Annotated in this window: 113 protein-coding genes and 2 pseudogenes (2 of these 115 running past the window's edge); 56 read left to right on the top strand and 59 right to left on the bottom strand. The window is 69.8% G+C overall.

Annotated features, from left to right (window positions below):
* Positions 1-110, bottom strand: the 5' portion of a protein-coding gene (locus tag SD37_RS20250) for a pentapeptide repeat-containing protein (RefSeq protein WP_044853359.1). The gene continues 694 nt to the left of window position 1, outside the view; the window shows 110 of its 804 coding nt (coding positions 1-110); its start codon is at positions 108-110; its stop codon lies beyond the left edge, outside the window.
* Between the two features lie 270 nt (positions 111-380).
* On the opposite strand from SD37_RS20250, the gene SD37_RS20245 reads away from it, so the two are divergent.
* Positions 381-1,562: a S8 family peptidase gene (locus SD37_RS20245; protein ID WP_236725429.1), complete on the top strand. Its 1,182-nt coding sequence runs from the start codon at positions 381-383 to the stop codon at positions 1,560-1,562.
* A 102-nt stretch (positions 1,563-1,664) separates the two neighbouring features.
* On the opposite strand, the gene SD37_RS20240 is transcribed toward SD37_RS20245, so the two are convergent.
* Positions 1,665-2,492: an SGNH/GDSL hydrolase family protein gene (locus SD37_RS20240; RefSeq protein ID WP_044853357.1), complete on the bottom strand. Its 828-nt coding sequence runs from the start codon at positions 2,490-2,492 to the stop codon at positions 1,665-1,667.
* Between the two features lie 153 nt (positions 2,493-2,645).
* Here SD37_RS20240 and SD37_RS20235 point away from each other — a divergent pair, with 153 nt between their 5' ends.
* A complete protein-coding gene (locus SD37_RS20235) occupies positions 2,646-3,881 on the top strand; it encodes a PucR family transcriptional regulator (protein WP_044853356.1) in 1,236 nt (411 codons plus the stop codon).
* Here the strand turns inward: SD37_RS20235 and SD37_RS20230 are convergent.
* Positions 3,840-4,691, bottom strand: a complete 852-nt coding sequence (locus SD37_RS20230; protein WP_044853355.1) for a helix-turn-helix transcriptional regulator — start codon at positions 4,689-4,691, stop codon at positions 3,840-3,842. The genes SD37_RS20235 and SD37_RS20230 overlap by 42 nt on opposite strands.
* Positions 4,692-4,776: 85 nt before the next feature.
* On the opposite strand from SD37_RS20230, the gene SD37_RS20225 reads away from it, so the two are divergent.
* Positions 4,777-5,556, top strand: a complete 780-nt coding sequence (locus SD37_RS20225) for an SDR family NAD(P)-dependent oxidoreductase (RefSeq protein WP_044853354.1) — start codon at positions 4,777-4,779, stop codon at positions 5,554-5,556.
* A gap of 70 nt (positions 5,557-5,626) precedes the next feature.
* Positions 5,627-7,276 carry a WXG100 family type VII secretion target gene (locus SD37_RS20220; protein ID WP_044853353.1) on the top strand — a complete coding sequence of 550 codons (1,650 nt, stop codon included), beginning with the start codon at positions 5,627-5,629 and terminating at the stop codon, positions 7,274-7,276.
* A 732-nt stretch (positions 7,277-8,008) separates the two neighbouring features.
* Here SD37_RS20220 and SD37_RS20215 read toward each other — a convergent pair.
* The gene (locus SD37_RS20215) at positions 8,009-8,974 is read right to left on the bottom strand and encodes a helix-turn-helix transcriptional regulator (protein ID WP_044853492.1); all 966 of its coding nucleotides are present in this window, start codon (positions 8,972-8,974) and stop codon (positions 8,009-8,011) included.
* Positions 8,975-9,037: 63 nt separating this feature from the next.
* On the opposite strand from SD37_RS20215, the gene SD37_RS20210 reads away from it, so the two are divergent.
* Together SD37_RS20210 and SD37_RS20205 are read left to right on the top strand one after the other, a co-directional pair.
* Positions 9,038-10,225, top strand: a complete 1,188-nt coding sequence (locus SD37_RS20210; protein ID WP_044853352.1) for an epoxide hydrolase family protein — start codon at positions 9,038-9,040, stop codon at positions 10,223-10,225.
* A 1-nt stretch (position 10,226) separates the two neighbouring features.
* Positions 10,227-11,315: a winged helix DNA-binding domain-containing protein gene (locus SD37_RS20205; RefSeq protein ID WP_044853351.1), complete on the top strand. Its 1,089-nt coding sequence runs from the start codon at positions 10,227-10,229 to the stop codon at positions 11,313-11,315.
* A gap of 94 nt (positions 11,316-11,409) precedes the next feature.
* On the opposite strand, the gene SD37_RS20200 is transcribed toward SD37_RS20205, so the two are convergent.
* Positions 11,410-12,114 carry a class I SAM-dependent methyltransferase gene (locus tag SD37_RS20200; RefSeq protein WP_044853350.1) on the bottom strand — a complete coding sequence of 235 codons (705 nt, stop codon included), beginning with the start codon at positions 12,112-12,114 and terminating at the stop codon, positions 11,410-11,412.
* A 195-nt stretch (positions 12,115-12,309) separates the two neighbouring features.
* Here SD37_RS20200 and SD37_RS20195 point away from each other — a divergent pair, with 195 nt between their 5' ends.
* Positions 12,310-13,041 (top strand): dienelactone hydrolase family protein, encoded by a 732-nt coding sequence (locus tag SD37_RS20195; protein ID WP_044853349.1) that lies wholly within the window; start codon positions 12,310-12,312, stop codon positions 13,039-13,041.
* A gap of 94 nt (positions 13,042-13,135) precedes the next feature.
* Here the strand turns inward: SD37_RS20195 and SD37_RS20190 are convergent, their stop codons facing one another.
* Positions 13,136-14,428: an MFS transporter gene (locus SD37_RS20190; protein WP_044853348.1), complete on the bottom strand. Its 1,293-nt coding sequence runs from the start codon at positions 14,426-14,428 to the stop codon at positions 13,136-13,138.
* Positions 14,428-15,207, bottom strand: coding sequence for an MBL fold metallo-hydrolase (locus SD37_RS20185; RefSeq protein ID WP_044853347.1), 780 nt, complete (start codon positions 15,205-15,207; stop codon positions 14,428-14,430). The genes SD37_RS20190 and SD37_RS20185 overlap by 1 nt, the downstream gene beginning before the upstream one ends.
* A gap of 90 nt (positions 15,208-15,297) precedes the next feature.
* Between SD37_RS20185 and SD37_RS20180 the strand changes: the two genes are divergently transcribed.
* Positions 15,298-15,927, top strand: a complete 630-nt coding sequence (locus SD37_RS20180; RefSeq protein ID WP_044853346.1) for a CGNR zinc finger domain-containing protein — start codon at positions 15,298-15,300, stop codon at positions 15,925-15,927.
* Positions 15,928-15,934: 7 nt separating this feature from the next.
* Here SD37_RS20180 and SD37_RS20175 read toward each other — a convergent pair whose 3' ends face one another.
* From SD37_RS20175 to SD37_RS20165, 3 genes are read right to left on the bottom strand one after another with little or no spacing between them, the layout of a single operon-like run.
* Positions 15,935-16,762, bottom strand: coding sequence for a hypothetical protein (locus SD37_RS20175; RefSeq protein WP_044853345.1), 828 nt, complete (start codon positions 16,760-16,762; stop codon positions 15,935-15,937).
* Positions 16,763-16,818: 56 nt separating this feature from the next.
* The gene (locus tag SD37_RS20170) at positions 16,819-17,952 is read right to left on the bottom strand and encodes an FAD-dependent oxidoreductase (RefSeq protein WP_044853344.1); all 1,134 of its coding nucleotides are present in this window, start codon (positions 17,950-17,952) and stop codon (positions 16,819-16,821) included.
* Positions 17,949-18,623, bottom strand: coding sequence for a TetR/AcrR family transcriptional regulator (locus SD37_RS20165; protein WP_044853343.1), 675 nt, complete (start codon positions 18,621-18,623; stop codon positions 17,949-17,951). Before SD37_RS20165 ends, SD37_RS20170 begins: the two co-directional genes overlap by 4 nt.
* A 248-nt stretch (positions 18,624-18,871) precedes the next feature.
* On the opposite strand from SD37_RS20165, the gene rox reads away from it, so the two are divergent.
* Together rox and SD37_RS20155 are read left to right on the top strand one after the other, a co-directional pair.
* Entirely contained in the window at positions 18,872-20,296 is a 1,425-nt protein-coding gene (gene rox / locus SD37_RS20160) for a rifampin monooxygenase (protein WP_044853342.1), read from the top strand.
* 67 nt (positions 20,297-20,363) lie between these two features.
* Positions 20,364-20,753, top strand: coding sequence for a VOC family protein (locus tag SD37_RS20155; RefSeq protein ID WP_044853491.1), 390 nt, complete (start codon positions 20,364-20,366; stop codon positions 20,751-20,753).
* 27 nt (positions 20,754-20,780) lie between these two features.
* On the opposite strand, the gene SD37_RS20150 is transcribed toward SD37_RS20155, so the two are convergent.
* On the bottom strand, positions 20,781-21,227 hold the full coding sequence (locus SD37_RS20150; protein WP_044853341.1) for an Lrp/AsnC family transcriptional regulator: 447 nt from the start codon (positions 21,225-21,227) through the stop codon (positions 20,781-20,783).
* Positions 21,228-21,320: 93 nt separating this feature from the next.
* On the opposite strand from SD37_RS20150, the gene SD37_RS20145 reads away from it, so the two are divergent.
* Together SD37_RS20145 and SD37_RS20140 are read left to right on the top strand one after the other, a co-directional pair.
* Entirely contained in the window at positions 21,321-22,190 is an 870-nt protein-coding gene (locus SD37_RS20145) for an LLM class flavin-dependent oxidoreductase (RefSeq protein WP_065912896.1), read from the top strand.
* Positions 22,187-22,612 (top strand): nucleoside deaminase, encoded by a 426-nt coding sequence (locus SD37_RS20140; protein WP_037312284.1) that lies wholly within the window; start codon positions 22,187-22,189, stop codon positions 22,610-22,612. Before SD37_RS20145 ends, SD37_RS20140 begins: the two co-directional genes overlap by 4 nt.
* Here the strand turns inward: SD37_RS20140 and SD37_RS20135 are convergent.
* Positions 22,603-23,757, bottom strand: coding sequence for a cytochrome P450 (locus SD37_RS20135; protein ID WP_065912895.1), 1,155 nt, complete (start codon positions 23,755-23,757; stop codon positions 22,603-22,605). The genes SD37_RS20140 and SD37_RS20135 overlap by 10 nt on opposite strands.
* 308 nt (positions 23,758-24,065) lie before the next feature.
* Here SD37_RS20135 and SD37_RS20130 point away from each other — a divergent pair, with 308 nt between their 5' ends.
* Complete coding sequence (locus tag SD37_RS20130; RefSeq protein ID WP_167369652.1) at positions 24,066-25,193, top strand: tyrosine-type recombinase/integrase; 1,128 nt, start codon at positions 24,066-24,068, stop codon at positions 25,191-25,193.
* Between the two features lie 204 nt (positions 25,194-25,397).
* Positions 25,398-25,922, top strand: a complete 525-nt coding sequence (locus SD37_RS20120; protein ID WP_044853337.1) for a CGNR zinc finger domain-containing protein — start codon at positions 25,398-25,400, stop codon at positions 25,920-25,922.
* On the opposite strand, the gene SD37_RS20115 is transcribed toward SD37_RS20120, so the two are convergent.
* Positions 25,919-27,139, bottom strand: a complete 1,221-nt coding sequence (locus SD37_RS20115) for a glycosyltransferase 87 family protein (RefSeq protein WP_236725427.1) — start codon at positions 27,137-27,139, stop codon at positions 25,919-25,921. The genes SD37_RS20120 and SD37_RS20115 overlap by 4 nt on opposite strands.
* Before the next feature lie 152 nt (positions 27,140-27,291).
* On the opposite strand from SD37_RS20115, the gene SD37_RS20110 reads away from it, so the two are divergent.
* Together SD37_RS20110 and SD37_RS20105 are read left to right on the top strand one after the other, a co-directional pair.
* A complete protein-coding gene (locus SD37_RS20110) occupies positions 27,292-28,047 on the top strand; it encodes an SDR family oxidoreductase (RefSeq protein WP_044853335.1) in 756 nt (251 codons plus the stop codon).
* Positions 28,048-28,109: 62 nt separating this feature from the next.
* On the top strand, positions 28,110-28,985 hold the full coding sequence (locus SD37_RS20105; RefSeq protein ID WP_044853334.1) for a LysR family transcriptional regulator: 876 nt from the start codon (positions 28,110-28,112) through the stop codon (positions 28,983-28,985).
* On the opposite strand, the gene SD37_RS20100 is transcribed toward SD37_RS20105, so the two are convergent.
* Positions 28,982-29,461, bottom strand: coding sequence for a MarR family winged helix-turn-helix transcriptional regulator (locus SD37_RS20100; RefSeq protein WP_044853333.1), 480 nt, complete (start codon positions 29,459-29,461; stop codon positions 28,982-28,984). The two genes, SD37_RS20105 and SD37_RS20100, sit on opposite strands and share 4 nt — an antisense overlap.
* Positions 29,462-29,575: 114 nt before the next feature.
* Between SD37_RS20100 and SD37_RS20095 the strand changes: the two genes are divergently transcribed.
* Positions 29,576-30,655 (top strand): epoxide hydrolase family protein, encoded by a 1,080-nt coding sequence (locus SD37_RS20095; RefSeq protein WP_044853332.1) that lies wholly within the window; start codon positions 29,576-29,578, stop codon positions 30,653-30,655.
* A gap of 84 nt (positions 30,656-30,739) precedes the next feature.
* Here SD37_RS20095 and SD37_RS20090 read toward each other — a convergent pair whose 3' ends face one another.
* Entirely contained in the window at positions 30,740-31,447 is a 708-nt protein-coding gene (locus SD37_RS20090) for a GntR family transcriptional regulator (RefSeq protein WP_044853331.1), read from the bottom strand.
* A 126-nt stretch (positions 31,448-31,573) separates the two neighbouring features.
* Between SD37_RS20090 and SD37_RS20085 the strand changes: the two genes are divergently transcribed.
* The 8 genes from SD37_RS20085 (at position 31,574) to SD37_RS20050 (ending at position 38,177) form a co-directional block, all read left to right on the top strand.
* Positions 31,574-32,557, top strand: coding sequence for a phosphoglycerate dehydrogenase (locus SD37_RS20085; RefSeq protein WP_044853330.1), 984 nt, complete (start codon positions 31,574-31,576; stop codon positions 32,555-32,557).
* A complete protein-coding gene (locus SD37_RS20080) occupies positions 32,554-33,351 on the top strand; it encodes a hydroxypyruvate isomerase family protein (RefSeq protein WP_044853329.1) in 798 nt (265 codons plus the stop codon). The genes SD37_RS20085 and SD37_RS20080 overlap by 4 nt, the downstream gene beginning before the upstream one ends.
* On the top strand, positions 33,348-33,956 hold the full coding sequence (locus tag SD37_RS20075) for a hypothetical protein (protein WP_044853328.1): 609 nt from the start codon (positions 33,348-33,350) through the stop codon (positions 33,954-33,956). Before SD37_RS20080 ends, SD37_RS20075 begins: the two co-directional genes overlap by 4 nt.
* Complete coding sequence (gene otnK, locus SD37_RS20070) at positions 33,953-35,197, top strand: 3-oxo-tetronate kinase (protein ID WP_044853327.1); 1,245 nt, start codon at positions 33,953-33,955, stop codon at positions 35,195-35,197. The genes SD37_RS20075 and otnK overlap by 4 nt, the downstream gene beginning before the upstream one ends.
* Positions 35,194-35,841, top strand: a complete 648-nt coding sequence (gene otnC / locus SD37_RS20065) for a 3-oxo-tetronate 4-phosphate decarboxylase (RefSeq protein WP_044853326.1) — start codon at positions 35,194-35,196, stop codon at positions 35,839-35,841. Before otnK ends, otnC begins: the two co-directional genes overlap by 4 nt.
* Positions 35,838-36,515, top strand: coding sequence for a molybdate ABC transporter substrate-binding protein (locus tag SD37_RS20060; RefSeq protein ID WP_044853325.1), 678 nt, complete (start codon positions 35,838-35,840; stop codon positions 36,513-36,515). Before otnC ends, SD37_RS20060 begins: the two co-directional genes overlap by 4 nt.
* Positions 36,516-36,582: 67 nt before the next feature.
* On the top strand, positions 36,583-37,932 hold the full coding sequence (locus SD37_RS20055) for an SLC13 family permease (protein ID WP_044853324.1): 1,350 nt from the start codon (positions 36,583-36,585) through the stop codon (positions 37,930-37,932).
* Between the two features lie 5 nt (positions 37,933-37,937).
* Positions 37,938-38,177 (top strand): hypothetical protein, encoded by a 240-nt coding sequence (locus tag SD37_RS20050; RefSeq protein ID WP_044853489.1) that lies wholly within the window; start codon positions 37,938-37,940, stop codon positions 38,175-38,177.
* 10 nt (positions 38,178-38,187) lie between these two features.
* Here SD37_RS20050 and SD37_RS20045 read toward each other — a convergent pair whose 3' ends face one another.
* The 3 genes and pseudogenes from SD37_RS20045 to SD37_RS43825 form a co-directional block, all read right to left on the bottom strand.
* Complete coding sequence (locus SD37_RS20045; RefSeq protein ID WP_044853488.1) at positions 38,188-39,282, bottom strand: M20 family metallopeptidase; 1,095 nt, start codon at positions 39,280-39,282, stop codon at positions 38,188-38,190.
* Positions 39,283-39,335: 53 nt separating this feature from the next.
* A pseudogene (locus SD37_RS44315) lies at positions 39,336-40,367 on the bottom strand (AbgT family transporter); the annotation flags it as partial.
* Complete coding sequence (locus SD37_RS43825; RefSeq protein ID WP_236725426.1) at positions 40,277-40,507, bottom strand: hypothetical protein; 231 nt, start codon at positions 40,505-40,507, stop codon at positions 40,277-40,279. The gene SD37_RS43825 and the pseudogene SD37_RS44315, both read right to left, overlap by 91 nt.
* Positions 40,508-40,827: 320 nt before the next feature.
* Here SD37_RS43825 and SD37_RS20035 point away from each other — a divergent pair, with 320 nt between their 5' ends.
* Positions 40,828-41,586 (top strand): SGNH/GDSL hydrolase family protein, encoded by a 759-nt coding sequence (locus tag SD37_RS20035; RefSeq protein WP_044853487.1) that lies wholly within the window; start codon positions 40,828-40,830, stop codon positions 41,584-41,586.
* Here the strand turns inward: SD37_RS20035 and SD37_RS20030 are convergent.
* From SD37_RS20030 to SD37_RS20010, 5 genes are all read right to left on the bottom strand, one after another.
* Positions 41,577-42,149 (bottom strand): TetR/AcrR family transcriptional regulator, encoded by a 573-nt coding sequence (locus tag SD37_RS20030; RefSeq protein WP_044853323.1) that lies wholly within the window; start codon positions 42,147-42,149, stop codon positions 41,577-41,579. The two genes, SD37_RS20035 and SD37_RS20030, sit on opposite strands and share 10 nt — an antisense overlap.
* 322 nt (positions 42,150-42,471) lie before the next feature.
* Positions 42,472-42,888, bottom strand: a complete 417-nt coding sequence (locus SD37_RS20025; protein WP_083255020.1) for an SRPBCC family protein — start codon at positions 42,886-42,888, stop codon at positions 42,472-42,474.
* Positions 42,889-42,908: 20 nt separating this feature from the next.
* The gene (locus SD37_RS20020; protein WP_044853321.1) at positions 42,909-43,226 is read right to left on the bottom strand and encodes a metalloregulator ArsR/SmtB family transcription factor; all 318 of its coding nucleotides are present in this window, start codon (positions 43,224-43,226) and stop codon (positions 42,909-42,911) included.
* Complete coding sequence (locus SD37_RS20015) at positions 43,226-43,549, bottom strand: VOC family protein (RefSeq protein WP_044853320.1); 324 nt, start codon at positions 43,547-43,549, stop codon at positions 43,226-43,228. Before SD37_RS20015 ends, SD37_RS20020 begins: the two co-directional genes overlap by 1 nt.
* Before the next feature lie 25 nt (positions 43,550-43,574).
* Complete coding sequence (locus SD37_RS20010; RefSeq protein WP_044853319.1) at positions 43,575-47,930, bottom strand: cation-translocating P-type ATPase; 4,356 nt, start codon at positions 47,928-47,930, stop codon at positions 43,575-43,577.
* A 109-nt stretch (positions 47,931-48,039) separates the two neighbouring features.
* Here SD37_RS20010 and SD37_RS20005 point away from each other — a divergent pair, with 109 nt between their 5' ends.
* The gene (locus tag SD37_RS20005; RefSeq protein ID WP_044853318.1) at positions 48,040-48,585 is read left to right on the top strand and encodes a hypothetical protein; all 546 of its coding nucleotides are present in this window, start codon (positions 48,040-48,042) and stop codon (positions 48,583-48,585) included.
* A 311-nt stretch (positions 48,586-48,896) separates the two neighbouring features.
* Here the strand turns inward: SD37_RS20005 and SD37_RS43820 are convergent, their stop codons facing one another.
* From SD37_RS43820 to SD37_RS19975, 7 genes are all read right to left on the bottom strand, one after another.
* Positions 48,897-49,073 (bottom strand): hypothetical protein, encoded by a 177-nt coding sequence (locus SD37_RS43820; RefSeq protein ID WP_236725425.1) that lies wholly within the window; start codon positions 49,071-49,073, stop codon positions 48,897-48,899.
* Between the two features lie 104 nt (positions 49,074-49,177).
* Complete coding sequence (locus SD37_RS20000) at positions 49,178-50,527, bottom strand: SPFH domain-containing protein (RefSeq protein WP_083255019.1); 1,350 nt, start codon at positions 50,525-50,527, stop codon at positions 49,178-49,180.
* Positions 50,528-50,585: 58 nt separating this feature from the next.
* Positions 50,586-51,017 (bottom strand): NfeD family protein, encoded by a 432-nt coding sequence (locus tag SD37_RS19995; protein WP_044853315.1) that lies wholly within the window; start codon positions 51,015-51,017, stop codon positions 50,586-50,588.
* A 95-nt stretch (positions 51,018-51,112) separates the two neighbouring features.
* Complete coding sequence (locus SD37_RS19990; RefSeq protein ID WP_044853314.1) at positions 51,113-51,928, bottom strand: DUF3097 domain-containing protein; 816 nt, start codon at positions 51,926-51,928, stop codon at positions 51,113-51,115.
* Positions 51,929-51,979: 51 nt separating this feature from the next.
* Entirely contained in the window at positions 51,980-52,873 is an 894-nt protein-coding gene (locus tag SD37_RS19985; RefSeq protein WP_065912894.1) for an aminoglycoside phosphotransferase family protein, read from the bottom strand.
* Positions 52,858-53,640 (bottom strand): SCO1664 family protein, encoded by a 783-nt coding sequence (locus SD37_RS19980; RefSeq protein WP_083255018.1) that lies wholly within the window; start codon positions 53,638-53,640, stop codon positions 52,858-52,860. The genes SD37_RS19985 and SD37_RS19980 overlap by 16 nt, the downstream gene beginning before the upstream one ends.
* Positions 53,641-53,644: 4 nt before the next feature.
* Entirely contained in the window at positions 53,645-54,220 is a 576-nt protein-coding gene (locus SD37_RS19975; protein ID WP_037312366.1) for a DUF3090 domain-containing protein, read from the bottom strand.
* A 132-nt stretch (positions 54,221-54,352) separates the two neighbouring features.
* Between SD37_RS19975 and SD37_RS19970 the strand changes: the two genes are divergently transcribed.
* From SD37_RS19970 to SD37_RS19955, 4 genes are read left to right on the top strand one after another with little or no spacing between them, the layout of a single operon-like run.
* On the top strand, positions 54,353-56,293 hold the full coding sequence (locus SD37_RS19970; protein ID WP_044853312.1) for a S9 family peptidase: 1,941 nt from the start codon (positions 54,353-54,355) through the stop codon (positions 56,291-56,293).
* Positions 56,290-57,177, top strand: a complete 888-nt coding sequence (locus SD37_RS19965) for a S66 peptidase family protein (protein WP_044853311.1) — start codon at positions 56,290-56,292, stop codon at positions 57,175-57,177. The genes SD37_RS19970 and SD37_RS19965 overlap by 4 nt, the downstream gene beginning before the upstream one ends.
* Positions 57,178-57,226: 49 nt before the next feature.
* Complete coding sequence (locus tag SD37_RS19960; protein WP_044853310.1) at positions 57,227-57,853, top strand: class I SAM-dependent methyltransferase; 627 nt, start codon at positions 57,227-57,229, stop codon at positions 57,851-57,853.
* 2 nt (positions 57,854-57,855) lie between these two features.
* A complete protein-coding gene (locus tag SD37_RS19955) occupies positions 57,856-58,272 on the top strand; it encodes a TIGR03668 family PPOX class F420-dependent oxidoreductase (RefSeq protein WP_044853309.1) in 417 nt (138 codons plus the stop codon).
* An 88-nt stretch (positions 58,273-58,360) separates the two neighbouring features.
* On the opposite strand, the gene mptB is transcribed toward SD37_RS19955, so the two are convergent.
* From mptB to SD37_RS19925, 6 genes are all read right to left on the bottom strand, one after another.
* On the bottom strand, positions 58,361-59,920 hold the full coding sequence (gene mptB, locus SD37_RS19950) for a polyprenol phosphomannose-dependent alpha 1,6 mannosyltransferase MptB (RefSeq protein WP_044853308.1): 1,560 nt from the start codon (positions 59,918-59,920) through the stop codon (positions 58,361-58,363).
* An 83-nt stretch (positions 59,921-60,003) separates the two neighbouring features.
* Complete coding sequence (nikE, locus tag SD37_RS19945; RefSeq protein ID WP_044853307.1) at positions 60,004-61,653, bottom strand: nickel ABC transporter ATP-binding protein NikE; 1,650 nt, start codon at positions 61,651-61,653, stop codon at positions 60,004-60,006.
* Entirely contained in the window at positions 61,650-62,555 is a 906-nt protein-coding gene (locus SD37_RS19940) for an ABC transporter permease (RefSeq protein ID WP_044853306.1), read from the bottom strand. The genes nikE and SD37_RS19940 overlap by 4 nt, the downstream gene beginning before the upstream one ends.
* Complete coding sequence (locus SD37_RS19935; RefSeq protein WP_044853305.1) at positions 62,552-63,583, bottom strand: ABC transporter permease; 1,032 nt, start codon at positions 63,581-63,583, stop codon at positions 62,552-62,554. The genes SD37_RS19940 and SD37_RS19935 overlap by 4 nt, the downstream gene beginning before the upstream one ends.
* Before the next feature lie 9 nt (positions 63,584-63,592).
* Positions 63,593-65,380, bottom strand: a complete 1,788-nt coding sequence (locus tag SD37_RS19930; protein WP_044853304.1) for an ABC transporter substrate-binding protein — start codon at positions 65,378-65,380, stop codon at positions 63,593-63,595.
* A 389-nt stretch (positions 65,381-65,769) separates the two neighbouring features.
* Entirely contained in the window at positions 65,770-67,560 is a 1,791-nt protein-coding gene (locus SD37_RS19925) for a hypothetical protein (RefSeq protein WP_236725424.1), read from the bottom strand.
* A 111-nt stretch (positions 67,561-67,671) separates the two neighbouring features.
* Here SD37_RS19925 and SD37_RS19920 point away from each other — a divergent pair, with 111 nt between their 5' ends.
* The 3 genes from SD37_RS19920 to SD37_RS43195 are packed head-to-tail and all read left to right on the top strand — an operon-like array spanning position 67,672 to position 69,412.
* Positions 67,672-68,049 (top strand): cupredoxin domain-containing protein, encoded by a 378-nt coding sequence (locus SD37_RS19920; RefSeq protein WP_044853302.1) that lies wholly within the window; start codon positions 67,672-67,674, stop codon positions 68,047-68,049.
* Positions 68,046-69,269, top strand: coding sequence for a hypothetical protein (locus SD37_RS19915; protein ID WP_044853301.1), 1,224 nt, complete (start codon positions 68,046-68,048; stop codon positions 69,267-69,269). The genes SD37_RS19920 and SD37_RS19915 overlap by 4 nt, the downstream gene beginning before the upstream one ends.
* Positions 69,266-69,412, top strand: coding sequence for a hypothetical protein (locus SD37_RS43195; RefSeq protein WP_162835874.1), 147 nt, complete (start codon positions 69,266-69,268; stop codon positions 69,410-69,412). The genes SD37_RS19915 and SD37_RS43195 overlap by 4 nt, the downstream gene beginning before the upstream one ends.
* A 5-nt stretch (positions 69,413-69,417) precedes the next feature.
* On the opposite strand, the gene SD37_RS19910 is transcribed toward SD37_RS43195, so the two are convergent.
* Both SD37_RS19910 and SD37_RS19905 read right to left on the bottom strand, forming a co-directional pair.
* Positions 69,418-69,852, bottom strand: coding sequence for a VOC family protein (locus SD37_RS19910; protein WP_044853300.1), 435 nt, complete (start codon positions 69,850-69,852; stop codon positions 69,418-69,420).
* A gap of 287 nt (positions 69,853-70,139) precedes the next feature.
* Positions 70,140-70,688, bottom strand: a complete 549-nt coding sequence (locus tag SD37_RS19905; RefSeq protein WP_044853299.1) for a TetR/AcrR family transcriptional regulator — start codon at positions 70,686-70,688, stop codon at positions 70,140-70,142.
* 92 nt (positions 70,689-70,780) lie between these two features.
* Here SD37_RS19905 and SD37_RS19900 point away from each other — a divergent pair, with 92 nt between their 5' ends.
* Positions 70,781-71,065 (top strand): antibiotic biosynthesis monooxygenase, encoded by a 285-nt coding sequence (locus SD37_RS19900; RefSeq protein WP_044853298.1) that lies wholly within the window; start codon positions 70,781-70,783, stop codon positions 71,063-71,065.
* Positions 71,062-71,640, top strand: coding sequence for a DUF2867 domain-containing protein (locus tag SD37_RS19895; RefSeq protein WP_044853297.1), 579 nt, complete (start codon positions 71,062-71,064; stop codon positions 71,638-71,640). Before SD37_RS19900 ends, SD37_RS19895 begins: the two co-directional genes overlap by 4 nt.
* Positions 71,641-71,682: 42 nt before the next feature.
* Here SD37_RS19895 and SD37_RS19890 read toward each other — a convergent pair whose 3' ends face one another.
* A complete protein-coding gene (locus SD37_RS19890; protein WP_044853296.1) occupies positions 71,683-72,129 on the bottom strand; it encodes a winged helix-turn-helix transcriptional regulator in 447 nt (148 codons plus the stop codon).
* 88 nt (positions 72,130-72,217) lie between these two features.
* Between SD37_RS19890 and SD37_RS19885 the strand changes: the two genes are divergently transcribed.
* The 3 genes from SD37_RS19885 to SD37_RS19875 all read left to right on the top strand — a co-directional run bounded on the left by SD37_RS19885 (position 72,218) and on the right by SD37_RS19875 (position 75,387).
* A complete protein-coding gene (locus SD37_RS19885) occupies positions 72,218-73,399 on the top strand; it encodes a thiolase family protein (RefSeq protein ID WP_044853295.1) in 1,182 nt (393 codons plus the stop codon).
* The gene (locus tag SD37_RS19880; RefSeq protein WP_044853294.1) at positions 73,396-74,433 is read left to right on the top strand and encodes a (4Fe-4S)-binding protein; all 1,038 of its coding nucleotides are present in this window, start codon (positions 73,396-73,398) and stop codon (positions 74,431-74,433) included. Before SD37_RS19885 ends, SD37_RS19880 begins: the two co-directional genes overlap by 4 nt.
* A 66-nt stretch (positions 74,434-74,499) precedes the next feature.
* Positions 74,500-75,387: a sigma-70 family RNA polymerase sigma factor gene (locus tag SD37_RS19875; RefSeq protein WP_044853485.1), complete on the top strand. Its 888-nt coding sequence runs from the start codon at positions 74,500-74,502 to the stop codon at positions 75,385-75,387.
* A 90-nt stretch (positions 75,388-75,477) separates the two neighbouring features.
* Here the strand turns inward: SD37_RS19875 and SD37_RS19870 are convergent, their stop codons facing one another.
* Positions 75,478-76,557: a glycoside hydrolase family 5 protein gene (locus SD37_RS19870; protein ID WP_044853293.1), complete on the bottom strand. Its 1,080-nt coding sequence runs from the start codon at positions 76,555-76,557 to the stop codon at positions 75,478-75,480.
* A gap of 179 nt (positions 76,558-76,736) precedes the next feature.
* Between SD37_RS19870 and SD37_RS44310 the strand changes: the two genes are divergently transcribed.
* Positions 76,737-77,111, top strand: a complete 375-nt coding sequence (locus SD37_RS44310) for a PIG-L deacetylase family protein (RefSeq protein ID WP_418189818.1) — start codon at positions 76,737-76,739, stop codon at positions 77,109-77,111.
* A gap of 52 nt (positions 77,112-77,163) precedes the next feature.
* Here the strand turns inward: SD37_RS44310 and SD37_RS44305 are convergent, their stop codons facing one another.
* The 4 genes from SD37_RS44305 to abc-f form a co-directional block, all read right to left on the bottom strand.
* Positions 77,164-77,340: a hypothetical protein gene (locus SD37_RS44305; protein WP_418189817.1), complete on the bottom strand. Its 177-nt coding sequence runs from the start codon at positions 77,338-77,340 to the stop codon at positions 77,164-77,166.
* Complete coding sequence (locus SD37_RS19860) at positions 77,337-77,927, bottom strand: CGNR zinc finger domain-containing protein (RefSeq protein ID WP_044853292.1); 591 nt, start codon at positions 77,925-77,927, stop codon at positions 77,337-77,339. The genes SD37_RS44305 and SD37_RS19860 overlap by 4 nt, the downstream gene beginning before the upstream one ends.
* A 156-nt stretch (positions 77,928-78,083) precedes the next feature.
* Complete coding sequence (locus SD37_RS19855; RefSeq protein ID WP_037312429.1) at positions 78,084-78,929, bottom strand: LLM class flavin-dependent oxidoreductase; 846 nt, start codon at positions 78,927-78,929, stop codon at positions 78,084-78,086.
* A 124-nt stretch (positions 78,930-79,053) separates the two neighbouring features.
* Entirely contained in the window at positions 79,054-80,682 is a 1,629-nt protein-coding gene (gene abc-f, locus SD37_RS19850) for a ribosomal protection-like ABC-F family protein (RefSeq protein ID WP_044853291.1), read from the bottom strand.
* 326 nt (positions 80,683-81,008) lie between these two features.
* Here abc-f and SD37_RS19845 point away from each other — a divergent pair, with 326 nt between their 5' ends.
* The 7 genes from SD37_RS19845 (at position 81,009) to SD37_RS19815 (ending at position 88,096) form a co-directional block, all read left to right on the top strand.
* On the top strand, positions 81,009-81,605 hold the full coding sequence (locus tag SD37_RS19845) for an Rv1733c family protein (RefSeq protein ID WP_236725423.1): 597 nt from the start codon (positions 81,009-81,011) through the stop codon (positions 81,603-81,605).
* 42 nt (positions 81,606-81,647) lie between these two features.
* Complete coding sequence (locus SD37_RS19840) at positions 81,648-82,475, top strand: M55 family metallopeptidase (RefSeq protein ID WP_037312441.1); 828 nt, start codon at positions 81,648-81,650, stop codon at positions 82,473-82,475.
* On the top strand, positions 82,468-83,769 hold the full coding sequence (locus SD37_RS19835) for a M20/M25/M40 family metallo-hydrolase (protein WP_044853289.1): 1,302 nt from the start codon (positions 82,468-82,470) through the stop codon (positions 83,767-83,769). Before SD37_RS19840 ends, SD37_RS19835 begins: the two co-directional genes overlap by 8 nt.
* A 124-nt stretch (positions 83,770-83,893) precedes the next feature.
* Positions 83,894-85,954, top strand: coding sequence for a PQQ-dependent sugar dehydrogenase (locus tag SD37_RS19830; RefSeq protein ID WP_145926672.1), 2,061 nt, complete (start codon positions 83,894-83,896; stop codon positions 85,952-85,954).
* Positions 85,951-86,880: a LamG domain-containing protein gene (locus SD37_RS19825; RefSeq protein WP_044853287.1), complete on the top strand. Its 930-nt coding sequence runs from the start codon at positions 85,951-85,953 to the stop codon at positions 86,878-86,880. Before SD37_RS19830 ends, SD37_RS19825 begins: the two co-directional genes overlap by 4 nt.
* A gap of 45 nt (positions 86,881-86,925) precedes the next feature.
* The gene (locus tag SD37_RS19820; protein ID WP_236725422.1) at positions 86,926-87,453 is read left to right on the top strand and encodes a hypothetical protein; all 528 of its coding nucleotides are present in this window, start codon (positions 86,926-86,928) and stop codon (positions 87,451-87,453) included.
* A gap of 16 nt (positions 87,454-87,469) precedes the next feature.
* Positions 87,470-88,096: a maleylpyruvate isomerase family mycothiol-dependent enzyme gene (locus SD37_RS19815; RefSeq protein WP_044853286.1), complete on the top strand. Its 627-nt coding sequence runs from the start codon at positions 87,470-87,472 to the stop codon at positions 88,094-88,096.
* A 4-nt stretch (positions 88,097-88,100) separates the two neighbouring features.
* On the opposite strand, the gene SD37_RS19810 is transcribed toward SD37_RS19815, so the two are convergent.
* A complete protein-coding gene (locus tag SD37_RS19810; protein WP_044853285.1) occupies positions 88,101-88,709 on the bottom strand; it encodes a TetR/AcrR family transcriptional regulator in 609 nt (202 codons plus the stop codon).
* 66 nt (positions 88,710-88,775) lie between these two features.
* On the opposite strand from SD37_RS19810, the gene SD37_RS19805 reads away from it, so the two are divergent.
* Positions 88,776-90,341, top strand: coding sequence for an FAD-dependent oxidoreductase (locus SD37_RS19805; RefSeq protein ID WP_044853284.1), 1,566 nt, complete (start codon positions 88,776-88,778; stop codon positions 90,339-90,341).
* Positions 90,342-90,346: 5 nt separating this feature from the next.
* Here the strand turns inward: SD37_RS19805 and SD37_RS19800 are convergent, their stop codons facing one another.
* Positions 90,347-91,186: an oxidoreductase gene (locus tag SD37_RS19800; RefSeq protein ID WP_044853283.1), complete on the bottom strand. Its 840-nt coding sequence runs from the start codon at positions 91,184-91,186 to the stop codon at positions 90,347-90,349.
* 100 nt (positions 91,187-91,286) lie between these two features.
* Between SD37_RS19800 and SD37_RS19795 the strand changes: the two genes are divergently transcribed.
* Positions 91,287-92,189, top strand: coding sequence for a LysR family transcriptional regulator (locus SD37_RS19795; RefSeq protein WP_044853282.1), 903 nt, complete (start codon positions 91,287-91,289; stop codon positions 92,187-92,189).
* Between the two features lie 69 nt (positions 92,190-92,258).
* On the top strand, positions 92,259-93,332 hold the full coding sequence (locus SD37_RS19790; RefSeq protein ID WP_083255290.1) for a GDSL-type esterase/lipase family protein: 1,074 nt from the start codon (positions 92,259-92,261) through the stop codon (positions 93,330-93,332).
* Positions 93,333-93,339: 7 nt separating this feature from the next.
* On the opposite strand, the gene SD37_RS19785 is transcribed toward SD37_RS19790, so the two are convergent.
* The 4 genes from SD37_RS19785 to SD37_RS19770 are packed head-to-tail and all read right to left on the bottom strand — an operon-like array spanning position 93,340 to position 95,491.
* Positions 93,340-93,639 carry a hypothetical protein gene (locus tag SD37_RS19785; RefSeq protein ID WP_005150941.1) on the bottom strand — a complete coding sequence of 100 codons (300 nt, stop codon included), beginning with the start codon at positions 93,637-93,639 and terminating at the stop codon, positions 93,340-93,342.
* Positions 93,626-93,853: a hypothetical protein gene (locus tag SD37_RS19780; RefSeq protein WP_044853281.1), complete on the bottom strand. Its 228-nt coding sequence runs from the start codon at positions 93,851-93,853 to the stop codon at positions 93,626-93,628. Before SD37_RS19780 ends, SD37_RS19785 begins: the two co-directional genes overlap by 14 nt.
* A gap of 46 nt (positions 93,854-93,899) precedes the next feature.
* On the bottom strand, positions 93,900-94,352 hold the full coding sequence (locus SD37_RS19775; RefSeq protein WP_037312463.1) for an Lrp/AsnC family transcriptional regulator: 453 nt from the start codon (positions 94,350-94,352) through the stop codon (positions 93,900-93,902).
* The gene (locus SD37_RS19770; protein WP_044853280.1) at positions 94,349-95,491 is read right to left on the bottom strand and encodes a M24 family metallopeptidase; all 1,143 of its coding nucleotides are present in this window, start codon (positions 95,489-95,491) and stop codon (positions 94,349-94,351) included. Before SD37_RS19770 ends, SD37_RS19775 begins: the two co-directional genes overlap by 4 nt.
* Positions 95,492-95,636: 145 nt before the next feature.
* Here SD37_RS19770 and SD37_RS42060 point away from each other — a divergent pair.
* Together SD37_RS42060 and SD37_RS19760 are read left to right on the top strand one after the other, a co-directional pair.
* A pseudogene (locus tag SD37_RS42060) lies at positions 95,637-96,466 on the top strand (IS5 family transposase).
* A 150-nt stretch (positions 96,467-96,616) separates the two neighbouring features.
* Positions 96,617-97,876: an HNH endonuclease signature motif containing protein gene (locus SD37_RS19760; protein ID WP_044853482.1), complete on the top strand. Its 1,260-nt coding sequence runs from the start codon at positions 96,617-96,619 to the stop codon at positions 97,874-97,876.
* A 466-nt stretch (positions 97,877-98,342) separates the two neighbouring features.
* Here SD37_RS19760 and SD37_RS19755 read toward each other — a convergent pair whose 3' ends face one another.
* Positions 98,343-99,584 (bottom strand): MFS transporter, encoded by a 1,242-nt coding sequence (locus tag SD37_RS19755; protein WP_044853278.1) that lies wholly within the window; start codon positions 99,582-99,584, stop codon positions 98,343-98,345.
* Complete coding sequence (locus SD37_RS19750; RefSeq protein ID WP_044853277.1) at positions 99,581-100,159, bottom strand: ArsR/SmtB family transcription factor; 579 nt, start codon at positions 100,157-100,159, stop codon at positions 99,581-99,583. Before SD37_RS19750 ends, SD37_RS19755 begins: the two co-directional genes overlap by 4 nt.
* 118 nt (positions 100,160-100,277) lie before the next feature.
* Here SD37_RS19750 and SD37_RS19745 point away from each other — a divergent pair, with 118 nt between their 5' ends.
* The 3 genes from SD37_RS19745 to SD37_RS19735 all read left to right on the top strand — a co-directional run bounded on the left by SD37_RS19745 (position 100,278) and on the right by SD37_RS19735 (position 102,800).
* A complete protein-coding gene (locus tag SD37_RS19745; protein ID WP_044853276.1) occupies positions 100,278-100,814 on the top strand; it encodes an NADPH-dependent FMN reductase in 537 nt (178 codons plus the stop codon).
* A 76-nt stretch (positions 100,815-100,890) separates the two neighbouring features.
* Positions 100,891-101,835 carry a 5'-3' exonuclease gene (locus SD37_RS19740; RefSeq protein ID WP_044853275.1) on the top strand — a complete coding sequence of 315 codons (945 nt, stop codon included), beginning with the start codon at positions 100,891-100,893 and terminating at the stop codon, positions 101,833-101,835.
* Positions 101,832-102,800 carry a pirin family protein gene (locus SD37_RS19735; protein WP_065912892.1) on the top strand — a complete coding sequence of 323 codons (969 nt, stop codon included), beginning with the start codon at positions 101,832-101,834 and terminating at the stop codon, positions 102,798-102,800. Before SD37_RS19740 ends, SD37_RS19735 begins: the two co-directional genes overlap by 4 nt.
* On the opposite strand, the gene SD37_RS19730 is transcribed toward SD37_RS19735, so the two are convergent.
* From SD37_RS19730 to SD37_RS19710, 5 genes are all read right to left on the bottom strand, one after another.
* Positions 102,797-104,017: a GNAT family N-acetyltransferase gene (locus tag SD37_RS19730; protein WP_044853273.1), complete on the bottom strand. Its 1,221-nt coding sequence runs from the start codon at positions 104,015-104,017 to the stop codon at positions 102,797-102,799. The two genes, SD37_RS19735 and SD37_RS19730, sit on opposite strands and share 4 nt — an antisense overlap.
* A 44-nt stretch (positions 104,018-104,061) precedes the next feature.
* Positions 104,062-104,469, bottom strand: a complete 408-nt coding sequence (locus SD37_RS42055; protein WP_081736581.1) for a DUF4333 domain-containing protein — start codon at positions 104,467-104,469, stop codon at positions 104,062-104,064.
* A gap of 34 nt (positions 104,470-104,503) precedes the next feature.
* A complete protein-coding gene (locus tag SD37_RS19720) occupies positions 104,504-105,703 on the bottom strand; it encodes a GNAT family N-acetyltransferase (RefSeq protein WP_044853481.1) in 1,200 nt (399 codons plus the stop codon).
* A 42-nt stretch (positions 105,704-105,745) separates the two neighbouring features.
* Positions 105,746-106,513 carry a DUF4333 domain-containing protein gene (locus SD37_RS19715; RefSeq protein WP_044853272.1) on the bottom strand — a complete coding sequence of 256 codons (768 nt, stop codon included), beginning with the start codon at positions 106,511-106,513 and terminating at the stop codon, positions 105,746-105,748.
* A gap of 152 nt (positions 106,514-106,665) precedes the next feature.
* Positions 106,666-109,443, bottom strand: a complete 2,778-nt coding sequence (locus SD37_RS19710; protein WP_037319625.1) for a DEAD/DEAH box helicase — start codon at positions 109,441-109,443, stop codon at positions 106,666-106,668.
* 41 nt (positions 109,444-109,484) lie between these two features.
* Between SD37_RS19710 and SD37_RS19705 the strand changes: the two genes are divergently transcribed.
* On the top strand, positions 109,485-109,772 hold the full coding sequence (locus SD37_RS19705) for a hypothetical protein (protein ID WP_052675046.1): 288 nt from the start codon (positions 109,485-109,487) through the stop codon (positions 109,770-109,772).
* Positions 109,773-109,983: 211 nt separating this feature from the next.
* Here SD37_RS19705 and SD37_RS19700 read toward each other — a convergent pair whose 3' ends face one another.
* A complete protein-coding gene (locus SD37_RS19700; protein WP_044853271.1) occupies positions 109,984-110,859 on the bottom strand; it encodes a diacylglycerol/lipid kinase family protein in 876 nt (291 codons plus the stop codon).
* A 7-nt stretch (positions 110,860-110,866) separates the two neighbouring features.
* Positions 110,867-111,327 carry the 3' end of a twin-arginine translocase subunit TatC gene (gene tatC, locus SD37_RS19695; protein ID WP_044853270.1) on the bottom strand. It continues 511 nt past the right edge of the window, so only the last 461 of its 972 coding nucleotides appear in the window; its start codon lies off the right edge, out of view; its stop codon occupies positions 110,867-110,869.

Below are 111,327 nucleotides of genomic sequence, written 5' to 3'. Positions count from 1 at the left end.
CCCGCCGGTTTGGTGATCGCGAAATCGGCCGAAGCCGCGAAGGCCGGGACGACGCAGCACAGGCCGAAGCAGTTCTCGCAGTCGGCTCGCAGGCTCGAAATGGCTGGCACGGTGATTCGGGCTCCAGAGGATCGGCAGGTGTTCCCCGCACAGGGTACGGAGGAGCCCAGGTCCACTTTCCGTGCAGGGCACCCCACGCTAATGGTCGCCAGACGAAGGTCGGGTCCTGCCCCATTCAGTCGATATCGGACATGTCAAACGCTCAATAACCTCGATCTTCGTGGGCTTCGGCAGGTGCCGTCCCATGCGGTCGAGCTGGACCGCTTTCCTCTCCCGTGGTCTTGACCGGCCGGTCCCCTGCGAAACGACAGGACGAACGCATGCGAGAGACGAGACAAGCGCGTTGGCTGACGGGTGCCGGAATGGCGAGTGTCCTCGCCGTGGCGATCAGCGTCACCGCCGCTCCCGCGCAGGCCGCCGAAGGACAGATCCTCGCCGCGGGATCCCCTGAGGCGATCCCGAACAGCTACATCGTCACGCTGAAGGACACCGGCGTCGTGGACGCGCTGGCCAACCGCTTCGGCGCGAAGGTGGAGCAGGTCTACAGCGGCTCGCTCAAGGGCTTCGCCGCGTCACTCTCGGAGAAGCAGGCCAAACGGCTCGCCGCGGATCCCTCGGTCGCGGCCGTCGAGCAGAACCAGGTCGTCCACGCGGACGCCACGCAGGTCAACCCGCCGTCCTGGGGCCTCGACCGGGTCGACCAGCGCAACCTCCCGCTCGACCAGCGCTACAGCTACACCTCCACCGGCGCCGGCGTGAACGTCTACGTCATCGACACCGGCCTGCGGATCAGCCACACCACCTTCGGCGGCCGCGCCCGCAACGGCTACGACTTCGTCGACAACGACGCCGTCGCCCAGGACGGCAACGGCCACGGCACCCACGTGGCCGGCACCATCGCCGGTTCGCAGTACGGCATCGCCAAGGGCGCCACCGTCTACGGCGTCCGCGTGCTCAACAACTCCGGCAGCGGCACCACCGCCGGCGTCATCGCGGGCATCGACTGGGTCACCAAGAACCACGTCAAGCCCGCCGCGGCCAACATGAGCCTCGGCGGCGGCGCCTCGACCGCCCTCGACGACGCCGTCCGCCGCTCGATCGCCGCGGGCGTCACCTACGGCGTGGCCGCCGGGAATTCCAACGCGAACGCCTCGGGCTACTCCCCCGCCCGCGTGACCCAGGCGATCACCGTCGGCTCGACCACCAACACCGACGCGCGCTCCAGCTTCTCCAACTACGGCTCGGTCGTGGACATCTTCGCGCCGGGTTCGAACATCACCTCGTCCTGGAACACCGGTGACAGCGCGACCAACACCATCAGCGGCACCTCGATGGCGACCCCGCACGTGGTCGGCGTCGCCGCCCGCTACCTGCAGAACAACAAGTCCGCCACCCCCGCGCAGGTGGCCACCGCGCTCATCAACGCCGCCACCCCGAACAAGGTGACCAACCCGGGCTCCGGTTCGCCGAACCGGCTCCTGTACTGGGCGCCGACCGCCTGATCACGTCCGTCGGCCGGTCCGTCGGCCAAGTCCGTGAAGGCCTCCTTGAGGGACCCTGAGTCCCTCAAGGAGGCCTTCACGGACTCCAGGGCGGTCCGCGCGCTACAGCACCTTCCGGATGCTCGGTACGACGGCCGCGAGTCCGGCGGCGTTCGGGTGCAGGGGCGCGAAGCTGTTGTTCACCACCGACGGGATGAGCCCTTCGATCCATTTGACACCGATCGGCTGACAGGCGTCGTGCCCGATGCTCGGCGTCCGGATGTCGACGTAGCTCGCGCCGTGCGCCGCGGACTGCTCGGCCATCCGCGCGTTGAGCCTGTCGATGTTGGCCTGGATGTAGTCGGCGTCCTGCGGCAGCACCGGCACGAGCGGCCAGCAGCCGCCGCCCTTGATCCCGGTCGGGTAGCCGACCATGACGATCTTCGCCCGCGGGGCACGCTGGCGGATCTGCTCGATGACCGTCCCATAGGTGGCAGCGAAGGCGTCGATCCTGGTCGCGTACTTGTCCACCCCGCCCGCTGTGTTGGCCGCCTTGCAGGACGTGCCCACCGGAAGCAGGTTCACACACGACGTCGCGAGCCCGACCAGCCCCACGTCGTTGCCGCCGATGCCCACGGTCACCAGGGTGGTGTCGGCGGACAGCGCGTCGTACTGCGGCGGGTTGGTGCCGGAGATGATGCCCTTCTGCGGATTGCTGAAATGCGACGTGGTCGCGGCACCACAGGTGACGTCGCGCAGTTCGTCGACCTCGATCTCCTTCGCCAGCAGGCCCGCGTAGTTGATCGCGGACCGGGCGCAGGTGAGCAGATCGGACTGCGGCAGGACCACGGAACCGGCCGAGAACGAGTCACCCATCGCGACGTACACCTGGCGCTCGGCCGCGATGGCCGGTGTCGCGAATCCGGCGAGGGTGAGTGCGGTGCCGGCCACCGCGGCGATACGAACGAGTCTTCCCCAGCGAGAACGTGTCACTGCCGCCTCCTGCATGCGTCGTCGGATGCCGCGGACAGCGTCCGCCGGGGAGCGGGTGAACCACTAGAACGGAAGCGCGCGTTCTTGATCGGAGTTTTGTAGGTTTCCTCTATGACCACGCCGTCCGCGCAGCCGTGGCGCCGCCTGGACGCCTCGGTGCTCACCCGACTGGAACCGGACACCGCCGCGATCGCGTCCGCCGCGCTGGACCAGGTCCGCGCCGGGCTGCGGACCCCGCTGGACCACCGGACGGCGGCGAACCTGCAAACCACCCTCGACGTCGCGCTGTCGGCCTTCTTCAGCGAGATCGGCCACCCCGACGTCACCACCGACCGCGAGGTCTACCGCGCGCAGGGCCGGGCCCAGCACACCGCGGGCCGCAGCCTGGAAGAGATGCTCGGCTTCTACCAGTCGGCCGCGCTAGGGGTGTGGCGGCAGCTCACCTCGGCGGCCCCGGCCGTGGACCTCCCCACGCAGGCGATCGTGGAACTCGGCGAGGCGCTTTTCGCGTTCATCGCGGAACTCTCGGCCGCGGCCGCCGACGGATACGCCGAAGCGCGGTCACAGGCGGCGCGGGCTGGGCAAGCGCGGCGCGACCGGCTCCTCGGTCTCCTGCTCACCGAACCGGCGCCCGCCCGCGACGTGCTCGACGACGCCGCGAGCCAGGCCGCGTGGGTTCCGCCTGACCGGCTCGTCATCGCCGTCACCAGCGCCGATGTCGCGCCACGGTTGCTGGACCGGATGCCCGGCCGGGTACTGATCGGCCGCCACGACGACCTCACGGCCGTGGTCATGCCCGCCGACCGGCTGGAGTGGTACCTCGGCCGGTTGCGGGATCTGCTTGGCCGGGACCAGGCCGGTGTCGGCCCGGTGGTCCCGCTGCGCTCGGCCGCGCTCGGCGCCCGCCGGGCGAGCGCGTTGTGGCGGCTCACCCGCACCGGCGCCCTCGGCGACAGTGCCCTCGTCCACACCACCGACCACCGCATCGACCTGCTGCTGACCGCCGATCCGGAACTCGCCGCCGAGTTCGCGAAGGACGTCCTCGCCCCGCTGGCGGGTCTGCCCGAACCGGCGAGACAACGGCTGACCGCGACGCTGGCGGCCTGGCTCGCGCGGCCCGACCAGCCGCAGGCGATCGGTGTCGAACTGCATGTCCACGTCCAGACCGTCCGGTACCGGATCCGGCAGCTGCGGACGCTCTTCGGCGGCACGATCGACGACCCGGCGGGCCGCTTCGCGCTCGCCACCGCGCTGCGGATCGATCCGCATGTCTCGTCGCTGGTATCGAGGGAACCTACAAAAGCCTCAGCGCGGGACGTCCATGCGCTGCGTCCCGACGACCGATAGCAGCCGCAGCGCGTTCTCCGACGGGGTGCCGGGGTCGGCGGTGTAGATGACGACCTGCTGATCCCGGTCGCTGATGGCGAGGACGTCGCAGTTGACGTTGATCGGGCCCACCACCGGATGCCGGAACGTCTTGCACAGGGTGGGCTCGGCGCAGACGTCGTGCGCGGCCCACAGCCGGGCGAAGTCCTCGCTGCCGTCGAGAAGTTCCCGGATCAGCCCGGTGACCTCGGGATCGTCGGGATAACGGCCGGCGGTGGCCCGCAGGTTCCGGACCGCGCTCGCGGCGAACTCGTCGGCGTCCGACACCCCGTACAGCCGCCCGCTCTCCGGCCGTGGCCCGAGGAACGCGCGGCGGACGAGGTTGCGGTCGCGGCGCGGGAGTGCGGAGAAGTCCTCCATCAGTGCCGCGGCGAGGTCGTTCCAGGCGAGCACCTCGTAGGTCGCCGACAGCACGATCGCCGCGGCCTGCGGAAGGCGCCGCAGAAGGGCGAGGATGCTGGGCCGGACCTCACGGGACGGGCCGGGCGGAGGTCCCGGCGGGGCACCGGCGAGATGGTGCAGGTGGTCGCGTTCCACGTCCGACAACCGCAGCGCCCTGGTCAGCCCGGCCAATACCTCGCGGGAGGGCCGGGGACCGCGTGCCTGCTCCAGCCGTGTGTAGTACTCGGTCGAGATGAACGCCAGCTGCGCCACCTCCTCGCGGCGCAGTCCCGGGGTGCGGCGACGTGGCCCGGCGGGCAGGCCCACGTCGGCGGGGGCGATCCGCTCGCGGCGGCTGCGCAGGAAATCCGCCAGTTGTGCTCTGTCCACCTCTCCAGTGTGCGCGACGCGCCTGGCCCAGCCAGGTACCGCCGGTGCCTGGATAGCGTCACCGGGCGGGCGGACTCTCGGTGGCATGACCAACACAACGACTGTTTCGGGCCTGCTGGACAGCAAGGTCGCCTTCGTCACCGGCGCCGGCCGCGGTATCGGTGCCGCCGCCGCGCGGCTGTTCGCCGAGGAGGGCGCCCGTGTCGTCCTCGCCGCCCGCACCGAGTCCCAGCTCAAGGCCGTCGCCGAGGAGATCCGCGCGGCGGGCGGCGTCGCGGACCACGTGGTGTGCGACCTGGGGGACGCGGCGAGCGTGCGCGCGGCCGTCGGCCGGGCCGTGGACCTGCACGGCAGGCTCGACGTCGCGTTCAACAACGGGGCGACGAACGTGCCGCCCGGCCCGCTGGACCGGGTGACCGAGGCCGACTTCGACCGCATCTACGCGGTGAACCTCAAGGGCCCGTGGCTGGCGATGGTCGCCGAGATCGAGGCGATCAGGGCCACCGCGGGGACCGGGGCCATCGTCAACAACACCAGCGTCGGCAGCCTGACGGCCAATCCCGAACTCCCCGCGTACGGCGCGATGAAACGAGGCGTCAACAGCCTCACCGCCTCGGCCGCCGTCACCTACGGGCCGGAAGGGATCCGGATCAACGCCGTCGCGCCCGGAACGACGATGACGGAGATGTTCAACGACTGGGTCGCGAGCTCCCCCGGGATCCTGGAGCGGCTCAACGCCCAGACCCCGCTCGGGCGGGTGGCCGAACCCGAGGAGGTCGCGCAGGCCGCCGCATGGCTGCTGAGCGACCGGGCCTCCTACGTCACCGGCACCGTCCTGCGGGTGGACGGCGGGATGCTGTCCTGAGCGGTGGATCGGAGGGAACCGGTGTCCGCCCGCCGACGTCAGAACGCGACCGCTGACCGAGGAGGAGCCGATGCCGTTCCTTGATCCCGAACCGCTCTACGCCAAGCTCACCTCGGGTGACGCGGCGGGCATCGCCGAAGTCGGCACCACCATCGCCGACGCCAAGGCGTCGTTGCGGACCGTCGCGGACGGGATCTCCGACGGCGCCTTGCGGGCGGCGCGGTCATGGCGCGGTACGGCGGCCGCGGAGTTCGTCGGTAAGGCGAAAGAGTCTTCGCGAACCGTCGCCGAGGTGTACACCCAGCTCGACACCGCAGAGGCGGCGATCAAGGGCGCCGCGAAGGCGTACTCCGCGCTGCGGACGTCGGCCGACACCGCCATCGGCCCCTGGCGCAAGCTCGGCTTGACCGATCTCGTCGAAGCGCCGGAGATCGCGATGAAGACCATCCGGGCGCTGACCGTCGCCCAGCAGACCTACGAAAGCAGGCTCACCGCGCTGGCGGCCACCACCGACGGCGGCGGAAGCGAGGGCTGGGACAGCGACGGCAACGCCGACATCAGCGGCGTCGATCCAGGGCAGCCGTGGACGTCGCAGGGCCTTGCCTACGACGGCAAGAACCTGCTCGTCGGCTCGTACCACGACGGCGACGGCGACGGATCGGGCGACAGCCCCATCGGCCCCGGCCTGACGCCAAGCAGGCTGACCTACGTCGACTACGAGACCGGAGTGGAATCGGGAAACGTCTACCTCAACGGCGACGACGAGGTCGGCGCGCCCACGCACACCGGCGGTGTCGCGACGGACGGCAAGCACGTCTGGGTGTCGTCCAACGGATACGTGTACGTCTACGACAAGGCCGAACTCGACGCCGCGCGGGACAGCGGCAAACCGGTCGCCGCTGTGGACGTGGTCGACACGCCCGCCCACAGCTACGTCACCTACGCGCAAGGCAAGCTCTTCGTGGGCGACTACACCAACAACCGGCTCTACGAGGTCCCCGTCGGCCCGGATGGTTCACCCCAGCCGGACAAGGCCGGAGAACCGATCGAGACGCCGAACAACGTCCAGGGTGTCGTGGTCCGCGACGACGAGTTCATCTTCTCCTCCTCCGACGGGCACAGCGGCAAGTTCTACCGGCAGGACCGGACGCCGGAGTGGTTCGACTTCAACGATCGCGAAGAGATCGAGCTGAAGGGCGGTGAGCCGGGCAACGACGACGGCTACGACTCGCACGGCGTCGAGGAAGCCGTCGAGATCGACGGGGAGATCGTGCTGGCACACGAATCCGGCGCCTACGGGTACCAGAAGAACCCGGGTTCGAAGTGGGACGAGCCTGAGCTGACCAGGATCTCCTTGGAAGAGCTCGGCCTCGACCCGGACGGTGCGCTCTCCTCCGGCGACGCCGGATACGAAACGGACCCCGATTCGCTGGTCGGCGCCGCGGGTGTCCTGGACGAGGCGACGTCGACGTTGAGCGGCGCGGCGGGCGCGATGTCGCGGCTGCAACTGGTGGCGCGTCTGCTGGGCGAGGTTCCCGCCGCCACCACGTTCAGCGACACGCTGACCAAGCACATCAGCGCCGCCGGGGATCGGCTCACGGCGAGTGCGGACACGGTCGGTGGCATCGCCGACAGCCTGGTGACCGGCGCGGACACGTATCGGCGCGTCGAGGACGGGATCCGCGAGGGGCTGGACAAGCTCGGCGAAGCCCTGCCCTGAACCGGCGGCTCTTCAGCCTGCGGGTGTGCCGATCCTGTCGTGTTCGAGCGCGGTCAGGAGTTGCCGCAGCGCCTGCGCGGCGGCGCCTAGCCGCGCAGGGTCGAGGGCCGTCTGGATGAGCGCGCCGATGGCCGCGAGCGTCTCGTCCGCTTCGTGGACAAGCCGCGAGGTCCCCGACTCGTGCGTCCGGATGGTCGCGCAGGTAGCGCAGGAACTCGTACTGCGAGGCCGCGATCCCGTGGCCTCGGCGCATCCGGTCGTTGAGCGCGTTGTACAGGCGGGTCTCGCACCGCACCAGGTCGTTGAAGAACGGGGCCGTCGTCGCATCAGCGCTCTTATATATGCCAGGCCCTCGACCGCGCCGCCCTTTTTCTCGCCCAGCACCTCGGCAATTCTTGTCCCTTTTGACCGTTTACGCGATACGCGTATCCAGTTTCGCGTCAGCCATACGCGAAACTGTAAGCAAAGCGATGCACCGTGATAATGACCCTTATGACTGAGCATCCCCAGAAGAGGGCTAGAGCCCCCGATTGATCGCTGCGGTCGCCCATCGAGCGTGTTGCTTCGGGGGCGCGCTCGGCGGCTGCCGAGGGTGGGATGACACCGGATGGCTGACGTTCGGTGCTCAGCGACGACCTGAGAGCGTTTTACCTGGTACGGGGTGCGAAATAACTTGCCGACGAGGCGGCTAGGAGAGGTTTTTGCCCGGAGCGGCGCTGGGCGAAGTCGCGCTCATCCGGTCTGGTCGATCGCGGACAGGCAGCGTCCGGCCTGCCGCCGCAGTGCGCCCGCGAGGTCGGGTGGTCCGCTGACCAAGGTGAAGTCGGTCTGCACCGAGGTGATCATCCAGACCAGGTCGGTGGTGGTTTCGGCGCCGAGGTGCAGCAGGCAGCTGTGCTCGTCGACGGCTTCGATCGCACCCATGCCCGGCCAGACCCGGTCCGTCACAGCGTCGGCGGATTCGTGCAGGGTGACCGTCGCCTGGCAGGGCCAACCGCGCGCGGAAAGCTGGTGCGCCAAGTAAGTCGCGACGTCGTCATAGGGCAGCTCGCGCGGGGTGAACCGGGGTCCGGCGGGCGGTTTGGGGGTGAGCCGGTCCACCCGGAAGGTGCGCCAGTCGTCGCGGCCGGTGTCGAACGCGACCAGATACCAATGCCTGCCGAAGTTGACCAGGCTGTGCGGTTCGGTGGTCCGGCGGGACGCGCCACCGCGCGGACTGATGTAGTCGAAGCGCAGGCACTCCTGGCGACGGCATGCGTCGGCGATGGTCATCAGCGTGTCCGCCGAGATCTTCGGGCCGGGTGCCACCCCGGCGCGCACGGTCGCGCTCTGGAGTGTGTTCACCCGATGCCGAAGCCGCGACGGCAGCACCTGCTCCAGCTTGGTGAGCGCGCGCAACGCCGTCTCCTCGATACCGGAGACCGAACTGCCCGTGGCGGTGCGCAATCCGACGGCCACCGCGACGGCTTCGTCGTCGTCGAGCAGCAGCGGCGGCAGGGACGCGCCCGCGCCGAGCCGATAGCCGGGTGTGCCCTGGAGCGCGTGCACCGGATAACCGAGTTCCCGCAGACGCTCCACGTCCCGCCGCACGGTCCGCGTGGTGACGCCGAGGCGTTCCGCCAGTTCGGCGCCCGGCCAGTCACGGTGCGTCTGCAGTAACGACAGGAGTTTCAGCAGTCGCGCGGAAGTCTCCAGCATGATTTCCATTCTGCCCGATCGTTAGGACCAAACCTGTCCTAACCGCCTCCTAGCGTTGCGCCCATGACACCGGACATCCACCCCTTCTCGATCGATATCCCGCAGGCTCAGCTCGACGACCTCGCCGCACGGCTGGCCGCCACCCGCTGGCCGTCCGAACTGCCCGGCGTCGGCTGGAGCCGAGGGGTGCCCGTCGCTTACCTGACCGATCTCGCGGAGTACTGGCGCGCCGAGTTCGACTGGCGGGCGCAGGAAGCCGCGCTCAATGCGCACCCTCAGTTCGTCACCACCCTCGACGGCCAGCGCCTGCACTTCCTCCACGTGCGCTCCCCCGAGCAGGACGCCACGCCGCTGGTCCTGTTGCACGGCTGGCCCGGCGGGGTGACCGATTTCCTCGACGTGATCGGGCCGCTGTCGGACCCGCGGGCGCACGGCGGCGACCCGGCCGATGCCTTCCACCTGGTCATCCCGTCTCTGCCGGGCTTCGGCTTCTCCACGCCGCTGGCCGGGCCGGGCATGAACGCTGCGAAGATGGCGGGCCTGTTCACCAAGTTGATGGCGGACCTCGGCTACGAACGCTACGGCGTGCAGGGTTACGACACCGGTTCGTGGGTGGGCCCGGAGATCGGCAAGCAGGATCCCGAGCACGTGATCGGGGTGCACGTCAACGGGATGATCTCGTTCCCGATCGGCGCCGAGGGTGAACTGGACGACCTCCCCGAGGCCGACCAGCGACGCTGGCAGGCGATGCAGAACTTCAACGACGGCTACCTGCAGTGCAACTCCAAGCGTCCGCAGACGGTGGCCTACGGCCTGCACGACTCGCCCGCCGGTCAGCTCGCGTGGATCGTGGAGAAGTTCAAGGAACTGACCATGCCCGAAGACGCGCTGCCCGAGCAGTGCGTGGATCGCGACCGCATGCTCGCCACCATCTCGCTGTACTGGTTCACCGGCACCGCGGGCTCCGCCGCCCAGATCTACTACGAGGAGCTGTCGGCGAACGGCTGGAGCGACAGCTGGACCGAGTGGACCGGCGGAACCGGCGGCTGGACCGCCGAAGCGCCCACCGGGCCGAAGGTGCCCGTCGGCGTGCTGGTGTCCGCGCATGACGTCACCATCCGCCGCTGGGCCGAGCGCGACCACCACATCGTGCATTGGACCGAACTCGGCCACGGCGGGCACTTCCTCGCCATGGAGGCGCCCGCCGCGCTGGTCGACGACGTCCGCGTCTTCTTCCGGAAGGTTCGCTGAGATGGGCGCCCGCGGGACCGCGGTGCTGAGCCCGCGGGCGCTCAACCGCGCCCTGCTCGACCGGCAGTTGCTGCTCGGCCGCGCCGGACTGGACGTGGTCGCGACGACCGGGCACCTCTTCGGACTCAACGCGCAGTCCCCGGATCCGCCCTATCTCGCGCTATGGAGCAGGCTCGACCGTTTCACCATCGAGGACCTCACCACCGCCATCGAAACCGGTTCCCTGGTGCGGTCCGTGTTGATGCGGGCTACCCAGCACCTGGTGCCGACGGCGGACTTCCGGCTCGTACGGCCGGTGCTGTCGCCCTTGCTGAAACGGGTGCAGCGCAACGTTTTCGGCCGCCGTACCACCGGCATCGAGCTGGACGACCTCGTCACCGAAGCGGCGGAACTGCTGTCCAGCGGCGAAGTGCTCACCCGTCCCGAACTGGGCCGAGCGCTCGCGCGAACCCGCCCCGGCGCCGACGCGACCGCGCTCGGCTGGACGGTGCAGTACCTGCTCCCCGTGGTGCATCCCGCGCCGAGCGGGACGTGGGGCAAGCGCGGTGCGACCCCGGTCGCGGCCTTTCCGGACCTGCCCGAAGCGACCGCCGGGAGCACCCGCGAAATGGTGCGGCGTTACCTGGCCGCGTTCGGCCCGGCCACCGTCGCCGACGCACGGACCTGGTCCGGGGTGAGCGGGCTGCCTGAGATCTTCGAGCAGTTGCGGCCGGAACTGCGCACCTACGCGGACGAGTCGGGCCGCGAGCTGTTCGACTTGCCCGACCGGGAACTGCCGCCCGCCGATCTCCCCGCGCCCGTCCGGCTGTTGCCGGAGTTCGACGCGACGTTGCTCGCGCACGCCGACCGGACCCGCATCATGGCCGACCCGATCCGGCGCCAGGTTTGCCAAGGCGACGCGGTCGCGGCGACCGTGCTCGTCGACGGCACGGTGGCGGCGACCTGGACGAGGGACCGGGCTGGTGCGCTCACCGTGGTGCCGTTGCGCCCGCTTTCCGCGAACGACCGTGAGGCCATCGAGGCCGAAGCCCTGCGTCTGCTCACTTTCGCGGCTCCCGGTCTGGCCCACACCGTCCATTTCGGAGCTTGAGCCGCTCTCGATGCGGAAGAGCGCCCTGCGGCCTCGATTTCCTCAAGCCAGGGCCCCCAGCCGGGCCGGCCAGTAGCCCAGCCAGCTGATCCGGTCAGGCGGCCTCGAGGACGAAGAACAGGAAGCTCAGGAAGGCCGTCTTGCCCGCGAGTTCCTCGGGGAATCGCTCGCGGGCGCCCGGTGCGGGGTGCGGCTCGCTGACGACGGCCGTCCGGAAGCCGGCGGCGGTGAAGGCGTCGGTCATCGCGTGCAGCGGACGGTGCCAGTAGGTGAGCACGGCCTTCTGGCCGCTGAAGATGTACTCGTCGGCCCACTTGACGGTGGCGAAATAGTCGGCTTCGGGATAGAGCAGCTTGAAGATGATCGGGTGGTTGACGGCCATGATCAGCCGTCCGCCGGGCTTCAGCACCCGTCGTATCTCGGCGAGCGGCGCGGACCAGTCCTCCAGGTAGTGGAGCACCAGGGCGGCGATGACATCGTCGAACGCGCCGTCCGGATACGGCAGGGGTTCGGCCAGGTCGGCGACCCGCAAGTCCGCGTCGGGGCCGAGCCGTTTCCGGGCCAGCTCCACCATTTTGGTGCTGGCGTCGAAGCCGGTCATGAGGGCGCCGCGGTCGCGCAGTGCCTCGAACAGGGGGCCCGCTCCGCAGCCGGCGTCGAGGATCCGACGGCCGGACACCTCCCCTGCCAGGTCCAGGATCGCCGGTCGCGTGTAGTAGGCGTTGACGAGGCTGCTCTCGTTTTCGGCCGCATACGCCTCGGCGAAGGTGTCGTAGTCGTTTTCGACGGTGGAGGCCATACGCCCCAATATGGCGCACGCGGAAACCCGTTGGCGGCCAACGACGGCGGCCGCTAGTCTCCCGGTAGCCGTGCGAGAGACCGAGGAGGTGGTACCCGTGAACGCAGTATCGACATGGGTGCTCCCCTCTGGGGTCACGGTCGGGCGATAGGTCGTCCGGGAGCGCCGTTCTGAGCACTCCCGAAAGGCACGACCATGCGTTTCATTTCCGAGCAGCGTTTCGACGACGGCGTCCTCGAACGCGAATTCATCCTCGGCGACATCCCCGGCATCCTGTGGACGCCCGCGTCCGGGGCCGCACCCGCCCCGCTGATCCTGATGGGACACCCCGGCGGGGTCCGCAAGATGTACCCCCGGCTGGTCGCCCGGGCGAGGCACGCCGCCGCGTCCGGCTACGCCGCGGTCACCATCGAGCTTCCCGGCGGCGGTGACCGGCCCCGGATCGCCGCCGCCGAGGAGGCCCGCGTCGATCTGCGCCGGGCGGTGGAGGCCGGCGAGCCGGTCTCCGACGAGATCGTCGTCCGGCTCGTTCTCCCCCTGGTCGAAAAGGCGGTGCCGGAATGGCAGGCCACTCTCGACGCCCTCCTCGAGCTGCCCGAGATCGGCGGCCCGGTCGGGTACTCGGGAGGGGTGATCGCCATCGGGACCCGGCTGGCGGCGGTCGAGCCGCGCATCTCGGCCGCGGTCCTGTTCGCGGGAAGTTACGTGCCTCGTTCCCTGTTCGAGGACGCCCGGCGGGTCACCATCCCGCTGCATGTCCTGCTTCAGTGGGACGACGAAGGAAACGACCGGCAGCTGGCCTTGGACCTGTTCGACGCCTTCGGCTCGAAGGAGAAGACGCTTCAGGCCAACATGGGCGGACACACCGGCGTCCCGCGGTTCGCGGGGGAGGAGGCAGGCCGGTTCTTCGACCGGCACCTGAGGTGAGGACGGGGCAGCGGGGGCGCCGAGTCCCTGCCCCACCTGTCCTCGAGGGGTAAGGCAAGGGCGTCGCGAAGGCCCCTTTGCGACGTTCACCGTCTCAAAGGGGGCCTTCGCGACGATCGAACGGGCCCTCACCGGGCACGGGAACTCCGTCTTCACGACGTCGTGCGCGCCATCCGACGGCGGGGATGACGGCCAGTGCCAGGACGCCGCCGAGGAGGGCGAGCGCGGGGTAGCCGATGCCGACCACGACGAACCCGGACGACATGCCGCCCGCCGCGCCGCCGATCGCGACACCGACGTCGGCCATCCCCTGGGTCTTCGCGCGGGTGGCGACGGGTGCGGCGTCGGTGATGATGGCGGTGCCGCTGACCATGCCGAGGTTCCAGCCCAGTCCGAGGAGGATGAGCGCGAGGGCCAGGAGTACCACCGAGTCGCCTGGGGCGGCCGCGGCGAGGACGGCGGCGACGGCCAGGGTGATCCCGCCGGCGACGGCGATCTCGCGACGGCCGTAGCGGTCGACGAGCAGCCCGGACAGCGGCGAGGGCAGGAACATCGCGCCGACGTGGAGTGCGATGACCAGACCGGCGGCGCCGGTGCCGTGACCGTGCCCGAGCAGATGGATCGGGGTCACGGTCATGATCGCGATCATCGTGATCTGGGCCAGTACCATCACCAGGATCCCTTGTGGCACACCAGGTCCCTCGCCCGTGTCCTGGATGGTGCCGGGTGCCCGCCCGTCCGGTGGGAGGGTGCGGGCGAGCAGGTACGGGTCGGGGCGCAGCCAGCCGAGGAGGACCACGGCGGCCAGGGCGTAGGCCACTCCGGAGACGAGGAAGAGTCCGGTGAGCGGCGGTAGTCCCAGTGCGGCCGCGAGGACACCGGTCGGGGCGGCGAGGGTGGCTCCCACCACCCCGCCGAGAGTGGTGGCGACCAGGACGGTGGACACCGCGCGTGCCCGGCGGGCGGGGGCGGCGAGGTCGGCCCCGGCGTAGCGGGCCTGGAGGTTGGCCGCCGCGCCCGCGCCGTACAGCAGGAGCGCGACGACCATCAGGACCGCGTTCTGCAGGACCGCGCCGGTGATGATCCCCGCGCTGCCCGCGGCTCCCGCGAGGTAGCCGCCCGCGAGTCCGGGGCGGCGGCCCCGCGATTGGGACAGGCGGCCGACGCCGACGGCGGCGATCGCGGTTCCGGCGGTGAGCAGGCCGCTGGGCAGCCCGGCCAGCGCGGTGGAGCCGAGCATGTCCTGGAACAGCAGGGCGCCGACGGTGACTCCCGCCGAGAGGCCGACGCCGCTGAGCACCTGCGAGACGGTCAAGACGGTCAGCGTGCGTTTCTGTGTCCGCGGCAGTGAGTCCGTGGTGACCGGCTCGGTCAGGTGCTGGGACATCAGCCGAGCCGCAGGCGGTCGGCGAGGCCCGCCGCGGTGAACGCGGCCACGACGTCGTCGCGATTTTCGGTGAAGTGGTCCCAGCTGTCGACGTGGACGGGGACGACGGTGCCGGCGCCGAGGATCTTCGCCGCTTCCGCGGCCAGGGCGCTGTCGAGGACGAGCAGTGCGCCGTCGAAGACCCCCTCCAGCCGCGGGGCCCCGGCGAAGAGGACGGCGGTGTCGACCGGGCCGAACCGTTCGGCGACCTGCCGGACCACGTCGAGGGAGGCGTTGTCGCCGCTGACGTAGACGGTCGGCAGGTCCTGGGCGGTCAGTACGAAACCGACGACCTCCCCGGTGACCTTGTCCGCGCCTTCGGGGCCATGCTGCGCGGGCGCGCCGGTGACGGTCACGACTCCCCCGTCCGGGCGGGGCAGGTCGACCGACTCCCACGGCGCGAGCCCCTTCGCGGTGCCGCCGAGCCGGCCCGCGCCGCTGGGGGTGGTGAGGGTCAGCGGTACGTCGGCCAGCAGTTCCCGGCCGGAGTGGTCGAGGTTGTCGGGATGCTCGTCGTGTGACAGCAGGACCGCGTCGACGGGGCCGAGGTCGGCGCGCTTCGTCGAGGGCGGGGCGGTCTTGGTCAGGCCGGGCCTGCCACCGGGCCTGGGGTAGTGGCCGGGCTCGTCGAAGGTCGGGTCGGTCAGGAACCGCAGGCCGCCGTACTCGATCAGCGCCGTCGGCCCACCGAAGACCTGGACGGAGAGCTGGTCGCTGATCGGGTTCACGCCTACTGCCATCTTCCACCTCACGGATAGGTATTGTTCTTTCCGTGAAGAACGCTAGCGGGTTCTCACGGATTCCCGCAACCACTTCCGTGAGACTTTCTCATGGTTGAATCCGCTGACTACCATGAGGTCGTGGACGATTACGCCGGGACCGATCTCCTTCCTCCCGCGCCGGGGGCGGAGCAGTACGTCGCGCTCGCGTTCGCCAACACCGCGATCGCGTTGCCCGGCGGGCAGTTCGTCGACCAGGTCGGTACCCCCGACAGCGCGACGCGCTGGCTCGTCGAGCACGGTTTCGCCCCGCCCGGGACCGGGTTGCGGGAGATGTGCGCGGCGCAGATCCGGTCACTGCGCGAACAGGTGCGAGTCCTGCTCGCTTCCCGGTCGTGCGCGGAGCCTGCCCCGCAGAGTGCCCTCAACGCCGTCAACGACGCGCTGAGCAAGGCGCCCACCGCCGCGCTCCTGCGCTGGGATCCGGTACAGGGGCTGTGCCGCACCGCGCCGCATCCGATCACCCAGATCGTGGAACACGCTCTGGCGGCCCTCGCGGCCAACGCCGCCGATCTGCTCACCGGACCGGACGCCGACCGGCTGGCCGCCTGCGGATCCGCGCCGTGCAACCGGTTCTTCCTGCGCAACGGCCGTCGTCAGTGGTGCTCGGTCCGCTGTGGCGACCGGGCCCGTGCCGCCCGGGCCTACGCCCGGCGCACCCAGCACGAACCGGTCGGGTGAGCCTGGCCTACTGAGCCAGGTCGAGCGGGCGCCGGACCGGGATTCCGTAGTCGCCGGGCGGCAACGCCGGACGGTGGTAGTGGTGCCGGAGACCGAGGGCCGTGGTCCCCAGTGCGAGCACCGCGTAGGCGATCAGCCAGCCGGTGAACCCGGCGGGAGCGCTGTCGCCGGTCGCCACGTCGAACAGGACGATCGCCCCGTAGAAACCGGGCGCCGCGGCCTGGCAGTCCAGGACCCGCAGCTCGGTGTCGACGGCCGCCGAGGCGGTGTCCTCGGCCTGGACGGGCCGCCGCAGGGTAACCACCAGGATCACCGCGCAGCAGAGGGCGGGCCAGCAGAGCGCGCCCAGCCAGGTCCAGGCGTAGGCCTTCGCCGGGCTGGTGAGGTGGATGGCCGCCGCGAGCGCGGCGGCGCCGCCGAAGGTGATCGCGAGCGAGGCGATGTACCAGCCGCCGAGGATCTTCCGCGCCGGCGGGCGCCCGGAGCGGCGGTCCATGACCGGCAGCGGACCCAGCGCGCGCTCACGGTGCAGGTACGACGCCCAGAGCGCGGTCTGCAGGCTGGCACAGATGAAGTAGAGGCTGACGCCGTCGGACGCCCCTTCGCCGCGAGCCACCAGAAACTCGTAGGCGCCGCCCAGCAGCGTGCTCACCACCACCGCTCCAACGAGCCACCAGAGCCTGCCGGGCACCATCCGGCTCAGCCGCGGGCCGACCCGGATGGCGAGCGACCTCGATGGCTCCCCGACCTCGATCCCGCGTCTGGCCAGCCACTTCCTGGTCACCGCGATCTCTTCCGGCCTGAGTTCGCCGGCCCATCCCTGGTGTGCTTCCACCGCGGTTCCCCTTCGCTCGCTACCGGATGCACGCCCGGCACCGTGCGATGGTTGCCTCAGCGATACGACGCGAATCGCTCCAGTAGCGGCTTCGGGGAGTCCTCGGCGAAGCAGAGGTCGAGGCTTTCCGCGGATTCTGCCGCCGAGGCCTCGCCACGGGGGAACAACTCCTTCTCGTACGCGCCGAGAGCGGCCTCGACGTCGCCGGGGTGGGCGATGAGGGCGCGGCCGAGTTCGGCGCCGTCGAACATCGCGAGGTTGGCGCCCTCCCCGGCGAACGGCGACATCAGGTGGGCGGCGTCGCCGAGGAGGGTGACGCCGGGGACACGGTCCCAGCGGTGGCCGACCGGCAGCGCGTGGATCGGCCGGGCGACCAGGTCGCCGTCCGCGTCGGTGATCAGTGCCCGCAGGTTCGCGTCCCAGCCGTCGAAGTGCGTCAGCACGGCGGCTTTCGCTCCGGCGGTGTCGCTGAAGTCGATCCCGCGGATCCAGTCCTCAGCGGTCCTCAGCGCGATGTAGACGTGCAGGCTGCCGGTGGAGTCGTGGTGGGCCAGGAGGCCTTTGCCCGCACAGAGTGCGAAGAACATGCCGCCGCCGACGAGTGCCGCGCTCGCGGGGTGGCGGGTCGCGGCGTCGTGGAGGTGGACCTCGACGAAGGAGATGCCTTCGTAGGCCGGTTCGGCGTCGGAGACCAGGGGCCGGATCCTGGACCACGCGCCGTCGGCGCCGATCAGCAGGTCCGTGGTGAACACCGTGCCGTCGGCCAGGACGACCTCGTGTTTCCCGCCGCCGACTGGATGGGCGGCGGTGATCTTGGTGCCCCAGCGCACGGTGTCCGCGGGCAGGGAGCCGAGCAGGAGGTCGCGCAGATCGCCGCGGGCGACTTCGGGGCGTCCGCCGTCGCCGTCGTCGGTCTCGTCGAGGTGGACGACAGCGTGCCGGTCGAGGATGCGCAGGGCCTCGCCGCCGGGGTGCACGAGTGCTCGGAACCGGTCGTGGAGACCGGCCGCGCGGAGGGCTTCCTGGCCGGTGTCCTCGTGGATGTCGAGCATCCCGCCCTGCGCTCTGGCCGACGGTGACGCGTCCAGGTCGAAGACCGCGGCCTCGACGCCGTTGACGTGCAGGACGCGGGCGAGCGTGAGCCCGCCCAGGCCCGCGCCGACAATCGCGATGGGGTGGTGTGTGGTCATGCCGGGTTCCTTCCGGGTGGTACGGCGGTGTCGGCGATCCCGGTGATGAGCACCTGGAAGCCCCAGGACATCCGCTGTGCGGGTTGTCCGGTGAGCAGGTCGCCCGCGTGGGCGGCGACCTGCGGATGCGTGGTGGCGTCGGCGTCGCGGACGGCGCGGGCGAGCGCGTCCCAGTCCTCCGGGGAGTCCTCGCCGGCGTGCTCGGCCGCGATCGCCGTCGCGTGCTGCAGGAGGATGTCGACGCCCCAGGCGCGCCGCTCGGGAGGCACGTCGCCCTCGGCGAGCAGGCTCAGGAGCGTCTCGAGCAGGCCGAGGTAGTTCTCGCCGCTCGGGCGGGCCACCAGGGCGGACAGCGCGAGACCGGGGTATTCGAGCAGCATCGCCGTGTACGCGGTCAGCAGCCGTTCGAGCCGGTCACGCCATCCGCCCCGCGACGGCGGCGGGGCGATCGTGCCCAGGAGTTCGTCCAGGATCGCCGCGTGCAACTCGGCGGTATTGCGGACGTAGACGTAGAGCGAGGCCGCGCCGGTGTCGAGTTCCTGCGCCAGGCGGCGCATCGTCACCTTCCGCAAGCCCTCCTCGCGCAGGATCCCGACAGCGGTCGCGACGATGCCGTCGCGGGTCAGGGCGGGCTTCGCCGGTCGCTCCCGGCGGCTCTTCTCCAGTGCCATGAAGCCAGCTTAACGAACATGTTCGCTCCGAACAAGTTCGTGACGAACATGTTCGTCACAGGTCACACTGAGTTCCCCGATCCCGGGCCGGAAGAGGTGTGTCCACAACGGACGGATATGACAAAGGCAGAGAGATCGACTCTCCCTGCCACTTCCAACGTATACCGCACCCCGGGGCTTGCGGCAAGACCCCGGTCGTCCCGGACAATCACCCGCCGTAAGCACGAGCTCGACAAACGGGGGAACTCTTGATCGACGTGATCATCGCCGGTGGTGGCCCGACCGGCATGATGCTGGGCGCCGAACTACGACTGCACGGCGTCGGCGTGGTCGTCCTGGAAAAGGACGTGGAACAGAGCAAGGTCGTCCGCTCGATGGGCCTGCACGCGCGCAGTATCGAGGTGATGGACCAGCGGGGCCTGCTGGAGCGCTTCCTCGAACACGGGACGAAGCACCCGCTCGGCTCCTTCGCCGGCATCAGGAAACCGCCGCCCGCGGTGGACAGCGCCCACGCGTACCTCCTCGCCATCCCCCAGACCATCACCGACCGCCTGCTGATCGACCACGCCGCCGAAGTCGGCGTCGACATCCGGCGAGGCCGCGAAGTGACCGGGCTGAGCCAGGACGAGGACGGGGTGGACGTCGAGCTGGCCGACGGCACCCGGCTGCGGTCGCGGTATCTCGTCGGCTGCGACGGCGGCCGCAGCACGGTGCGCAAACTCCTCGGCGTCGACTTCCCCGGGGAGCCCACCACGGTCGAGACGCTGCTGGGCGAGATGGAACTGACCGAGGACTGGGACACGGTGCTCGCCGTGATGACCGAGGTCCGCAAGACACAGCTGCGGTTCGGTGTCTCCCCGATCGGCGACGGGATGTACCGGGTCGGCGTGCCCGCCGACGGTGTCAGCGACAACCCCCAAGTCCCGCCGACCTTCGAAGAGATCAAGAAGCAGCTCAAGGCCGTCGCCGGGACCGACTTCGGCGTGCACTCGCCGCGCTGGCTCTCCCGCTTCGGCGACGCCACCCGGCTGGCCGAGCACTACCGCGTCGGACGCGCGTTCCTCGCCGGCGACGCCGCGCACATCCACCCACCGGTCGGCGGGCAGGGCCTCAACCTCGGCGTCCAGGACGCCTTCAACCTCGGCTGGAAACTGGCCGCCGCGATCGACGGCTGGGCACCGGACGGCCTGCTGGACACCTACGAGACCGAACGCCGTCCGGTGGCCGCCGCCGTACTGGACAACACCCGCGCCCAGATGCACCTGATGTCCCTCGAACCGGGCGCCCAGGCGGTCCGGCGGCTGCTGTCGGAACTGATGGACATCGAAGAGGTGAGCCGGTACCTGACCGAGAAGACCACCGCGACCGGGATCCGCTACGACTTCGGCGACGGGCACGAACTGCTCGGCCGCCGGATGCGGGATCTGGAACTGAAGCAGGGGCACCTTTACGGGCTCATGCGCGGGGGCCGCGGGCTGCTGCTCGACCAGACCGGGCGGCTTTCGGTGCGGGAGTGGGGAGACCGGGTCGACCACGTCGTCGATGTCAGCGAGGAACTCGACGTGCCCGCGGTCCTGCTGAGGCCGGACGGTCACGTCGCGTGGACCGGCGAAGACCAGCAGGGCCTGTCCGGGGCGCTGCGCCGGTGGTTCGGAGAGGGCGAAGGGCTCTAGTGCGGCGGCGCCGGGCGCTATTGGCTGGGGGCGTTCGAAACCGCTGCCACGACAGGAGTTGATGACGATGACCGGACGGGTCGTGCACTTCGAGATTCCGTTCGAAGACGGCGAGCGCGCACGAGGCTTCTACCGCGAGGTCTTCGGCTGGAAGGCCGACGCGATGCCCGGGATGGACTACACGATGGTCTCCTCCGGCCCGACCGGCGACACCGGCATGCCCTCGGAACCGGGCTTCATCAACGGCGGGATGCTGGCGAAGGGCCTCGGCCCCGCCGAGGGGCCGGTGATCGTGCTCGACGTCGGCAGTATCGACGACACACTCGCTGTCATCGAGAAGCAGGGCGGTTCGACCCTGGTCGGGCGGACCGCGGTCGGCGAGATGGGCTTCTCGGCCTACTTCCGGGACACCGAAGGCAACGTCATGGGCCTGTGGGAGACGGCGGGCCAGGGCTGAGCCCCGCAGGGTCCGTGACCGGCTCGGTCACGGACCCTGCGGTCCCCGGTAGCGCAGCGTCTGGTTGTAGACGATGTTGGTGTTCGTGCTCCCGAACAGCGCCAGTTCGTTGACGATCTCCTCCAGCCGCCCCATCGACGGCGCCGCGACCTTCAGCGAATAGCAGTCGTCACCGGTGGTGCGGAGGCATTCGAGGATCTCGGTCCGCTCGGCCAGCAGCTTGTGCAGCGGGGCGTGCTTGCTGCCGGGGTACTTCAGCCGCACCACCGCGAGCACCACGTACCCGGCCTTCTCGAGGTCGACGTCCGCGCGGTATCCGGTGATCACCCCGGCCGACTCCAGCCGCTTCACCCGTTCCGTCGTCGCCGACGCGCTCAGACTGACCCGTTTCCCCAGCTCGGTCAGCGGGAGACGGCCGTCCTTCTGGAGCTCCACGAGGATGGCCCAGTCCGTCGCGTCGAGAGTCTCGGTCATCCGGCCAGATTACCGGCAGATCCACGGCGCGAGCCGCGATACGCCGGGAAAGATCTCTTCCCGGCCGGTGACCGGCGCCGATAGCCTTGCCCGGTGCGAATAGGCGTCAACGTCCCGAATTTCGGCCCGGGGACCGACCCGGGAACCCTCCGCGGCTGGGCCACCACGGTCGAAGGCCTCGGCTACGACCTGCTCATGGTGTCCGACCACGTCGCGATCACCCCCGACGTCGCCGAGCAGTACCCGGCGCCGTTCTACGAACCGTTCACGACACTGTCGTGGCTCGCGGGGGGGACGACCAGGATCCGGCTCGGCACCACCGTGCTCATCGTCCCGTACCGGCATCCGCTGCTGATCGCGCGGATGGCCGCGAACCTCAACCAGCTCAGCGGCGGACGGCTCGTGCTCGGCGTCGCGTCCGGATGGGCCCGCCAGGAGTTCGCGGCGCTCGACGTCCCGTTCGAGAAACGGGGACGGCTGACCGACGACCACCTCGACGCCGTCCGGGACGCCTGGGCGAACGACACCGACTACCGCGCGGGCGACATCCCGATCTGGGTCGGCGGCAACAGCGACGCCGGGATCCGCCGCGCCGTCCGGGTCGGCGACGCCTGGCATCCGCTGCGGGCCACCCTCCCCTGGCTCACCGAGGCGCTCACCCGGGTCAAGGCCATCGCCGACGGCCAGGGCCGTCCCGTCCCCGCGTTCACCCCGCGGATCCTGCTGAACATCACCGACCGGCCGGTCACCGGCCCGGACCGGGCCGCCGGGGAAGGCACGATCGAGCAGATCGTCGACGACCTCGACCGGCTCCGCCACCTCGGCGCCGAGACGGTCGTGCTCGACCCGTTCTCCGGCGACCCCGAAGAGACCCGGCGACCGGAAGCCGCCTGGCAGGCACTGGCGACCGTCGCCGCACACTGGGAACTGGGCCACTACCGGTCCGAAAAGGAGCGATCATGACCGAAGAGGACGAGAAGTTCCTCCGCCGCGCCATCGAACTGGCCGCGAAGTCCCGCGCCGACGGCGACCCGCCCTTCGGGTCGCTGCTCGTCGGGCCCGACGGCACGGTGCTGGCCGAGGAGCACAACACCACGGTGTCCCAATCGGACATCAGCCTGCACCCGGAACTGAAACTCGCCGTCTGGGCCGCGCGCGAACTGGAACCCGCCGTCGCGGCCGCGACGACGATGTACACCAGCTGCCAGCCGTGCGGGATGTGCCAGGGCGCCATCGAACGTTCCAGCCTGGGACGGGTCGTGTTCGCCCTGTCCGGTGAGCAGGTCACCGCGCTCAAACCGCCGTCCACCGCGCCGGCCGTACGCCTGGAAGGCCCGGCGCTGTTCGACGAGGCCCGGGTGCCGGTGGCGGGCTACTACACCTGATCCTGGACGAATCGGAATTCGGGTGGGGCCAGAATCGGCCCCATCACCGGATTCTCTTTCCGCAGCTCGATTTTCGCGGCCGGCAATTCACTCCAGCATTCCAGGACCCGCGCGGTCGCCTGGTTCACGAAACGCGAACCGACACAAGCGGCCGCCCCGAAACCATAGGGAAGATAGACCGCTTTATACCCCTCGGGCGGATTTTCCCAGCGCGACGGCAGGTACTCGTCCGCGTCATTCCACACCCTCGGATCACGGTGCAGGAGGAAAGTGCACAGATAAAGCCGCTCGCCCGGTGACAGCGCCCCCCCGCCGACCTCGACCGGGGTGGTGACCTTCCGGGACATCAGCCAGGCCGTCGGCCACAGCCGCAGCGCCTCACGCACCCGGTCCTCCACCGGGTCGCGCGGCTCTGCCCTGGTCAGCGTCGCACCGGCCGGCATCCCGAGCCGCCAGCCGCTGTCGAGCAGCACACACCACGAGATGACCATCGCGGTCGCCCGGCAGATCGCCCCGATGAGACCGTGCAGCATCAGCGCCACGTCGTCCATCGACCCGACCGTGTCGTGGATGGCCTTCTGGAAACCCGTGTCTCCGTCCCGATCCGACGCCCATCGGTGGAGCGCGGCCTCCGCCCGGCTGTGCGCGATGCGACGACGAAGCGCGAGAACGGCGGATTTGTCCCGGTCACGCCGATTCGAGAACGCCAGCGCGCGGTTCAGCGCCTTGCGAGCCGACGGGGTGAGGTCGGGCAGCAGCCGTTCACCGAACAACCGCAGGTACAGATCCGAGACCGCCGTGGGCCAGACCTCGCCGCCCATCGCGGCCGCCAGCTCCTCCGCGATCCGCTCCTTCGGCAACGACCGCAGCACGGTGTCCAGTTCCCGCGCGATGGCCGCGTTCACCGGACGGCTCTTCGGCGAACCCGGGATCCAGTCCGAGGCGGCCCCCAGTGTGGCCGCGCGAGCCTCGAAAGGCTCCGTCGTACTCGCGAGAACCGTACGGACGATCTCCGCGTCGGACACCAGGTACCGACCTGGTTCGAACAGCACCACCGGCGGTTTCCCGGCCCGGTCCCACGTCAGGAGATGACGCAGGGGATCGGCCATCAAGCCACCCGGGACGCCGTCGACGACTGTGTGCATGACTTCCCCCAGAAAAAGACGGTTGCGGCGGCGATCAGAGACCGCCGCCGCAACCGCAAAACACTCAGGCTCAGTAATCCATGTAGTAGATCAACCAGCCCGACTCCTTGCTGCGCATACTACGCAGCATCGAACGCGTGAAGAAACGAACAGCCTTCATTGAGCTTCCCCCAATCCCCAGTAGTCATCAACGTGACGAGCAGAAAATATGGGGCGGCTTACGATCCTGTCAATAGCGGAAAGAAAACCAGGTTCGGACTGCCCGACTTCACCTTCGCGACCCGGCGAGTTGCGTTAGGATGATCACGATGTCCGCCGAACTCGTGCCCACCGCGCCGGAAGCACCTGCCACCCGGCTACCGGAGACCAGGGCCGAGAACCGGCGGCAGGTCCTCGCCGAAGCCGTCGCGCTGCTGCCCGCCCTCCCCCCGGCCGATCCCCTCGACCGGTACGCGATCCGGCACATCACCACACTCTGGCTCGAGACCGACAAGACCGACCACACCCGCCGCGCCTACTACGCCGACCTCTCCGCCTGGCTCGGCTGGTGCGCCCGCACCGGCCTCGACCCGCTGACCGCACGCCGCGCCGACGTCGACGCCTGGAAGAACACCCTCACCGTCACCGGCCGCGACGGCCTCCCCCGGCCCGCCGCCGACTCCACCGTCGCCCGCACCCTCGCCGGCATCTCCAGCTGGTACCGGTACCTGCAGTCCAACGACGTCGCCGACCGCAACCCGGTCTCCGCGGTCAACCGGCCCAAGACCGGCAAGACCCCGCCGCTGCCCGCGCTCGGCGGCGAGGCGACGGCGAAACTGCTCAACCACATGGAGAACCGGGCCCGCGCCAACGACACCGAACCGTCCTGGCGCGACGCCGCCGTCGTCGCGATCCTGTTCTACACCGGACTGCGCGTCTCCGGCCTGACCACCGCCACCGTGCGCGACCTCGACACCGACGCCGGGCACACGATCCTGCGCTACACCGCCAAAGGCGGCCACCGCGACTTCGTCCCGCTCGTCCCCGCCGCCCAGCATCCGCTCCGCCGCTACCTCGACCTGCGCGCCGCCCGCACCGGCGTCCGCCCCGACGAACTCACCGGCCCGCTGCTCGCGACCATGCCCCACCCCTACGACAGCACCAAACCCGGCGGGAAACCGTTGGCACAGCGTGATGTCTGGTTCCTCCTGCGGGCACAGGCCCGCGCCGCCGGACTCGCCGAAGCCAACACGATCTCCCCGCACACCGCGCGGCGGACCACCGGAACCCTGCTGCTGGCCAACGACGTCCCGGTCCAGAAGGTCCAGGACCTGCTGGGCCACGCGGACATCCGCACCACCCGCGACCGGTACGACGCCCACCGGCACAAGCTGGAGACCTCCCCCGTGCACGCGCTCGCGCAACTTCTCGCCGACGCGCGTCACCGTCAGAGCTGAGCCCGCCCCAGCTGGGACCTCGTCGCCCCGATCACCACACCGTCGACCCGCGTGAGCCAGCTCCCGCACAGGCACCGGAGATAGTCGAGCCTCCCCTGCGACATCCGCTGGGACTTCGTCGTGCATCCGGGCAATTCGGCGAGCGGCCAACCACACCGCGGACAGCTGTTCTCTTCCATACCCCGATCGTGCTGTAATGACCTAATGCACTTCAACCCTTACGGAGGCGAGGCCGCCCAGATCGCCACCGCCCTGATCAACCTGGGCGACGCCGCCGGACCGGCCGAACTGACCGAGATCTTCAAAGACCGCATGACGGTCGCCGCCGTCCAAGAGCACGAAGCGACCGAGATCATCACCTGGACCAGAAGACTCCGCCGCGTCTTCGAAGCCGGCCCCACCGCCCGCGTCGACCTCGTCAACGCGCTCCTCCGCGACTCCGCCTCCAAGCCCTACATCTCCACCCACGACGGCAAAGCACCCCACCTGCACTACGTCGACGCACAAGCGGGCACCGTCGGCCGAGTCCGCGCCTACACCGCCGGAGGACTCGCCCACCTCGTCTGCGACGCCCCGGACCGCTTCGGCGTCTGCTCCCGCGAAGGCTGCGACACCGTCTACGTCGACACCTCCCGCAACGGACGCCGCCGGTTCTGCTCCACCCGCTGCGCGACCAGGGTCCACGTCGCCGACCACCGGACCCGCCAAGCAGGCCAGTACGCGACCTAGATCGCGTACCGCCACGCCGTCAGCGCGTGCGCCGAGAACCACGCCCCCAGCACCACCCACGCCACAGCCGCCGCCACCGCCGTCCCCGTCCGCCGCTTCGCCAACCCGATCGCGATCGGGATCAGCACCGGGAACGCCGGCAGGATGAACCGCATCTTCGCGTCCGGCAACCCCCGCGTACCGATCGCCAGCGCCAGCACACCGACCCCGTAGAGCGTCAACGGCCACGGCACCCGCAACACCACCGCCACCACCGCCAGCGCCACCGCCCCCAGCAGCATCAACACCGTCAGCGTGCTGAACACCGACTCGTCCGCGGTCAGCCGGGCCAGCACCGACTCCCAGGTCTCCACCCCGAAATCGAACTCGGTGTTCCACCCCCGCAACTCGATGTCCTGCCATCCCGTCCAGCTACCCGTCCGGTACGCGACGAACCCCAGATACCCCGCCACCCCCAGCGGCGCCACCACGGCGGCCGCCAACGCGGGCCACCGCTCATCGGCCCGCCGGAAAACCGCGATCAACGCCGCGACGACCACCACCCCGACCAGCACCACCGCCGTCGACCTCGACAACCCGGCCCCGAAGGCGCACAGCCCGGCCAGCCACCACCGCCGCTCCAGCACCCCCACCAGCGCCCACACCGCGAACGCGCAGAACAACGCCTCCGTGTAAGCCATCGAGAACGCGATCGCCATCGGCGCCCCGGCCCACAACGCCACCAGCAGCAACCCGGTCCGATCACCTTGCGCCGACGACACCGCCCGCCCGATCCGGATCAACCCGCACGCCAGCACCGCACCCGCCAGCACCGACACCGTCAGCGCCGCCACGACGACGTCCACCCCGAGCCACATCACCATCCCGACGAGCTTCGGATACAGCGGGAAGAACGCCATCGGCGCATCCGAATACGGCTGCCGCGCCGCGTCCAGCGTCCCCGGCAGATCCGCGTACCCATGCACCGCCAGCCGCAGATACCACTGCCCGTCCCACGCCGTCAGCCGATCGGTCAACGTCATGCCCCGGCGCGCGGCCAGCAGATCCAGCAACTGGACACTGGCCGTACGGATCACCAGGTAGAGCAGGATCGCCTTCGGATACGGCGCCCCCGCCAGCCGATCGAGCACTCTCTCGAACACACGCGCCGCACGCCCGGACTCGGGCACCACAGGAGGACCGGCGGGCTGATCAAGATCATCGACTTCTCGGAGCACGGCACCGAGTGTCCACAATCCCGGGTGATCCCGCCGTTCGATCACGGATATTGGCACGTCAGAACACGTGGGAAAGCCCACAACCCCCGCTTGTGACCCCACCCGGATCTTGTGTTTCCCAGCGCCCGCCCCCGGCTCCTACGGTCGAAACCATGAGCGAACAGAACCTCGACGGATCAGTGGCGGTCATCGCCGGCGGCGCGAAGAACCTCGGTGGGCTCCTCGCCACCACCCTCGCCGCGGCAGGCGCGAAGATCGTCGTCCACTACCACGGCGACGCCGCCGCGGCCGACGCCGAAAAGACCATCGAAACCATCCACGGCACAGGTTCCGAAGCCATCGCCGTCCAAGGCGACCTCACCCGCGTCGCCGACGTCCGCCGCCTCTTCGACACCGCCGTCGACACCTTCGGCCGCGCCGACATCGCCGTCAACACCACCGGCATGGTCCTGCGCAAACCCATCCTCGAAACCACCGAAGAGGACTACGACCGCATGTTCGCGATCAACGCGAAAGCGGCCTACTTCTTCATCCAGGAAGCCGGACGACGACTCTCCGACCACGGCAAGATCATCAGCCTCGGCACCTCACTGCTCGCCGCCTTCACCGACGGCTACGCCACCTACGCCGGCGGCAAGGCCCCACTCGAACACTTCACCCGGGCCGCCGCCAAGGAATTCGCCGACCGCGGCATCTCCGTCAACGTCGTCGCCCCCGGCCCGATGGACACCCCGTTCTTCTACCCGCAGGAAACCCCCGAGCGGGTCGAATTCCACAAGTCCCAGGCCATGGGCGGACGACTCACCGAGATCGAGGACATCGTGCCCATCATCCGATTCCTGGCCACCGAAGGCACCTGGTTCACCGGCCAGACCCTGTTCCCGAACGGTGGCTACACCACACGCTGACCACCGCCACCCCCATACGCTGTCCATGACGCCGTAGACCGGACACGAAGGGAAACCCCGGGGTGGGCCTGGACCTGTACAAGCTGAACCACCTCATCGCCGTCGCCGAAGAAGGCAGCTTCACCCGCGCGGCGACCCGGCTGCACCTGAGCCAGCAGGCGCTGTCGACCTCGGTGCGCACGCTCGAGCGGGAAGTCGGCGTCCCCCTGCTCGAGCGGAGCGCCACCGGGGTCACCGTCCTCCCCGCCGGACAGGCACTGATCGCCGACGCCCGCCTCCTGCACGGCATCGCCGACTCCGCCGTCCGGCGCGCCCGCCGCATCGGCCGGGGCGAAGCCGAACGCCTCCGCATCGGCCACACCCCCGCCGTCACCGGCGACGAGGTCACCGCCCTGCTGCGCGAACACCAGACCGACCCCGAACTGATCATCGACGTCAACCAGCGCTACCCCGACGAACTCACCGCGCAACTCCTCGGCGGACAGCTCGACCTCGGCCTCGCCCGGGCACTCACCCCCGCACACGGCCTGATCGGCACCACCCTGATCCGGCAACGGCTCACCATCGCCGTAGCCGCGGCACACCCGCTCGCCGATCGCGCCGAAGTCCGGCTGAACGACCTCGAAGGCGAAGAGATCACCGTCTGGGGACACCCCGGCCGGTCCGGCTACACCGACCTGCTCGTCAACCTCTGCCGTGACGCCGGATTCGAGCCCCGCGTCCACCGCAACCCCATCCAGGGCACACCGCCGGTCACCGCCGTACTCGACACCCACGGCGTCGCCTTCGTGACCGCCTCACCCGGACCGGCGGCAGGCGGAGCGGTCCAGGTCAAGGAGCTACAGCCGCCGGTCCACGTACCCCTTCAGGCACTCTGGCCCCAGCACAGCACTTCCGACGCCCGCCAAGCCTTCCTCGCGGCCGTCCAAGGTTTCTAGCCCGGCCAGGTCTCAGGGGCACCGGCGCGCCGGTCGTGGTGGTCCAGCAACTTCGCCAGCAGCTCGGCGAACCGCTCCCGCTCCCCGGGTGACAGCGGTGCCAGCAGCTCGTCCTGACGCTCCGCGAGCTGCTTCTCCAGCCGCCGCAACTGCCGTTTTCCCGCGGCGGTCAGCGAGATGACGTTCCGCCGCCGATCCGCGGGATCCGGGGCACGCTCGACCAGTTCGCGCTCGGCGAGCTCGTTGATCGTCGCGACCATCTCGCTGACGTGGATGCCGCTGCGGCGGCCCAGCGCGGCCTGGCTGGCCGGTCCGAACTCCTCCAGCGTCGCCAGCACGCGGTAGTGGTAGCCCCGCGCGTGGACGGCGGAGAAACCCTCGGTCACCAGGCGATGCGCGTGGTTCGCGGACTGCGTGAGCAGCCAGCTGGGCAGGCCCTGCCACCGGGGGCGCGTCTCTTCCGAAGGGTTCTCCATGTGACGAGTCTAACGAATCGTTGGGCGCCCGAACGATTGCGGTATCGTTTGGGCGCCAAACGTTAGGTGACTGAACGTTTAGGCGCCGAATAAAAAACCAGGGAGCCCGAGACCATGATCAAGCCTTTCCGCGTCGACATCCCCCAAGCCGACCTCGACGACCTCCACGACCGGCTCGCCCGCACCCGCTGGCCGAACGAGGTCGCCGACGCCGGCTGGGACTACGGGTTCCCGCTGGGCCGCCTCAAAGAACTGGCCGAGTACTGGAGAACCGGCTACGACTGGCGCGCCCACGAAGCCCAGCTCAACGAGCTTCCTCACTTCACCACCGAGATCGAAGGCCAGAACATCCACTTCGTCCACGTCCGGTCCGCGAACCCGGACGCGCTCGCGCTGATCCTCACCCACGGCTGGCCCGGATCGTTCCTGGAGTTCCTCGACGTCATCGGGCCGCTCTCCCGCGACTTCCACCTGGTGATCCCGTCCATCCCGGGGTACGGCTTCTCCGGGACGACCCACGAACGCGGCTGGGACATCACGCGGATCGCACGGGCCTGGGCCGAACTGATGCGCCGCCTCGGATACGACCGCTACGGCGCACAGGGCGGCGACTTCGGCTCGGGCATCTCGACGGCACTCGGCGCGGTGGCCCCCGACCGGGTCCTCGGGGTGCACGTCAACTATCTGCCGATCCGGCCGGATCCGGACGCCGGGGTCGAACTGTCCGAAGAGGACGAAGCCCGCCTCGACAAGGTCCAGCGGCTGATGGCGAACCGCCCGCCGTACCAGGCACTGCAAGCCGCCACCCCACAGACGATCGGCTATGCGCTGACCGACTCACCGGTCGGCCAGCTGGCCTGGATCGCCGAGCGCTTCGCGCAGTGGACGGATCCCCGTTCGCCGATCAGCGACGACCGGATGCTCACCGACATCTCGCTGTACTGGCTGACCGCCACCGCGGCGTCGTCCGCACGACTGCACCGCGACGCTCCGCGCGGAATAGCCGCATGCCCGGTGCCACTCGGCGTGGCGGTGTTTCCCCACGACATCACGCAATCCGTGCGACCACTGGCCGAGCGGCTGTACAACGTCACACACTGGTCGGAGTTCGATCGCGGCGGTCACTTCGCCGCGATGGAGGTCCCGGAGCTGCTGGCCGAGGACATCCGAACCTTCTTCTTTGCTTTGTTGTAGTCGTGAGTGGTGATGACGGTTGAAACCCGTCATCACCACTCATAAAACGGCCTGCCGTATAGGCCGTTATACACTTAAAGGGGATCAGTGAGCTGCCGGGAGTTCCGCCGCTTCGACCGACTTCCGGTCCTCCAAGACCCGCTGCTTAGCGTTTTCGATATGCCGACGCATCCGCGCGGCCGCTTCATCGGCCTCCCCCGCCGCCAATGCCTCGTAGACAGCGCGGTGCTCCTCCGCCGCCAGCCCCGGCGCTCCCCTGGCCGAGCCGAGTTTCGCGAAGAACCGGAACCGCTGGACCTGGCCGCCGAGTGACCGGTACGCCTTTTCGAGGAACGGGTTGTCCGCCTGGGCGGCGATGAGCAGGTGGAACCGTTCGTCGATCGTCCAGTACGCGCTGAAGACCTCGGTGTCCGGCGAGGTGGCCGCGCGCGCGAGGTCGTCGACGCTCTCCAGGACCTCTTCGAGAAACTCCGGTGTCGTCCGGCGGGCGGCTTCGTAGGCGAGGGCGGGTTCGAGGACCAGGCGGGCGTCCATCAGTTTGATCAGCTCGAACTCGGTGAGCAGCGGGGCCACCCGATAGCCCTTGAGCGCCTCGCGGCGAACGAGCCCCGTGTGCTCCAGCCGCGCCAGCGCCTCCCGAAGGGGAGTCTGGCTGACGTCGAGTTCCCGTGACAGCGCACCGATGTTGACCGGTTCACCCGCGGACCATCGGCCGTCGGTGAACTGACCCAGCAGCACCTCGTACATCCGGTCGGCGAGCGGCTGCCGTCCGGACCTCCGCGGGGAAGCCATGTGTCCCTCCTTAGTCGCATCACGATATCCCGCGTACCGGAGAGCCTTGATCTTGCCTCGCTATACTATTGACATCAATCCTATAGTATTTGCATCAGGCTGCTTCGAACAGGAGAAACGAACCGGATGACCATGCGCGTACTCGTGACGACCTCGTATCTGAAGCCCGGAGGTGAGGTCGACAGGCTGCTCTCGGACGCGGGTTTCGACACCGTCTTCACCACCCCCGCGCAGCGCCAGACGTCAGGCACTCCCCTGGCCGATCTCGTCCGCGACGCCGACGGGATCGTCGCGGGTACCGACGCCTTCACCGCCGACGTCATCGAGTCCGCGCCCCGGCTCAAGGTGTTCGGCCGCTGCGGCGTCGGGTACGACAACATCGATCTCGCCGCGGCGAACCGCTGCGGCATCGCCGTCACGTTCACCCCCGGCGCGAACCGCCGGTCGGTCGCCGAGCATGTCCTGGCGCTCATGCTCAACTGCGCCCGCCTCATCCCGCAGAACATCGCGAGCGTCCGGGCCGGCCGATGGGAGCAGCGCAGCGGCCGCGAACTCGACGGTGCGGTCCTCGGCCTGATCGGGCTCGGCTCGATCGGCAAGACCGTCGCCCGGCTGGCGCTGGCGCTGGGAATGCGGGTCGTCGCCCACGATCCGTATCCGGACAACGACTTCCTGGCGGAGACCGGCGTGCAGGCCCACACCTTCGACGAAGTGCTGGCGGAGGCCGATTTCCTCAGCCTGCACATCTTCCTCGACGACTCCACCCGTCACCTGATCGACGCGTCCGCGCTGCGGAAGGTCAAGCCCGGCGCTTTCCTGATCAACACCGCTCGCGGAGAGGTGGTGGACGAGGCCGCCCTCGCCGACGCGCTGGAGAACGGCGCGTTGGCGGGAGCGGCCCTGGACGTGCTCGCGGAGGAACCCATGCCGCTCGACAGCAGGCTGCGACGGCTCGACAACGTGGTGGTCACCGCGCATATCGGGGCCGCGACGGAACAGGCGCGAAGCCGCTCCAGCCTGATGGCCGCCCAGCAGGTGATCGACGCCCTCCAGGGGCGGGTGCCCGCCAACCTCGTCAATCCCGGCCACGCCGCACTGGAGCGCCGATGATCCTCCACAATGGACTCCGGCTGGACGCCAACCTCAAGTGGCTGTTCACGGAACTCCCCTTTGAACAGCGCTTCGACGCGGCGGCCGCGGCCGGCTTCACCGCCGTCGAGTACGCCTCGCCGTACCCCTTCCCCGCCGCCACGCTCGTCCGCCGTCTCGCCGACGCGGGGTTGACCCAGGTCCTCGTCAACTCCCCCACCGGCGAACCCGGCTCCCCCGAACGACTCGGGTACGCCTGCCTGCCCGGCCGTTCGGCCGAGTTCCGCGCGGGGGTGGAACTCGGCCTGGAGTACGCCGTCGCACTGGGCAGTTCTTTCCTGCACCTGCCCGCCGGGATCCGGCCGGACGGCGTCTCCCGCGATCGCGCGTTCGCGCAGTACGTCGCGAACATCGCGTGGGCGGCGGACCAGGCGCGCGGAAGCGGCGTCCGATTGCTGCTGGAAGCGCAGAACAAACAGGACGCGCCCGGGTTCATCCTCGACGACCAGGCGCACGCGGCGGCGGTCGCCGACGCGATCGGCGAGGACCACGTGGGCCTGCTCTTCGACGTCTACCACGCCTCCATCGACGAGGAGGACGTCGTCGCGGCACTGCGGGAGTTTCTGCCCCGGACAGCCCATGTGCAGATCGCCGACTCACCCGGCCGGGCGGAACCCGGTACCGGCGGCATCCCGTGGACCGATGTCTTCGACACCCTGAAGGCCGGAGGCTACGACGGCTGGATCGGCTGCGAGTACGGCCCCGCGGCCGGCACCGAAGCGGGCCTGGGCTGGATCAAGGAGCAGGTCCGATGAGCGTGCGTATCGCCTTGATCAGTGCGACACCGGCCGCGATCCCGCCCGCCGTCGACGCGCTGGCGACGGGATTCCCGCGGGCCCGGCCGTGGAACATCCTCGACGACCGGCTGCTGGCCGACGTCGGCGAGGACGGCCGCACCCCCGCGTTGGACGGCCGGATGCGCCGCCTGATCGACTACGCCGTCACCGGCGGCGCCGACGGTGTGCTGCTCACGTGTTCGCTCTACGGCGCGGTCACCAAGCAGGTCGACGCCCCGGTCCCGCTCCTGGCGCCGGACGAGGCCGCCTTCGACGACGCGCTTTCCAGCGGCTGCCGGAGGATCCTCGTGGTCGCCTCACTGGCCTCGGCTCTGCGTGACTCGACGACCCGTTTCGAACAGGCGGCACGCGACCAGGGAATCGCCGTCGAGGTCGGCGGGGTGCTCGCCCCGGACAGGCTCGTCGAAACCTGTCGGGCGAAGGCCGGTGACCGAGACCTGATCCTGCTCGCCCAGTACTCCCTCGCCCCGGCCGCGGACGAGCTGTCGGCGGCGCTCGGCCTGCCCGTCGTGTCCGGGCCGCGCAGCGCCGCGGCGAGGTTGAAGGCGGTGATCGGGGGATGACCGGGGTGCTCGGCGCGATCGCCGACGATTTCACCGGCGCGACCGACGTCGCCGTCGCCTTCCGCCGCGGCGGGCTGCGGACCCTCCTCTTCTTCGGTGTCCCGCCCGAAACCGAGGTGCCGCCACCGCACGATGCCGTCGTGATCGCCCTCAAGAGCCGTTCGATCCCGGCCGAGGACGCCGTCTCGTCGTCCCTGGAAGCGTTGCGGTGGCTGCGGAACCGGGGAGCGGACCAGCTCTATTTCAAGTACTGCTCCACCTTCGACTCGACACCGCGCGGCAACATCGGCCCGGTTCTCGACGCGCTCTCGCGGGCCCTGGGTCCCGGTGCCGTCGTGACGACGCCGAGTTCGCCGAAGCACGGGCGCACGCAGTACCAGGGCCACCTGTTCGTCGGCGACACCCTGCTGGCGGAATCCCCGATGCGAGACCACCCCTCGACCCCGATGACGGACTCGTACTTGCCCCGGCTGCTGCGGGCGCAGACCTCCGCACCGGTCGCCCTCGTCACGCACGACGTCGTCCGGCGGGGTGAGACCGCGGTGCGCGAAGTGGTCGAGGGCGAAAGCGGCTACGTCCTCGTCGACGCGCTCACCGAGGAGGACCTGCGCCTGCTGGGCCGAGTCGCGGCTGGGTCGCCGCTCGTCGCCGGTGCCGCAGGTCTCGCGACCGGGCTCGCCGCCACGCGAGGATCCGCCACGCCCGCCGCCTCCGACGTCGGGACGCCCACCGGGCCGGCCGTGGTGCTGTCGGGCAGCTGCTCGGCGCGCACCCTGGAGCAGATCGCCGTCCTGCGGCGGCTCGGCCGCCCCGCATACCGGCTCGACCCGGTGACCACGCCCGATCCCGACCTGCTCGCCGCGGAGGCCCTCACCTGGTACGACTCCTTGACCGACAACGGCGGACCGGTGATCTACTCGTCGTCGAGCCCGGCGGATCTCAAGCGCATCCAGGAAGCACTGGGGGTCGAGCGCTCGGCCGGGATCCTCGAGAAGGCGACCGGCCTCATCGCCGTCGGCCTCGCCGGACGCGGCGTCCGGCGTCTCGTCGCGGCGGGCGGCGAGACCTCCGGCGCCATCGTCACCGCGCTCGGCGTCCGCGGCGGCGTCATCGGAGCGGAGGCGGCACCCGGCGTGCCGTGGATCCACCCCGTGGGCGAGGGACGTCCCGTCCTGTTGCTCAAGTCGGGCAACTTCGGCGGACCGGACCTCCTCGCGACCGTGTCCGAGGCGGTCGTATGAGTACCGACCGGCTCCACCGCGAACGTGTCATCGCCGCGGCACGCTCCCTCTACGACCGAGGACTCACCCACGGCCGCACGGGCAACCTCTCGCTGCGCTACGGCGACCAGATCCTCGTCACGCCGACCGGGGCCTGCCTCGGCACCATGCGGCCCGGAGATCTGTCGGTCGTCGACGCGGACGGAAACCACCTCGCGGGACCGCCGCCGTCGAAGGAGGCCTTCTTCCACGCGACCATGCTGCGGGAGCGTCCGTCCGCGAACGCCGTCGTGCACACCCACTCGACGTATTCCGCGGCCGTGTCGTGTTTGGACGGTCTCGATCCGGACGACGCGATCCCACCGCTGACCGCGTATTTCGCGATGCGCGTCGGTCGCCTCCCGCTGCTCCCCTACCACCCGCCGGGAGATCCCGGCGCCGCCGAGCCGATCGCTCGCGCCGCCTCCGGCCATCCGGCGCTGCTGCTCGCCAACCACGGTCCGGTGGTCGCCGGGTCGAACCTCGACACCGCGTTGGACGCGCTCGAAGAACTCGAGCACACCGCGGAGATCTTCCTGCTCCTGCGCGGCCTCGCCACCCGCCCGCTGACCGATCGTCAGCGCGACGCCCTCCACTCCCCGCCCGCTCGAAGGGACACCCCGTGATCACCCTTTTCAGTGCCCTCTCCGTCAAGAAGGCACTCGACGACGTGCTGCTGCACGCGTTCACGAAGAAGTACGCCGTCGATGTCGAGGTCACGTTCGATCCCACCACGATCCTCGTCCGGAAGATCGGCGAAGGCGCCAAGCCCGACGTCGTGATCGCCGTGTCCGGCGCCTTCACCGAACTGGCGACAGCCGGCGCGGTGAGCCCCGATTCCCGGGTGGTGCTGGCGAGAAGCGGTATCGGCATCGCCACCGCGCCGGAACTCGACAGCCCCGACATCGGCACGGTCGACGCCCTCCGCACGGCCCTCACGTCGGCACGGTCGGTCGCCTACTCCCGCAGCGGCGCGAGCGGGATCCACTTCGCCCGGCTGATCGAGGACCTGGGTATCGCCGACGAGGTGAACGCGCGGGCCACCGTCGTGGAGAAGGGCTTCACCGCCCTCGCCGTCACCGATGGCCGCGCCGATCTCGCCGTCCAGCAGATCAGTGAGCTGAAGTTCGTCCCGCAGGTCCGGATCGTCGGCCCGCTCCCCGACTGCGCGCAGCACTACAGCGAGCTTTCGGCCGCGCTCGGCCGCGCGGCCCCGCCCGAAGCCGCGGATCTGCTGCGGTTTCTCTCCGGCCCGGAGGCGAAGGCCGCCTACCGCGACGCCGGCCTCGTCACCGACTGATTCCCCCTCTCTGCCAACGACGTCACCGGAGGTTCCCCGTCATGTACTCCTCACCCCGGGCCCGCGGATGAACGCGATCCTGGCGCTGGTCGCGTTCATCGCCGCCATCGTCGTGTGGAACGCGGTCTTCAAACGCAACATCGGCGAAGCGATGGTGATCGGCTTTCTCGTCACCGCCGCGTTCGCGGGCATGGACTTCTTCACCGTCGCCTGGGAAAGCCTGCTCGACGGGCTCAAGTCCGAGATCACCTTCGCCGCGCTGGCGTTCGTCTTCGTCAGCGAACTGCTCACCAGGACCGGACTGGTGCAGCGGATGGTCGACATCCTCAGCTCGTTCCTCGGCCGCCGCCGAGGTGGCTCGGCCTACGCCGCGACCGTCGCCTCCGGGCTGTTCGGCGCGGTCGCCCACAACGGCGCCGCGATCGTCGCCACCGTCGGCTCGATCACCATTCCGTGGATGAAGCGGTCCAAGGCCAGCGGTGAGACAGCGGCCCTCGTGCTGTCCGGGAACGCCGGGGTCGGCGCCACTTTCCCCTTCAGCGGCGCGTTCTTCATCCTCCTGGCCGCGCCGACCGTGCTGCCGGTGCTCAGTGCGGGTGACATCGTCGCGACCATCTTCGTCACCGGTGCGTGGATGGTGGGGATGCGGCTGATCATGGCCTACGTGATCGTGAAACGCCGTGGCGTGCAGGCGATGGAGCCACAGGACATCCATCCCTTGCGCACCTCGTTCAAGGTCGGCTGGCCGTCGCTGGTCGTACTCGGCTCGATCGCCGTCCCGATCCTGCTCACCGCCCCGCCGACCGCGGACTTCGTCTCGATCCGCGTCGGCATCGACGCGCCCGACGCGATCCCGCTGCTCATCTGGCTGCCGATCGTCATGCTGCTGGTCGGCCTGCTCGTCGAGCGCAAGGTGCTGCCGAAGGGCCGCGCACAGTGGTGGGAGCTGTTCGGCGCCGTCGGGCCCAAGCTCGGCCTGGTCGGGGTCACGATGATCTCCGCGTTCGCCGCGTCGGACGTGCTGAAGACACTCGGTCTCGACGACCAGCTCAAGCCCTACCTGGAAGGGCTCACCGGAGTCTCCCCGCTGGTGGCCGCCACCGTGGTCGGCGTCGTCATCGTGCTCGTCGCGGGGCCGCTCAACACGACGTCCACGGTCGCGGCCGTGGGCCCGGTGGCGTTCGCCGCGCTGACCGCCGCCGGCATCCCTCCGCACGTCGCCTTCGCCGCCATCCTCGTGTGGGCGTCGTCGGAGGGATGCTCACCGCCCGGCGCGGCACCGCTGTACGTCGCCGCCGGCATCGCCGAGATCAACCCGGTGCGGATCTTCGTCCCGGTCGTCCTCTACTACCTGCTGCCCACCCTGCTGTTCGGCGTGCTCATGGCCGTCGGCGTGCTGTGGCTGCCTGGAGCGTGATCACCGTGTACCGGATACTGCTTGGCGCGACCCGCATCTGCCTGTTCGCGTTCCTCCTCGGCGGCTTCGTGGTCGTCGCCGGGCAGGCACTCGGCATCCTCGTCGGCTCCGGGCCGATCGTGACGGCGTTCGGCACCGATGTCGCCGACAACGTCTGCGTCGTCGCCGGTATCGCGGGCATCCTGGCGTTTCTCCTGCTCTACACCCGTGAAGGACGCGAGAACGCGCCGGACACCGACGAATGACGCGCGTCGTTCAGCCGAGCGCGGCGATCAGCCCGATCGTCAGCGACGTCCTTTCCGGAATGTGCGCGACGAGCACGTGTTCGTCGCGGGCGTGGGCACCGCCGCCGACCGCGCCGAGCCCGTCGAGCACCGGACGGCCCAGGGCGGACACGAAGTTGCCGTCGCTCGCGCCGCCCACGGCGGTCTCCTCCAGTTCCCAGCCGTGTCCGGCGGCGACGGTCCGTGCCTTCACGAAAAGCTCCCGTGACGGGTCGTTCGGGGTCATCGGCGGACGGTTCCACTTACCGTCGACCGAAACCGTGACCCGCGGATCACCGGCGGCCAGTTCCGCGAACACCGTGTCGATGCGGTCCATTTCGGACGGTTCGGCGACGCGGACGTCGACGCCGCAGGTCGCCCGGCCCGCTGTCACGTTGCGCCCGGTGCCACCGGAGATGGTGCCGACGTTGACCGTTGTGCCGTGTTCGCGGGAGCCCGCGCCGGCGAGCCGTCCGACGATCTCGGCGAGCGCGTGGATCGCGCTCGCACCCGCGTACGGATCCAGTCCCGCGTGGGCCTCGACACCGGTGACGGCCACGTCGAACAGGCCGACGCCCTTCCGCGCGGTCTTGACCTTGCCGTCCAGCGACGCCTCGAAGACGAGCGTGGCGAGCGCCCCCTCGCTCGCGGCTTCGACATGCGGCCGGGAAAACGGGCTGCCGATCTCCTCGTCGCCGTTGAAGAGGAACTTGACCGTCGGATGCGGAAGTCCGAGTTCGCGAAGGCCCCGCAGCGCCCAGACCGACTGCACCAGACCGAGTTTCATGTCGAACGCGCCGGGTCCGGTGATCCGTCCGTCCTCGGCGGTGTACGGCCAACCGGCCAGGGTGCCGGTGGGCCACACCGTGTCGTAGTGGCTCAGCAGCAGCACCGTTCCCGGCGTCGTTCCCGGATAGGTCAGTTCGAGGACGTCACCGCGGACCGGGCCGGTGTGCCGGGCTTCGACGCCGGGTGTGCCGAGCCGCTCGAAGACCCACGCGCGGAGTGCGTCGAGTCCTTTGTCGAGCATCGGTTTGTCGTAGCTGTGCGTCTCCAGTTCGACGATCGTCCTGAGGTCGTCGAGCATCGCGGGCAGAGCCGCACGGGACCATTCGGTGGGTGACAAGGGGGTCCTTTCCAGCGGACGGGGGCGCCGGGGCCGAGCGGGATGCCGAACACCCAGAATACGAAGAACAGCAGCGTCCACACCACGAGCAGGGCGAACGACAGCGGCACCGTCATCGAGAAGAGCGTGCCGATACCGGCCGAACGCCGGTACCGCTGGAGGAAGCCCAGTGCCATCACGAAGTACGGGCTCATCGGCGTGATCGCGTTGGTGCACGAGTCCGCGATGCGGTAGAGGGGCTGGGTGGTCTCGGGCGGGATGTCGAGCAGCATCAGCATCGGCACGAACACCGGGCCGATCAGGGCCCACTGCGCCGATCCGCTGGTGACGATCAGGTTCACCAGGGTCACCACCACCAGGATGCCCAGCATGATGACCGGACCGGAGACACCGGCGGATTCGAGCAGTTCCGCGCCGTTGATGGCGGTGATCTCGCCGATCCGGGTGATCTCCTCACCGCGGATGACCAGCGTTCCGCCGTGGGACAGCGTCCCCAGGATTTCCCAGGCCGCCATGTCGAAGGCGATGTTCAGCAGCTGCCCGACCCGGTCCCCCGGCCGGATTCCCAGCGAGCCCGGTTCGGTGAGCAGAACATTGCACCGGTTCGCGTGGGTGACCTGGACACCGTTCGGCTGTCCGGTGGTGCCGGAGGTGAAGATCACCATCGCCGTTTCCCCGCCGGACCGGGCTTTTCGTGGAGCGGCGTTGTCCGGTATGGAGTCAATGGGGACGACGGTGCCCAGCCCGCCCGGCAGTTCGTGCGCGGTCGTGGTGAGTACGACGCGGATTCCCGCGGTGCCGACGATCTGTCTCAGCACCCTTGGCGGGGTGATCCGGACATCCTGTGGCACATACGCGGCACCGGCTTTGAGCACGGCCAGAATTCCGACGACCATGGACAGGGAACGGGTGAGGAACAGGCCGACCCGGTCGCCGGGCCGGACACCGAGGTCGATCAGCAGCCGGCGAGGCGATCGGCCCGCTCGTCGAGTTCCCGATAGGTCAGCTGACCGCCGAGGTGTTCCGCGGCGATCGCGGTGGGACACCGGATCGCCTGATCTTCGATGGCGTGGTGGATCCGGCGGAACGAAGGCGTGACCGTGGCACCGGAACCGAAACGCTGAAACAGGATCCGGTCGGCGGTGGCCAGTCCTTGCAACGCGGAAAGCCGAAACGATGCTGTCACTGTGGATGCGCCTTTCGGGCGGTCTGTCGAGTCAACCGTTCCGAACGAGAAAGGATGGCCATCTGTTCAACGAATCCGCTGGTTTGTTCGGGTGATGGCGGAAATGACCCGAGTGTCCGTCCAAAAGCTGGCAAGTGCGACGGATCACTGCTCCGGGCGGCACAACAACGCGGCGGCACTGGTCAGCGGCGCGTTCTCGGAAAGCGCTTTCCGTACACGTGACGATGACCTCACCGGTCCCATTTCGAGGGGCGCCTGGGCGCTCGGTAGCATCGGGGTATGCCATCGCGTTTCGAGGGACAGCTCCCATGGGCCGTCCGATGACCAACCGCTTAGTCTGTCTCGGGGATTCGTTCACCGAGGGGGTCGGGGACGAGGACCCGTCGTCGCCCAACGGCGTCCGCGGCTGGGCCGACCGCGTCGCCGGTCAGCTCGCGGGCAACCACAGCGGTTTCCGCTACGCCAACCTCGCGATCCGGGGGAAGCTCCTCGGGCAGGTTCTCGCTGAGCAGCTCTCGCCCGCGCTCGCGCTGAACCCTGACCTCGTGACGTTCTACGCCGGTGGTAACGACCTGATGCGGCCGAAGGTCGACATCGACGCCCTCATGGACGCGTACGACGACGCGGTCGGCGAGGTCGTCGCTTCCGGGGCGCGTGTCGTCCTCTTCACCGGCGTCGACGGTGTCGAGGACGCATTGTTCCGCAGGATCCGGGGCCGCGTCGCGATCTACAACGAGCACGTCCGCGGTATCGCCGCCCGCCACGGGGCACTGCTCGTGGACATGTGGGCGATGCGCCAACTGCGGGACAGGCGCCTCTGGGCACCTGACCGGCTGCACCTGAACTCGTTGGGGCACAACGAGATCGCCATCGCGGTACTCGACGCGCTCGGCGAACCGCACAAGCTCACGCCCGCGGAACTCGGACCGCGGCCGGTGCTGAGCGCGCAGGCTCGGCGCGCGGAGAACCTCCAGTGGGGCAAGGAACACGCTGTGCCGTGGATCAGGCGCAGGTTGCGCGGTGAGTCCTCGGGCGACGCGCTCGCGCCGAAGCGGCCGTCGATGGATCCTTACGCCTGACGCGGCCGGAGACCGTCGAAGAGGATGCAGATCGTCCGGGTCCGCAGCTCGGGACCAGCGTATTCCGCCGCCTTCGCCGTCCCGATGATCACCGGGATCAGCTCGTCGACGATGAGGTCCTTGCGGACGTCGCCGGTGTCCTGCGCGCGGCTGAGCAGCACGCCAAGCGCGTCCTTCAGCCGGACACCGATGACCGAACCGGCGGACGGAACGGTGACCCCGGCCGCCGCCAAGGCCTCGAAGTAGGCGTTCTTGGCGGCGGCCATCTCGATCCAGCCGGTCAGGAAGCCGAAGAACGCGGTGCCCGGGTCGGGCGAGTCCTCGGCCACCGTGGCTTCCGCTTCGTCGGCGAAGCGGAGGAGGCGCGCGAAGAGGACTGCTTCCAGGAGGGCTTCCTTCGTCGGGAAGTGCCGGAACACCGTGCCGACCCCGACGCCTGCCTCGCGGGCGACCTCCTCGGTCGGCGCGCTGGTGCCCTTGGCGGTGAAGACGCGCTCCGCGGCCTCCAACACCCGGGTCCGGTTACGGCGGGCATCGGCTCGGAGCGGTTTCTCGTCCGTCACAGCGGGGATCCTAGACCCGATGTCCAGAGCCGGTCTGCCACGGTCTCGTGAGTGGTAATGACGGTTAGAACCGTGTCTTAAGTACCGACGTGGGCGGCGGTCGATCCCCAGCCCGGTCCGTGAAGGCCTCCTTCCCTACCCTGAACGCAGGAAGGAGGCCCGGCAAAGTCGGCATCGCGCAGGTCGGGCACCTCTTCGTCATGGCGCAGGCCGACGATGAAGGAATTGGGACGTTGAGTGTCCCAATTCCTTCATCAACGCGGGGTTCGCACCCGGCACCAGCGATGCCACTTACCCAGTACCACTCACGAGACGAGGTCGCCTACTCGTCCGGCATTTCGGCCAGCACCCGTGCCAGCGCCTTCGGGACGCCGGTGCGCCAGCCGCCGCCCATGATCCGGCGCGACATCCGCTGGAACTCGTCGTCGGGATCGAAGCCCTCGTGACTGAGGAAGAGCCGCGTGCCCCTGCCCTCGGGTTCCAGCCGCCAGGTGACCGTCCACTCTGCCCCCCACGCGATGCTGAGCAACCGCTCCGGCTCGACGGCCAGCACCTCGCAGGCGACCGGCCCGCCCGCGAACCCGGCCGCGGGGACCGGATCCGCGAGCAGTTCGAACCGGTGGCCCACCACGGGTTTGATGTCGTTGGGCATCCACAGCCAGCGTTCCAGCAGATCCGGTTCGGTCAGTGCGCGCCACACCTTGCGCGGCGGATGGCCGACAAACTGGTCGACGTGGATGGCCGTCGGATCTTCGCCGTTCAGAACTCCTCCTCGTCCAGCAGCTGACGCAGAGCGCCGAGTTTGCCGCGCCAGTACCGCTCGTACGGCGAGAGCCAGTCGGACACCTCTCGCAGCGGCGCGGCTTCGAGCGAGTAGACGCGGTTGCGGCCCTGCCGTTCTTCGCGGACGAGCCCGGCTTCCCGCAACACCCGGAGGTGTTCCGACAGGCTCGGCCGCCGCATGTCGAAGTGTTCGGCGATGTCCCCCGCCGCCCGCGGGCCTTCGAGGAGGATGCCGAGGACCTCCCGCCGGGCCGGGTTGGCGAGGGCGGCGAAGACGTCGTCGTTGACCGGCATCAACGCGGCCAGTCGCCGTAACCCGACGGTTCGAGCAGCCCCATCGCGTTACTGTCGGGGTCCTTCAGTGAGGTCACGCGTCCCCACGGCATCTCCTCGGCGTCGCCGACGTCGAGGGCCTGGGCGCGAAGCTCCTCGATGTCGGCGTCGACGTCGGTGGTGCTCAGCTGGAAGTGCACGCGCGCGTCGTGATCGAGTCCCCCGACGGGGCGGTCGACCAGGACGATCCCGGTTTCCGCCCCCTTCGGGCCGACGTAGAAGTCCCGCGCCCGCGCCTGATCCGCGACCGGCACGGTGAGGAACTGGATCCGGTTGACGTTCATGCCGCGACCATACGTAGGAGATTTCCTACGTGTCAACTCGGCGGCGTCCGAGCAGCAACCCGCCGGCACTCGCCGCACCGGCGCTGCCCAGCGCGATGCCCCATCCGATCGGGCCGAGCGGCGTGCAGCCGAAGAACTGGCTGACGCCGGGCGTCTGGATCAGCACGGCCAGCAGCGCCGCGGAACCCAGGCCCGCGGCCAGCACGGTCCGGTCGCGTCCGCCGATCAGCAGGGTCTGCCCGAGCTGCGTTCCGATCAGGGAGGCGAGCGCGACGGTGCTCGCGCGCCGCCGCCTGCCGGTCAGCCGGGCCAGGGTCCACGCCGTGGACGCCCCCAGCGTCGTCGTCACCGCCCGCGTGGTGATGTCCCGCCGCAGCGCCGTGCCGAGCGAGGCACTCGGTCCCTCCCGGAGCAGATCCGGCACCGCCTCGCCAACCGGCCTGCTCAGCGCGATGGCCAGGGCGGGCGCCAGATCGGTGAGCAGGTTCATCAGCAGCAGCTGCCGCGCGGTGAGCGGGGACCGCCCGGTGACCGCAGAACCGAGCACGGTGAACGCGATCTCCCCCAGGTTGCCGCCGAGCAGGATGCCGAGCGCTTCCCGCACGGACGCCCACATCGCCCGGCCTTCGATCATCGCGGCGACGATCGTCTCCAGCCGGTCGTCGGTGACCACGAGGTCCGCGGCCGCCCTCGCCGCGGGTGTACCGCGTTGCCCGAGCGCGATGCCCACGTCGGCGAGCCGGATCGCGGGCGCGTCGTTCGCGCCGTCGCCGGTCATCGCGACGACCCGCCCGATGCGCTGGTACGCCTGGATGATCCGCACCTTCTGCGCCGGGCTGCACCGGGCGATCACGTCGGCGTCGGCGAGTTCGCCGTCGAGGTCGGCGTCGGCGAGTTCGTCGATCCGGGCGCCCGTGAGCACCTTGGTGTCGCCGTTGCGGCCGGTGATCTCCTCGGAGACGGCCTCGCCGGTGGCCGGGTGGTCGCCGGTGATCATCACCGTGCGGACCCCGGCCTCGCGCAGCCTTTCCGCGGCGGGCGCGGCGCTGTCGCGCACCGGATCCGCCAAAGCGACGAACCCCAGCAGATCGAGTTCGGCGACGTCGTCCTCGGAGATGTCCTTTGTGGACACCGTCCGCTCGGCGACGGCGAGGACGCGATGGCCGGAGGAGGCCAGCCGTTCCATCCGCTTTTCCAGCCGCTTGCGGGTTCCGGGGCCGATCGGCTTGCCGCCGTGACGGGCGCAGCGCGGTACGACGACCTCCGGCGCGCCCTTGACGCACAACAGGTTCCTTCCGCCGAGCTTCCCGTTGGTGGCGTGGAATCCGCGGGACGGCTCGAACGGGACCGCGGCGATCTTCTCCCAGTCGCCGGCGTCCACCCCCGCGGACAGGCCGCCTTCGAGGACAGCCTGATCCGTATGGTGCGGCAGCTCCTCCGGGTTCTTCGCCCGGGGTGTCGCGCGGACGGCGGCGGTCAGGACCGCGCGATGGCTCTTGCGCAGCCGTGAGATCTCCGCGCTGCCGCGCCCGTCGTCGATCCGGGTGACACTGAGCCTGCCTTCGGTGAGCGTGCCGGTCTTGTCGAAGCACAGGACGTCGACCCGCCCGAGCGCTTCGATGGTGCGGGGATTGCGGACGAGCGCGCCGTGGTCGGCGAGCCTGCGGGCGGCGGCCAGCTGGGCGGCGTTGACCAGGAACGGCAGGCCCTCCGGGACCGACGCGACCGCGAGATTCACAGCGGCGCCGAGGCTTTCGCGCAACGGGACGCCCCGGATCAGGCCCGTGCCCGCCACGGCGGCCGCCGAGCCGACCGCGACCGGCAGCGCCTGTTTGGTGAGCGACGCGAGCCGGGTCTCGACGCCGGTCTCGGGTGCGGCGCCCCGCGCGGCGGCCAGTCCCCGCCCGACTTCGGTCTGGTCGCCGGTCGCGACGACCACGGCGGTCACCTTCCCGGCGGCGACCGTGGTGCCCTCGTAGAGCATCGACGTCCGCTCGGCGAGCTCCGCGGCCACCACCGGGGACGGATCCTTGGCCACGGGCAGCGATTCGCCGGTCAGCGACGATTCGTCCAGCTCCGCGCCGGTCGCTTCCAGGACCCGGCAATCCGCGGGCACGACGTCACCGGAACGCAGCGAGACGACGTCACCGCGCACCAGGTCGTCGGCGACGACGCGCTGTTCCGAGCCGCCCCGCACGACGGTGGTCACGGTGGCGGACCGCTCGAACAGCCCGGCCAGCGCGCGTTCGGTGTGGACCTGCTGCACGCTGCCGATCAACGCGGACACCCCGACGATCCCGGCGACCAGCGCGGCGTCGACCGGGGAACCGACCGCGGCCGAAACCGCCGCCCCGCCCGCCAGCACCGGGGTCAGCGGATTGGACAGCTCGGCGAGGAAGGCCTTGGCGACGCTCGTGGTCGCGCCGCCTCCTCCCCCGGTGCGCCCTGCCGGGGCACGCCGCCGCGCCTCGTCCTCGGCGAGACCACGCGGGTCCGAGCCGAGCCGGTCGAGGACGAGTTCGGCCGGCATCAGATGCCACGGCGGCGCGACGCGGGCCGCCGGAGCCGTTTTCCGTGCGCCGGTGAGGTTCCGTGCCCGCCAGATCCCGTCGCTGAACGCCATCAGCGCACCGGCGTTCACCGCGCGGAGACTTCCGGCGGCGGGCTTGCGCCGGGCACTGAGGGCGGTCACCGCGCCGATACCGCTCGCGATGGTCGCGAAACGAGTCGAGTCGCGCACGACGGTCCGGGCCGCGGCGACCGCTTCGACGAGGAGGACGGCGGTGCCGATGTCCCGCTCGATCAGCAGATGCGCGCCCCACGGTGGAGGGGCGCCGTCGTCGTGCACGCCGATCCCGCAGTCGGCGGCACCCAGGGCCCGGCGGTCGCCGGAGACGAGCATGACCACCCGTCCGTCGGCTTGGAGTCGCCGGACGTCGTCGAGCAACCCGTCACCGCCCTCGGTCTGGACCACCCGCAGACCGGCCGCCTCGGCCGCCGAGGACAGGGCGTCGACATCCGGCGAGAGTTCCTCGGCGACGGCCAGCAACCCCTGCAGATGCCCGTCACGGGCCAGCCCCAGCACGACGGACGCGCCCTGGTCCACCATCCGCTGTCGTTCGCGGACTCCCTTGCGCCCGGTGAGGTCCAGCTCGTCGACCGGCCCGAGGACCCAGTCGCCGTCGTGCCGGACCACCTCGGGCTTCTCCTGATCGAACAGGCCGAAGGCGACGGCGGTCAGCTCCCCCGCCTCACTGCCCGGCAAGGGCACCAGGTCGCTGAGCACGGTCGCCCCGGCGCCGAGTGCCGCCGTGTCGATGACCAGCGTGTCGAGCAGGTCCAGCCGCCGCAGCACGGACCGGTCCATCACCAGCGTGCCGCGCCGGGCGAGAACTTGGCCCAGTTGAGCGGAAAAGGCCGCCATGCCGTTCGACGGTGCCTTCGGCAGGGCCGAGAACCCCACGGCGGCGGCACGCCTCGGACCGGCGAACGGCAGAGTCACCGCGGCAGCGGCCGCCCCGGCCGCCATGGACCGGCGCGAGTGACGATCCGCCGCGCTTTCCGGGAGCGGCCGCGGCCGGTCACCCACCACCGACTCCGCGCCGGCGTGATCGCGTTGCCGCACCAGCCGCGACTCGGCCTCGCACCAGGCACGCTTGTGCGCCTTGGCCTCCCGCCACTGGGTGCCGCGGACCATGATGTCCAGCACCGTGCCCTCGCTGCGGGCCGCCAAGCCGTGTGCCAGCGCCGCCCCGATCGACGTGGCCGAGTCGGCCCGCTCGTGCCCGCGGAGTTTCCGGTCCGCCAGGGCACGCAGCTTCGGATGCAGGTCGACGACCGAGGCCAGCGCGGCGACCTCGGTCGGCAACGGCGCCCACGGCATGATCTTCGAAGCCGCCGAAAGCACCAGGCCCGCGACGTCGGCGGCGAGTGTGGACGGAAGCCGCGTCGCCTTCGCGCCGTCGGCGGGATGGTGGAGTTCGTCCTCCTCGATGCGCTCGGCCTCACAGGACGGCTCCGCCTCGGCTCGCTCGACCGCGCGGACCAGATCCAGCCGTCGCGGCGCCGGCTCCCCGACCGCCACGACCACCCGCGACGTCGGCGCGTTCACCTGCGCCCACCGCACTCCAGGGATTTCGGTCAGCGCCCGTTCGACGCGCCGGGCGACGCGGGCGCCGTCCGGTCCCTTGACGCCGTGCGTCTCGATGTAGAGCCTGCCGGGACACGACCAGACCGCGCGGCGCGGGCCGCGGCCGGGGATTCCTTCGAACGGCACGAGCGCCAGTCCGGCCAGCCCTCGCGCGACCCGCGCGGCCGTCCGCATCGGCTTGGGGAACGGGACGCCCAGTACGTCCACGGTCTCCGGGTCGGTCGGCCGCATGCGGCATCCTCCTCGCGCCAGGGGTCGTTGTTGATCTCCCCGGGTACCCGGATGCCGGAGCGTCCAATCGCCGTGGTTTCGGCCGACCCGGAAGGGGTATGCCCCGGCCATGGCCCCTACATCCGCCGATCCCGCCTTGCTCGGGATCTACCTCAACGACCATCTGGCCGGCGCCACCGCCGGCACCGAACTCGCCAAACGGCTCGCCGGGGCGGAACGCGGCCACCGTGGGGAAGCGGTGCTGAGCAGGCTCGCCGACGAGATCGCCGACGACCGGAACGCGCTGCTGACCTTCATGGCCGCGCTCGAGGCCCCGGTCCGGCAGTACAAGACGATCGCGGCGTGGGCCGGGGAAAAGCTGGCACGCCTCAAGCCGAACGGACGGCTGGTGTCGCGATCCCCGCTGAGCCGGGTCGAGGAACTCGAAATGCTGCGCCTGGGCGTCGAAGGCAAGGCGGCCGGATGGCGGACCCTGCGGGCGCGCGCCGGCACCGATCCCCGGCTCGACGCCGGACGGCTGGACGATCTGATCGACCGGGCCCGGCGGCAGATCGACGAACTCGAAGAGCTCCGTGTCCGTGCCGTGGCGGAAGCCTTCGGTGGCGCGACAGAGCCGGTGAAGCCTTCCGCCGGTGGCGAAGGACGGGCGCGCTGATCCGCTCAGGCGCCGATGCGGGCGTGACGGTGACTTCTCCGGGGGCGTGACCGGAATCCCGCGAGTGTGGAGGATTTGGGACGTTGAACGTCCCAAATCCTCCACACTCGAACCCGCAAGCACAGCCGAGCATGAACTCGCCGGATCCTGGTCAGGCGCCGATGCGGGCGTACTCGACGGCGCTTGACCAGCGGAAAACCGGCGTGTTCTCCAGCCCTGGATACTCCACGGCCATCCCGCGGTCCGGCGTCATCGACCACAGCACCGCGTCCGGCGAGGCCGCGTGCGCCGCCCCGCCGGATCTACGAGCGCTACATCCCTGCCGGGCGACCGCGAGCCTCCGGAGTGTGGAACCACAACCGGTGCTCCTCCGCCACGAACCACATCATCGCCAAGGCCGGGTTGCCACGACTCGTCGTGGTGGCGACGCCGGCGGGTCGCTCGCGCTCGTCGAGGAATCCCCGTACATCGATTGTCGGTCGCTTCATGTCCCGCACTATGCGACCTCGACCAGGCTGGAGGTCCAGTCCCTGACGACGAAAAGGGCCGCACCGGACGAAAAGTCCGGCACGGCCCTTGGTCGCGTCCTGGCTCAGCGCTGCGGCGGCCCACCCTGAGGTCCGCCGAACGGACCCTGCTGCGGGAACGGGCCACTGCCACCCGGCGCGCGTCCCGGAGGACCCTGGTACGGGCCTCCCTGCGGAGCGGCGGGCGGCTGAGGCTGCGGCAACTGCGAGGGCGGGGCCTGCTGCTGCGGCGGTTCCGGGGCGGCTTCCGGTTCCGGCGCGGGTGCGGACTTGGGAACCTGGCGCGGGGCGGGCGGCTCCTGCCTCGGCGTCGCGACGCCCAGGGCCGGGACCTCCTTGCGCGCCACGGCTTCCGCGGCCGCGACGGCCTCGGCGACCTTCGGGTCGCTGGATGTGTCGAACCAGCCCTGGACCTCTTCGTCCTCCAGGTCCGGCTTCTCGACGACCTCTTCCTTCGGCGGCTCGTAGCGGAACACGCCGTCGTCGCCCGGGGCACCGAGCGCGCGGGCGAAGCCTTCCAGAGCCTTGCCGTAGTCGCTCGGGATCATCCAGACCTTGTTCGCGTCGCCCTGCGCCATCTGCGGCAGGGTCTGCAGGTACTGGTAGGCCAGGACCTCGGGAGTCGGGCGTCCGGCCTTGATCGCCGCGAAGACCTTCTCGATGGCCTTCGCCTGACCCTGCGCCTGCAGGTACCGGGCGGCTCGTTCACCCTGCGCCCGCAGGATCCGCGACTGTCGCTCGGCCTCCGCGCTCAGGATCGCCGCCTGCTTGGCACCTTCGGCCGCGAGGATCTGGCTCTGCTTCTGACCTTCCGCGGTCTTGATCGCCGATTCACGCTGACCTTCGGCGGTCAGGATCATGGCGCGCTTCTCACGGTCGGCACGCATCTGCTTCTCCATCGAATCCTGGATGGAGGGCGGCGGGTCGATCGCCTTCAGCTCGACTCGGGCGACGCGGATGCCCCAGCGGCCGGTGGCCTCGTCGAGCACGCCGCGCAGCTGGCTGTTGATCGAGTCACGCGAGGTCAGCGTCTGCTCGAGGCTCATGCCACCGACGACGTTTCGCAGCGTCGTGGTGGTCAGCTGCTCGACACCGACGATGTAGTTAGAGATCTCGTAGACCGCGGCCCGCGAGTCCGTCACCTGGAAGTACACGACCGTGTCGATCGACACGGTCAGGTTGTCCTCGGTGATCACCGGCTGGGGCGGGAAGGAGACGACCTGTTCGCGGAGGTCGATCCGCGCCCGCACCTTGTCCAGGAAGGGCACCAGAAACGTCAGGCCGGGAGAAGCCACCGTCCGGAACCGGCCCAGCCGTTCGATCACTGCGGACTGCGCCTGCGGCACCACCATGATCGCCTTGACCACGACGACGACCACGAACAACGCGAGCAGTCCGACGACGATGAACACCACTGACTCTGACAACTACCTTCCCCTTACGTAGAAACCTGTTGCTGCACGGCCGCCCGGCTCACAAGTCGGCCGAGACGACCGCGGTGGCGCCCGAGATCTCGACGACCGTCACCGACGTACCGGGGGCGATCGGTTCCCCTTCGGTGATGCTCCGTGCCGACCAGACGTCACCGGCCAGCTTCACCTGGCCGGCTTCGACGTCCACAGTGGACACTACTATCGCTCGCGCGCCGATCAGCGCGTCGGTGTTGGTCTTGATGTCCGGTCCCGCGAGGAACCGGCGTTTGAGGGCGGGCCGGACGAGGGCGAGCATCCCGACCGAGGCGACAGCGAACACCGCGACGTCGATGAACGGGTTCCCGGTCAGCGCCGCGGAGCCGGCCCCGAACAGGGCTCCGGCGCCGACCATGAGCAGGAACAGGTCACCCGAGAGCAGCTCGGCGATGATCAAGAGGATGCCGGCGATCAGCCAGATGAGAGCGCCTGTCATGCGTTCATGCTCCCAGATCGCGCCGATCCATACCGAAGAAGCGAAACCGACGTGACCGACGCGTGACCTTGAGTGACCTCACGCAAACCGGTCATTCAGGACTCATCGCCCGGGTCACTGACGAAGTCGATGAGCCGTTCCACCGCTCCGATCAGCGGTGTTTCCAGATCCCGGTAGGTCCCGACCGCCGCCAGGACCCGCTGCCAGCCCTCATACGGCTCGCCCCAGCCGAGCGCGTCGCAGATGCCTTGTTTCCACTCCGTGCCACGGGGGATCTTCGGCCAGGCGCGGATCCCGACGACCGACGGCTTCACGGCCTCCCAGATGTCGATGTACGGATGCCCGGTGATCAGCACGTTCTCGTCGCGGATCCCGTCGACGATCCGGGACTCCTTGCTGCCCGCGACCAGATGGTCGACCAGCACACCGAGACGGCGGCCGGGACCGGTGCCGAACTCGCCGATCCGGTCGGACAGCACGTCCACCCCATCGAGTGGTTCCACCACGACGCCTTCGACCCGAAGGTCGTGCCCCCAGACCCGTTCGACGAGTTCCGCGTCGTGCTTGCCCTCGACCCAGATCCGCGAATCACGCGCGACCCGCGCCTTATGGCCTTGGACGCGGACGGAACCCGACGCGGAGATCTGCCTGGCCGCCGCCTTCGGCGCGGCCTTGGCCGGCACCAGCGTCACCGGTTTGCCCTCCAGCAGGAACCCGGCGGGATTCAGCGGGAACACCCGGTGCCTGCCGTGCCTGTCCTCCAGCACGACATTGCCGTACTCGATCTTCACCACGGCGCCGCAATACCCGCTGACCGGGTCTTCGACCACGAGCCCCGGTTCGGCGGGCACCTCGGGGACCTTCCGCTTGCGCGGCCCGGACAGCACGTCGTCATACGAATGAGAGCGCACGGCGGACGACGCTAGCGGCGCCCGGGGTCCCGCGTCTCCCCGCCACGCCGGTCAGGCGGCCATCCGCAACATCGCTTCGACGAACGGGGTCCGCTCACCGCGTTCCAGCGGGCGCATCACGAACAACGGCGCGAGCGCGACGCACCACGCGCGGACCCGCCCGGCGTCGAACCCGGGCAAATGCGGCGCGATCGCGTCGAAGCCGTCTTCCAGCGTGCCGCCGTCGAGCATCGGCAGCGTGACCCAGTCGGCGAGGTCGAACGCCGGGTCGCCGACGCTCGGGCGGGGATCGATGGCGACCGCGCCGCGGCCCGGTCCGCCGTCGAGGACGTTGCCCGGATGCAGATCGCCGTGGACGATCGAGTTCCCTCCGCCGTCGGTCGCGAGGGCGAGTGCCCGCAGCCGGGCCCGGTCGAGCGTCTCCATGGAAAGGGCGGCTTCGGCCACCGAGCCGCGCAGCCCTCGCTCCGCGAGCCCGTACATGAAGGTGACACGGTCTTCGAGCGTCGAGAAACCGGCGGGCGGGGGCACCGAGTGGATCTGGGTCAGCAGGTCGCCGACCTCGGACCAGGGGACGTGTACCCCCGACTCCCGCAGCTCCGTACCGGGATCGATGCCTTCCATCAGGATCGCCCCGTCGGCGAGTTCGGTGGCGAGCACCTGAACAACGCGAGAGCAGCCGTCCCACGCCCGCAACGCCGCGGCCTCGGACTCGGCGATGGTGCGATCGGGGGTCAGCTTGAGAACCTTCTTGGCGCCGTCGTCCCCGGCGCAGATCAGCGTACGACCGGTGTTACCCGGTTTCGTGTCCAGGACGGTGAGACCCCACTGCTCCGCCAGCCGCGCCACAAGTGCGGGCAGCGCGTCGCACCAGTCCGCGGCGTCTCCGCCGAATCGTGTGATCAGGCGCGCACGGGCCTGATCGTCGATCAGAACAGCGGCCACGGGATGGCGCGCCAGTCGTCACCCGGCTCCGGGAAGACACCCTCCGCCAGCAACAGATCGGTCCGTTCGGCCAGCGCGCGGATCTCGAAACCGGTCAGATGCTCGCTCAGCGCTTCGCCCAGTTCGCCATCGAGCCGCTCACGCAGGCCACGCAACTTGCCGACCTCGGCCTCGGTGAGCCGCTCGCCGATCCACCCCCACAGCACCGTCCGCAGTTTCGGATCGGTGTGCAGGCAGATGCCGTGGTCCACGCCGTAGATCCGGCCGTCCACCCCGGCGAGCACATGCCCGCCCTTGCGGTCGGTGTTGTTGACCACGATGTCGAGGACGGCCAGCTCCCGCATCCCCGGCCGGTCCGCGTGCGCGAGCACCGCGGGCTCACCGTCGCGATCGTGCGCGTGCAACACGACCCGCCAGTCCTCCGGAAGACCTTCCGGCGAGCGGACGTCGACCAGTTCCTCATCGGTGGTCTCGATCCACAGCTGCACCATGCCCGGACCGAACGGCCCGTCACGCAGCACCGTCGGCGGGATCGCGCCGAGCCCGGCGGCCTCGGCCACCATGGCCGTCGCGACCTCACGGCCGGCCAGTGTCCCGTCCGGGAAGTCCCACAGCGGCCGCTCACCCGACACCGGCTTGTACACGACATTGCCGGTCACGCCGTCGAGTTCGATCTTGCCGAAGAGCGTGACGTTGGAGGCGTCGACGAGCCTGCCTTCGACGTCGATCTTGCCGCGCGTCACCAGCTCCCGCGAAGTCTCCGTCACCGCGTCAGTCCTCGAGAACGTCGACGTCGCGCCGGTACCCGTTCTGCCGCGGGCAGATATGCCCCGCCGGGTCGAGCGGCTCGGCGCACAACGGGCACGGCTTGCGGCCGGCGTTGACCACCCTGTCGGCACGTTCGGCGAACGCGCGCGCCGCGCCGGGCGACAGGAAGACGCGGACCGCGTCCGGCCCCTCTTCGGTGTCGTCCAGAACGACCGTCTCGTCCACCTCGCCTTCGGTCATCGCGAGCAGTTCGATGACGACGGCACTGCTGTCGGCGTCCCAGCCGAGCCCCATCGTGCCGACGCGGAACTCCTCCTCGACCGGGACGGTCAGGGGGTCGACGTCGAGAAGCTCGTCGGGCGCGTCGTCCGGTACATCCGCGCCGAACCGGCTGGCGACCTCTTCCAGCAGCGAGCTCAGCCTTTCGGCCAAGACCACGACCTGCTGTTTTTCGATCGTCACACTGATCGTGCGGACGTCCTCGGACGCCTGGAGGTAGAACGTGCGGTCGCCGGGCTCACCGACGGTCCCGGCGACGAACCGGTCGGGCTGGCGGAAGACGTGGATTACGCGAGACATGGCACCTTTGACCCTAGGCCACGGCCCCATGATCGGCATCCGCCGCCCCACCTGTTCCGCCAAGGGCGAAACCGCCCGCGCCCGGTGTGCCCCGGGCCACCGCGGGCAAAGAGACGAACCTAGTCTTCAGCCGTGGTTGAGATCGCCCCTTACGGCACCTGGACATCTCCCCTGTCGGCCGCCGATGTCGCGGCTTCGGGAGTCAGCGCGCAATGGCTCGGCACGGCCGGGGACGAGGTCTGGTGGGCCGAACTCCGAACCGGGGAAGGCGGCCGCGTCACCCTCGTGCGGTCACGCGCGGACGGCACGGTCGAAGACGTCCTTCCCGCTCCGTGGAACGTCCGTAACCGCGTGCACGAGTACGGCGGCCGCCCCTGGCTGGTGTCCGGCGACGTCCTCGTCTTCACCCACTGGGCGGATCAGCGGGTCTACCGCCGCGACCTGAGCACCGGCGAGACGATCCCCCTGACGCCGGAACCCGCGACCCGGCACGGGATCCGCTACAGCGATCTCCGGCCCGGCCGTCCCGGTGAGGTGTGGCTGGTCCGCGAACGCAGCACCGGCCCGCGGCGCGTCGACATCGCCAGGGACATCATCGCGCTCCCCCTCGACGGCGGCCCGGAACGGGTCCTGTCCGCGAGTCACCACTTCCTCACCGCACCCCACCTGTCGCCCGACGGCGCGCGGGCGGCGTGGATCGGCTGGGATCATCCCGCGATGCCTTGGGACGGCACGGAACTGTGCGTCGCCGAGGTCCGCGACGACGGAACGTTCGGACCCCAACGCGTGCTCGCGGGTGCGGCCGACGTCTCCGTCTGCCAGATCGAATGGGAGTCCGCCGACACGCTGCTGGCACTGCTGGATCCGGACGGCTGGTGGAACCTGCACCGCGTCGGGCTCGACGGCGAGCTCACGAACCTGGCGCCCGTGGAGCAGGAGATCGGCGGCGCGATGTGGAAACTCGGCGCCCGCTGGTTCACGCCGCTCGGCGACGGCCGGTTCGCCGTCATCGCGTCGGGCAGGCTCGCCGTCCTCGACGAGGCGACGCGGGAAGTGACGCCGGTCGCGGCCGCCGCAGACCTGACCGCGTGGTCCACCAACGGTTTCGCCGTCCACGAGGGCGGCATCGTCGGAGTGGCCGCCGGACCGGAACGGGAAGGCGCCGTCGTGAAGGTCGACCTCGGCGGCGGGACGATGACCGAACTCGCGTCGGCACCCGAACCGCCGTCGCCGGGCTACCTGTCGAAGCCCGTGGAACGGATCTTCAAGACCGGTGACGGCGACCAGATCCCCGCGTTCGTCTACCTGCCCGCCAACGCCGGCTTCGCCGCACCGGACGGCGAACGACCGCCGCTGCTGGTCTACCCGCACGGCGGGCCGACCGGCCGCGACAGCGCGGTGCTCGACTTCGAGATCGCCTACTTCACCAGCCGCGGCATCGCCGTCGTCACGGTGAACTACGGCGGCTCAACCGGCTACGGGCGCGCTTACCGCGAACGGCTTCGCGAACGCTGGGGCGTCGTCGACGTCGCGGACTGTGTCACCGTCGCCGAAGCCCTAGCCGCCGAAGGCACCGTCGACGGCGACCGGCTGGCCATCCGCGGCGGCAGTGCGGGCGGGTACACCTCCGCCGCCTCGCTGACCACCACGACCACCTACCGCGCGGGCACCGTCATGTACCCGATCCTCGACCTCTACCAATGGACCGGTGACGGCGGCGAGACACACGACTTCGAATCCCGGTACCTCGACGGACTGATCGGACCGTTGCCGGAGACCGAGCAGCGCTACCGGGACCGCTCCCCCATCCACAACGCCGGCACCGTCGCCGGGCCACTGCTGTTCCTGCAGGGCGTCGAGGACGAGATCTGCCCGCCCGAACAGGCGGACCGGTTCGTCGCCGGACTCGCGGGCCGGGGAATCGAGCACGCCTACCTGAAGTTCGAGGGCGAACAGCACGGCTTCCGGAAGGCGGAGACCATCGTCGCCGCCCTCGAAGCCGAGTTGTCCTTCTACGGCCAGGTCTTCGGCTTCGAGACACCCGGCGTGCCGAAGCTCCGGCTCAGCCGGTGAGGCCGCCGAAGACGCGACCGGGCGACACGATCGCCCTGGTCGCCCCCGCGAGCCCGGTCCCGGCGGAGCTCGTCGAGAAGGCGCTGCCGGTACTGCGCGACTGGGGTGCCGAGGTCAGCGTCGGCGAGTGCGTGCGCGCCACCCGCGACGGCTACCTCTCCGCCCCCGACGAGGCGCGGGCCGCCGAGTTCACGCGAGCCTGGCTCGATCCCCGCGTGACCTGTGTCCTCGCCGCCCGCGGCGGCTACGGCTCCCAGCGGATGCTCGACCTCGTCGACTGGGCGGCGTTGCGCACGGCCGGGCCGAAGATGTTCGCCGGGAGCAGCGACGTGACCGCGCTGCACCAGGCGGTCAACGTCCACTTGGGACTGGAGACCCTGTTCTCCCCCATGCCCGCGACCACCCTGTTCGACGCGGCGGCGGCCGAACACCTGCGGCTGTCGTTGTTCGAACCGGACAGGGTACGGACGATCGCGTCGCCGACGGCGGCACCACTGGTTCCGGGCACCGCGACCGGCACGCTCGTCGGTGGCAACCTCGCACTGCTGGCTTCGGGTCTCGGCACTCCGGAAGCGGGTTCGGCCCGTGAGGCGATCGTGCTGCTGGAGGACGTCACCGAGTATCCGTACCGGATCGACCGGCTGCTGACCCAGCTGCTGCGATCCGGCTGGCTCGACGGCGTCCGGGGCATCGTGCTGGGCTCATGGGAGGGATGCGGCGCCGCCGGGCCGATCCGCGACCTGATGCTCGACCGGCTGGGCCCGCTCGGCGTGCCGGCGGTGTGGGACTTCGGCTTCGGGCACGTCCCGGCGTCGCCGACCATCCCCCTCGGGGCGCGGGCCACCCTCGACGCCGACAAGGGCATCCTGCGGATTTTGCCATAACGGCAACGGAACTGGCGGTTCCGGCCAAAGCGCGGGCATCGTTTCGGACATGGATTCCACGCGGCAGTTCTGGGAAGACTTCTATCGGGACAAGGACCAGGTCTGGAGCGGGAAGGTGAACCCGCTGCTGGAGCGCGAGGTCGCCACGCTGACTCCGGGCACCGCACTCGATCTCGGCTGCGGCGAGGGCGGCGACGCGATCTGGCTCGCGCGGCAGGGATGGCGCGTCACCGCCGTCGACATCTCCGAAACCGCGCTGAAGCGTGCCGCCGGGCACGCGGCCGAGGCCGGTGTCGAGGGCATCGTGTGGGAACGCCACGACCTCGCCGTGTCGTTCCCCGAGGGGAGCTTCGACCTCGTTTCGGCGCAGTTCTTCCACTCCCCCGTCGCGGAGGACGGCGAACGGGACAAGGCACTCCGCCGCGCCGCCGAGGCTGTCGCCCCCGGTGGGACCCTCGTGGTCGCCGGCCACGCGGGCTGGCCGACCTGGATGGAGGAGCCGCCGCACGAACACGTCCACTTCCCGACACCCGCCGAAGTCCTCGAAGCATTGACGCTGGACGAAAGCGAATGGACGGTGGAAGCGCAGGACGTGGTCACACGCGACTTCCCCGGGCCGGAGGGGCAGGCGGGCACACGTTCGGACAACGTGCTCCGCGTGCGGCGTAACGTCTAAGCATGCGGTTGTCCCCGGAGGAAGCCCGCGCACGGTTCGAGGGCGAGCGGATCGCGAGGCTGGCGACGGCGGGGGCGGACGGCGTGCCCCACCTGGTCCCGGTGACCTTCGTCGTCGAAGGGGATTCGGTGGCGTTCGCGATCGATCACAAACCCAAGAGCACGACCGCGTTGCGGCGGCTGAAGAACATCGCCGAGAACCCGGTGGTCAGCTTCCTGACCGACCGGTACGACGAGGACTGGGCCAGGTTGTGGTGGGCGCGGGCCGACGGGGTCGCCCGGGTGCTGACCGATCCCGACGAGCAGGCGCTACCCGTACAGCTGCTGCGGGAGAAATATCCACAGTACGAAGCACAGCCTCCCCCGCATGCCGTCGTGAGCACGCTGGTCCACGCTTGGCGAGGCTGGCGCGCTTCTTGAGCTTCTTTTGGCGTTGTTGCCGTTTTACGGCAACAACGCCATCGCCATGCCGTATAGGTCGTTATACAGTTTGGTCTCGTGACCAGGGTCAGGAGCGCGGAGCCTCGGCAGGCAGGAACTGCTCCACCGGCTTCCCTCGCCAAGCCGCGATGATCCCCAGCGGATCCGGCCGCAGCAGCGAAGCGGCCGCGTAGACGCTGGCCGCGACGACACCCGCCATGAACCACCAGTCGTAGAGCGCCTGCTCCCCCGTCGGGTAGTACACCAGCGTCACGAACACCGACACCGCGACCACGACGGCCAGGTTCCGGCGACGCCATTCGAAGGCGGACAGGACCACGAAGCCCCAGGTCAGGTACCACGGCAGCGAGGGCGGCGGGACGATCGCGCCGGCCAGCAGGACGATCGCCATCCGGTGGATCGCCGGGTTGCCGCCGTCGCGGGCGAGCCACCATTGACGGCCGGCGAAGACGAACAGGCCGACCATCGCGATCGCCCGGAACACGGTGACGAACGGCGAGACCTCGACGTCGATCACCAGGTTCACCAGCGAATAGACGATCTCGCCGATCCCGGTCGGGAAGTTCATCCAGTTCGCGATCAGCGTCGGCGCCTTGAGCCCGGTGAGCCAGCCGAGGTTGACCGAGCCGAGCGAGATCCAGGTCCCCGCGACGAACACCGGCAGGAAGATCCCGACCGACGCGGCACCCGCGCGGAAGAAATTGACCACCTTGCGGTCGCCGGGCAAGTGGTTGGCCCATACCCAGACAAGGAACGGCAGCGCCCAGGCCGCCGTCGGCTTGATCAGCATGCCGATGGTGACCAGGACGATCGCGACGACGTGCTTGCGCTCCAGCGCGGCCAGCACGCCGATGGTGAGGAAGCCCAGCATCAGCAGATCGTTGTGCGGGCCGCCGACCAGGTGGATCACCGTCATCGGACTGGCGATGGCGAGCCACAGGGTGATCGGCAGTTTGCCGCCGAGGTGCTTGACCAGCCGCGGCAGCGACCACAGCATCCCGGCCAGCCCGATCATCAGCACCAGCCGGGTCGCGATGACCCCGGCGATCATGTCGTTGCCGGTGACCGAGACGATCCCCTTCGCGACCAGCAGGAACAGCGGGCCGTACGGCGCGGGGGTGGTCTGCCACAGCGGGTGGACGTTCTGCACGACGTCCGGCAGCACGACCAGCTCGGCGGGTCCGTTGGCGTACGGGTCGAGCCCGTTCAGCAGCTGGGCGCCCTGCGCGAGATAGGAGAAGACGTCGCGGGTGAACAGCGGCGGCGACACCAGCAGCGGCGCCATCCAGCAGGCCGCGGCGATCACGATGGGACGGCTGCCGATGCGGCCGGCGAGCGCGTAGCGGCCCAGCCGCACCCACGCCCAGATGATCAGCGCGAAGCCGGTGTAGAGCATCGCGTTGGCCAGGACGCGACCGTGGCCGTAGCGGATCCACGACAACGGCCCGTGGCCCAGGATCGGGTCACGGACGAGGATGCCGCCCGCGCCGAGCGCGGCCAGCATCAGCAGCGTGCTGCCCACGGTTCCCATCGCGATCGTGCGGTACGGGAAGCGGGAAGGCACCCGGAGCCGCTCGCCGAGTGAACCGGCCGAGGGCGTCTGCTGGGGGTCTGTCGTGGTCGCCATTTCGAGATTGGAGGTTACACACCGCGCCTGTGCGAGTGCGCGGCAATGGGTGTTTCCCGCGTCGGACACGGGAATCCCGTCGGTCAGCGGTCCACCGCCGCCCGCTGAGCGGTACCGCCCGGCAGCGCGGCGAGCAGCGACTTCGTGTACTCGTGTTTCGGGTCCAGGAGGACCTCTTCCACGGTACCGACCTCCACCAGCTCCCCGCGGTACATCACCGCGACCCGGTCGGCGATGTTCCACGCCAGCCCGAGGTCGTGAGTGATCACCAGCCCGGCGAGACCCAGATCACGCCGCAGGCGCAGCAGCAGCGCGAGGATCTCCCCCCGCACCGACGCGTCGAGCGACGCCACCGGTTCGTCGGCCACGACCACACCGGGGTTCAGCGCGAGCGCGCCCGCGATGACCACCCGCTGCCGCTGCCCGCCGGACAGCTCGTGCGGGAGCCGGTCGAGGAACTTCTCCGCGGGCCGTAGTTCGGCCGCTTCGAGGGCCTTGACGACGATGTCGTGCTCGTTCGCGCCCATGCCGTGGATGCGCGGGCCCTCCGCGACGGCCTCGTACACCGTGTGGTTCGGGTTCAGCGCGCTGGTCGGGTCCTGCAGGACCAGCTGGACCTGCCGCCGGTACGCCTTGAGCCCGGCACCGCCGAGCGGGACCGGTTCGCCGTCGTACCGCACCGCGCCGGAGTCGGGTTTCTGCAGCCCGAGCAGCGTGCGGGCCAGCGTCGTCTTACCCGATCCCGACTGGCCGACCAGCGCGACGATCTCGTCCTTCCGCACCTGGAGGCTCACCCCGGCGACAGCGTGGATCCGCTTGCCGGTGCGGTCGCGGAAGCTGACGCGCAGGTCCTCGGCCTCCAGCAGCGCGGGCTGGTCGGCGACGCGGTCCGGTTCCGGGGGCAACGGCGTGCTGGTGGCCGGGGCGAACCGCGAAACCGGGTCGCCGACGGTCGGAAAGGCGGCCGCCAGCGCCTTGCTGTGCTCGTGCCGGGGCGCGCTCATCAGCTCCGCGCTCGGCCGTTCCTCGACGATCTCGCCGTCGTACATGACCGCGATCCGGCGGCAGGTCGCGGCCAAGACCGACAGGTCGTGACTGATCATGATCAGCCCGATCCCCTGCTCGGCGACCAGCCTGCCCATCAGGTCGAGCACCTGGGCCTGGACGATGACGTCGAGTGCGGTGGTCGGCTCGTCGGCGATGATCAGCCTCGGCGAGCAGGCGAGCGCCATCGCGATCATGACGCGCTGCTTCTGCCCGCCGGACAGCTCGTGCGGGTACGCCCCGGCCCGGCCGGGCGGCAGGTCGACCTGTTCGAGCAGTTCGGAGACCTTGGCCTGGACGGCGGCGTCCGAGAGCGCCTTGCCACCGGGTGGGTGCAGCCGGATCGGCTCGGCGATCTGCTCGCCGATCTTGCGGACCGGGTTGAGCGCGTGCATCGCGCCCTGGAACACGATCGAGGCCCCGGCCCAGCGCACCGCGCGCAGCCTGCCCCATTTCATGGCCGTGATGTCTTCGCCGTCCAGCAGGATCTCGCCGCTGATCTTCGCCGAACGCGGAAGCAGCCGCAGGACGCTCATCGCGACGGTCGACTTCCCCGACCCCGACTCCCCCGCCACGCCGAGCGTGTCGCCGGGTTCCAGCACCAGGTCGACGCCACGGACGGCGGCGACCTCGCCGGTGCCGGTGGCGTAGGTGACGCCGAGGTTCTTCAGTTCCAGCAAGGGGCTCATGAGTGCTGTCCCTTCAGGCGCGGGTTCAGCACGGTCTCCAGCGCGCGTCCGACGAGGGTGAAGGCGAGGACGATCACGACGATCGCGATACCCGGTGGCAGCAGGTTCCACCAGGCACCCCGGGTGATGGCCCCGTTGTTCAGCGCGGTCTGCAGCATCGCGCCCCAGGAGATGGCGTTCGGGTCGCCGACCCCCAGGAAGGCGAGGGTGGCGTCGGCGATGACCGCGTTGCCGACGACCAGTGTGGTGTTGGCGAGCACGAGCGGCATGACGCCGGGCAGCACGTGTTTGCCGACGATGTGCAGGTGCCCGCCGCCCAACGCCTTCGAGCGCTCGATGTACGGCCTGCTCTCGATGGTCAGCGTCTGCGCACGGACCAGCCGCGCGGTGCTCGGCCAGGCGGTGACGCCGATGGCGATGATCACGGTCGCGGTGTTCCGGTCGAGGACCGCGGCCAGTACGACGGCCAGCACGAGCGACGGCAGCACCAGGAAGAAGTCCGTGAACCGCAGCAGCAGGCTGGAGAGCCAGCCACCGAAATGCGCGGCCGCGATCCCGATGATCGTCCCGATCAGCACCGACAGGAACGCGGCGGAGAACCCCACGAGCAGGGAGATCCTCGCGCCCCAGTAGGTCATCAGGAGAACGGATCGGCCGTCGATGTCGGTGCCGAGCCAGAAGTCCGCGCTCGGGGGCGCCAGCGGACCGCCGGTGACCTTGGTGACGTCGAGCCCCGACTCGTCGGTCAGGACCGGCGCCAGGATCGCCAGCACGGTGACCACGCCGAGGAAGACCAGCCCGGTCAGCCCGGCCTTGTTGGCCGCGAACTCACGCCAGTGTTTCGCCACCGCCGCCCGGCGGCGGCGCCAGGCGATCGTGCTCGGTTTCTCCACACTGGTCATGCCGTCCGCACCCTCGGGTCGAGTACGCGGTAGAGCAGTTCCGCGAACAGGTTCATCACCACGACCGCACCGGCCAGGACCACGAAAACTCCTTGCAGGAGAGGGAGATCCGGTCCCTGGAGGGACGTGTAGAGCAGCTGGCCGAGGCCTGGCCAGCTGAACACGGCCTCCACCGAGACCGCACCGGACACCACCATGCCGAACTGGATGAAGATGAGCGTGACCGTCGGCAGGAGCGCGTTGGGCACCGCGTGCTTGCGCCGCACCAGGTCGTCTCGCAACCCCTTCGCCCGCGCGGTGGTGAGGTAGTCGGAGTTCATCTCCCCGATGAGGGACGACCGCATCACGAGCATGTACTGGGCGTAGAAGACCACGAGCAATGTCAGGCAAGGCAGCACCAAGTGGTGCAGGACGTCGAGGCCCTCGGAGAAGAACCCGGGTTCGACGTCCGGGGAATGCATGCCCCGGCTGGGGAAGAGCCCGTTCGTCGCGACCAGCAGGATGAGCCCCAGCCAGAACTGCGGGACCGACCACAGCGTGAGCGCGACACCGGTCTGGACGCGGTCGAAGGTGCTGTCGCGCCGCCACCCCGCCCGGACGCCGAGCCACAGCCCGAGCAGGATCGCGAGTACCGTCGCGCTGCCGACGAGCAGGATGGTCGGCCACAGGCGTTCACCGATCAGGGCGGCGACCGGCTGCCGCAGGATGTAGGACTGGCCCATGTCGCCGGTGAGCAGACCGGTGACGTAGTCCCAGAACTGCACCAGCAGGGGCTTGTCCACGCCCAGCTGCTCGCGCAGTTCCGCCATCATCTTCGCGTCGGTCGGCCGGTCGCGGACCATGGTCCGGACCGGGTCGCCGGGCAGCATCCGGAACAGGAAGAAGCCGAGTACGACGACCAGGACGAGGCTGGCCACCGCCTCGCCGATCTTCGTGAGGACGAACCGGGCGGTCCCGGTCCCGCCCCGGCGCTCGTCTGGATCGACGAGCGCCGAGGACTGATCGAGGGAACTGAGTGCTTCGGTCAACGCGGTCCTTTACTCCCGGTCGTCGGCCGACTTGCCGCGCCGCCCGAGCAGCACGCCGCCGCCGACGAGCACCACGAGCACGACCGCGCCGATACCGATCCACAGTCCGGTGTTGCTGCTTTCTTCGGTGTTCGCCGCCGCGGCCGCTTCGGCCGGAGTGGCACCATAGACGCCCCAGTAGCCGGACTGCTCGAGGATCGCGCCGTCGGGCTGCGGCTGCTTGGTGAACGAGGCGAACTTGTCCGAGCGGTAGGCCTCGAGCACGTTGTCGTAGTCCAGGACGACGTCGACGTACTCGCCCGCCAGGACGGCCTGCGCCTGCTTGACGATCTCGGCGCGCTTGGCCGGGTCGAACTCGGTCAGCTGCTTCTTGTACAGGTCTTCGTAGCGCGGGTCGCAGAAGAACGTCGCCGAGCTGCCGCCGTTGCCCTGGGCGTTCGGGCGGTCGGCGCAGGTGTTCAGGCTCAGCGCGTAGTCCGGGTCGGGCGAGGTGCCGTAACCGGAGATCGCGAGGTCGTAGTTGCCCGCGGTGGTGCGGTCGTCCAGCTCGTCGTCGGAGACGAGCTCCTGTTTGACGGCGATGCCGATGTCCTTGAGCCAGCCGCCGACGAACTGGGCGGTGCGCTGGTCGAACGGCCGGTTCGCGTGGCCGGCGAGCCGGAACTCCAGCTTCGCGCCGCCGGGAGCGACGCGGATGCCGTCCGGTCCCTTGGCGTAGCCCGCCTGATCGAGCGTGGTGTTCGCGGCCGCGAGGTCGAACTTGGTCTTCTCCGCGTCCGACGGGCTCCAGGTGTAGGCCTTGTAGATCGCCGGCACGACGCCGGTTCCGGGCTGGCCGTAGCCGTTCATCACCTTTTCGACGATGGTCTTGGTGTCGATGGCCTGCGCGATCGCCTTGCGGACGCGGAGGTCCTTGAGGATCGGGTTTCCGTCACCGATCGGCTGGTCGAGCACGTTCTTGACGCCGAAGTTGATGATGAGCTCGTTGTACCGGCGGCCCGGCGCCTTGTTCGTGGTGACGTTCTTCTCGCTCTTGAGCGCGTCGAACTGCGTCGGCGTGAGCCGGTTGATGACGTCGACCTCGCCCTGCTTGAGCGCGTTCACCGCGGCCTCGGCGTCCTTGAACTGCAGCAGCTGCAGTTCGTCGACCTTGGGCGCGCCACGCCAGTAGTCCTTGTTCGCCTTGAACTTCACGAACTCGTTCTTCTTGTACTCGGTCAGCAGGTACGGCCCGCTGCCCACGCCGACGACCGCCATCTCGTCGGTCGAGGGGGCGTTGAGGTCCTTGATCGGCTCCCAGATGTGCTTGGGCACGATCGGCACGTCGAGCGAGGTCATGCTCGACTGCGGGGCCTTGGTCTTGATGACGAGCGTCTTGTCGTCCGGCGCCGAAACCGACGCGAAGTTGCTGACGTAGCTGCCGTTCGCGGTGCGGGCGTTCTCGTCGTCGAGCATCCGCTGGAAGGTGTAGGCGGGGTCGGCCGCCGTGACCGGCTTGCCGTCGGACCACTTCATCCCCTGGCGGATGGTGAAGGTCCAGGTGAGCTTGTCGTCGGAGGTCTTCCACGACTCCGCGACACCGCCCGTGGGCTGGGTGTCCTCGGCCGACGGCAGGGTCAGGAACTCGTAGTTGAACCGGCCGACCTGCGTCGCCGCCGACAGCTGGGCGGTGAAGGGGTTCAGGTGGTCGATCCCTGTCGTGAGCGCCACCCGCAGCACCTTGCCCTGCTGCTGGGCCGCCGCGACCGGCACGAAAGGCACCGTCGCGACCGCCGAAGCGGCAAGAACCGCGACCACGCGAAGACCGCGTCGTCTGGGAAAACGCTCTGTGCGCACGAAGACCACCCCATCGAAATTCGCTGTGTCCCAACCCCCGAGGCGGAAAAGTAACCACATGTCGCGGTAACCGCGCAATGACTCGCCAATACCGATCGTGCACGGCGGACGTCATCGCGTGGTCGATAGCTACTTTGTGTTTTAACTAAGTAGCGTTGAGTCACCGATTCGACGCGTGAAGTGGGAACACGTGCAGTGTCCTGGGCATTCAAGGGAAGCGTGCTTGCAGAACGCTTGCGCGCGATGATGCTCAATCGATACGCGCGAACGAAGTGGGAGCAAAGCGTTTCGTCCTCTGGATGCGGTACTTGCGCACGCAACTACCGCATCCAGAGGACGAAACGCGACGTTCAGCCGACGGAGACCTCGCGTCGCCGCGCCGTGGCGGCGGAGGCGTAGAGCCACGCGAACAGCGCCCACATCGCGGCGAAGATCAGCCCGACGGTGGCGTAGGCGACCGTCCACAACACGGCGGGGGTCTCCGACTTCCGTTCCCGCTGCAGGAACTCGATCTCGGACATGAACGCCCTCGGCCCGGACGCCGCGTCGATCGCCGGGGCGTTCGCGGCCGGGTCGGCGGGCGCGTAGATCGGCGCGAGCCCCATCATCCGGTTCGGCACGTGCACCCGGATCCCGGTCTTCCACTGGCCGAACACGGGCAGCGGCTGCGCGGTGCGATAGACGCCATCCCCGATCTTCTCCAGCGGCGCGGTGAAGAAATCGCCACCCTGCCAAGCGAAACCGTTCAGCCAGACAGCGTCGTCGGCCAGGTCTGGCCGGGAGATCGTGACGGTCGCGTCGACCCACCGGGGCACGCCGCCGCCGTGCGGATTCGAGATCGGCAGTCCGGTCGCGGCCTCGGTGAGCCGGACATCGGCGGTGAAGCCGGCTTCCGGATCCTGCGGGACGGCGACGGCCGACATCAGGGCGACCACGCCCAGCGCGCCGACGAGCCCGACCGCGTGCCGCGGCCCCGCCGCGGGCACCAGGGTCGCCGTCTCCTCCACCCGCTGGTACTGCCAGACCCCGACGAACGCGCCCCCGATCGCCGCGCCGGTCCCGAAGAGAACGAACAACGGCAGGGGGGCGGCCGGCCACGGATTCGGCATCAGCCAGTGGGTGAAGGCCGCCTCGGCGAGCATCCCGGCCGTCCCGACGAGCAGGCCGGCGACGGCGGCGAACGAGTACCCCTGCCGGTTGCGCATCACCAGGGCGACGACCTCGACGATCACCGCTTCGGCGATGTACGGCAGGAGCGAGGCCACGTGCAGGTCGGCGAACAGCGGGATGACGGTGAAGGACGCGCGCGAGGCAAGGAAGACCGCGACGACGATCAGCGCGCCGCCAGGCCCCCAGGACAGCCGTCCATACGTCAGGGTCCAAGCACCGATCAGGCCGACGAGCACGACCTGCGACAGCATCGGGAACTGCGGCACGCCGAGGTCGAACTCCATCAGGAACGCCGACGCGCCCATCATCCAGGCTCCGGCGAGCACCGGCCCGAGCAGGCGCACGATCGGCCCGGTCGCGCCGACCTGGCGGGCCTCGCCGAGCAGCAGCTGGAGACCGAGGACGACACAGACGCCGCCACCGATCATCAGCACGTGGGTGGGCCCCCATTCGGTGACGTCCTGACCGAACAGCCGGTGCCACACGTCATCGAGCGGGAACCCCGCGATACCGACGAGACCGGTGGCCATCATCTGGATGGAGCCCATCGGGGCGCGCCAGTGCGGGCCGATGCGGAAGGTGCGCTTCGGGAGATCCTTGGTCGCCAAGGTCGCGCTGAGCACGCCGCTGGCGAAAATCCCCATCAGTCCGAAGTAGATCGGGTAGTGCGACGGATTCGCGAGCGGACCTTCGTCGCGGCCGAGTTCCATGTGGATCGGCACGTCCCAGTAGACCCCGATCAGCGCCGACATCCCGGACAGGAAGGCGACGAACATCGGCAGCGCCGCCCAGCGCGGGAGGCCGCTGAACTCCCCCATCCAGTCGGCGACGCGACCGAAGAGGGTCCGCTTCCCCGCACGCTCGCGGAGGACGAAAACAGCCAGGGGCAGGAAGACCGCGGTGAACATCAGGCCCGCGATGACGATCTGCCCGAATTGCGCGCCGCCGGCAGGCGGGCTCTCCTGAGCCATGAACACCGTGCTCGCCTTCCTGCTAACCTAAGTAACTGTTACCTTGGGGTAACACGATAGGGGCAAGGTCCCGGACAGGCAAGCCGGGGCGTACGACTTGGAGGGACCTCGATGCGGAGGATCGGCGGGATTTGCGGGATCACCGTGGCCGCACTGCTGGCCGTGACGGGCTGTTCTGGCTCGGCAGGCACCGAACCGGCCCAGAATCCGGCCCAGAGCGGCGGCACCCGAACGGTGAAGTTCTCGATCACCGAAGGCAAGCGCACGGCGGGCCCGGAAGAGGTCGCGGTGCGCACCGGCGAGAACGTCGCGCTGGAGGTCACCTCCGATCAGGCGGACGAACTGCACGTCCACGGCTACGACAAGGCCGCCCAGCTCGCTCCCGGGGTTCCGGGGACCGTCGCCTTCACCGCGAACATCGACGGGATCTTCGAGGTGGAACTGCACAAGAGCGGCGCGGCGGTGACCAAGCTCCGGGTGAGCGGATGATCCTCGCGCACGGTCTCGGCGGCCGGTCCGATCTGCCGGTCCCGCTGTGGCTCGCGCTCTACGCGGGAGCGGCGGCCGTCGTGATCTCCTTCTTCGCGCTCACCGCGCTCTGGAAGGAACCCCGGCTCCGCGGTGCCGATGCCGGTCGCCCGCTTCCCCTCGCCCTGCAACGGATCGCCGACAGCACGTTCACCCGCGTCGCGTCGCGCGTGCTCGGCGTGGCGCTCTTCGCCGGCTTCCTGGCGATGGCCTGGGCGGGCCCCGCCACCTCGGCGGACAACCCGGCTCCGGCGTGGTTCTACGTCTGGTTCTGGGTCGGGCTGGTGCCGCTCTCACTGGTGTTCGGCCCGGTCTGGCGGCGGCTGAATCCACTGAGGACGGTCGCTTCCCTGATCCCCGTCCGGCACCGCGAACCGCCGGAGAGGTGGGGTTATCTGCCCGCGATCGTCGGTCTCCTGGCGTTTCTTTGGCTGGAACTGGTCTTTCCCCACTCCGACTCGCCGCGGGCGATCGCTCTTTTCTGCACCGTGTATGCCGTTATACACATTGCACTCGGTGTCGTATTCGGTCCGCGCTGGTTCGATCGCGGCGACGCCTTCGAGGTCTACGCGCGCCTGGTCGCGGGCCTCTCCCCCTTCGGAAGACGGGCCGACGGGCGGCTCGTGCTCCGGAACCCGCTGGACGGGTTGCTCACGCTCTCCCCCGCGCCCTGGCTGACCGCGCTGGTCCTCGTGGTGCTGGGCTCGACGGCGTTCGACGGCCTGACCCGGCTCCCGTTCTGGACGTCGCTGGACGCCGGTGTCCTCGGCGGCACCGCCGGGCTCGCGGCCTGTATCGCGCTCACCTACGGCGCCTACGCGGGTGCCATCGGCCTGACCAGGCCCTACCTGCGCCGCGGCTTCGATCCGTATCCCGCGTTCGCGCCGTCGCTGATCCCGATCATGGCCGGGTACACGATCGCGCATTACTTCTCGTTTGCGGTGTTCTCCGGACAGCAGGGCTTCGGCCGCACGATCGACTACACGGTCGTCTCGACCGGGATGATCGCGCTGGTCCAGATCGCCGGAATCGTCGCCGGGCACGTGCTGGCCGTAACCTCGGCACATGATCGTTCCGTCGGCGTGCTGCGCGCGAACTATGTCAAGGTGGGCCAATACCCCATGCTGGCGCTGATGATCGGCTACACCGCGCTCGGGATCGCGCTGGTCTCCGGCTCATGACCATCGCGGCGCGGGTGATGATGATGCACCAAGGCGGCTGGGACGAGATCCTCATCTTCGTCGGCCCCGTGGTGATCATCGGGCTGCTCATCTACGTCGCGCGCAAACAGGTCCCGACCACCCCTGAAGAGGACGACGAATAAGCGGCTCAGTCGAGGCAGAACTCGTTGCCCTCGATGTCCTGCATCACGATGCAGGATTCGTTGACGCCGTCGGCCAGCATGACCCGCTGGCGGACCGCGCCGAGCGCGATCAGTCGTTCGGCCTCGGCCTGAAGGGCGGCTAGGCGTTCGTCGCCCACGAGCCCGGTGCCCGCCCGCACGCAGAGGTGCACCCGGTTCTTGACGACCTTGCCTTCGGGCACACGCTGGAAGTACATCCGCGGGCCGACGCCGGTGGGATCGCTGCAGACGAACGACGCGTCCTGCTCTTCGGGCGGCAGGGTGCGGTTGTAGTCGCTCCAGGAGGCGAACCCCTCCGGCGGCGGGGGAACGACGTAACCCAGGACCTCGCACCAGAACCGGGCGACCCGCTCGGGTTCCGCGCAGTCGAAGGTGACCTGGAACTGTTTGACCGACGCCATGCGATCACTTTAGCGGCGCGTGCCGCACCAAGATCCCGGGCACCGTCCGTGAGGGCCTCCTTTTCGTCGCGAGGCCACGTTTTCGCCCCACGTGGTCACTCGCTGTGGCTGCGGCGCGTAAGTGTCACACCCCTCACGTCGGTCGCCGTCCTGGGAGCGGCACGGACCAGTAGTTATGCGCCTTCGCCGGGACCCGAGTGTGGAGAATTAGAGACGTTCAACGTCCCAAATCCTCCACACTCGAGGTAACTCCCGACCGACGCCGGGGGCACGCCCATGACTGTCCCCTAACCGCCGAGCAGCAGGGTCCCGGCGAGTTCGGTGACCTCGTCGCGGCTGCGCCCGCCGTGGTCGGCTGCCATGAAGTGCTTGCCGACGAGCAGCGAGAAAGCCAGCAGGCAGCGGGCTTCGACCTCGTCCTCGTCGGTGAAGATCTCGCGCATCAGGGAACGCAGGTAGTCCATCCGCTGGTTGTCGACCCGCCTGAGCCGTTCGGCGACGTCGGGATCGCGGCGCGACCAGTCGCGGATGGCGAGGTCGACGGCCAGGACACGCTCGGTGATGAGGATGCCGGCCCGCCGGATCTTCGCCTTGGCGTCGCCGCCTTCGCGCTCGACGCTCGCGATCAGCTCACCGGTGCTCGTACGTTCCCAGGTGGCCAGCATTTCCTCGATCAGCGCTCCGCGATCGGCGAAATACCCGTAGAAGCCGCCTTTGGTGACTCCCAGCGTCTTCGCGAGCGCCTCGACGCGGACGGCGCCAGGGCCTCCGGCGGCCAGCGCGCGCAACCCCGCGTCGATCCACGCTTGCGGCGGAGTCCGGGTCTCAGCGGCCATGTGATCACCGTATCCCCCGTCACGCCGTCACCACGACAGCGATATATACGCTACCGTATAGATGGCGGAACGCACTGGGAGGAATCAACGACATGACTGTCGGTTTCGTGGCCACGCACTACCCGCACACCGACCATCACGACGCCTTCGTCTCGCGGGTCCAGCGGGTCGCCGAAGTGCTGCGCTCCACTCCGGGCTGCCTCGCGGCCGAATGCTGGGTCACCGCCGCCGGCGACGCCGTGGTGTCGATCGCGCGCTGGGAATCCGAAGCGGCACAAGCGGCTTCGATGCAGGCCCTCGGCTCGGCCGATGTGGACGTGGCCTTCGACGAACGCGAAGTCCGTCCCCGCGAGATCGTCCAACTGGTGTCGGCATGAAACTCGCGAACACGGCCCACACCGGCCGTTCCTGGCGGATCCACGAGGTGGCCGGGGACTTCGACCTCGAAGACGTCTGGGCACTGGACACCCCCGGCGGTCCCGATGATTTCCCCGAGCTGGTGAAGCAGTTCGCGTCGGGTCGCTTCCCGGACGGTGCGCCCGTGATCGTCCGAGCCCTGTGGTCACTGCGGTGGAAACTGGGCGTGCTCTTCCGTTTGGACAAAAGGGATTCCGGTCTCGACACGCGGGTGGGATCGCTGCGCGACCGCCTGCCGGAAGACCTCCGCGACACGCCGACCGGACCGGACGAGGACTGGCTGCCGTTCACCCCGGTCTACCGGCTGGACGACGAGTTCGCCGCGGAGATGGCGAACCGGACCATGCACGGCGTCCTGCACCTCGCGTGGATCGAGGAGGCGCCGGGGCACTACCGGGGTCAGCTGGCGGTGCTGGTCAAACCCAACGGCCGGTTCGGCCGGGCGTACATGGGGTTCATCAAGCCGTTCCGGTACCTGTTCGTCTATCCCGCGCTGATGCGGATGATCGCCCGGGAATGGAAGACCCGCCCCTGAAGTCTCGTGAGTGGTAATGACGGTTAGAACCGTCATTACCACTCACGAGGCCCGGACACGACGGGTGCTCCGGACCAGGGTCATGTCCTTCTCCCGCACCGGTTCGTGGCAGTGCGCGCAGACCGTCTCCGGCGCGAGCTCCTCCCCGCACGAATGCCGCCACACCGTCGGCGGCGGCCCCTCCGTGACGTACTTGTCGCCCCACGCCATGAGGTTCAGCAGCACGTGGTTGAGCGCGTGCCCCGCCTCGGTGAGCACGTACTCGTACCGCGGCGGATGCTCTTCGTAGAGCCGTTTTTCGAGGATTCCCGTCTCGACGAGCTTGCGCAGCCGCGCGGTCAGGATGTCCCGGCTCGCCCCGGTGTTGCGGACGATCTGGTCGAACCGCCGCGCCCCGAAGAACACCTCGCGCAGCGCGAGCAGGCTCCAGCGCTCCCCGATCACCTCCATCGCGTTGGCGATCGAGCAGTCCCTCGGTCCTTCGGTCATGCGACCAGCGTAAACCCAGTGAGTCTTGATTTCCAACCCACTCGGTGCCACAGTAAGTTGGAAATCCCAACTCACCCAGGAGGCAGCCGTGCACGACGCGGTCATCGTGGATGCCGTCCGCACCCCGATCGGCAAGGGCAAACCCGGCGGATCCCTGCACGAGGTCCATCCGGTCCAGTTGCTGGCCCACACCCTGCGCGCACTCGTCGAACGCACCGGGGTCGACCCGGCGCTGATCGACGACGTCATCGGCGGCGCGGTCGACCAGGTCGGCGAACAGGCCCAGAACGTCACGCGATGGGCGGCGCTCGCCGCCGGGCTGCCGGAAAGCGTGCCCGCGACCACCGTCGACCGGCAGTGCGGGAGCAGCCAGCAGGCCGTCCACTTCGCCGCGCAAGGCGTGATGGCCGGCGCCTACGACGTCGTCATCGCCTGCGGGGTCGAGTCCATGAGCCGTGTCCCGATGTGGTCCAACGTGCTGCCCGGTACCGACCCCCTCGGCCCCGGCGTCGCCGAGCGCTATCCGGAAGGCCTGGTACCGCAAGGGATCAGCGCCGAACTGATCGCCGCGAAATGGTCGCTCAGCCGCGAGGCGATGGACGAGTTCGCGGTGGAGTCGCACCGGAAGGCGGCGCGGGCGCACCAGCTCGGCCGGTTCGCGAGCCAGCTCGTGCCGATCGAGACACCGGCCGGCCTGGTCTCCACCGACGAGTCCGTCCGGCCCCGCACGGACCTCGAAACACTCGCCAAGTTGCGCCCGGCGTTCCAGGATCCGGCCGTGGCCGCGCGGTTCCCGCAGATCGACTGGTCGGTGACCGCGGGCAACAGCAGCCCGATCAACGACGGCGCCTCCGCCGTGCTCATCACCTCCAGTGAGACCGCCGCCAGGCTCGGCCTCCGGCCTCGCGCGCGCCTGCACAGTTTCGCCGTCACCGGCTCCGACCCGCTGCTCATGCTCACCGGCGTCATCCCGGCGACGGAGAAGGTGCTGCGGCGCGCGGGCCTGCACCTGGCCGACATCGACCTGTTCGAGATCAACGAGGCGTTCGCCAGTGTCGTGCTGGCGTGGCAGCAGGAGACCGGGGCCGACCCGGCCAAGGTCAACGTCCACGGCGGCGCGATCGCGCTGGGCCATCCGCTCGGCGCGAGCGGCACCCGGCTGATGGGCACGCTGGTCAACGCCCTGCACCACCACGGCGCCCGCTACGGGCTGCAGGCGATGTGCGAAGGCGGCGGCCAGGCCAACGCGACCATCCTGGAGGCGTTGTGACCGACCGCCTGCCCAGGAAACTGGCGGGTCATCCGTCGGTGCGGGCCGTCCTCGCCAAACCGCGCGACAAACCGTCGCCGGTGATCGACGCCGCCTGGCTCAAGGAGATCTGTCTCGCCGCGGGCGCCGACGACGCGGCCGCGGTCTCCCTCGACCATCCGGAGCTGGCGGGCGAACGCGAGCACGTCCTGCGCGCGCTGCCCGGTACCAAGACCCTGGTCTCGCTCGTGGTGCGGATGAACCGCGACGACGTCCGCTCCCCCGCCCGCAGCGTGGCCAACCAGGAGTTCCACCGCACCGGCGAGATCATCAACGAGGCCGGGCACACGATCGTCCGGAGGTTGCAGGACGCCGGGTACCGCGCAATCAACCCGTCCGCGACCTTCCCGATGGAGATGGAGAACTATCCGGGCCGGATCTGGGTGGTCGCGCACAAGACGGTCGCCGTCGCCGCCGGGCTCGGCGCCATGGGCCTGCACCGCAACGTCATCCACCCGAAGTTCGGGAACTTCGTGCTCCTGGCGACGTTGCTGCTCGACGCCGAGGTGTCCACCTACGGCGAAGCCCTCGACTACAACCCTTGCCTGGAGTGCAAGCTGTGCGTCGCGGCCTGTCCGATCGGCGCGATCTCGAAGACCGGCGAGTTCGATTTCCTGGCCTGCTCGACCCACAACTACCGCGAGTTCATGAGCGGCTTCACCGACTGGGCGCAGACCGTGGCCGACAGCGAGGACGCCGCCGACTTCCGGTCCAGGGTGACCGACTCGGAGAACGTGTCGATGTGGCAGAGCCTCGCGTTCAAACCGAACTACAAGGCCGCGTACTGCATGGCCGTCTGCCCGGCGGGCGAGGACGTGCTCGGGCCCTACCTCGACGACCGCCGCGGTTTCCTCGGCACCGTGGTCAAACCGCTGCAGGACAAGGTCGAGACGCTGTACGTGCGGCCGGGTTCGTCGGCGAAGTCCTACGCCGAACGCCGGTTCCCGCACAAACCGGTGAAGGAGGTCGACGGCGGATACCCGAAACGCCCCTAGGCACTGTCACATCTCCAGTGCCCCATCCGTCAGGGTTACGACGGACTGTGAAGAAGGATGGGGACCGTGGACGAACACGACTGGCTGGCCCGGCGTTTCGAAGGGCACCGGACGCACCTGAGGGCGGTGGCGTACCGGATGCTCGGCTCGCTGAGCGAGGCGGACGACGCCGTGCAGGAGGCCTGGCTGCGGCTCAGCCGGACAGGCACCGAGGACGTCGACAACCTCGGCGGCTGGCTGACCACCGTCGTCGGCCGGATCTGCCTCGACATGCTGCGCTCGCGCAAGTCGCGGCAGGAGGACCCCGTCGGCGCGCAGCTGCCCGACCCGATCATCGGCCGCGAGGGCGGGATCGACCCGGAACACGAGGTCCTGCTGGCGGATTCGGTCGGGCTGGCGCTCTTGGTCGTGCTCGACACGCTGGACCCGGCCGAACGGCTCGCGTTCGTGCTGCATGACATGTTCGCCCTGCCGTTCGACGAGATCGCGCCGATCGTGGGCCGGTCCCCCGGTGCGACCAGGCAGCTCGCCAGCCGCGCCCGGCGCCGTCTGCAGGGTTCGCCGACGGTCCCCGACGCGGACCTCACGCGTCAGCGGGAAGTCGTGGACGCGTTCTTCGCCGCCGCGCGGGGTGGCGACTTCGACGCCTTGGTCTCCGTGCTCGATCCGGACGTCGTGCTCCGCGCCGAGGGCGGCGTGGTTCCGGCGGGGACCACGCGCTCGGTGCGCGGGGCGGCCACGGTCGCGAGCCAGGCGCTCATGTTCCGGCAGGCCGGTGCCGGCGGGGTGCTGCGGCCCGTGCTGGTCAACGGGGCGGCGGGGATGGTCGTCACCAGGGACGGCGTTCCGCAGACGCTCTTCGCCTTCACCGTCGTGGCGGGGAAGATCGCGGCGATCGACCTCATCGCCGATCCGGATCGTCTCGCGACGCTCGCCTTCGAGCCACTCAGCTGAGGCACCGAGGCCGGGGGGGGTCATGAGGGGTCCCCATAGGACACTTTTCGTCCTATGGGGACCCCTCATGACACGCGCGCGCCGCCGGGATCAGGAGGTCGGGAAGTTGTCCGCGGTACGGATGCGGTCCCGGATCCAGACACCGGCCGGCTTCAGCGGAGCCGTACCGGTGAACGAGGAGCCCGAGCAGGTGCCCGGTTTGAACACCGCGCCCGAACGCCCGTCGTCGGAGAAGTTCCAGTTGGTCCAGCTGATCTTCTTCGACGCCAGGAAGTCCAGGTACTTCTGGGAGTTGGTGAAGTCGTTCCCGCCGTCACCGCTGGCGGTCTGGGTGCCGAACTCGGTCACGAACAGCGGGATCTTGTTCGCGGCCCGGCTCAGCGCGTTGAAGTACTCGGTTTTGTGCGACGCCGCGTAGAAGTGGAACGTGTACATGAAGTTGGTGGCGCGCACCGGGTTGTTGACGATGTCGGTCTCGTCGCGGCCGTCGGAGATGCCGAGCGAGCCCCAGCCGTGGGTGCCCACGAGCACGACGCCGTCCGAGTCCTGGGCGCGGATGACCGGGATCATCTGCTCCGCGTAGCTGCGGACGCGATCCCAGCTGACGTTGTTGGGCTCGTTGGCGATGTCGTAGATGATGTTCGTCTTGTCCTTGTGCCGCTGGGCGATCTCGGTGAAGAACGTCTTGGCGCGGCTGAGGTTGGCGTTCGGGTCGCCGGGGGTGAGCTGATGCCAGTCGACGAGGGCGTACATCCCCCGTTTGGTGGCTTCCTCGATGTAGGAGTGCACCATGTCGGTGAACTTGCGCGGGTTGGTCTCGTACCCGCCTTCCTGGATGTACATCGAGATCCGGAGGACGTCGGCCTTCCAGTCACCGGCCAGCGCGTCGAGCGAAGCGGTCTTCACGCATTGGCTGTACCACTGGATTCCGTGGGTGCTCATACCGCGGAGCTGGATCGGCTTGCCCGCGGAGTTGCAGAGCTGGAGGCCACAGACCTTCAGTTGTCCGTTGACCGCGGCCGGGCTGCCCGGCGGTAGCGCGGCGGCCACCCGTGCCGCCGGTTCTCCCGCGGTCTCGGTCGCCATCGACGTGCTCGCGACGGCGACCGGGGCCAGCAGTCCGGCGGCCAGCGCGGCCGTCACCCGGAGACGGATCTTGTCCCAGCGCATGGGGCTTCTCCTCTCGCGTCGGCGGCACCGGCGTCGATGTGCCGACGGTTCAGGGCGGCGGGTATTAAATAGGAAACTTTCCTTACTATTGGAAAGTAAAGGAGAGATTACCCACGAGCGCGACGGACGGTCAAGAGTCGACCACCCACGGTTTCGGCGACCTCGGGCATGCTCGGCGCGTGACGACCATCGTGGCCTTCCACGCGCATCCCGATGACGAAGCCCTGCTGACCGGGGGCACCCTCGCCCGCGCCGCCGCGGACGGACACCGCGTCGTGCTGGTGACCGCCACCATCGGCATGAAAGGAGCGGACGCGCCGCGACTGGCCGAACTCGAAGCGAGCGCCGAGGTGCTGGGCGTCGCGCGGGTCGTGCACCTCGGCTACGCCGGCAGCCGTCACGGCCCGATCCTGTATCCGGACCCGCCGGGCTGGGTCCGCTTTGTCCGCGCGAGCACCGACGAGGCGGCTTCCCGGCTCGTGGGGATCCTGCGCGAGGAGAAGGCGTCCGTACTCCTGAGCTACGACCGGAACGGCGGCTACGGCCACCCCTGACCACGTCAAGGTCCGAGATCACGCACGTTTTCGACGTCCGGCGCTTCGCGGGTCAGAAGCAGGCCGCGATCGCCGCCCACTCCTCCCAGGTGCGGGGGAACGGCAGGCTCGCGCCGCTGATGCGCGTCCTGACCCGGCTTCCCGCGCCGTTCTTCGGGCTCGTCTTCAACCGCGAGTGGTACATCGACGCGACGCCGTCCGGTTCACGGGTCCGAGCCGTCCGGTTCACGGGTCTGACCGGCGTACGCGGGCTCGGTACGCGGCGGCCTTGACGCGGTTCTGACAAGCCAGTCCGCAGTAACGCTTGATCTGCGCCTGGCTCGCGTCGACGTACACCTGATCGCACCGGGGCGCCGCGCACAGCCCGACCCGGTGCGGGATGTGCGCACCGAACGCGGCGGCCACGGACACCACCAGCCCGGCCGCCCACTGCTGGACGAGATCGGCCTCGGGGCTGTGGAAGTGCAGATGCCACGGCCGCTCGTCGTGCCGGTGCAGGACCGGTCGCGCCCGGCTGTCGGCGAGCATCCGGTTGAGCAGCCCGGCCGCTTGATCGTCCTCGTTCCGGGACAACGCCTCGATGACCTCCCGCAGCCGCGACGCGAGATCCCGCAATCGTTCCGCGGCGAGCAGATCGACCTGGCCGTCGCCCTCGATCGCGTCCGCGGCGGCGCGGACCAGTTCGTGCCCGCCGAGCGGAGATTTCGCCCGGCCGTGGGCGTACTCCCCGGTCAGGGCGTTGATCAGCGCGACCCCGGTTTCCAGCCGCATCGCGTGATGGCCGTCGAGTTCGGTCCCGTCCGGCTCGTCAGGCATCGGCCCCCTCCCCCGGCGTCGCTGGCTCGCAGGACGCTATCAAAGGCGGACGCCGCCGCAAGGGCGATGAAGTCGTTCGGAGCAACGGAATCCTGCGGAGGATGCAACGGAAGGACGGTGCGTTGGTCCTTTATGGACAGAGGGTGGACCGCCCGCTCACCAGCGTGGCGGGCCCGCGTCGACGATCTTCTGCGAAAGCTCCAGCGGATCGTGGTGCATCAGCGATTCCATCCACCAGGTCATCCCCGCCCCCGCCAGCGCGGGCAGGTCCACCTTGATCGGTTCCTCCCACGCGGGACTCGCGTTCCCGGCGACGGCGACGTCGAACGGCTTGCCCGGCTCCAGCCCGGCCATACCGAGCGCGCGGTGGGTCTCGGCGATCTCTTCGGCGGTCGGCGTGTGATCCTCGGGGTTGGGGAAGATCCCGTCGCACAGCGCCGCCCGCCGGACGACCCGCGGGTTGTCGGTGGAACTCGCCACCCAGATCGGGATCGGATACGGCTCGGGCGGCGCTTCGGCCAGGGCGACCTGATAGTGCGCGCCGTCGTGGTCGAAACGCCTGCCGGACCAGATCGCGCGGATGACGTCGAGGCCTTCGTCGAACATCGCCGACCGGGTCAGCAGGTCGGTCTGCTCGCCGAACCGGCTGAAGTCGCCGGATTCGTCCGAGCCGAGGCCCGTGCCGAGGATCAGCCTGCCGCCCGACAGCCTGCTGACCGTCGACGCGTGCCGTGCGACCACCCACGGGCGCCGCCGGGCTGGCGGGGTGATCATCGGCCCGAACCGCAGGCCGCTGGTGGCGTGCGCGATCGCGCCGAGCGTCGTCCACGGGTCGGCGATGGGCATCGTGTCGGCGACGACGTGGTCCCACAGGAAGAAACCGTCCCAGCCCGCCGCCTCCGCCCGTACGGCGAGATCGACGAGCACCGCGGGCTCACCGAACGGGCCGAAAGGCGGCAGGTAGACGGCGTGGCGGACCGTGCTGCCGGTCAAGTCGATCATCTCCCCAACGTCATCGTCGAAGCCCCCGGACGGCCACGACGAAGTGGCCGGAGCATCCGGGAAGGTTACGCCGAGCGCCCGGTGCGGTGTTCGCCGTCTCACTATGCGCGACACGGCCGGGATCTCAGACGGCGACCGGTTCGGGGGCCAGCTCGAGCCGCCTGCCCTCGAACGTCCGCCGCATGCGCCTGTCGTGGGTGACGACGACGAGAGCACCGCCGTACTCCCCGAGCGCCCGCTCCATCTCCTCCACCAGGTCCGGGGCGAGGTGGTTGGTCGGTTCGTCGAGCAGCAGCAGGTCGGTCCTGGCGGTCACCAGCCGCGCCAGGTCCAGTCTGCGGCGCTGCCCGACGGACAGCTCCCGGGTCGGTTTCCGCAGGTCCGACGCCCGGAACAGACCGAGGGACAGCAACGTCCCGGCGGCCTCCTCCTCGTCGCCGGCCGCCGCGAACACCTGCAGCACGGTCCGCTCGTCGCCCGCCAGACCACCGTTCTGCCGCAGGAAGCCGATCCGGCCCGCCCGCTCCGCCGACCCGGTCGAGGGGGTCAGTTCACCGGCGAGCACCCGCATGAGGGTGGTCTTGCCCGCCCCGTTGGGGCCGGTCACGAGCACCCGCTCACCGGGCAGCACGTGAAGCGACGTGCGCGGCAGCCTGCCTGCCACCGACACGCCGTCCACCTTGACCACGTGCCGATCGGTGGTCGCCTCCCCCGCCGCGATCCTCGCCGTGAACCGCAGCGGCTCCGGCGGACGCGGGACCGGGTCGGCTTCGAGCCGCTGGATCCGCTCGCGGGCCGACCGGATCCGGCTCATCGCCCCGTGCGCCCGGGAACGGGCGCGGAAGGCGCCGGCCCCGCTGAAGGCGGCCGGGGCCTTCCGCGGGATCGCCGAGAACCGGTCGATGTTGGCGTCCGCCAGTGCTTCGTACCGGGCCTTCTCCAGCCGCCACTCCTCGTACTCCCGGACCCATCGGGCCCGCGCGGCCTCCTTCGCCGCGAGGTAGCCCGCGTAACCGTCGCCGTGCCGGTGCACGGTGCGGCGGTCGGCGTCGACCTCGAGGATCGTGGTGGTGACGCGGCTGAGGAACATCCTGTCGTGGGTGATCGCGACGAGCCTGCCGCGATGCCCGCGAAGGTGGTTCTCCAGCCAGGCGACGGCTTCGTCGTCGAGATCGTTCGTGGGCTCGTCCAGCAACAGCAGTTCGGGCGACGCCGCCAGGGTGGCGGCGAGCGCCAGCCGTGACCGCTGCCCGCCGGAGAGGCTGCCCAGCGGACGGCCGCGATCGAGGCCCGGCTGCCCGAGCCCGTGCAACGCGACCTCCACCCTGGCATCGGCCTCATAACCGCCGCGGGCTTCGTAGGCGGTCGTGAGATCGGCGTAGGCGGCCAGGTCTTCGGCGGTCTCCAGCGACGCCTCGGCCGCCCGCAACCGGGACTCCAGCTCCCGGATGTCCGCCAGCGCGAGGTCGATCGCGTCCCCGACCGTGGCGGTGTCGGGCAGCTCCAGCGTCTGCGGGAGATACCCGGTGCCACCGGGCGCGGTGACGGTCACCGTGCCGTTGTCCGCCGCGTCGCGGCCGGCGATCAGCCTCAGCAGCGTGGACTTACCGGAGCCGTTGTCGCCGATGACGCCCGCCTTCTCCCCCGGTTTGACGGTGAAGCCGACCTGATCCAGCACGACGTGGTCGTCGAAACGTTTGGTGACACCGGAGAGCACGAGTTGTGTTCCGGGATTTCGATACGGGGTACGCATAAGGGGCGTCCTCCTGATTCTCGGCACGGCCGATCGCGATCGGGCAGGAAGATTCCGCGTACGGCGAAGGAAGAAGGGCGCACGCGGAAGGACGCGGCCCGGCGGAGCGAAGGCTCTACGCCAGGGCCGCGTCGAAGGCGAGAATCACAGGTAGAACAAAGTCCCCATGGACCGAGACGGTAGCCGGTGGCCGCGGAAGGGCAAAACGAATTAACGGCTGTGCACGGATTCACAGAGTGGTCTGTGTCCCCCTACCGCGACAGCGGCGCACCGGTGACCGAGAATCGAAGAGGGAGTTTTCGCGGTCTGAGGGAATGGGGTTCCTCGTGCACGGGTCCAGTGGTCCGATCGCCCGATTCCGGCGGCGGCTCTTTCCCGGTCACAACTCGCTGGCGCGCGCCTCGGACCGCTTCGAGGCCCTCCTTCTGAAGCTCGTCATCCTCGCCGCGCTCCTCGCCATCCCCGTCGCGGCCGCCGTCGGCTCGGCCAACCACGGCAGGCAGGTGGCCGAGGCCGCCGCGGACACCGCCGGTCGCCTGCCCGCCACCGCGTACCTGCTGAAGGCCGCGCCCGTCCGCGTCGTCGACAGCGAAAGCGTCGGGACCGGCGACTACACCACCGAGGCGACCTGGACCGACACCCGCGGCGCCCGGCACACCGGCGGCGTCCTCGCGACCCCGGGCAGCCCGGCCGGATCGGCCGTCCCGATCTGGATCGACGCGCGCGGCGACCTCACCCCCGCCCCGAAGACCGCGTCCACGGCCGTGTTCGATTCCGTGCTCGTCGGTCTCTGGCTCTGGTTCGCCGTGGTCGCGGGCCTCGTCGTGCTCCACCGGGGCGTCCGGCTGGTCCTGGACCGGCGCCGGGCCGCGGCCTGGGAGCGCGCTTGGGCCGCCTATCCGCGTTCCGGTTCCTGGCCCTGAGCCCGGCGGCGAGGGCAAAGCGCCTCGGCTAGGGTGCCCGGCATGCGCATCATGATCTCGGCGGACATGGAGGGCGCCACCGGCGTCACCTGGACCGAGGACGTCATCCCCGGCACCGAGCAGTGGCAGCGGTTCCGGCGCCTGTTCACCGGTGACGTCAACGCGACCATCGCCGGGCTGTTCGACGCCGGCGCCACCGACGTCCTGGTCAACGAGGCGCATTCGTCCCAGCGGAATCTCCTGCTCGAAGACCTCGACGGCCGGGCGCGCATGCTCACCGGCAGGCACAAGCCGCTCTCGATGATGCAGGGGATCGACACCGGGGTGGAAGGAGTCGTCTTCCTCGGCTACCACGCCGGGGCGGGGTTCGACGGCGTCCTCTCCCACACCTATCTGGAGAACCAGATCACCGGCGTGTGGCTCGACGACGTCCCCGCCAGCGAAGGCAGGCTCAATGCCGCGATGGCCGCGGAGTACGGCGTCCCGGTGCTGGTCGTCTCCGGTGACGACAAGGCCTGCGACGACGCCCAGGACTACGCGCCCGAGGCGGAACTGGTCACGGTGAAGGAGTGCGTGAGCCGCTACGCCGCGATCTGCCTCCCGCCCGCCAGGACCGCGGAACTGCTGGCCTCCGCCGCTGCGGACTCGATGAACCGCGCGGGCCGGGTCGAGCGGTTCACCACCCCGCACCGGATCGAGGTCGAATTCGACGCCAGTCACCTCGCGCAGGCCGCGGCGGTGATCCCGACGGTGGAACAGATCGGGATCCGGCGGGTCGGCTTCGACGCGCCGGACATGACGGAAGCGATGAAGGCCTTCAAGATCGTCACGGCGATCGCGGCCGGGGCGGTGCAGGGTATCTATGGCTGAGCTGGACATGGACGTCGTCGAGATCTGTTCGCGGCTGATCCGGTTCGACACGACGAACCGCGGCGACGGGGACTCCGAGGGCGAGCGGGAGGCGGCCGAGTACGTCGCGTCGCTGCTGTCCGGGATCGGGATCGACTCGAAGATCATCGAGTCCGCGCCCCGGCGCGCGAACGTGATCGCCCGGGTCCCCGGTACCGACCCGAGCCTGCCCGCGCTGCTCGTCCAGGGTCATCTCGACGTCGTCCCGGCCGACGCCGCCGACTGGTCGGTGGACCCGTTCTCGGGCGAGGTCCGCGACGGCTTCCTCTGGGGCCGCGGCGCGGTGGACATGAAGGACTTCTGCGCGATGGTGCTCGCCGCCCTCGCCACCGGTGCGCGGCCGCGCCGGGACCTCGTGCTGGCCTTCGTGGCCGACGAGGAGGACAAGGGCGAGTACGGCGCGCACTGGCTCGCCGCGGCGCACCGGGACCTGTTCGACGGGTGCGCGGCCGCGATCAGCGAGTCGGGCGCCTACACCTACCACGTCCCCGCCGCCGACGGCCGGACCGTGCGGCTCTACCCGGTGGCGACGGCCGAACGCGGCACCGCACATCTGCGGCTGACCGCGAAGGGACGCGCGGGGCACGGATCGCGGCCCAACGACGAGAACGCGGTCACCCGGCTGGTCACCGCGCTCGGCCGGATCGCCGCGCACCGCTGGCCGGTCCAGCTGACCCCGACGGTGCGGGCGTTCCTGGAACGTACCGGGGAAGCCCTCGGCGTCCCGGTGGATCTGTCCGATGTGGACGGAACGATCGCGCGGCTCGGACCGGCGGGCGCGCTGGTGGTGCCGACCGTCCGCAACAGCACGACCCCGACCATGCTCGACGCCGGCTACAAGGTGAACGTGATCCCGACTTCGGCACAGGCCCAGGTGGACGTCCGCGTGCTGCCCGGCGCCGAACCGGAGCTGCTCGCCGAGATCGACGCGATGCTCGGCGAAGGCGTCACCCGCGAGTTCGTCGCGCACCAGCCACCGGTACAGGCGCCGGTGGATTCGCCGTGGTTCGACGCGATGGCGGACGCGCTGCAGTCAGAGGATCCCGAGGCCGTCGTGGTCCCCTACTGCATGGGTGGCGGAACGGACGCGAAGGCGTTCAGCCCGCTCGGGATCGACTGCTACGGCTTCGCGCCCCTGTGGCTGCCGGAAGGGTTCCCCTACCGGGCGATGGCCCACGGTGTCGACGAGCGTGTCCCGGTGGACGGTCTGCGCTTCGGTACGCGGGTACTCCGGCACTTCCTGGAGAACTGCTGACTTCAGCCCCCATTAGGCCCTAGCCGACACCGGTTTCGGCTCGGTACGGTCGAGATTCCGCCGCGAGAAAGCGCTTTCTTGCGGCGGGGTGCCCGCTTGCACAGAGTGGTGGGGGCGTATGCGTATGTCCGGACTCAGATCATGCTCGGCGGCCGTACTCGCCGCGGTCCTCGTGGCGGGGCTCCTCTCCCCCGCCGCCCGGGCCGACGACCAGATCCTCGATCCACTGCCGACACCGACGGTGTCCGGTCTGGGCCTGGAGCTGAAGGAGATCGCGCAGCTCCCCCGGTCCGAACCGGTGCCACCGCCGACCGACAGCAGGCTGAAACGCTGGAACCGCGTCAATCACCTCGGCGAGGTCCCCGGCCGTCCCGGGCGGCTCTACGTTCCCGATCTCAACGGCAAGCTCTACTTCCTCCAGGACGGACGGCAGCACGTCTATCTCGACGTCGGCGCCGCCGTGGGCCCGGACTTCTTCACCCATCGCGGGCTCGGCAGCGGGTTCGGGTTCGTCGCGTTCCACCCCCGGTTCGCCGAGAACGGCCGGTTCTACACGGTCCACACGGAGGCCTTCGGCGCGCTGACGTCGAAGATCCCCGATCTCGCGTACCCGGAAACGCAGGCGGCGCAAGGTGTCCTCACCGAATGGACGGCGAAGGACCCCGCGGCGGACGCCTTCGACGGTGCACGCCGGGAAGTCCTGCGGCTCGGCTTCGAAGGGACGCTGCACGGCATCCAGGAGATCGGGTTCAACCCGTACGCGCGCGCCTTCGACGAAGACCGCGACCTCCTCTACCTGGCCGTCGGTGACGGCGGTGTCGGCACGAAGAACTCGGTTCCCCAGGATCTGGCCTGGCCACAGGGAAAACTGCTGCGGATCGATCCTCGTGGCACCGGCTCGGCCAACGGGGAGTACGGGATTCCCCGCACGAACCCGTTCGTGGGCAAGGCGGGCGCGCTCGGCGAGGTCTACGCGTCCGGCCTGCGCGATCCGTACCGGTTCAGCTGGAACCCGGCGGGGTGGAGGCACCGGATGTTCCTCGGGCACATCGGCGAGAAGGTCGTCGAATCGGTCTACGAGGTCACGCCCGGCGCGAATTTCGGCTGGAGCGAACGGGAAGGGCCGTTCAGCTATCGCCGGGGCGACCCCAGCTGCGGTGTCTTCCCGCTGCCCTCGGACGACGCGAAGTACGGCTACTCCTATCCCGTGGCGGCGTTCGACCACAACCGGCTGCCGTCCGCGCGGCCGTGCGCCGACAGCGGGACGGCGTTGATCGGCGGCTTCGTCTATCGCGGGCACCGGCTCGACGGGCTTCAGGGCAAATACGTCTTCGGCGAGGGCGTCGGCGGCAAGGTGCTGTACACCGACGTGCGGGAAATGCGGCGCGGCGGCCCGCTTCCGAAGGTCAGCGAGCTGATGCTCTACGACGAGAAGGGCGAACGCGTCACCATGCCGGAGATCGCCGGGAACGCGCGGGTCGATCTGCGGTTCGGCCAGGACCGGGCCGGTGAGCTGTACCTGCTGGCGAAGGCCAACGGGAAGATCTGGAAGGTGACCGGGACCCGGTGGTTCGCGGACTGCCGCGCCGGGTTCACCCGCGTCTCTCACGCGATGAGCGAGAAGGACTGGGCCCCGGTGACGCCGGCCAAGTGGCGGTTCCCCGGGCGTGAGGTCGTCCTCGCCGAAGCAGGCGAGGCGAGGCCAGGGCCGCGCAGGCCGTTCGAGTACGCGGTGCTGCGGAAAGGCCCCGAGTTCGGTTCGGTGCGCATCGACGCCGAAGTCCGGCTCGACACTCCCGTCGAGATCACCAACCGGGACGTCGTCCTGGTCTTCGGCTACCAGTCCGATACGCGGTTCTACTACGCGCATCTGTCCACGGACAACCGGATCTACCCGCACAACGGGATCTTCGCGGTCAACGACGCCGACCGGCTGCGGATCGACGACCAGTGGGACGGGCCGCGTTCGGTGGGCGCGCTCCCGGCGATCACGGACGCCCGCTGGCACGACGTCCGCGTCGAACACTGTGCGGACACGGGCGAGATCGCGGTCTATGTCGACGGTTCCGACGCGCCCCTGATGACCGCGGTGGACAGGACGTTCACCTCCGGCCGGGTGGGGTTCGGCTCGTTCGACAACGTCGGCCGCGTCCGCGACCTGACCGTCACCGGGGAGCGCCGATGAGGAAACTCCTGGCGGTACCACTGGTCGTCCTGCTCGCGATCACGTTCGCCGCCCCCGTCGCGGCCGCTCCCCGGCCGGTCGGCGTCTTCCCGTCGCTGAGCCGGAATCTCGTCGCGTACTACGACTTCGAGCATCCCGTCCCCGGCAGTCCCGGGCAGGAGGCCGACCAGGGCCGGTCCGGCACCGACATCACCCTGGTCAACGGCGGGGCGGCGATGCGCGTGCCGGACCGCGGCCCTGGCCGCAACGCACTCCAGGTCAAACAGGTGAACCCTGCCCAGAAAGGCGCCGACGACTGGAAAGCGGGCCGGTATTCGGCCGACGGCGTGCCCACGCTGAGGGCGTTCAACGGCGTCAGGGCGGCGACCGTGATGGGCTGGGTCAAGATGACCGGGGAGAATCCGAGCCCCAATCCCGGTTCGTCCACGCCGGGCGTGCGGTACGGCGCCGTCGGGCTGGTGGGTCTGCTGTCGGGGAACTCCGACGGGCACGCGGTGCGCGCGTTGCTCGAACTGATCACTGTGGACGGTGAGCTGCGGCTGGTCGCCCTGGGCAGGCGGATCGACGGCGCCGCGTCGCAGACCTTCGCGGCCGCGGAGGACTGGCGGAAACTGCTGCCACCGGACGAATGGGTGTTCCTGGCGGCGGTGTTCGACTACGACAACGGCACGATGGCGTTGTACCGGAACGGAAAACCCGTCGAAGGGTTCTACGTCGATCAGGGCGACCCCTGGGCCGTCGGCGGCGAACCCGAACCCGATCCGGCGTCCGCGACCGACCCGAGGGGGATCAAGATCGGCGGCAGTTTCCCGCAGAACACCCGGGAGGGGAACCCCTGCAACTGCCGGCTGGACGACCTGATGTTCCTCGACCGGGCCGTTCGTCCACTGGAGATCCTGCTCCAGTACCACTGGGCCCGGCGGTAGACGCGCTTCATCCGAATTTCATCCACCCCGCTTAGCGTCGGCGGCGTGAGACCTCTGACTTCCCGCGTCCTGGCGGGCGCGCTCGTGATCGGCCTCGGCACCTCCCTGTCGGCGTGCCGAGGCGTGCTTCCTTCGCCGCGTTCCGACTCGGCGGCCGCGACGTCCACGTCGTACCCCGATCCCCCGGCCCAGACCGAAACCGTGACCGTGACGCCCTCCTCGACGCCGACTTCGTCCTCCGCGCCGGGCCTCGAACCCGCGGCGATCGACCGGGTTTTCCAGGTCTATATGAATGGGCTGGCCAATCACGACATGACCGCGTTGCGCAGCGGCACCTGCCCGCGCCTGCGCGAGACCCTGCTCGGGTTCGAACTCCACGGGCATTACGTCGAGCGCTGGGAACTGTTGCCGTACTCCGTCCAGTCCGGGATGGAGTACGTGACCGTGCAGGCCAAGATCACCCAGCGGAACGCCCGGACCGGCAGGCTGGCGGGCGACGTCGTCTATTCCTGGAATGTCGAGCGTAACGAGGACACGAACTACTACGTTTGCGGTTGGCTCGACTACGAATGACCCCTGGAGGTGACAGGTGAAGTCGGTCGCGCGACTCGCACGGGAAGAACGCACGGATTTCGCCGCGTTCCTCCGGACACTGACGCCCGCGCAGTGGGACGCCCCCACGTTGTGTTCGGAATGGACGGTCCGGGAGGTGGTCGCCCACGTCGTCGACTACGACCACCTGGGCTTCCGTGATCTGCTCGGCCAGGCCGTCCGCGCCGGGCTGCGGCTGGACCGGATGAACGCGCTCGGAGTCGCCCGCGAACCCGATCGGACCCCGGAGGAGCTGATCGCGAGGATCGAGGAACGTCTCCAGCCGCGCGGCTTGACCGCCGCTTTCGGTGGCCGGGTGGCGCTGCTCGACGGGCTCGTCCACCAGCAGGACATCCGGCGGCCGCTGGGTCTTCCGCGCGAGATACCGCCGGAACGGCTGCGCCACGCCTTGGCCTTCGCCCGCTTCGCCCCGCCGGTCAAGGCCTACCGGCGGGCATGCGGGCTCCGGCTCGTCGCGACGGACCTCGGCTGGTCGGCCGGATCCGGACCGGAGGTGCGTGGCCACGGCGAGCCGCTCCTGCTGGCCATCGCGGGCCGGAGCCCGGCGCTCGGCGAGCTTTCCGGCCCCGGCGCGGCGATCCTCGCCACCAGGATGGACGGCTGACCCGTCAGCCCGGGAGTGCGGCGGAAAGCGCGGTGAACGCGGAGTCCAGCCGCTGACGATGGGCGGCGAGGAGATCCGCGAGGTCCTCACCGGCGAGGCGGCGCCGGACCGTCGCCAGCACGACCGTGCGGTACGCGGCGACGACCAGCGCGGCGGTCAGCTCGCTGTCGCCTGAGAAGCGGGCGTCGTTCTCCAGTTCGTCGGCCAGCTCGGCGTCGATCTCGTGCTCGAACTCGCGGAGACGGGAAATGAGCGCGCGCGATCCGGCCACGGTTCGGGCGAGCGGCTCGGCACCCTCGCTCAATCCGGACAGCGGATGCTGCTCGTCCGTGAGCGCGAGGGCCATTCCGCGGAGCGCTTCAAGGGCGCTGACGTCGGCCGCGCGATCGCGGACCGCCGCCCGCACGATGCTCACCGCGTCCGGGAGACGGTCCAGCGCCAGATCTTCTTTGCGGTCGAAGTGCGAGAACACCGTCACCTTCGAAACCCCGGCGGCGGCCGCGATTTCGGCGACGGTGACGTCGTCGAAACCCCGCTCCACGAACATCCCGGTCGCGACCGCGGCGATATGTGCCCGCGTCTTCGCGCCGCCTCGGTCTCCCCGCTTCGCCATGTGACAACCTTACCTTTACTCGTTAAGCTTACCAAGTAAACTTACTGAGTAAACCTTGGAGGAACTGTGCGGCGGATCGATGTGATCGTCGTCGGGGCGGGACCCACCGGCCTGTTCGTGGCGAGCGAACTCGCCTTGCGCGGAGTGCGGGTGTGCGTCCTGGAACGTCTCGAGGAACCGGATCCGACGATCAAGTCCGGCTCGATCAACGTCGCGAGCGCCGAGATCCTGGACCGCCGCGGCCTGCTGCCCGCGGCGGAGGAGGTGCAGCGCCGTCGCATGGCGGCCACCGGCTCCTTCACCGCCGGCCGTTCGAACCGCTTGGTGCGCGAACTGGAGGGAGCGGCGATGCGGACGTCTCGCCGGTTCCCGGTCATCGGGCATTTCGCGGGCATCATGTTCCGGCACGATCTGGTCGACCAGGACGATCCGGTGCTGGCCGCGCATACGGCGGTCGCCAACGGGATCGTGGTGCCACAGCACGAACTCGAACTGCTGCTCGGCGAACACTGCGCCCGGCTCGGGGTCGAGATCCGCCGCGGCGTCGAGGTGCGGGGACTGCGGAGCACCGGCGCGAGTCTCGACGACGACGCCGACGTGGTCGTCGAGACCGGCGCGGGCGACTTCTCCGCCGGATGGGTCGTGGCGGCCGACGGCGGACGGAGCGTCATCCGCAGGCGGCTCGGCGTCGACTTCGCGGGCACCGATCCGGAGATGGTGGGCTATCAGGCCATCGCGGACTTCGACGACCCGAGCGAACTGCGGCGGGGATGGACCTGGACACCTCGTGGCATCTACACCTACGGGCCGGTCCCGGGACGCGTTCTCGTCGCCCGGTTCGCGCCGCAACCCGAGGACAAGGACGCACCCGTGACCGTCGAAGAACTGCAGGACGCGGTACGGGACGTCACCGGGGTCCCGGTGACGATCACGGGGCTGCACGGGCGGGCGACCCGATGGTCGGACAACGCCCGCCAGGCACGGAACTACCGTCGCGGCAGGGTCTTCCTGGCGGGCGACGCGGCTCACGTGCACTCACCGTTCAGCGCACAGGGCCTGAACCTCGGCCTCGGCGACGCGGTGAACCTCGGCTGGAAACTCGCCGCGACCGTCAACGGCCGGGCGCCGGCCGGGCTGCTCGACACCTACGAGGCCGAACGGCACCCCATCGGAGCGTGGGTCCTCGACTGGACGCGGGCACAGGTGGCGCTCCTGCGCGGCGACGAGCGCACCGCTCAGCTGCGGAAGGTCATCGGCGGGGAACTGTTCGCCGTTCCCGGCGCGACCGATCGCATGCTCGCGCTCTCCTCCGGGATCCTGCAGCGATACGACGTCGCCGAGGACGCCGACGGCCCGGTCGGCTCGATCGCCGGGGACGTCGAACTCACCTCCGGGACCCGGCTCGCCGATCACGCGCACGATGGCCGCTTCGTCCTCGTCGACCGCTCGCCCGACGGCCGGTACGCCGAAGCGATCCGCGGTGCGGAAGACAGGGTCGCCTCGGTGGCCGACCCTGCCCCGCTACCGAGTCTCTTCGTGCGCCCGGACGGCGTCATCGCCTGGGCCTGCGACGATGACGCCGACGACGCGCGGAAGCTGCTCGACGCCGCGATCCAGCGCTGGGTGGGCTGACCCGCTCAGAACGCCGTGGACCGGCTCACTTCCTCCCACGCCGCCAGCTCCGCCGCCTTCGCCTCGTGCGTGGCCCGCAGCCCGTCGACAGCGTCGTCGCCGAGCGCGAGCCGAAGCGGCGGGTTGTCGCTGTCGAGCACCTTCAGGATCGCGGCGGCGGCCTTGGCCGGGTCACCGGGCTGCGAACCGTCCATCCCCTCGACGAAATCCCGGATCGCGCCGGTCGAGGCACGATAGGCATCGATCAACCGCGAGCGCTGCATCCGGCCACCGCCGAACTCGGTGCGGAAGGCGCCGGGTTCCACGATCAGCACCTTGACGCCGAACGGCGCGACCTCGGCGGCCAGGGACTCCGACATCGCCTCCAGGGCGAACTTCGCCGAACAGTAGGCACCGAATCCGGGCGGGCTCTGCTGCCCGCCCATCGAACTCATCTGCACGATGGCGCCGCTGCCCTGCTCGCGCAGGTGGGGCAGCACCGCCTTCGTGACCTCGACGGCACCGAAGAACATCACGTCCATCAGCGAGCGCAGCTCCGCCATCGTGAGTTCCTCGACCGCGCCGACGGATCCGTGCCCGGCGTTGTTGACCACGACGTCGATCCGGCCGAACGCGGCGAGGGTGGCGCTCACCGCCGCTTCGATCTGCGCGGGATCGGTGACGTCGAGGGTGGCCGTGCGCACCCGGCCCCGGCCGAGTTCTTCCAGTTCGGACAGCGTCTCCGGACGTCGCGCGGTGGCCATCACGCGGTCACCCGCGTCGAGCGCGGCCAGCACGAGCTGCCTGCCGAACCCGGCCGAGCAACCGGTGATCAGCCAGACCCGGCCCTCGGTTTCCTTCGTCATTTCGGGATTCCTCCATCTCCGGTCTTCCTGCCCACCATCGTGCGAAGATCGTGCCCGGTCCGCCAACACCGACTTCCTGGTGCGGCTACAGTCGTGGCCTGTGACCCCTGAGTTGCGGCAGTTGCGGTACTTCGTCGCCGTCGCCGAGGAAGCGAGCTTCACCGGCGCGGCCCGCCGTCTGCGTATCGCCCAGCAGTCGCTCTCGCAGCAGATCACCGTGCTGGAGCGGATCCTTGGCGCGAAGCTCCTCCATCGCGACAGCCGCGGCAGCCGGCTCACCGAAGTCGGCTCGCTGTTCCTCCCCGAGGCCCGCGCCGTGCTGGCGCGCAACGACGACGCGCTGTCGGTGCTGGACCGGGCGGTACGCGGCGAGATCGGCACACTCCATCTCGGTTTCCTGACCACCACGGCGAACTATCTGCTCCCGCCGGTGGTGCGCGCGGTCCGCGACCGGCTTCCCGACCTCGTCCTCACCACCGACGACACCCAGATCGCGCCGCTGGTCGACGGGCTGTCCCGAGGCCGCTACGACCTGATCTTCACCCGGCCACCGCTGGTCGACGGATTCGAGACCCGCACGTTGATCACCGAAGAGGTCTGCGCTGTCCTGCCGGAGGGCCACCGGCTGGCAGGCGTCCGCGAGGTGAAACTCGCGGATCTGGCGGACGAGCCGTGGGTCCTCACGCCGCGCGGTTCATGGGAGCCGTGGCATCGCCGCTACGACAGCGACTTCGAGGCCGCCGGGTTCGCTCCGCGGGTCGTGCAGCGGGCCGCGACCGTGCAGGGGCTGCTCGGCCTGGTCGCCGCGGGCGTCGGCGTCACCAGGCTCGCCCGGTCGTCCCACAGCCTCCGCCGGAGCGGCGTGGTGTTCGTGCCGCTGGCCGGAGAAACCGCCCGCACGGTGGCGGCCTGGTCGCCCGGGAACGACAAACCCGCGTTGCCCGCGGTGCTCGACATCGTTTCGGAACTGGCGGCCGGAACCGATCTGACGGCGGCCGGCTGAGGCGCGGTCACCACCGTCACACCGCCATGATCACCCGGTCGGGCCAGGTGTCCGTAGAATCCGGTGACGATGCGACGTTTCCGGTGGTGGTGGGGTGCTCTCGCGCTCACGTTCGTGGTGGTTCTCGTCGGGTTCATTGCCTTCTCCGGGTCGGAAAGCCGCCCAGGGCAGCCGTCCCCGCGCCAAGGTCCGCCGGGTACGGGGCCGCTGACGGTCGTCTCCATCGGCGACAGCACCGTTTCCGGGGAGGGCGCGGGCGACTACACGCCGTCGACCAACGGTCAGGGCGGGAACTGGTGCCACCGCTCCCCCAACGCCTTCGTCGAGCAGATCAAGATCCCCGACGTCACCGCGCGCGTGAACCTCGCGTGCTCCGGGGCGCCTTCGGAGCAGATCGCGCTGGGCGAGGCCAAGCAGTGGACCGAACCCTCGCAGGCCCAGCAGCTCGCGAACCTGGTCAAGGACCACCGGGTCGCCGCGGTGGTGATCGCGATCGGCGCGAACGACGAGCCCAAGTTCTCCGCTCAGGTCAACGAATGCTTCAAGGCGTGGTTCTCCCCGCAGAATCCGCCGTGCAGCGAAGCACTCCGCACCACCTGGAAGTCCAAAGTGGACGCCATGGTGCCGAAGGTGACCAACGCCGTCGCCGACGTCAAGAAGGTGCTGGCACAGGCCGGGTACATCCCGGCGGACTACCAGCTCGTGCTGATGTCGTACGCCTCGCCTGTCGGCCCGCAGATCCCGGAGGCGCTCCGCAGCCTCAACGGCTGCCCGTTCCGCACCGAGGATCTGGAGTGGATGCGGCGCGACGGCGTCTCCGTCCTTTCGGACGGGCTCAAGCAGGCGTCGAGGGCGACCAGCGCGCGGTTCCTCGACCTCTCGCGGGCGGGCGCGGGCCGCGAGGCGTGCAGCAGCGATCCGGCGAACGAGTGGTTCAGCAGGCTGACGTTGCAGCTGCGCGACCTCGGCCAGGTGGACCGGGCGAGCCACGCGCTGCAGGAGTCGTTCCATCCCAACGCGAACGGGCACGCGCAGGTCGCGAACTGCCTCAACGAGTTCCTCGCCGCGCGCGGTGGTAACGCGTCGTGCCTCTCCGGACCCGACGGCAAACTGCACGCCGCGCCCGAGGTCATCGCCCGCTAGGGCCGCTCTAGAGGTCGAGGGCGGCGCGCAACGCGATGTCGATGCGCTCCTGGACCTCTTGGTCGATCTCCGCGATCTTCTCGTCGAACCACGGCCGGTACAGGCGCGTGAGGTTCAACGTGGAGACCCAGTACCGCGCGTCGACGGCGACACCCAGGATGTCCTGGGGATCCCGATCCAGCAGTTCGGTGCCGAGCAGCCACGGCCGCTCGGATTCGTTCACCCCGTCCGAGGACAGCAGGACGACGGTGCGCTGCCGTGCCGGTTCGGTCGGGGGGTGGTACGTCCAGACTTCACCCCTGTGCACGCAGATCCTTCTCCGCGGCTGTCAGCTCGGCCTCGTCCGATCGGGCGGACGGTTCGGCCGGAGCGCGCTGCGGGGTGTATCCGGTGCGGACGGCTTCCCTGCGGGCGGCCTTGGACAACCACGAGGAGACCGAGATCCCGTGTGCCTTGGCCGCCCGTTCGGCGAACTCGAGCGCACCACTGTCGAGTGAGAGAGTGACCTTACGTGTTGCCATACCTTTTATCGTACCAGCGCCGCGCAAGCCCACCCCTTTTTCGGTTTCACAGAGTGGGCGAGCGCCCCTCGAACGGCGTCGAAAGCACCACCGTGGTCCGGGTCGAGACCTTGGCGGCCTCGCGGATACGGCGGAGCAGGTCCTCCAGGCCGAGCGGCGAAGCCACCCGGACCAGGAGGATGTACGACTCGTCCCCGGCGACCGAGTAACAGGACTCGATCTCCTTGATGTGCTCGAGCCGCTGCGGGTAGTCGTCCGGCGCGGCCGGATCGTTCGGCGTCAGCGAGATCAGCGCGGTGAGCGGGAGCCCGATCTGCTCGCCGTCGAGCCGCGCGGTGTAGCCGAGGATGACCCCGCGCTGCTCCAGGCGGCGCACCCGCTGGTGCACAGCCGACACCGACAGGCCCACCCGCTCGGCCAGATCGGTGAAACTGCACCGTCCGTCCGCGGCCAGTTCTCCGACGATGGCCTGGTCGAGCGGCTCCAGGGAACCGGTCATGCGTCGAGCACGATCAACTCGTGCGGACGCTGGTTGACCGGCTCGACGCCGTCCTCGGTGACCACGACGATGTCCTCGATGCGGGCACCCCAGCGGCCCGGCTGGTAGATGCCGGGCTCGACGCTGAAGGCCATGCCCGGTTCGAGCGGCAGCGTGTTGCCCTTGATGATGTAGGGCTCCTCGTGCACGTCGAGGCCGATACCGTGGCCGGTACGGTGAATGAAGTACTCGCCGAAACCCGCCTCGGCGATGATGTCGCGCGCGGCCGCGTCGATCGACTCGGCGGTGACACCGGGGCGGACGGCCTCGACAGCCGCCTTCTGGGCCCGCTGCAAGACGGCGTAGGTCTCGGCGACATCGGCGTCTCGCGGCTCGCCGACCGCGTAGGTGCGGGTGGAGTCGGAGTTGTAGCCCTCGGCGATCGGGCCGCCGATGTCGACCACGACGACGTCGCCGCGCTCGATGACGCGCTCGGAGACGTCGTGGTGCGGGCTCGCGCCGTTGGGGCCGGAGCCGACGATCACGAAGTCGGCGTGCGTGTGGCCCTCTTCGACGATCGCGGCGGTGATGTCCGCGCCGACCTCGGCCTCGGTACGACCCGGCCGCAGCCATTCGTGGACCCGCGCGTGGACGCGGTCGATGGCCGCACCCGCGTCGCGCAGCGCCTGGATCTCGGCCGCGTCCTTGCGCATCCGCAGCTCGCGCACGATCGGCCCGGCCAGCGTCTGCTCGGCGTCCCCGAGCGCGCCGCGGAACGCGAGCACGTGCAGGGCCGGGGTGAAGTCGCTGACCGCGACCCGGCCGGGCTTGCCCAGCCTGTCGGCGACCAGTTCGTAGGCGTTGTCCCCGTCGACCCAGGTGACGACCTCGATGCCGAGTTCGTCGGCCGGGACGTCGGCGTAGCCGGGCGCTTCCAGCTTCGGCAGCACCAGCGCCGGGACACCGTCGGCCGGGATCACCAGCGTGGTCAGCCGCTCGAAGGAGCCACCTGCCTGCCCGATGAGGTAGCGCAGGTCCGAGCCGGGCGCGATCAGCAGGGCGTCGGTGCCGGCGGCGGCCGCCGCGGCGCGGGCCCGGTCGAGGCGGGCGCGGAGGGCGGAGGCGTCGGGGGCTGGGTTGTGAAGGGAACGGCGCGACATGAAGCCGAGCCTAGAGCGTGTCCGGTGAATCTGTTCGATGGGCTTGGTGATCCGGGCGGTTCCTTCGAGCCTCGTACCGGTTGCACTCGGCGGGCGCGTCTCTCGTGACCGAAGGCGGCCAGGGCGTGTCCTGGGGATCTTTTCCATGATCGCGTGCAGACGATGGATCGTGGTTGGTCGTGGTGAGCTGACGGATAGAGCCTGGGCAGCGATTGCGCCGCTGCCGCCTGTGTAGACAGGTCGCAGGGATGGGCGGTGGCGTAGTCACCGGCAGGTGATCAACGCGATCTTGTGGCATGAGTGGACGGGTGCGCCGTGGCGTGATCTTCCTGAGCGGTATGAGCCGCGCATGAGCTGTTGCGCAAGTGGACCGCGGACGGGACGTGCGACCGGATCCTGGAACACGTGATCGTCAAAGACGACTCCCTCGGGACACTCGAGGACAACATCGAGTTTGTGATCAGTGTCGATTCCACGAGTGTCCGGGCGCATCAGCACGCGGCCGGCGCCCGGAAAAAGGGGCTGCGCGGACTGGATCGAAGACCTCGCCGTCGACGGCGAATGCCTCGGACGCTCCCGCGGAGGACTGACGACCAAGCTTCACCTGGCCGTCGACAGCGCAGGTCTGCCGTTGGCGGTGATCCTCACGCCAGGTCAGGCCGGGGACAACCCGCAGCTGCTTCCGCTGCTGGATGACATCCGTGACATCGAGGTGGACGGACAGAAAATACGGGTCGGGCGGGTGCTGGCCGATAAGGCCTACACCCACCCGAGCACCAGGAAAGCGCTGCGGGAGCGCGGGACGGTGGCAGGCCACCGGCCCTCGACCCCGACCTCTACAAGCTCCGCAACGTGGTCGAGCAATGGTTCAACAGGCTCAAACAACTCCGTGGCCTGACAACACGGTTCGCCAAACAAGCCGCCTACCACCGCGCCGAGATCATCCTCGCCTGCATCGTCCTCCACCTCCGATGAAGATCCCCAGGACACACCCTAGCCAGCGACTGAAGTACTGAGGCGCGCTTTGAAAGACATGATCCAGTCATATATCACTCTTTAGTAGTAAATACTCTATTTCACCCTTGATGGGAACATTTGTTCGACCCGGTCGGGTATTCTGAAGTGGTGTCCGAGACGATCCTTCCCGAGTTGCCGCAGGAGTTGTGGCGCGCCGGCAAGCTGGAGCTTGCCCATGGCGTGCAACAGTTCCTGCAGGTGATCAGGGTCGCCACCGCCGGACTGGGACAGTACTTGGCGGAGATCGAGTCTCGGGGCGCGAAAGACTTGTACGGGTACGGATCGACGGCCACATGGTTCGCCGATGTGGCCGGGCTTTCCTTCGGTGAAGCGCGACCTGTGGTGGATCGGGCGATCGCGTTGAATCCCACGCGCGGGTTGGATGGGACCGAGCTTCCGGCTGTGGCGCCCGCGACGGCGGCCGCTGCCGCGGAGGGGGCGGTCGGGGACGAACGGATCCAGCAGATTCTGGACTTCCTGGCCAGCTTGCCGCTCGATACATCGGCAGAGGACCGGGAGCACGCGGAGAAGACCCTGGCCGAGCTGGCCCGGCACGCCGGTCCCCGGCAACTGGCGAAAGCCGAACAGAACATCCTCGGCTGGCTCGACCCCGACGGTGCCGAGCCGAAAGAACCCGAACCGAAGCAACCGCGCCGCGAGTTGACATTGGAACGCCGCAAAGACGGCTTCTGGAAACTGAACGGCCTCCTCGACGACGAGGCCGGTGCGCGGACCGCCGCTGCTTTGGAGGCGTATGCGTCGCCGCGGCCGGTGGACGAGTTCGGGCAGGCCGATCTGCGGACGAAGTCCGAACGTCTGGGTGATGCGTGGGTGGACCTGGTCGACCTCGCGATCGCCTGCCCCGACCAACCCGGCACCAGCGGCTACCGGACGCTGGTCCACGTCACCATCGGCCTCGACGAACTCAAGTCCGGCCTCGGCACCGCCTGCGTGGACTACGTCGGAACAATGACCGCACGCGACGCCCGCATGGCCGCCTGCGACTGCCTCATGCTCCCGGTCGTCCTCAACGCCGCCGGAGAACCCCTCGATGTCGGACGCCTGAGACGATTCGTCACCCCAGGCCAACGACGAGCGTTGAACATCCGCGACCGAGGCTGCGCCTTCCCTGGCTGTCATCGGCCGCCGAAGAACTGCCACGCCCACCATATTGAGCACTGGGCAGACGGCGGACCTACTGACCTGCGGAACCTGACCCTGCTGTGCGGTTTCCACCACCGGCTGATCCACCACGGCGACTGGCAAGTCCGCATGGCAGCCGACGGCCTCCCCGAGTTCATCCCGCCCCAGTACCTGGACCCCTTACGGCGAACCCGGCGCAACACCCTCCACCGCGCCGCCGCCTAACCCCCGCACCACCCGAGGAGCCCGCGCCAGCCATACCGGCGACGGGCCCTTCGGCATGCCCACAGACAGACAACACCGTCATAGAGGCTGATGAGCGCCTGGGGGCGTCACCCAGTCCAGCGAAGAGCCTCAACGTCCGCGATCAGGGTCGCGACTTCCGGGGTGACCGAAGAACTGCCACTCCACCACTAGGACGAGTCCTGGGATCGTCATCGGCGGCGGAGGACGATCTCTGTACGTGGTCTGCCCCGGCCCTGCCTTTTGGCCTTGCGGCGGGTGCTCTGATCGGCGCGTCCGGGGATGGCGACCTTGCTCCGCCGCTCCCGCGGCGTCCAGCAGCCGCAGCAATTGCGGTTGATCCCCAACCCGACCGAATGAGGGTCACCGCCAACGGCAGACCGGCTCCCCCACCCAAGGAACCCGCCACCCCGGCGACTGGCCCGCAAACCAAGAAACCCCTGACCGGTCAACGAACTCCACCCACCAACCGCTCATTCCCGACCGGCGCAGGATCGTCGAGCCCCCGCCAAACCCGGAAGACCGCCGGAAAACTGGTGGCGATCAGATAAACCCCACCGAAGATCGCGAGCGCACCGACGAGACCGATCCCGTCCAGGAGAAGCCCCGCCGCGAGCGAGCCGAGCGGCATCACGGCCAGCACCCCGCCCACCAGCAGGCTGAGCACGCGGCCGCGGACGGCTTCCGGCACCCGTTCGTAGACCACCGGCAGCAGGATCGGGTTCAGCGCGCCGGCACCGATTCCGGCCACCACCAGCCCGGCGAGCAGGACGACCGGCGTGGGTTTCAGTGCGAGCAAGGCGAACCTCGGCGCGCCTTCGATGGCGACGGCGGCCAGGACCGCCGAGCGGCGGGAGAACCGGTGGCCGATCCAGCCGTAGAGTGCCGAACCCAGCAGTCCGCCGGCGGCGACGGCGGTGATCATCGCGCCGACGAGGGCGGTGCTGTGCAGGACTTGGTCGCCGTAGGCCGGATACAGCACGCCGATGAGGCCGAAGTCGAGACTGTTGGTGAGCATCAGCATGCCGACGAGCGCGCGCAGCACGGCGTCCCGTTTGACGTAGCCGAGCCCTTCCCGCAGTTCCTTGAGGTAACCGTCCGAAGTGGACCGCGGCGGACCCGCCGCGGTGGGGATCAGGGTGAACACCAGCGCCGCGGAAAGCAGCAGCGCGCCCGCGTCGACGAACAGCACCGGGATCGGGCCGATCAAGGCGATCAGCGCACCGGCGGCGGGACCGCCCACCATCCGTCCGGTCCGCATCGCGGCCTCGACGGCACTGGCACCGCGGCTCATCCGGATCCCGCCGAGTTCGGCGACTCCCGCGAGCAGCACCTGCTTCGCGGTGTCGGCGGGCCCGCGGGACACACCCATCACGAACGACAACGCGATCAAACCCGGCAACCCGAGCCCGGTCGTGCTCACGGCGAGCGGGATCAGGAGCACGGTGACCGTGGTCAGCAGGTCCGCGCAGACGCTGGCCCGGCGCGTGCCGACCCGGTCCACGATCGGGCCGCCCAGCAACGCGGCGACCATCAGGCCCAGCACCTCGGCCGCGGTGACGAGTCCGGTCTTCGTGCCGCTCCCGGTGCTCTGCAGGACGAACCAGGGAATCGCGATCAGTGTCGTCATCACCCCGGCCGAGGAGATCCCCGCGGCCGCGACCAGGGCCCCCAGTGGCACTCTGCTCATGGCGTCTCCGGCCGTGATTTCCTCGGGAAGGCCGCCCAGTGCACGCGGACCTGGGTGTCGCCTTCCTTGGCACGTCTTCGATAACGGCTGATCACGTCGAGGACCTCCTCGCTCAGTGCGGCGGCTTCGTCCGGAGTGAGCGACAGCGGCGAGTCGTGGAACTCGACCTTGTCCATCCACTCGTCGGCCCAGTCCCGCATTTCGGCGACGAACTGCGCTTCAGCGGCGTACCGCTGCTCGATCAGCGTGTGGGCGTACACGCTGAAGGGACCGGCGAGGTCGGGGTCGTCGATGAAGTCCTTCGCGCGCAGCTGATCCCCCTCGTGCACGGCCTTCCACCACCGATCGCGCCGGTTGCCGCGTTCGGCGTCGTCCGTGACCAGGCCGTATTCGGCGAGCTGCCGCAGATGCCAGCTCGTGGTCCCGGAACTCTCCCCCACCCGCTTGGCCAGTCCGGACGCCGTGGCGGGGCCGTCCTCCCGCAGCAGTTCCAGGATCCTGACCCGCAGCGGATGCGACAGCGCTCGCAGCAGACGGCCGTCGACCCGCGCCAGATACCGCTCGCCGTTCCCCATGCGGCAACCGTACAACCGCAGAGGACCCTTTGCAAAGAGTCCTCTGCGGTTACCTCCGCCAAAACTCGCGATTCTGGAGTTTGACTTCAACCTAACTTCAGGTTTTACGGTTCGTTTCATGACAACGAACACGCCTTATCAGCTCGCCGTCGTGATCAGCAGCGTCCGCGAAGGCCGCTTCGCTCCCGTGGTCGCGAACTGGTTCCTCGATCGCGCCAAACAGCGCGACGACGTCGCCCTGTCCGTTATCGACCTCGCCGAATCCCCCGACGGACTCTCCGCCGGTGTCGCCGCCGCGGACGCCGTCGTCGTGATCGTCCCCGAGTACAACCACAGCTACCCCGGCCCGCTGAAGACCGCTCTCGACAACACCGGCCCCGAATGGCACGGGAAGCCGGTCGCGTTCGTCTCCTACGGCGGGATCTCCGGCGGCCTGCGCGCGGTGGAACACCTGCGGCCGGTCTTCGCCGAGCTCCACGCCGCGACCATCCGCGAGACCGTGAGCTTCCCCTACGCCTGGACCCAGTTCGGCCCCGACGGCGAGCACATCGACACCGATGGCGCCGATCTCGCCGCCACCACCTTGCTGAACCAGCTGAACTGGTGGGCCAACGCCCTGCGCGCCGCGCGCCGGGCGCGGCCTTACGCCGCCTGACCGGATTCCGTGGAGGACCCGGCTGGGGGTCGGGTCCTTCGCGGACTTTCGGGGCGGGACATGGCAGGCTGTCCGGGTGACCGGACCTCTCGCCCTCCTCGATTCCGCGAGCCTCTACTTCCGCTCGTTCTACGCCCTGCCCGAGTCGATGACCGCCCCGGACGGGACGCCGGTCAACGCCGTGCGCGGGTTCACCGACACCGTCGCGCGGATCCTCACCGACCGGCGCCCAGCCCGGCTCGTCGCGTGCCTCGACGCGGACTGGCGGCCGAAGTTCCGCACGGACCTGTTGCCCAGCTACAAAGCCCACCGCGTGGCCGAAGAGGTGCCGGAGGGCGGTGACGTCGAAGAGGTGCCGGACACCCTCACCCCGCAGGTCCCGATCATCCTGGAACTGCTGGAGGCCTTCGGGCTCGCGACCGCCGAGGCGGCCGGGTACGAGGCCGACGACGTCATCGGCGCGCTCGCCATCCGCGAGCGGAAATCCCCGGTCGAGGTCATCACCGGCGACCGGGACCTCTTCCAGCTCGTCCGCCACGAGCCGACGCCCACGGTGGTCATCTACGTCGGCAAGGGCTGGAACAAGGCCGAGATCCTGGGCCCGGACGAGCTGGCCGAGAAGTACGGCATCCCGGCCGGGAACGCCGGCCCCGGTTACGCCGACATGGCCGCACTGCGGGGCGACCCGTCGGACGGGCTGCCCGGCGTGGCCGGGATCGGCGAGAAGACCGCGGCGAAGCTGATCACCCAGTTCGGTTCGCTGCAGGAGCTGATCGAGGCGTCCAACGCCGGCGACGCGCGGGTGCCGCTCAAGACCCGGTTGCGGCTGACCGACGCGGCCGACTATCTCGCCGTCGCGCCGACGGTGGTCCGGGTCGCGGCGGACGCGCCGGTCGAGCAGTCCCGTCCCGACGTCGTGCCGTCCGAACCCGCCGATCCGGACAAGGTCGCCGAACTGGCGGAACGCTGGAACCTCGGCCGTTCGGTGGAGCGCCTGCTGGCCGCGCTCCCCAAGTCGTGAGCAACACCGAGGCCGACCCGGCCGAACTGTTGTGCCGCGACAAGCCGGGTGACGGCGTCACCGTGCTGACCCCGCGGGACGTCCCGCTCGGCGGGCCGCGGGCGATCCGGGGGCGCCGGACGCTTCCGCAACGGCGGCGGTCCCTGATCGGCGCGTGGTGTTTCGCCGACCACTACGGACCGCAGGACGTGGCTGAGTCAGGCGGAATGGACGTCGCGCCGCATCCGCATACCGGACTGCAGACCGCGAGCTGGCTGTTCAGTGGCGAGATCGAGCACCGGGACAGCATCGGCACCGTGGCCGTGGTCCGGCCCGGTGAACTCAATCTCATGACCGCCGGACATGGCATCGCCCACTCCGAAGTGTCCACTCCGGACACTTCGACGCTGCACGGCGTCCAGCTGTGGATCGCGCTGCCGGACGAACATCGCGACACCGTGCGGGATTTCCGGCATTACGCGCCGCCGCTGATCCGGCTGCCCGGCGCGACCGCCCGCGTCTTCCTGGGCAGCCTGGCCGGGACCACCTCACCGGTTCCGGCGTTCACTCCCCTGCTGGGTGCCGAACTCACCGTGGAACCCGGCGCGGCGCTGACCCTCGACGTCGATCCGGCCTTCGAACACGGGGTCCTGCAGGACATCGGTTCCCTCACCGTCGCCGGAACCGCGCTGGGCACCGGAGAACTCGCCTACCTCGCACCCGGTCCCGATGCGCTCGAACTGGCCAACCACGGCACCGGACAGGCCAGGGTGCTGCTCCTCGGCGGGACCCCGTTCACCGAGGAACTCGTCATGTGGTGGAACTTCGTGGGCCGCGGTCACGAGGAGATCGCCGAGTACCGGGAGGCGTGGCAAGCACAAGCGGACCGGTTCGGCCGCGTGGACGGCTATCAGGGCACCACGGCGTGGCTGCCCGCACCCGCGCTGCCGCAGGTGCGGATCAAGCCCCGTCGCAACCCGGCCTAGAAGAACGTCCCGCACCACGGGGCCCGCGCGGTGTGGAACAGCACGTCGGCGCGGGCGACGGCCGCCGCGTCCAGCACCTCGACGCGGTGCGCCGTCACCAGATCGCTGAAGAGGCCGTCGCCGAGGTACAGCGACGCCAAGGTGTCGGCGTCGAGCCGGAGTTCCGCGTCGGCGGTCGTGCGGTCCACCCCGCCCGGGCCGACGACGTAACGGCCGTTGTTGCCCGGAAGCTGCCGGTCGAGCACTTCGAGCACCACGGGTTCGGCGGTGCCGTAGGTGCGCGCCCGCAGCGCGGCGAGTACGTCGACGAGCCGCACCCACAAATCGTCGATGACCTCGGTGGTGTTGACCGCCCGCGGGTCGGTGAGCAGTGCGGCGATCGGCTCGTCCATCGGGCGCCCCCGTCCGGTGACGGCCGAGACCAGGTCGACCGACAGCAGGAAGCGCCACAAACCCGCCTGAGCCCCCGGTGTCGCGGCGTGCATCTCCCGGATGTCCAGCAGCGCGCCCCGTTCCGGCGCCTGCCGGTCGCGCTGGTCGATGGTCTGGTAGACCACGAAACCGTCATCCCCGTCGGATCCACTGTGGACGGCGACGCGATAGCCCTCGTCCCCGGTGACGATCCGGTCGAAGAAGCCCGGCCACCACATGACCGGCCGGGCGAGGAAACCGGGCCGCTCGCCCGCGAAGCGCCGGTACAGAGCCGGGACGCACTCGACCGCCTCGGCCGGGCTGACGAGCCTGACCATCCCGTCCCGCCCTACGCCGTCACGAAGCCGCGCCCGGGGGCGTTCCACGAGAACACTCTTCCCGTAAGTGGCCGCGCCGTAACCGAACCGGCCGTAGATCACCCCTTCCGAGGCGTGCAGCGCGGCGAGCGGGAGGCCGCGTGCCGCGATGTCCTCCAGCTGTGCGGCCATCATCGCGGTGAGGATCCCGCGGCGGGTCCAGTCGGCGCGGACGCCGACGCCGTCGACGGCCGCGGTGGCGAGCTTCCGTCCACCTGGGACGGTGAGTTCGGTCTCGAAGGAACTGGCGATGCCCACCGGGGTGCCGTGATCGTCGAACGCGGCGAACTTCCCGGCCGCGGGCCAGCTCGGGGCCATCTTGGCCCAGGTCTCGTCCGAAGCCGCCTTGCCGTGCAAGGCCTGCGAGAGGACGTCGAGACAGGCCCGTTGTTCGCCTTCCGCCACGGCGCGCACAGAAAATTCGCTCATGACCGCGATCCTGCCGTCCGGAACCGCCGGATCCCAACCGGTTTTCAGCCGGGAGCGCCGACTTCGTAGCGGCCGTCGTTCCCGGTGACGGTGATCGTGACGGTCTTGCCGACCCCGCCGACCTTGACCGTGCAGCTGAAGGTGCTGCCGTCCTGGACGGGCCGGTTGGCAGGACAGAGCACTTCGCCGACGTCGCTCACCTGATAGGTCTCGGTGAGGATCTTGCGCACGTCCGCCTGCATGGTCCGCGGATCGAAGACCCGGCCCGGAGTGCCGGAGGAGGACGGGCCGCCCGAGGACGTGCCGCCGCTGGCCGCCGCGCTCGACGAGGTGCTCGGCGGGACCGTGACGGTCTTCGTCGCCGGCGCGGGTGCCGGCGTGTCCGAACACGCGGCCAGGACCGCGAAAGCGGCACAGCACAGAACGACCGTCGCGACGGCTCGCCTGCTCAAGCTTCTCCACCCCCACCAAGGTGATCTTCCAACGTCAGAAGAAGGTACCGCACCAGGGGGCCACCCGCGTGCCGAACAGCAGGTCCGCCCGCTCCAGGGCGGTCTCGCCGGTGGCACGGACACGGCCGGCGACGGCGAGGTCCGACGCGCGCCAGCCGCCCAGGTACAGCATCGACAAGGTGTCGGCGTTCATCTCGAGATCCGCCGGGTCGGTCGTGCGGACGGCGCCGTTCCCGGAAAGGCGGTAGCGGCCGGAGTTGTGCTCCCGGAAGGGGTCGGTGACCTCGATGACGACCGGTTCGCCCCGGTACGAACGAACTCCGAGCATCGTGGGGACGTCGACGAGACGGAGCCACCCCTCGTCCTGGATCTTCTGCACGGCGACGTGCCGCGGGTCGGTGAACAGCAACTCGACCGGTTCGTCGAGCGGCCGTTTCTGAGCGGTGATCTGGTCGACAAGGTCCACGGACAGCAGATAGCGCCACAACCCGGCGAAGGCGTCGGGACCCGCGTAGTGGAAGGACTGGATCTTCAACAACGACGGGTCGCCGAAATGCGCCCTCTCGACGGTGTAGGTGACATAGCCGTCGACACCGTCCGGGCCGCGGTGCACAGCGGTCGTGACGGGTGTGGTCGCCCGGCGCACTTCCCGTTCGTAGCCCGGCCACAGGTACGGGCTCCTGGCGATCATGCCGGGCCGCGTACGCGGGATCGCGTCGAAGAGCGACGGCCACTGCTCGACGGTACTTTCCAGATCCAGCAAGGTGATCTCCCCACCGGCCGGGACCTCGGGGCGGAACCGGGCGCGATGCCTGTCGATCTCGATCGACTTGCCCCGTGCGGCGATGCCGTAGCCGAACCTGCCGTAGATGGCGCCTTCGGACGCGTGCAGCATCGCCGCGGGGAAGCCGCGGGCCGCGAAATCCTCGAACTGGGCGCGCATCAGGGCCGTCAGCACACCGCGGCGGACGCGGTCGGAACGGACACCGACGAGGCTGACCGCGGCGAGCGGGACCGTGCCGCCGCCGGGCAGCGTCACCTCCGAATCGAACGACCGGACGGTGCCGATCAGCTCCGGGTCGAACGCCCCGAGTCCGCGATCCGGCTGCCTCGACGAGGAGATGGCCGACCATTCCTCGTCGGTCATCTCCTTGACGTGCAACGCCCGCCTGAACAGATCCGTCGCGGCCCGGTCCTCGTCGGCCCGGAGCGGCCGCACCGTGAAGTCACCCATGGGATCGATCATGCCGGATCGACCGCCCCGGGCGCCCGCCGTTTACTTGGGGACGGCGGGCGGCGAGACCTCGTAGTTGCCGGTGTCACCCTTCACGGTGATCGGCACCTCCTGCGGCTTGCCGTCGATCGTGGCGGTGCAGGTGAACTTCACGCCGTCCTTGACCTCCTTGCCCGCGGGGCAGGAGACGGCACTGACGTTCGGGATCTGGTAGGTCTCGGTGAGCAGCTTCTGCACGTCGGTCTGCATCTGCGTGTTGTTGAAGACCTGGGTGTTGAACCAGCCGGGCGTCACGAAGCCGAGGACACCGACCGCGGCGATGATCACCACGAGCGCGCCGATCCCGATGAACAGGCCCTTCTTGGACTTCGGCTTGTCCTGTGTTTCGCCCTGCGTGCCCTGGAACTGGCCCTGCCCGTAGTCGTACTGGCCCGGCTGCTGCCCGCCGTACTGCGGTTGCTGCTGCGGGCCGCTCTGCGGGTAACCCGGCTGCTGGCCGTACTGGGGTTGCTGACCCCACTGCGGCTGCTGTTGCTGTGTCTGGGAGGGGTCGTAGCCGGGCTGCTGCTGGGGACCGCTCTGCGGATACCCCGGCTGCTGCTGTGCCGGGTCGTAGGGTGCGGGCTGCTGGCCCCACTGGGGCTGCTGCTGCTGCGTCTGCGACGGGTCGTACTGCGGCTGCTGACCCCACTGCGGTTGCTGCTGCGGGCCGCTCGGCGGTTGAGCGCCGCCCGGCTGTTGCCCGTAGCCCGGCTGCTGCCCCCATTGGGGCTGCTGCTGGGGGTCGTTGCCGCCATACGGCGTGCTCATCGTTCGCCTCCGCCTGTTCACCATCGTCAGCGGCCGTATCACCGGGCCGTCGTGGCGATCCAACCACAGGTCGGCGCCCCTGCCCACTGTCCCACGCCCAGCTCGTGAGTGGTAATGACGGTTCTGACCGTCATTACCACTCGCGAGGCCGGTCAGGCGCCGCCCGCCGCGACCACGCCGCGCCGCAGGGCCTTCACCGCGTCCGAGGCGGCCGCGCCGACCGGGTCGGCCCTGCCCAGGACGTCGCGGATCTGGTCCAGCAGGTCGATGACCTGCCGCGACCAGCGCACGAAGTCGCCGGCGGACAGCTCCTGACCGTTCGCCTCGGCGGCGGTGAGGACCTTCTCCAGTGATTCGCCGCGCGCCCAGCGGTAGATGGGCCAGGCGAAACCCGCGTCCGGCTCGCGGGTGCGGTCCAGCTTGTGCCGTCGCTCGTCGTCGGTGAGTTCCATCCACAGCCGCGTGGTCGCCTGCCAGGCGTCGAGCACCTTGCCCGCGGGCAGCCGCGGCTCCCCCGCGATGTCGCGGCGCGCCTCGAAGACCAGCGTCGAGACGACGGCCGCGAGTTCGGCGGGCGCCAGGCCCTTCCAGACGTCGTGCCGGATGCACTCGGCGGCGAGCAGGTCGGACTCGCTGTAGAGCCGGGTGAGCCGCTTGCCGTGTTCGGTGACGCGGTCCTCGCCGTCGCCCTTGGATTCGGGGCCGAGGTAGCCGCGCTCGCCCAGCAGCCGCAGGATGCGGTCGAAGGCGCGGGCGAGCGAGTGCGTGGTCGCGGCGACCTTGCGTTCCAGCTGCTCGGTCTCCGCCGTGAGCCGCTGGTACCGCTCGACCCAGCGCAGGTTCGCCTCACGCTCGGCCAGACCGTGGCACGGATGCGACCGCAGCGCGCGCCGCAGGGCGGCCAGCTCACCGTCCTCATTGGCCCCGGCCCGGCGCTTTTGCCTGCCGGGCAAGGAGATTCCGGCGTTGCGCAGACTCGACGCGATGTCACGGCGGGTCTTGGGCGAACGCAGCTCGATATGCTTCGGCAGCTTGATGTTCCCCAGCGCCTCCACCGGCGACGGGAAGTCCGACACCGAGAGCGGACCGGACCAGCGGTCCTCGGTGACCACGACCGGACGCGGTTCCCGGATCGGGTCGAGCCCCGGGTCGACGACCACCGCGAGCCCCGCGCGCCTGCCCGCGGGCACGGCGATGACGTCTCCCTTGCGGAGTTTCTCCAGCGATTCGGCCGTACCCGCCCGGCGCGCGGAGGTGTTCTGCCGCGAAAGCGCCTTTTCCCTCGCCGAGATCTTCGCGCGCAGCTCGACGTACTCGAGCATCTCGTCGAAGTCGCCGGTGATGGCGGCGGTGTAGCCCCGCAGGGCCTCCTTGTTCCGCTCGATCCGCCGCGCGGTGCCGACCACCGACCGGTCGGCCTGGAACTGCGCGAACGACTGTTCCAGCAGGTCACGGGCCGCTTCGGCGCCGACCTGCGCGACCAGGTTCACCGCCATGTTGTAGCCGGGCCGGAACGACGACCGCAGCGGGTACGTCCGGGTCGAGGCGAGGCCGCCGACCTGCTTCGGGTCGATCCCCGGCTGCCAGGCGACGACGGCATGGCCTTCGACGTCGATCCCGCGCCGCCCGGCCCGCCCGGTGAGTTGCGTGTACTCCCCCGGCGTGAGGTCCACGTGCGCCTCGCCGTTGTACTTCACCAGCCGTTCGAGGACGACGGTGCGCGCGGGCATGTTGATGCCGAGCGCGAGCGTCTCGGTGGCGAAGACGACCTTCACCAGCCCCTGGACGAACAGTTCCTCGACGGTCTCCTTGAACGCCGGGAGCAGCCCGGCGTGGTGACCGGCGATACCGCGCTCAAGCGCCTCCCGCCATTCCCAGAAGCCGAGGACGCCGAGGTCGCCTTCGGGCAGGTCCTTGGTGCGCTCGGCGACGATACGGCGGACCTTCTCGACCTCATCGGGGCCGTTCAGCCGCAGGCCGGACCGGACGCACTGGCCGACGGCGGCGTCGCAGCCCGCGCGGGAGAAGATGAAGACGATGGCGGGCAGCAGCCCGGCGTTGTCCAGGCGCTCGACCGTCTCGGTGCGGGATGGCGGCCGGTACCGCGGCATTCGCGACGGCGCCCCTCGCCGTCCCCTCGGCCCGCGCAACCCGGCCGGTGCGAACCGTCCGCCGATCTCCTCGGTGCGGCGCAGCAGGCTGGGGTTGATCCGCAGCTCGGCGCCCGGCGCGTGTTCCTCCTGGCCGGCGAACAGGTCCATCAGCCGGTTGCCGACCAGCATGTGCTGCCACAGCGGCACAGGACGGTGCTCGTCGACCACGACGGTGGTGTCGCCGCGGACCTCGACCAGCCATTCGCCGAACTCCTCGGCGTTGCTCACCGTGGCCGACAGGCCGACGACCCGGACGTGCTCGGGCAGATGGAGGATGACCTCCTCCCAGACCGCGCCGCGGAACCGGTCGGCGAGGTAGTGCACCTCGTCCATCACCACGTAGGCGAGTTCGCCGATGGTCGACGACCCGGCGTAGAGCATGTTGCGCAGGACCTCGGTGGTCATGACCACGACCTGGGCGTTGCCGTTGATCGAGGTGTCACCGGTGAGCAGGCCGACGGCGTCGGCGCCGTAGCGGCCGACCAGGTCGGCGTACTTCTGGTTCGACAGCGCCTTGATCGGCGTCGTGTAGAAGCATTTGCGCCCTTCGGCGAGGGCGAGGTGCACCGCGAACTCGCCGACCACCGTCTTCCCGGCCCCGGTGGGCGCGCAGACGAGCACGCCGTGGCCTGCTTCGAGCGCCTCGCACCCGCGGATCTGGAAGTCGTCGAACTCGAACGCCGATTCCGCGGCGAACCGGGTCAGCTGGGGATACCGAGCGCGGCGCTGGGAGGCTGCGTACGCCTCGGCCGGGGTCTGAGAAGGGCTGTTGACCACTTCGTCAGGGTTCCATACCCCACCGACAGTTCGCATTCGGTGTGACGATCCCGGGAACGGCGGCCGGGCCCGCGGCGCTGCTCGCCGTGCTCTTCGTGCTGCGGCTCCGGCGTAACGCGCGGAACCGGCGGGCCATCCCGGACGCGTCGGCCTGCTGGCGGCGAGGGTGGTTCTGCCACCGGTGCGGCGAGGTCTTCTTCTCGCCGGGCGTACTGGTGGCGATGGCGACGCTCCGGGGCCTGGTGTGGCGAGCGGGCGGCTACGCCGGGCTCAGTCGCGACACCGGGCCCTTGCTTGAGCAGGTAAGCCAAAGGTGGTCGGGTCCATAAGGGACGATTTCCGACGAATCGATGTCTGATTGATGCCTAGATGTGCGGTCCCGGACGGGGTCGTGAGTGGCAATGAGGGTTAGAACGCTCTTTGCCACTCACGACCACCTCGCGAGACCGGGCGAACTGCTCAAGTCGGGCATTGATCGCCGAGAAAGTGTCCCTTTTGGACACCCGGCCTGAAGCGCGCCCGCAACTCCCGGCATCGGGCTCAGCCGAGGACAGTGAGCGCGCCGGGAACGCAGGTGATGTCGATCGGCAGCCCGCCCAGCGGCTCGCCGTCGGCGAAGACGGGAAGCTCGCTGCCCGCGAGGTGGATCTCGCTGGCCTTCAGGGTCCGGACCGCCGGATGCGCGAGGTGCTCGCCGGTGCGGACGCCGGGCAGCATGCGGAGCAGGTCGCGTCTGGTGGCCTTCCCGACGACCGTGACGTCGAAGAGGCCGTCTTCGGGGTCCGCTCCCGGGCAGATCGGCATGCCGCCGCCGTAGAACGGGGTGTTGCCGACGGCGATCATGGTGGCGTCGACTTCGATCGTCTCGACGTCGGTGCGGAGCACGACCGGCCAGGTGCGGAACGCCGTCAGTTCCGCCAGGATCGCCAGGTCGTAGCGGCGCGGGCCGCGAGGCCAGGTCAGCCGGTTGGCCCGTGCGGTGACGAGCGCGTCGAATCCGGAGCACAGGACGGTGGCGAACCATTCGCCGCCGGCGCGGCCGAGGTCGATCCTGCGCCGCTTCCCCGCGGCGATCTGCCGGGCAGCCAGGTCCACCGCGGCGTGTGGACGTTCCGGGACACCGAGTGCCCTGGCGAAGTCGTTGCCGGTGCCCGCGGGGACGAGTCCGAGCGCGACGCCGGTTTGGGCGCAGAACTGGACGCCCTCGTGGGCCGCTCCGTCCCCGCCGAGGACGACGAGCACGTCCAGCCCGGCCGCGCGGGAATCGGTCATCAGCGCGCGGGATTCCTCGACCGTGCCGGCGACGAGGACGTCGAGCCGGTCGACGACGGGCCGCAGCCGTGCCGCGACCGACTCCATCAGCCGTCCCGCCGTTCCGTTCCCGGAGGCGGGGTGGACGGCCAGTGCCGCGTGCATCGCGGGATCAGGTGACGTCGTCGGTGCTGGTCCGCTTGCCGTTCGTGGCCGCGGAAGGCTCCTCGTCGATCGTGCTCGGCGTGTAGTCGAACGGCGCGGCCTCGTCGTCGGCGAGCTGGTCCCAGCCCTCGGTGCCGCGTTCCTTGTCGAGCTTGCGGTCGTGGAAGCGGGCGATCTGGATGGACAACTCCAGGAGCACCACCAGCGCCCCCGCCAGGGCGATCATCGAGAACGGGTCCGAGCCGGGTGTCGCGAAGGCGGCGAAGACGAACACGACCATGATCAGACCGCGGCGCCACTTCTTCAGCGTCTGGTACTTCAGGACCCCGACGCGGTTCAGCATCACCACGAACAACGGGAGTTCGAAGCTGACACCGAAGATCAGCAGCAGCGACAGGATGAACGAGATGTACTTGTCACCGGTGAGCGCGGTGATGAACTGGTCGCCACCGAAGTTCATCAGCAGCT

It is taken from the genome of Amycolatopsis orientalis, from assembly GCF_000943515.2.
GTDB classification, from domain to species: Bacteria; Actinomycetota; Actinomycetes; order Mycobacteriales; family Pseudonocardiaceae; genus Amycolatopsis; species Amycolatopsis orientalis.
This window is presented reverse-complemented; position numbering and strand designations above follow the sequence as displayed.

What these genes read in the sequence shown, in the direction of transcription:
- SD37_RS20245 (WP_236725429.1), top strand. Translation starts at nt 381, where the DNA reads ATGCGAGAGACGAGACAAGCGCGTTGGCTGACGGGTGCCGGAATGGCG.
- SD37_RS20235 (WP_044853356.1), top strand. Translation starts at nt 2,646, where the DNA reads ATGACCACGCCGTCCGCGCAGCCGTGGCGCCGCCTGGACGCCTCGGTG.
- SD37_RS20225 (WP_044853354.1), top strand. Translation starts at nt 4,777, where the DNA reads ATGACCAACACAACGACTGTTTCGGGCCTGCTGGACAGCAAGGTCGCC.
- SD37_RS20220 (WP_044853353.1), top strand. Translation starts at nt 5,627, where the DNA reads ATGCCGTTCCTTGATCCCGAACCGCTCTACGCCAAGCTCACCTCGGGT.
- SD37_RS20215 (WP_044853492.1), bottom strand. Translation starts at nt 8,974, where the DNA reads ATGCTGGAGACTTCCGCGCGACTGCTGAAACTCCTGTCGTTACTGCAG.
- SD37_RS20210 (WP_044853352.1), top strand. Translation starts at nt 9,038, where the DNA reads ATGACACCGGACATCCACCCCTTCTCGATCGATATCCCGCAGGCTCAG.
- SD37_RS20205 (WP_044853351.1), top strand. Translation starts at nt 10,227, where the DNA reads ATGGGCGCCCGCGGGACCGCGGTGCTGAGCCCGCGGGCGCTCAACCGC.
- SD37_RS20200 (WP_044853350.1), bottom strand. Translation starts at nt 12,114, where the DNA reads ATGGCCTCCACCGTCGAAAACGACTACGACACCTTCGCCGAGGCGTAT.
- SD37_RS20195 (WP_044853349.1), top strand. Translation starts at nt 12,310, where the DNA reads ATGCGTTTCATTTCCGAGCAGCGTTTCGACGACGGCGTCCTCGAACGC.
- SD37_RS20190 (WP_044853348.1), bottom strand. Translation starts at nt 14,428, where the DNA reads ATGTCCCAGCACCTGACCGAGCCGGTCACCACGGACTCACTGCCGCGG.
- SD37_RS20185 (WP_044853347.1), bottom strand. Translation starts at nt 15,207, where the DNA reads ATGGCAGTAGGCGTGAACCCGATCAGCGACCAGCTCTCCGTCCAGGTC.
- SD37_RS20180 (WP_044853346.1), top strand. Translation starts at nt 15,298, where the DNA reads ATGGTTGAATCCGCTGACTACCATGAGGTCGTGGACGATTACGCCGGG.
- SD37_RS20170 (WP_044853344.1), bottom strand. Translation starts at nt 17,952, where the DNA reads ATGACCACACACCACCCCATCGCGATTGTCGGCGCGGGCCTGGGCGGG.
- SD37_RS20165 (WP_044853343.1), bottom strand. Translation starts at nt 18,623, where the DNA reads ATGGCACTGGAGAAGAGCCGCCGGGAGCGACCGGCGAAGCCCGCCCTG.
- SD37_RS20155 (WP_044853491.1), top strand. Translation starts at nt 20,364, where the DNA reads ATGACCGGACGGGTCGTGCACTTCGAGATTCCGTTCGAAGACGGCGAG.
- SD37_RS20150 (WP_044853341.1), bottom strand. Translation starts at nt 21,227, where the DNA reads ATGACCGAGACTCTCGACGCGACGGACTGGGCCATCCTCGTGGAGCTC.
- SD37_RS20140 (WP_037312284.1), top strand. Translation starts at nt 22,187, where the DNA reads ATGACCGAAGAGGACGAGAAGTTCCTCCGCCGCGCCATCGAACTGGCC.
- SD37_RS20135 (WP_065912895.1), bottom strand. Translation starts at nt 23,757, where the DNA reads ATGCACACAGTCGTCGACGGCGTCCCGGGTGGCTTGATGGCCGATCCC.
- SD37_RS20130 (WP_167369652.1), top strand. Translation starts at nt 24,066, where the DNA reads ATGTCCGCCGAACTCGTGCCCACCGCGCCGGAAGCACCTGCCACCCGG.
- SD37_RS20120 (WP_044853337.1), top strand. Translation starts at nt 25,398, where the DNA reads ATGCACTTCAACCCTTACGGAGGCGAGGCCGCCCAGATCGCCACCGCC.
- SD37_RS20110 (WP_044853335.1), top strand. Translation starts at nt 27,292, where the DNA reads ATGAGCGAACAGAACCTCGACGGATCAGTGGCGGTCATCGCCGGCGGC.
- SD37_RS20100 (WP_044853333.1), bottom strand. Translation starts at nt 29,461, where the DNA reads ATGGAGAACCCTTCGGAAGAGACGCGCCCCCGGTGGCAGGGCCTGCCC.
- SD37_RS20095 (WP_044853332.1), top strand. Translation starts at nt 29,576, where the DNA reads ATGATCAAGCCTTTCCGCGTCGACATCCCCCAAGCCGACCTCGACGAC.
- SD37_RS20090 (WP_044853331.1), bottom strand. Translation starts at nt 31,447, where the DNA reads ATGGCTTCCCCGCGGAGGTCCGGACGGCAGCCGCTCGCCGACCGGATG.
- SD37_RS20085 (WP_044853330.1), top strand. Translation starts at nt 31,574, where the DNA reads ATGACCATGCGCGTACTCGTGACGACCTCGTATCTGAAGCCCGGAGGT.
- SD37_RS20080 (WP_044853329.1), top strand. Translation starts at nt 32,554, where the DNA reads ATGATCCTCCACAATGGACTCCGGCTGGACGCCAACCTCAAGTGGCTG.
- SD37_RS20075 (WP_044853328.1), top strand. Translation starts at nt 33,348, where the DNA reads ATGAGCGTGCGTATCGCCTTGATCAGTGCGACACCGGCCGCGATCCCG.
- otnK (WP_044853327.1), top strand. Translation starts at nt 33,953, where the DNA reads ATGACCGGGGTGCTCGGCGCGATCGCCGACGATTTCACCGGCGCGACC.
- otnC (WP_044853326.1), top strand. Translation starts at nt 35,194, where the DNA reads ATGAGTACCGACCGGCTCCACCGCGAACGTGTCATCGCCGCGGCACGC.
- SD37_RS20055 (WP_044853324.1), top strand. Translation starts at nt 36,583, where the DNA reads ATGAACGCGATCCTGGCGCTGGTCGCGTTCATCGCCGCCATCGTCGTG.
- SD37_RS20045 (WP_044853488.1), bottom strand. Translation starts at nt 39,282, where the DNA reads ATGCTCGACGACCTCAGGACGATCGTCGAACTGGAGACGCACAGCTAC.
- SD37_RS20035 (WP_044853487.1), top strand. Translation starts at nt 40,828, where the DNA reads ATGACCAACCGCTTAGTCTGTCTCGGGGATTCGTTCACCGAGGGGGTC.
- SD37_RS20020 (WP_044853321.1), bottom strand. Translation starts at nt 43,226, where the DNA reads ATGCCGGTCAACGACGACGTCTTCGCCGCCCTCGCCAACCCGGCCCGG.
- SD37_RS20015 (WP_044853320.1), bottom strand. Translation starts at nt 43,549, where the DNA reads ATGAACGTCAACCGGATCCAGTTCCTCACCGTGCCGGTCGCGGATCAG.
- SD37_RS20010 (WP_044853319.1), bottom strand. Translation starts at nt 47,930, where the DNA reads ATGCGGCCGACCGACCCGGAGACCGTGGACGTACTGGGCGTCCCGTTC.
- SD37_RS20005 (WP_044853318.1), top strand. Translation starts at nt 48,040, where the DNA reads ATGGCCCCTACATCCGCCGATCCCGCCTTGCTCGGGATCTACCTCAAC.
- SD37_RS43820 (WP_236725425.1), bottom strand. Translation starts at nt 49,073, where the DNA reads ATGAAGCGACCGACAATCGATGTACGGGGATTCCTCGACGAGCGCGAG.
- SD37_RS19995 (WP_044853315.1), bottom strand. Translation starts at nt 51,017, where the DNA reads ATGACAGGCGCTCTCATCTGGCTGATCGCCGGCATCCTCTTGATCATC.
- SD37_RS19975 (WP_037312366.1), bottom strand. Translation starts at nt 54,220, where the DNA reads ATGTCTCGCGTAATCCACGTCTTCCGCCAGCCCGACCGGTTCGTCGCC.
- SD37_RS19960 (WP_044853310.1), top strand. Translation starts at nt 57,227, where the DNA reads ATGGATTCCACGCGGCAGTTCTGGGAAGACTTCTATCGGGACAAGGAC.
- SD37_RS19955 (WP_044853309.1), top strand. Translation starts at nt 57,856, where the DNA reads ATGCGGTTGTCCCCGGAGGAAGCCCGCGCACGGTTCGAGGGCGAGCGG.
- mptB (WP_044853308.1), bottom strand. Translation starts at nt 59,920, where the DNA reads ATGGCGACCACGACAGACCCCCAGCAGACGCCCTCGGCCGGTTCACTC.
- nikE (WP_044853307.1), bottom strand. Translation starts at nt 61,653, where the DNA reads ATGAGCCCCTTGCTGGAACTGAAGAACCTCGGCGTCACCTACGCCACC.
- SD37_RS19940 (WP_044853306.1), bottom strand. Translation starts at nt 62,555, where the DNA reads ATGACCAGTGTGGAGAAACCGAGCACGATCGCCTGGCGCCGCCGCCGG.
- SD37_RS19925 (WP_236725424.1), bottom strand. Translation starts at nt 67,560, where the DNA reads ATGGCTCAGGAGAGCCCGCCTGCCGGCGGCGCGCAATTCGGGCAGATC.
- SD37_RS19920 (WP_044853302.1), top strand. Translation starts at nt 67,672, where the DNA reads ATGCGGAGGATCGGCGGGATTTGCGGGATCACCGTGGCCGCACTGCTG.
- SD37_RS19915 (WP_044853301.1), top strand. Translation starts at nt 68,046, where the DNA reads ATGATCCTCGCGCACGGTCTCGGCGGCCGGTCCGATCTGCCGGTCCCG.
- SD37_RS43195 (WP_162835874.1), top strand. Translation starts at nt 69,266, where the DNA reads ATGACCATCGCGGCGCGGGTGATGATGATGCACCAAGGCGGCTGGGAC.
- SD37_RS19910 (WP_044853300.1), bottom strand. Translation starts at nt 69,852, where the DNA reads ATGGCGTCGGTCAAACAGTTCCAGGTCACCTTCGACTGCGCGGAACCC.
- SD37_RS19905 (WP_044853299.1), bottom strand. Translation starts at nt 70,688, where the DNA reads ATGGCCGCTGAGACCCGGACTCCGCCGCAAGCGTGGATCGACGCGGGG.
- SD37_RS19900 (WP_044853298.1), top strand. Translation starts at nt 70,781, where the DNA reads ATGACTGTCGGTTTCGTGGCCACGCACTACCCGCACACCGACCATCAC.
- SD37_RS19895 (WP_044853297.1), top strand. Translation starts at nt 71,062, where the DNA reads ATGAAACTCGCGAACACGGCCCACACCGGCCGTTCCTGGCGGATCCAC.
- SD37_RS19890 (WP_044853296.1), bottom strand. Translation starts at nt 72,129, where the DNA reads ATGACCGAAGGACCGAGGGACTGCTCGATCGCCAACGCGATGGAGGTG.
- SD37_RS19870 (WP_044853293.1), bottom strand. Translation starts at nt 76,557, where the DNA reads ATGCGCTGGGACAAGATCCGTCTCCGGGTGACGGCCGCGCTGGCCGCC.
- SD37_RS19860 (WP_044853292.1), bottom strand. Translation starts at nt 77,927, where the DNA reads ATGCCTGACGAGCCGGACGGGACCGAACTCGACGGCCATCACGCGATG.
- SD37_RS19855 (WP_037312429.1), bottom strand. Translation starts at nt 78,929, where the DNA reads ATGATCGACTTGACCGGCAGCACGGTCCGCCACGCCGTCTACCTGCCG.
- abc-f (WP_044853291.1), bottom strand. Translation starts at nt 80,682, where the DNA reads ATGCGTACCCCGTATCGAAATCCCGGAACACAACTCGTGCTCTCCGGT.
- SD37_RS19840 (WP_037312441.1), top strand. Translation starts at nt 81,648, where the DNA reads ATGCGCATCATGATCTCGGCGGACATGGAGGGCGCCACCGGCGTCACC.
- SD37_RS19835 (WP_044853289.1), top strand. Translation starts at nt 82,468, where the DNA reads ATGGCTGAGCTGGACATGGACGTCGTCGAGATCTGTTCGCGGCTGATC.
- SD37_RS19830 (WP_145926672.1), top strand. Translation starts at nt 83,894, where the DNA reads ATGTCCGGACTCAGATCATGCTCGGCGGCCGTACTCGCCGCGGTCCTC.
- SD37_RS19825 (WP_044853287.1), top strand. Translation starts at nt 85,951, where the DNA reads ATGAGGAAACTCCTGGCGGTACCACTGGTCGTCCTGCTCGCGATCACG.
- SD37_RS19810 (WP_044853285.1), bottom strand. Translation starts at nt 88,709, where the DNA reads ATGGCGAAGCGGGGAGACCGAGGCGGCGCGAAGACGCGGGCACATATC.
- SD37_RS19800 (WP_044853283.1), bottom strand. Translation starts at nt 91,186, where the DNA reads ATGACGAAGGAAACCGAGGGCCGGGTCTGGCTGATCACCGGTTGCTCG.
- SD37_RS19790 (WP_083255290.1), top strand. Translation starts at nt 92,259, where the DNA reads ATGCGACGTTTCCGGTGGTGGTGGGGTGCTCTCGCGCTCACGTTCGTG.
- SD37_RS19780 (WP_044853281.1), bottom strand. Translation starts at nt 93,853, where the DNA reads ATGGCAACACGTAAGGTCACTCTCTCACTCGACAGTGGTGCGCTCGAG.
- SD37_RS19775 (WP_037312463.1), bottom strand. Translation starts at nt 94,352, where the DNA reads ATGACCGGTTCCCTGGAGCCGCTCGACCAGGCCATCGTCGGAGAACTG.
- SD37_RS19770 (WP_044853280.1), bottom strand. Translation starts at nt 95,491, where the DNA reads ATGTCGCGCCGTTCCCTTCACAACCCAGCCCCCGACGCCTCCGCCCTC.
- SD37_RS19755 (WP_044853278.1), bottom strand. Translation starts at nt 99,584, where the DNA reads ATGAGCAGAGTGCCACTGGGGGCCCTGGTCGCGGCCGCGGGGATCTCC.
- SD37_RS19750 (WP_044853277.1), bottom strand. Translation starts at nt 100,159, where the DNA reads ATGGGGAACGGCGAGCGGTATCTGGCGCGGGTCGACGGCCGTCTGCTG.
- SD37_RS19745 (WP_044853276.1), top strand. Translation starts at nt 100,278, where the DNA reads ATGACAACGAACACGCCTTATCAGCTCGCCGTCGTGATCAGCAGCGTC.
- SD37_RS19730 (WP_044853273.1), bottom strand. Translation starts at nt 104,017, where the DNA reads ATGAGCGAATTTTCTGTGCGCGCCGTGGCGGAAGGCGAACAACGGGCC.
- SD37_RS19720 (WP_044853481.1), bottom strand. Translation starts at nt 105,703, where the DNA reads ATGGGTGACTTCACGGTGCGGCCGCTCCGGGCCGACGAGGACCGGGCC.
- SD37_RS19715 (WP_044853272.1), bottom strand. Translation starts at nt 106,513, where the DNA reads ATGAGCACGCCGTATGGCGGCAACGACCCCCAGCAGCAGCCCCAATGG.
- SD37_RS19700 (WP_044853271.1), bottom strand. Translation starts at nt 110,859, where the DNA reads ATGCACGCGGCACTGGCCGTCCACCCCGCCTCCGGGAACGGAACGGCG.